The sequence below is a fragment of the Wolbachia endosymbiont (group A) of Cydia strobilella genome (assembly GCF_964026745.1).
GTDB lineage: Bacteria > Pseudomonadota > Alphaproteobacteria > Rickettsiales > Anaplasmataceae > Wolbachia > Wolbachia pipientis.
Genome location: NZ_OZ034694.1, coordinates 1,153,066 through 1,244,533 on the forward strand (window position 1 = coordinate 1,153,066; position 91,468 = coordinate 1,244,533).

The window sequence follows — 91,468 nt, forward strand, 5'->3', positions numbered from 1 at the left end:
GTTGTTGAACATACCACAACATTCTTAGGCTCAATAGCATGATGAGAACGATGCATATTACGCCTTGACTTTGACTTTTTTCTTTTTGGAACTGCCAAAATTTCCTCCATTCTACTACAAAATACAATACATTAGTAACATGTTTTTTACAGGAAGTAAACAGGGATAGTAAAATAAGTAAGGTTTGCTTATGTAATTGAGTTCTATAGCTAAAGTGGCTCTACAATTTGAAAAACCGTCATTCCGCTACTCGTTAGCGGAATCTATACCGCGCATAGCTGTACGAACATTCATTTTTGAAGGTAAATTGCACAACAGATGATGTCATTCCAGTCTGGAATCCAGAAATTTTGCTTATAACTGAGCTGATGAGCTAAAGGTAGTTGTCTTACGCTAAAACAAACGTTTTTAATTAAGTTGCATAAAAGCTGGATCCCAGTGTCTGGGCACTGGCCCACTGGTGGGAATTGCTCCCAAACTACAATGTTCGTACAGTTGTGGATACCGTGGCGGTATGACGTAGGGAAACCTTTCTTGGGTTAGCTATATGAGCTTTAAATTAAAACATCAAGTATGTTGAACTTAAAACATATCTCAGCTATACTTTGCGATAAAGTTAATAAAAATTTTAATAAAATCAGTAAGACTAACCTCTAGCTAAAATGAATACAAAGTGAGCTTTTTTGATATAAATAGTGTTAGAATAATTGGTAGGTACTTTATCAATTTTTTGTTAAGGCTTGGTAGTGCATTCATATTTTTTATTCAATCTCTATACCACTGCCTTGTGCCACCATATTATTTTAGCAACATAGCAAGACAAATTATAGAGATAGGCTTTTTCTCTCTGCCAATTGTTGGGCTCACTGGAGTTTTTATAGGAGCGGCAATAGTTTTACAAAGTAGCTTGAGTGACCCATTAATTAACCAAGAACAGATAATACCCAAACTTGTTACGATCACTATCATTAAAGAGTTAGGACCAGTTTTGATCAGCTTAATAATGGTAGGAAAGGTTGGATCATCAGTTGCAGCAGAAATTGGTACAATGCGCATCACCGAGCAAATAGATGCACTTACAACCTTGAACATCAACCCTTTTAAATATTTAATTGCACCAAGGATTTTAGCGTCAATCATAGTATTTCCCATACTTACAGTATGTGCAGATTTAATAGGAATATTTGGAGGATGTATCACTGCAGTCTTCGAATTTAACCACAATTTAAATATATACATTAAACACACAGCTCAGTTCTTTAATACGTATGATTTTATAACTGGGCTAATAAAAGCAACTGTATTTGGCGCCATAATTTCTGTCTCAAGCTGCTATTACGGTTACCATTGCAAAGAAGGTGCACGAGGAGTAGGTGTTGCTACAACATCAACTGTTGTTTTATCGTCCATACTGATCATTTTAGCAAACTACATGATTACTTTGATACATGCGTAACCCCATAATATCAATATTGAACTTAAGCTTATCTTTTGATGATAGGACAGTACTAAAAGATCTAAATTTTGATATATTAAAAGGGGAATCATTAGTCATACTTGGTGGCTCAGGAAGCGGCAAATCTGTATTAACAAAAACAATGATCGGCTTGCTTGCTCCAGACTCAGGGTCTGTTAAAATAAATAGTAAAAGCAAAAATAAATTTGGGGTTTTATTTCAAAATTCCGCTTTATTTGACTACGTTACAGTGTGGGAAAATATATCTTTTAATTATAAAAAGCGCTTTAATATCAGCAAAAAAGAGGCAAAACAGCTAGCAATCGAGAAGTTAAATGATGTTGGACTGGAGGAAAGCATAGCAGATATGTTTCCAATAGAGCTATCAGGTGGAATGAAAAAAAGAGTGGCACTTGCAAGGGCGATTGCACACAATCCAGAAATCATTATTTTGGATGAACCAACTTCAGGATTGGACCCAATTATGTCAGATATAGTAAACGAGATAATAATAAAATTATCTAGAGATCTTAACCCTACAATTATCACGATTACACATGATATTCATAGCGCATTTAAAATAGCTGATAAAATAGCAGTATTATATGAAGGGGAGATCATTTCCCATGGAACTGTTCAGGAAATACAAAATACTAATAACGAATATATAAAAAAATTCATTCATTATATATAGCTAAAGATATATACACTATTGCTAACAGTCATATTTTTAAGTTTTAACTTTGTAAAAGGTAGTGAACATTGGAATTCAGATTTTTTTCAAACTGGATCTTATAGCTAACACGTCATACCGCGATTCATTCGCGGTATCTCGGCATAGATTCCGCTAACTAGTAGCGGAATGACGAATTTGTCGTTTTTCAAATTGTCGTAAGTCAGTTTAGCTATATATAGGATGACAGAAATTGTTTGTATTAGCTATATTCAAAAGCTCTATTGATATTTTGCAATATTTGTGATAAAATAATAGCTTAAGGTTGAGAGTAAAAATTTATGAGTGAAGCTCAAGGTCCAAACATTGCAGAATGGCAAGCGCAGCAGCAACACCAAGAGGCTGCTGGTGAGAAAAGTGGTTTTGGTCTTGGTCATAGTGACTCTGTTTCAACAGTTGTCGATGGAATGAAATGGTTGTTCAACTTTCATGAAGGAGCAATTGCTGCTTATAGTAACGTGTTTGAAGGTTTGGTGAGTGGCAGTAGTCTAGTAACATTGTTTGGAAAGTCAGGTAATATGTTTGGCATAAAATTTCTTGAAGGCCTTGCAGAATATTTTTCAGGTGGAGGTGGGGAAGATATGCCATCAGAAGGAATGGATATGGCTCATGGTGATGAGGGACCTCACTCAGATGATTACCCTCATGCCAATAATGAAATGGCTCATAATGCTGATGGTTTGCAAGACATGCATGATGCAGGTGATCACCATGGTCAATCTTTTTCACCTGGTCCTTCACCATCTGTTGGCGATGACCACGGACATGAACTTGGTTAAACACTTAAAAACTATTGAATAGTTGGAAGAAGGCCTAATAAGAAAAGTTGCTGTTGTTATGAGTTTGTCTTAGTGAAAAAGGTTTCAGTTTTGGGATCAACAGGAAGTGTTGGAAAAAAGACTGTAGATTTGCTCTCAAAGAGAAAAGAAGAATACCAAGTGGAAGCACTAAGTGCCCATTCGAACTTTGCTCTACTGGCACACCAAGCAAAACTGCTAAATGCAAAATATGTTGCTATCTCCGATGAAAGGCTTTACAAAGATTTGAAAGAAAGTTTACTTGGTACAGATGTAAAAATAGCAATTGGTGCTACAAATATTGCTACCATACCTGTTGATCTCTCAGTTGTTGCAATAGTTGGCATTGCAGGCCTTGGGCCAGTTATGGAAGTTATAGAAAGCGGTACCAAAGTCATTGCATTGGCAAACAAAGAAAGCATTGTTTGCGGTGGAAAGTTATTACTCAAAAAAGCTAAAGAAAAAAATGTACAAATAATCCCTATTGACTCTGAGCACAATGCAATTTTTCAAATTTTGCAAAATGACGACAAATGCGTAGAAAAGATCATACTTACTGCTTCTGGTGGACCATTCTTAAATTATAGCCTTGAGCAATTAAGAAATGTTATGGTAGATAAGGCGCTTAGTCACCCCACTTGGAATATGGGAAAGAAAATCTCGGTTGATAGCGCAACAATGATGAATAAGGCACTAGAGATAATAGAAGCACATAACTTGTTTAATATCAGCCCGGATAAAATTGAAGCAATAGTGCATCCTGAGTCAATAGTACATGGAATTGTAACTTATAAGGATGGGTTCAACTTTGCTGTGCTTGCAGAAACTGACATGGCAATTCCTATTTCATATGCTCTATCTTGGCCGGAAAGATCAGCTTTAAATCGTAAATTAGATTTAACAAAGCAAGGAAAATTGACCTTTCAAGAACCAGACCATAAGCGTTTTCCTGCGCTAAAGCTTAGCATGGCAGTGTTAAACTCTTCTGCTCCACAAACAAACAGTATTGTGCTCAATGCTGCAAATGAAATAGCTGTTAATGAATTTTTGAAGTCACGAATCGGCTTTTTAAAAATAGTAGAGGTAGTGGAATCAACAATGGAAAGTTTTGGTAGTTATACTGATATTAATTCACTATCTGATATAATAAATATTGATTATGAAAGTCGTATTATTGCTCACAAAATTGTTGAAAGTAAAGTTGTTGCGTATAGCTAGAGTAATGTAACCAGACTGCATTCTGTGATTTTTAGCAAAACACGATACACAATCGTCATTCCGCTACTTGTTAGCGGAATCTATGCCGAGATACCGCGGCGGTATGACGGTTCGCGGCGGCATAGCTATCTTCAAAAATATGGTTGAATAATTGTTAATAATAGTGTATAATTATTAATATTTTTAAGCACTTTGGCTATGGCTTTATCTAAGTTTCTCGACCCTAAGCTGGATTTAACCTTCAAAAAAATATTTGGCACTGAAAAAAATAAGAATATTCTCATACATTTTTTGAATGATATTTTAGGGTTTACCGAGATAAATACTATACAAGAAGTGGAATTCCTCAGTACTATAATGGATCCTGAAATTGCCTCTGATAAGCAAAGTATAGTTGATGTTCTTTGCAGGGACTCTAGTGGGGCTAGGTATGTGATTGAAATGCAGCTCACTCGCGATAAAGGCTTCGAAAAACGAGCTCAACTATATGCTGCTAAGGCTTACTCAAGGCAAGCTGATAAATCTGGTAAGTACATTGATTTAAAGAAGGTTTTCTTTATTGCTATCTCTAATTGTAATTTATTTCCTGATAAGCTTGATTATATATCCAGCCACACTATAAGAGATGAGAAAACCAATGAGCATGACTTAAAAGATTTTCAATTTGTATTTATTGAACTACCTAAATTTCCTAAGAATAAGGAAGAACAGCTAGAAAGCATAGTGGATCGTTGGTTATTTTTCTTCAAATATGCAGATGAAACTACGGAAGAAGACTTAAGGAAAATAGCAGAAAAAGCACCAATAATAAAGTTAGCCTACGATGAATTAGACAGGTTTAGCTGGAATGAAAAAGATTTAGTAGCTTATGAAGAAAGAATAATGGATCTACGGAAAGAAGAAGCCATTCTTGAATACAGACTTGACCTTGCTACTGAAAAAGGCATCCAAATTGGCGAAGAAAGAGGCATCAAAATCGGTAAAGAGGAAGGGAAAATTGAAGGAAAAATCGAAGGAAAAATCGAAGTCGCAAAAGCAATGCTGGCTAACAATGTTGATGTCAACACTATTGTCAAATTTACTGGCCTTTCTATTAGTGAGATTGAAGAATTAAGTGTGAACGGTACAGAGTAATTTCAAAGTGCATTTGCAGTTGGAACGGATACATTTAATGAGAGTCCCATTTCACGGTGTTCAAATCTACTCCTTCTTGTACCATCTCCCAAAGTGGGCTCATTTCTCTCAGTCGGCCAACATTTTTAGCAACAAGATCTGCTGCATACAAAACTTCTTCTCTAGTTGTAAATCGGCCTAGGCCAAATCTAATTGATGAATGCTCAAGGTCATGGCCATTATTTAGCGACCGTACTACATAGGAAGGCTCAAGAGACGCAGACGTGCACGCAGAACCAGAACTTACTGCTAAATCCTTGATTGCCATGATGAGAGACTCACCCTCAACATAGGGAAAGCTCAAGTTTAGGTTGCCAGGAATTCTATTTTCATAATCACCATTTAAAACGATATCAGGAAACGCTTCTTTTATCTTGTTATACAAAATATCCCTTAATTCTTCCACTCTAGTTGTTTCTTTTTTCATTTCTTCTCTAGCAATACGTGCCGCTTCACCAAAACCAACTGCAAGAGGTGTTGGAACTGTTCCAGAACGCATGCCTCTTTCCTGTCCACCACCACTAATTAGTGGTATCAGCCTAACACGAGGATTCTTTCTACGTACATATAATGCGCCTATTCCCATAGGTCCATAAATTTTGTGGCTAGAGAGACTCATAAGATCAATGCACATCTCATTAACATCAATTGGAACTTTTCCAAAGCTTTGAGCTGCATCTGTATGGAAAAATATATTATGCTTTCTGCATATTTTACCAATCTCCTTTACAGGCTGAATTACTCCGATTTCATTATTTACCATCATTACTGAAATCAAAATTGTTTTATCAGTAATTGCTTCCTCAAGCTTTGATAAATCTATAATTCCGTTTTGCTTAACAGGCAAATATGTAACTTTAAAGCCTTCATTTTCCAGATGCCGACAAGAATCCAGAACACACTTATGCTCCGTGCAGACAGTGATTATATGATTTCCTTTATTTTTATAAAAGTGAGCAACGCCCTTGATTGCCGTATTATTTGACTCAGTTGCACCTGAGGTAAAGATAATTTCTTTGCTATCTGCGTTCACCAGATCAGCGATGTGTTTCCTTGCTTTTTCCACTGCTTCTTCAGCAGTCCAACCAAATGAATGGCTGCGAGAGTGTGCATTGCTGAACTCACCAAAGTAAGGTATCATCACCTCTAAAACACGGGGATCTACTTTAGTAGTAGATTGATAATCAAGAAATATTGGTAATTTTATTTTAGCATCGTGTATTTTTTTACTTTCAACATTCATAAAGCTACCACGGAGACAAAATTTACAATTATTTTATAGCATTAAAACTTAATTTTTTCAAGATATAATCTTGCATCAAGTACAAAAGTGTCATCCAAGTAGCTGACACATAACTGTACGAACATTTATTTGCGAAAGCAGTGTGTTAAATGTTATAGCCAGTTTTGCCTCAAACACAAAGGCAGTGCCCAGACACTGGGATGACACCCTATTGGTGGCAATTGCTTCCAAATCATAATGTTTGTACAGCTGTGCGCCGTGCGCTGGAATCCGTTTTAGCCCTTATCTATATCTCAGTTCCACCAACAGTTATTGCGTCGACTTTGAGTGTCGGCTGACCAACTCCAACGGGCACATTTTGTCCATCTTTCGAGCATGTGCCAACACCAGGATCTAACTTTAAGTCATTACCAACCATAGATACTTTTTTCAACACTGTTGGACCGTCACCAATTAGTGTTGCTCCTTTTACTGGCTGTGTAATTTTGCCATTTTCTATTAGGTAAGCTTCCGAAGATGAAAAAACAAATTTTCCTGACGTTATATCAACCTGCCCACCACCGAAATTTACTGCATATAGACCTTTCTTTACGCTAGATATTATTTCCTTCGGTGTATACTTTCCGGGCAACATATAGGTGTTTGTCATGCGCGGCATAATAACTTCTTTATAACTTTCTCTTCTACCATTACCAGTTGGGCTTACACCCATGAGTTTAGCGTTCATATGATCCTGCATGTATCCTTTTAGGATCCCATCCTCTATCAATATATTATAACTGGGTGGAGTGCCTTCATCGTCTACGCTGATAGAGCCGCGCAAATTGGGCAGAGTTCCGTCGTCAACTACTGTGATGTCACTAGCTGCTACTTGTTTACCCACAGAATTTGAAAATGCTGAGACTTTTTTGCGATTGAAGTCGCCCTCAAGTCCATGACCCACGGCTTCGTGTAACAATATTCCTGGCCAGCCTGGACCTAAAACGACTGTCATTTCTCCGGCTGGAGTTGGAATTGCTTCAAGATTTACCAGTGCTTGTTCTAACGCTTGGTTTGCAACTTCTTTCCACTTTTTCTCAGAAATAAACTTACTATAAGAGTCCCTTCCACCATGCCCTGCAGAACCTCTTTCGGTACGGCCATCTTTTTCTACAATGACTAGCACATTAAAACGTACCAGAGGCCTGATATCGCTTAATCTGTGATCACCCTTTATTATTTGTACAACTTGCCATTCTCCACTTAGAGTTATTTTTACTTGCTTCACGCAGTTATTTTTGGACCTTACATACTCATTAACCTCATTGAGTAGCTTAATCTTTGAATTCAGATCCATTTCATTTATAGGGTTAATCCTCGAATATAGGCTTTTTGTCTCTTCGTTTAAATTTATTGAATTTGTCTTGTTTAAAGACACTGAGCTTTTTACCATAGAAGCAGCATTACTAATTTCTTTTTCGCTGATCTCAGAAGAACAAACGAAAGATGTACTATCTTCACAAAAAGACCTTAAACCAAATCCCCTTCTAGTATTCAAGTCCATGTGTTTTAATATGTTATCCTCAAAAACCAGGGACTCCGACTGGCAAAATTCTAGAAACAGCTCACCACCATCGCTATTGCTCAAAGCGTTATTGACTATTTTATATACGTTATTAATATTAACATTGTTTTGAGCAAAAAATATTTGATCTAGATTTGGCATTACCTTTGAACTAAAAATTGTTTAAGTATATTATTTAACTTTAACATAGTAAACTATAAAAAGCCCGGGTGGCGGAATTGGTAGACGCTCTAGCTTCAGGTGCTAGTAACTTTTTAAGTTGTGGAAGTTCAAGTCTTCTCTCGGGCACTCTTAGCTTCCATATTGCTTATTGAATTAATTAATGTTATAATATAACATATTAGGTAATATTTATGCTATGTATGGTGAAAAAGATAAGTTAGCCTACAGAAAGAAGGTACGAACTTACTCGAAACGCTTAGTTACTACACTATCTACTATCTCTTTCATTGGATACATAGCGGCATTGGTCTTGAATATTCCTGTCTTAAGTCTGTATTTTAGTATTGCCGGCACTATATTCAGTGCACTTTCGTTTGCTTTAAATATATGGTCACTAAATGATCATTCCCGACAACAGAATCTTAATAAGAAATCTGGCATAAAAAACACTCCAGGACAAAAAAAGTTAACAAAGATCTATCTTGATATAGCATCCAGTGCTTCATTTCTAATAGGAGGTATTGCATCTATGTCGCTTTTTGAGTCTTCTGTTATTTATTTTGTTTCTACGCCTTTTTTTATTCTAGGCTGTGTTATTATGGCAGCTAATATCGTTCAAACTATGATTAGTGAACCACAGACAAAAAACGTCCTTGAGAATCTCTCTTCAAATACTGCAAGAGTACAAGCTTAAGTATTAACTTATTTAACTTATACAGGAATATTAGCTATATAATTCCACTGAAGGAAGCCATTCAAAAGAGTTCGATGTAATTAGCGTCAAAAAAGTGTAAGCAGAAATTGTGGGCTTATTGGGGTAGGAGCGCTTAGTACTCCTACTTCCACATCAATTACTTGAATAATTGCTCAAGCTATCAAAATAAAAGTTTTTATTCAGTAATTTGTGTATAAAGGGTACTATTTTACTAGTAGTGAAATAAATCAGAATGAAGTCTATTTTATTAACGAGGCCTTTATTGGACTCGTTCAATACAAGAAATATATTGAGAAAGTATGGATACAAAGTTTTTATAGAACCAGTATTCACAATAAAGTACTTAAATCCTGATATATCTGCGTACGAATTTGACGTTGTGATATCTACAAGTAAAAACAGTGTAAAGGCTCTTAGTCAAATATGCAAAGAGGATGACTTTCCGATTATTACAGTTGGTAATTCAACCATGCAGGCTGCAAAAAATTTGGGATTTTCTGATATAATCTCAGCAGACAGCAACGTTGATGGTCTGATATCATTCATAAAAGCTCATTATTCAAACGCAATAAAGTTCTTGTATATAAGGGGACAAGAAGTATCATGTGACCTAAAAAAGAGATTATCTGAAGAAGATTTTAACGTAAGAGAAGTTGTACTCTATAAAACAATTATAAAAAGGAATCTAACTAATAGGTGTAAAAATTTACTATTGGATGGTAAAATTGATAGTGTTGCTTTTTTTTCCTCACAGACAGCAAGGATATTTTGTTCATTAGTTCTAAAAAGTGGGTTATCTCATGTGATGAATAATGCAGTTGCATATACCATGAGTAAAAACATTGCTGATAGTTTAAAGTTAATCAAATGGAAAAAAATTATAACATCGAGGTTGCCTACTGGGGAGAGTTTAATTGATATAATTAATAAGGATTGTTGATGCTAAAGATTGCAACTTGGAATGTAAACTCCATACGTAAAAGAGTTAACCAACTTTGTAGTTTTATAGTTGATAGTCAGATAGATATAATTTTGCTGCAAGAGATAAAATGTATGGAAGAGCAATTTCCTTATGCAGAGATAGAGAAGCTGGGATATGAATGTGCTGTCTATGGACAAGTTGCAAGAAATGGCGTTTGTGTTTTATCTAAATATCCGATACTGGAGAAGTTTAAGATTGATATCGTAGAAGGTTATCAAGAAGCGCGTTATATAGAGTGCATAATAAAGCACAATAATCAGAAGGTAAGGGTGGGAAGTGTATACGTTCCAAACGGTCAAAGCCCGGACTCTCAAGCATTTGAATATAAACTCAAGTTTTTTGATAATCTATATGAAAGGATGAGCACTTTGTTAAAGAATGAAGAGTTAACTATTATAGCTGGCGATTATAATGTTGCACCGGATGAAATTGATGTCTTTGATTCAAACTTATTGAATGGCCAAGTGTGCTTTCATATAAGAGAACGTGAGAAGTTAAGAGCGATCTTGAATCTTGGGTTTAAAGATGCGTTTAGAATATCTCACCCAAATTTGCAACAATTCACTTGGTGGCATTATCAAGGCAATTCACTCAGAAATAATCAAGGAATGCGAATAGATTATATGCTGTTATCACCACAAGCTGTAGATAAATTGGAAACATGCTACATAGATGATAGATTGCGTAAGCTAGAAAATCCGTCTGACCATACTCCTGTTGTATGTGCTATAGAATAATAGCAGATCTCTTACACAATTCACTTTTAGCAAACCTGAGTGGTCTTACCTTTGCTGCTCTGTGGTTTTTCCCTTCGTTTGTTTTCCTTTCCTGTCCAAGATTGATCGTGCTGCTCACTTTTTTCGTTTCCTACCTGGGAAATTTGCTCAGGAACAGGCTGTTGTTCACTCTTTTCTTTTCCTTGGGAAATTTGTTCAGAAACAGAGGTGCCTTTCTCAACTTCTGTAACTGGGGTTTTTAAAATATCATCAATGCCCTCGAGAATTTTTCCATTCAGTTTTGCTCTCTTTTCTGTATCATCTTTATCTTGTGAGCTAGGGTCATACAAAGTACCTTTTTTGTTATTTGAAAAAAGAACCTCCACTCCTCCTTTTATGGCAAATATTGTGCCGATAGCAGTAAGAACTACTCCGAGTGTAGTAGGACCAAAAATTAACATTGGAATAGTGGAAAGAAGGACAGGAAAAAAGATCTTGCTTAAGAACGTTGTTACCATCTCTTCATCACTGAGTGGTGGTTCATCCTCTTCTTTCTTGTCTTTACCTAAGAATGGTATTTTTTCTTTCATCCCATCCATAAAGGAGCCAGAAATATTTTTCGGGTCTATTTTGATCCCTCCAATTAGCAGCAGCAGCATTTCCAATACAAACTTTATGGATGAATCTTTAGCTTCTGTACCCCGTATATCAGCTACACACTTGGTTATTATTTGTTGTATTTTATCATTATTTAATTTCTCTTCTCTAGCTAAGCCTTGCTCTCTAATTTCTTTAAACATAGAAAGTAAAAACTGAGAAAAATTCTCTTCACTGAGTGGTTTTATATCTTTTGGATTGACATTATTAAGTAGTATGTCCTTATAAGCTGATATAAAATAATCAGTTATTTCTTTGTTCTCCTTTAATTCGGCTTTACCTTCTAATACTTTTACAAAGTAATCATAGATTACCTGATGTTCCTCTTTTTCAAAAATTTTCTCATCTTTGTTAGTTACCTGATTTGAAGGTTCCAAATTCTTTGTTTGTGGAGTTAATATTTTTGTCATAACTGAGTTACTCACATTTACTATACTTCAATTGTAGCATATTTTTCATATTAATTCAAATAATCTATACTCCTAGAATTCACGATGTTTAAGTCATAATTAAGGGAATTTAGACCCCAGTTGTCGCCAATTTTTATTTCTACTTCAAGTGGTATAGAAATTTCTATTGCATTTTCCATTATATCTTTTATAAGTTTTGCTGTTTCTTGCACCTTTTCGTCTTCTACTTCAACCAGTAGTTCATCGTGAACCTGGAGGATTATTTTACCTACTTTCAATTGGTCAAAAAGCTGAATTGTCGCACGTTTTATTATATCAGCAGCGGTTCCTTGCAGTGGTGCGTTTATTGCTGCCCTTTCTGCAAATTGTCTTATATAAGGAATTGTATTGTTTATGTCTCTTACAAAGCATCTCCTGCCAAACAAAGTTTCTACATAACCATGCAATCTTGCGATAGACACTGCTTTTTCCATATAGGCCTTTATTTCTGGGTAACAGGAAAAATAGTAATTAATGTATTCAGCAGCTTCCGCAATGGTAATTCCAAGCCGCTTTGCAAGACCAAATGGGCTAATGCCATATATAATTCCAAAATTGATGGATTTTGCTTTGCGTCTTAATTGCTCATCTATTTCTTGCACTCCAAAAACTTGCCTTGCGGTGATCTCATGAATATCTTGTCCGTTTGCAAAAGCTTCTTTAAATGCTGCAACGTTTGCAACGTGTGCCAGGAGTCTTAATTCTATTTGCGAATAGTCAGCAGAAATTATCTTATGCCCTTTTGGCGCAATAAATGCTTGTCTGATAAGATTTCCCTCTTCGCTTCTGATAGGAATATTCTGTAAATTAGGATTGCTGGAGCTCAGCCTTCCAGTTGCAGTTGCAGTCGTTGAAAAGCTTGTGTGTATTCTACCATCAAGTGGATCAACTTGCTTTATTAATGCATCAGTGTAGGTGCCTTTTAATTTACTTAAATGTCGCCAATTTAAGATTTTACTTGCGATTTCTACCCCTTCTTCTTCGAGTGCCTCTAGAACTTCATAATTGGTGCTATACGATCCAGATTTTTTTGACTTTTTCTTTTTATTAAGCCCCATTTTGTTGAATAAAACATCACTTAATTGTTTTGGCGAAGCAATATTAAATCTTTCTCCTGCCAAATTATATATCTCATCTTCAAGCACGGCAATTACCTGCTGAAATTTATCGGACAGCTCCTGTAATTTTTGTATGTTCAGTAATATCCCATTTTTCTCCATATCAAATATTACTTTCATAAGTGGCTTATCGAAGCGCTCGTAAATTGTGAGCAATTTTTCCTGAAATAACCTTTGCTTTAGCTTTTCATGAATTGCTATTAAAGTTTTTGCCGAGAAAATTTCTGCATTTTCACTCAAATTATGCGCAACTATGTTTGGAATACTGTGATCATGCTTTCCTGTATCCAAGCTATACGACATTATCATCAAATCATCAACTGAATCTAACATCTTCTCTATTGCAGGGAAGATTTTCCTGATCTCTTTAATGTTATGTATTATTTTAAGCACTCCATTTGAGAGCAAAGTTAAGTTAATTATAATGAGTGCATCTTGTATGCTGTCTTGCTCTATATAAAAAATATTACTTTCGCTATAAGATAGACTTAATACATTGTTTTCAAGGTGGTAATGAATTGCAATTTTGCCTTCATATCTACAATGCTCCAAAAATTTCTCTAACTCTTCACTACTATATTCTATTTTCTCTTTTGTGCTAGACCCATTATAGGAAAAAAGCTTTTCCACTTTCCCTATTAAGGAATTGAATTCATACTTCTTTAAAAAGGATAATAGTTTTTCCATATTTGGAGAATGGACTTCATATTTTGCAATATCATGTTGAAGGTCTACTTTTTCGCATAGTGATAAAAGTTCTCTTGAAATTAGAGCTTTTTCCTTATGTTCGGTGAGAATATTACGAATCCTCGTTTGCTCGATATTATCAATGTTCTCTATAATATTATTCAATGAATCAAATTCATCCAGTAATTTAGCTGCAGTCTTCGGACCTATTCCCGGAACGCCTGGAATGTTGTCAGATGCATCACCAGTTAGAGAAAATAAATCAAGAAGCTTGTGTGAGTTTACACCAAATTTTTCTATTACTTGTTTTTCATCTATATATATATTTTTAATGGGGTCGAATATTAAAATATTGTGGTTCAAGAGTTGAAATAAGTCTTTATCTGATGAAACGACTACCACTTTAAAGTCTTGGTGGTTGGCGTATTTTGCAGCTAGTGTTGCAATTATATCATCTGCTTCATAACCTTCAATCTCTTCATAGCTGAGGTTAAAAGCTTCTACCGCTTCCCTCAGTATGGTGAACTGTGGAGTTAGATCCTCAGGAGGCGTTACTCTGTTCGCTTTGTACTCAGGATATAAATTGTGCCTAAAATTCTTTTTCCCTGCATCAAGTGCTATAGTTAAGTAGTCCGAATGGGCAATGTACTTAAGAACCATATTCAGAAAGCCATATACACCACCTATTGGCATTCCTGTTGTGGTAATTAAGTGAGGTAGTACATAGTAAGCTCTGAAAAGAAAACCATAGCCATCGATGATTGTGAAAGTTTTTTCTTTCATTGTAGATATTTATGCGTGCTTTTGATGGTCCACTATTTAGCTGAGAAAATCAAGTTTTTGTTTTTCTGCTTTTGAGCGTTGTAAGAGATTTTACCGAAAATAGCATTCATGATGGGGATGTACACATATGACCTTACCCAGAAAAAGTGGAGAGAAAGTGTGGAATGTTTTTTACAAAAAGAATGATGCATCAAATTGTTCTGGAATGCAATAGTTAATAGTGACGTTGTTTGTTATAAAAAATTTCTATGTATTCAAATATTGCAGTTCTAGTTTGTTGAGCAGAGTGTTGTGAAGTATCAATAAGTATTTCTCTTTTCAATGAGCTAAAGAAGCTTTCTGCAACAGAATTGTCGTAACAACAGCCTTTATTACTCATCTATATTCTTTACAGCTAAGAGATATTGATACCCTTGCGCAGTATATTGTGAACCTTGGTCACTGTGCAGCAGTAGATTTTTAACAGGTTTACGCCTATTAATGGCCATTAATAAAGAGTTCATAACCAATTGTTTATTTATTGCACTACTCATTAACTACCATACGTGAGAATTATTGCTGCCAAATATAGCCATCCCTCCTTGGTTTTGATGTAAGTAATCCCATACTTTATTTGGTTGATCAACAATAAAGTTTTGATCTAGTATATTGGGAGCTACAGCTCTATTATCTGTTTGTTGTTTTTTAATTTTAAACTTTCTTCTCAGTATAGCCCTGATGTCATTTTTCTGCATAATACTTTGCACCGTTTTCAAATTGCAACTTTTACCCAAAGCCTTCAATTCAGCATGAATTTTAGGAGCTCCATATCTACATTTAGAAACTTGATATATTTTTTGAATAGCTTCGAGTAGCTCTTTATTTGCTGATTCTCTACTGCTTATTTTTCTTGTGGTCCACTTATAGTAGCCACTAGCAGAAAATCCTACATAATTCCTGTACTTTATAGCAGTTACTATATAAAAAAATATTTTACTCTTTTTGACTGGCCAGGGCTTTTTTTTAAATGTCTCTTTCCCTTGTTACTCTTGCTTTGTAAATCAAACCTCTCTTTGTCGTAAGGAGCCATGTTACCTCTACCTGGAAATGCATTGCCGCTGACTTTTTTTCGTTATATTTCTTCATCCATTTTCCTAATAAACCACCCTTTATTCCTAAATCTCTTGCTATTTTTGTAATTGTTTGACCTGCCTTTCTTTGTTCATTTGCCAGTTTAACAGCTTCCAATTTGAATTCTGCTGTATATTCTCTTACCATTTCTAATCCTCCAAAATTTTATTTTACCCAAAAAAACTCTTTTCTTTCTCTCCACTTTTTCTGGGTAAGGTCAAACAATGACTATGCAAAAAACCTAATAACATGTATAATCTATAAATAATTTCTGAGGTAGATTGTGAAACTAGGTGTTAATATCGATCACGTTGCAACCCTCCGCAACGCACGCGGAACTTCTTATCCAGATCCATTGAAAGCAGCAGAAATAGCCATTGACGCTGGAGCAGACTTTATTACTGTACACTTACGAGAAGATAGAAGGCATATTAGAGATGAAGACGTATTTAACCTAAAAAAAAGCATTAGCACTGAGTTAAATCTTGAAATTGCAGCCACGGAAGAAATGCTTGAAATAGCAAAAAAGGTAAAACCCTATTCGATTAGTATAGTACCAGAAAAAAGAGAAGAATTAACAACCGAAGGTGGCCTGGATATCGTGAATATGCACAGTAAACTTTCTAGTATAATAGAGGAAATGCATAGCTCTAGCATAAAAGTCTCACTGTTTATCGATCCAAATATTGATCAACTAAAATATCTTGAAAAGCTAGGGACAAAACCTGACATAATAGAAATTCACACAGGGGATTACTGTGATAATCCATCAGAAAAAAAGTTACAGTTAATTACTAATGCTGCAGAGTACGTCAATAAATTAGGAATAGAATGCCACGCAGGACATGGCATAACTTATAAACACGCTAAGAAGATGACAAGAATACCTCACATCTCAGCTCTTAACATAGGCCACTATTTAATTAGCGAAGCTGTATTTTACGGCTTACACAGCGTAGTAAAAACAATGAAAATGACAATGTCTAACTAACTGCTGCTTTTTCCTTCTCATTTAAAATACTTAAAAGAGTTTGGCTTGCTTTAAATTTTACCCTTGTCTTTTTAGGAACAGTCATGATCTCACCACTTTGGGGGTTACGACATTGTTTTTCCTGACTGATAGCAGTAGAAAATGTTCCTATTCCATGCAAACGTATTTCACCTTTCCCATGCAGCTCATTCTTTATTATTTTAATAAATGCATCATGAATCTTGCTCAAATCAGATTTTGTTATATCTATATTCTGACTAGAACAATCTTCCTTTAATTGTTTTATTATATCTTCTTTACTCATAAATTACCTTAATATTGAAAAAATCACATAAATAGCATATTATGTTGACACCGATAGTCAACTAAATTCATCACAAAAATAGAGGATATCATACATTTTTGCAAATATTTGTATAATACTTACAAAAAAACACCCCTATAAAATAACTATCTCTTAGAAAATTGACACTTTTTCCGAGCTTTATGTTGACCATATTTCTTACGTTCAACAACACGTGAATCTCTAGTTAAGAACTCACCATTACGTAGTATAGAATGCAAATCTTGGCTTACACTACTTAAAGCTCTGCTTATTCCATGAGCTAGAGCACCTGCTTGACCAGATAGCCCTCCACCTTTTACAGTTGCAAATACATCGTATTTATCCAATGTGGAAGTTGCAACAAATGGCATTTTTACTATTTGGCACACTGACTCTCTTTTAAAATAAGAAATTAGATCGCCTTTTTTGTTAACACTAAATTTTCCACTCCCCGGCTTTATCCATACTCTTGCTACAGATTCTTTTCTTCGGCCTGTAGCATATAAACGACCAAGCGAATCAACTGCTGATTTAATTGTCTTTTCTGACCAATCATTGTTATTTATTGTAGAACTCTTCATTTTTACTCCATTACTTTTTATTTTTACGATTCAAAGAGGCAAAATCTATCTTTTCAGGTTGCTGTCCTTGATGCTTATGCTCTGAACCAGAATAAACATACAAATTTTCAAAGCGTCTACGTGCCATAGGCCCATCATCAAGCATCCTTTTCACTGCCATTTCTATTACACGCTCAGGAAATTTGCCATTTAAAATATTATCTGGAGTAGTTTTCTTCAAACCACCAGAATAACCTGTATGCTTATAGTAAATTTTATCTTTAAGCTTCTTTCCGGTGAAATGCACCTTTTCTGCGTTGATAATAATTACATTATCGCCACAATCCATATGAGGTGTATACTCAGGTTTATGCTTTCCACGTAATAGTGTCGCTACAAATGCTGCAAGCCTCCCTACCACTAATCCTTCTGCATCTATGACAAACCACTTTTTATTGATTTGTTTCTCCTTTAAGAAAAAAGTCTTCATTATTTGATCCAACAATAGTAAGCTATGATATACTTAATTTCTCAATAGTGTCAACAATATTAGTTATTGATTATTAAAGTAATTTATGTTAGTAATTGAGCTGCGCAACCAATATGCATAGGAATTAGAATGTTTCGATTGATTATCACACTTGCGATCATTTTTAATACTATAAGTTGCTATGCAACCGATGTGGGAGAAGTGATAAGCAAAGCCATCAAAAATAGCTCAAAAATAAAGTCTCAATTTTACCAATATAAAAGCGCAGAAAAACACTATAAATCTTCTGGGTTAGCTGGATTTTTACCTGACATTAATTTGCAATACAATTTCGATAGTAACTTTAATCTTGATACATCTGAAAAAAAACTTACATTGCGCCAGAAATTAATCGATGGCGGTGGTACCTTTGCCACATTCAGTCGATCAAGCCATCTTCTCAAAGCAGAAAAGATGCGATTTCAGCAATTAAAACAAGAGCTTGCACTTAATGCTGTGAAAGCATATGTTAATGTTTTACAAAAGACAGAAATATTAAAGCTCAGAGAACATAAAGAACGCGTTTCTTTGGAACATTTGTCAGCTATGAAAAAACGCTTTTCCCTTGGAGAGGTAACCAATGCTGAAGTTTTGTTAGCAAAAGCAAAATTTTCGTCTTCTATATCCGAAAGAGTTGATGCTGAAGGTAAATTAAAGTTGGTAAATATTGCTTATTATCATTTGATTGGCGAAGATGCTGATGACCTTTCTGAAGCTAATGATAAACTACCTTCTGTTCCAGAGCTAAATGAATGTTTACAGTTAGCAAAAACCAATAATTTATCTCTAAAAGCAGCAGTTTATCAAAAAAGAGCAGCCGGAATGGAAGTGATTGCTGAAAGCTCCAAGTGGCTTCCTTCTTTAAATCTAAGTGCAAGCAAAAATTTTGGGGAGGATGGTATGAAGGTAGACAAACTATTAGAAAATGTTCATGTAGTTTTTACTCTTGATGTTCCAATCTTTAAGAGAGGAGTTAATGCTTTTGGTGTCAGTAAAGCTAAAATGGATGCAAAAAAATCTACCTACGATTATTATGAAACGGTAAAAAATATAGAACAAGCAGTTGTAAATGCTTGGAATAATGTGTTGACAGCAAAGGCCATTATCAAAGCAAGTCAAGAAGCGGAAAAAGCAGCAGCTCTAGCATTGGAAGGAGTTGAGCAAGAAGTAAACTTAAATTTAAAGAGTACATCTGACCTTTTGGACACTGAAGATGCATTATTTAAAGCACGTTCAGACTTAGTTGAAGCAAAAAGCAATTATGTGATTAGTGTTTACAACTTGCTTTTTATGATAAATAGTATAAACCTCTAAATTTAATGGTATTAGCACTATGCATGATGAACAAGGTAATCAATCTGTAAAAGATATCCTAGAAGATATAAAAAAAGCTATATCGGGTAAAAACGCGAGTAACGATAAAGCAGAAATAAAGGATGAAAATGATGATGTGCTATACCTTGAGGAAGAGTATCCAGAAGAAATAGAAGAAGATGGCAAAAAAGAAAATAATGAAAAAGAGGACATTGATAATGATGACCAAAGTGAGGAAATGGCTTGCAACAATAACCAATTTAATGGCCATAGCTACAATTCAGAAGAAAAAAAAGATATTTATTTGTACGATAATATCCAAATGAGTAATAACAAAGCGAGTAATAGCGGCTTACAAGCGCAAAATAACGATCATCTAATTTTAAAAGAGAATATGGAAGAGATCAAAGCGTTGCTTGGAAAAATGCAAAACGAATTACAGCATAAACAACAAAAAAAAGCGAACCTTACTGTTGAAGAATTAGTTACATCTCTTTTAAAACCTCAGCTCTCAGAATGGCTGAATAAATATCTACATGCACTGGTAAAAGAAGTAGTTGAAAAAGAGCTTAAAGATATAATCAATAATAAGTAGGGTATTAGCAATAAAAACTAGAGTAAAGACGGCTAGAGGCAGAAAACTATCTTCAACAAGGTGGCTACATCGTCATTTGAATGATCAGTATGTGCAAAAAACTAGCAAGGATGGTTATAGGTCACGCTCAGCATATAAGCTGGTAGAAATGGATAACAAATTTAAATTATTCCAAGAAGGGCAAAAAATTATTGATCTTGGTGCTTCTCCTGGTGGATGGTCACAAGTTGCATCTCAGAAAGGTGCAAATGTGGTTGCTCTTGACGTAAAACCAATGAATGCAATTAATGGAGTAGAGTTTATACAATGTGATATTATCAATGAGTTTGAAATTTTAAGAGAAAAATTCAAGGATCAAAAATTTGATGTAATTTTATCTGACATGGCGCCCGAATCTTGTGGTTTAAAATCGTTGGATCATATCAGAATTATGCTTTTATGCGAAGCAGCGCTCAATTTTGCAAAGCATTTCTTGAGCCATGGTGGCACGTTTGTAGTAAAAATTTTCCAAGGAGAATCTGATAAAGATTTTTGTAACGAGCTAAAAAAAATGTTTAAAACAGTAAAATACTTTAAACCAAAGTCAAGTAGATCTGAATCTACAGAAATGTATTTGGTAAGTTTAGGCTTTATTGGCAGCAAACCTTCTATATAATATTAATCCAGGTAGTTCGCAGAAACGAAAAACTTCCTTGACAAACTCCGCCAGCCCCCTTATCATAAAATTGAAGCTATTGTATTTGCTTTCGCCAATCTGCAGATTAAAAGGTAAGGATTACTTAATGTATCGGCGTCTTATGTTCAATTTTTTGCAGTATATAGATACTGTATGTCTTTACAAAACTTCATCTACATCTAGATTTTTATCTAAATAAGCTGAACGCGCTTATAAAGCGTTACAAGACATCAAAAAATGCCAATACTCGACAGAGATAGTAAAAGACTAGCTAACTCGGGGATTCTTTGTCTTTTTTTCTGCTTAGTAAATTTCTTAAACATTTGCAGCGTAGGTTAGTTGCAATTAAAAGCAGCTGAATTTCGCTTGTCAAGCGTTTAAAACATAAAAAACGCCAATATTTTAAAGCAGATAATAACCCCAGGGCTTCTTTTGCCTTTTTTTTTATTTGGTAAATTTCTTAAATATTTATAGCTAAACGACAATCGTCATCCCAGCGGGATCTGGAGATACCGCGGCGGTATGACGGTTCGCGACGGCATGACGATAAGGTTTATATCTTGTCATCCCAGTGCTTGACACTGGGATCCAGGAATTTTATTAAGTTGGTGAGCATAAAAATAGCTGTTTTACGTTAAAATACAATGTTTTGATGATTATGGAAAGGCTGGATTCCAGACTGGAATGACACCATAGGGGCACTGCCATCATAAAGGAACCAGTGTCGGCTACTCGGATGACATCATAGGGGCGCTGGGATGACACCCTGACAATCGTCATCCCGCTACTTGTTAGCGGGATCTGGAGATACCGTGACGGTATGATGAGGGAGAACAGTTAGCGGATGAGATATCGCGAATGAATCGTGGTATGACGGTTCGCGGTGGCATGATGTAGGACTGCTGTGACACCATTATAGAGTGAATCAGTGTTAGCTACTGGGATGACAGACAAGAAAATGTTTGTGACTAATTTTTAGATCAAACATGGAATTTCGACAAACTTAACTTTTTTGTGAGACTGTTCAGCAATAATAAATAAATTGAGAGGAAAGGTTATGGCAATAAAAAAGGAAAAGTTTTTTGAAATAATAAATGAGGTAAGCAAGAGTGAAGGTTTAAATGAGAATAATTTACTTGAAAGAATAGGGAGTGAGCTAAAAGATGCAGACTCAAAAGTATATAGCACTTGTAACAATTTGAAGATAGATAAGATATTCAGTATATTAGATTCAGACAAAATTGTAAATTATATGTTGGTACATCTTGCTGTGGAATGTAACAGTGTACCAATAGTAAAACTCCTACTAGCAAAGGAAGCAAAAGTTAATGAACCAATATATGAACTTGATGGAGCTAAGTCTCAATTAACTGCTTTGCACATTGCTGCTTTGCATGGTCATCAAGAGATAGCTCAGCTTTTATTGAACAATAACGCAAATCCTTCACTAAAAGATAGTCAAGGCCAAACTCCAAGGGATGTTGTTGGCAATGTAGAAGGTAAAAAGGCTATAATAAAAACGTTAGAGGAAGGAGAACAACGCTATGCTGAGGCAAGAGCTGCGAGAAGACAACCTTATAGACAAGGCACTTTACTGCAGTCTAATAATAAAACTCCAGGAAATTCAGCTGTGGGCGGAAATAGAATAACTGCTGCAGTGCAAGCATGGAATGCAAGAGATCAGAAAGAGAACAACGGAACTACACCAAACAGCAGAGAAATCTATGTACAAGATGAGGATGAACAGACTTCTTCAAACTCAATCACTAATGAAAACAATATAAGAGGTTGTCCGGAAACTAGTAAATTCAAGCATATTCCCTCTTTAACATAACCCTACTCATAGCTAGGTATATGAAATTCTCAGTGGATGTTGTGAGTAAATCATACTCCTTCGATAGCCTTCTATTCCTATTAACCCAAGCAAAAGTCCTTTCTACAACCCATCTTCTTGGCTGTACTTTAAACCCTTGTTCTCTTGTTGGTAGTAGCTCAGGTGGCGTATCTTTGTGCACCCAAAATCTACATGGAGGCCTTTTAACAATTTCAATATCTATGTCATATTCTTCCTTTATGTGATTCTTTAAATTTCTTCCTTGGTATCCCATGTCAGCCCACATTTTTTTAACTTTAGTATATTTTGTTCTCATATTGTTTAATGCTATTTTAATACCATCTCTATCATTTTCGTTAGCAGCGCCTACGTAACAACCTAGTATAAAACCCTGAGTGTCTGTAATTATATGCCTTTTTCTACTCTTTACTTTTTTACTTCCATCATAGCCTTTGATCCCCCCTTTTCTGTAGTCTTTACAGATTGACTATCTACTATACAGGCACTCGGCTGCTCATTCCTTCCTATTTTTCTTCTACTATATTTTGTAATTTCATAATTCATTTTCTCAAAAATTCCCTGCTTCTTCCATTGCCTGAACTGCTCATACACAGTCTTCCATAGCGGAAAATCATTTGGTAAATACCGCCATTGACACCCTGTACGCAATACATAGAAAATTGCTTCTAATATTTCTCTTTTGCTATACTTTGGCGGCCTTCCTCCTTTCTTGTATGATACTCTGAAGTGTTTTTCTATTCTTGCCCATTCCCTTTCGCTTAGATCTGTTGGATACTTTTTTCTCATCTTTACCCCGTACTAAAATTTCAGATATTATAGCCTTTTACTTGTTTCCGGACAACCTCTAAACAAAGTAGATGATACATTAGAAAGAGAACCGGCTAAAAGAGATGCTGTGGCGCAAAAGTTGCAAGAGGCAGAACAAAGATCTGCCAATAATCAGAAGCGCATAGAACATAATGACTTGCACAGTCAACATCCAGAGCAGTATACTACATATAATGGGGAACAGACCTTTTTAAATAAAAGTAATAGTGACGATAGTGGAATATATTTTGATGCAGATGAATCTGAAGCTTTAGGCAAATCTATATTAGAAAATGAAGAAAACATTGATGGAGAAGACATTGATGCACAAGATGAAAATGGATTGACTTTTTTACATCGTGCTGCTGCAAGAAACAATAAAGAATCAGTGGAACTTTTGGTAAAATGTGGAGCAAAAGTTGATGTACAGGATAAAGATGGACTGACCCCTTTACATTATGCTGCTGTATATGGTTGTGTAGAGATTGCAGAATATCTAGTAGAAGGTGGAGCAAATGTTAATGCACAAGATAAAGCTGAGTATACTCCATTATGTTACGCTCTTGCAAATGACAAAAAAGAATCAGCCAACCTTTTGATGAAATATGGAGCAGATCGCTCATTGATAAAGGATGAAGGCCTAATAGATAGACTAAACGGTATGTATGGTCAGCTATCTGAGGTTGTATCTGGTACTTCTTCCCATTCCAAAACACACAACGCAATGGAAACTCCAGAAGAAGCAGAAAAGGTTAAAAAAAGTAAAGTTAAGTTAAAAGAATTACGTACTCAGCTAAAGGATAAGCAGAAAAAGAATGAATTGCTAAAACAACAAATACAAGATCTAGAAAGTGAAAAAGCAACGCTTAAGGATAAATTAGACAAAACAGAAAGTCAGCATTCTAAAACAGAAGTGTTGTTAGAAAAAGCGCAAAAAGAACTAGAAGAATCAAAAAGTTGTATAGCTGGATATGGGACTAAGTTGAAAGAATTCAATAAAGAGAATGAATCACTGACACAAAAAATAAAAAGTCTGGAGAATGAAAACACACCACTTGAGGGTGAACTGGGCAAAACTAAAACAAATGAAGTGTCACTAGAAAAAGTAGGAAAAAGACAATTTTCCCCAAAAGTTGCCTACGCGAGCCTTGCAGCTATGTTAGCAGTAGGTGCTGCTCTTAGTATTGCTTCCGGATTGTCTGCTCTATTAATAGTTGCAGCTTCTGTGGTATCTGCACTGATAGCCGGTGGCATTACATACACAATATCAAAACCCATCGCTCCTGACACTGAATTGAAAGAAGTGGATATTCAAGGTTCAGCACAACGGTGTTTGTAAAACTTAGCACCCACAGTTGTACGAACATTGCAATTTGCAGATGCAAGTAGCTGCACTGGAATCCCAAAAAAGGATGATGTCATTCCAGTCTGGAATCCAGCCTTGCCGTAATCTCATCAAGAACGTTGTGTTTTAACATAAAACGGCTACTTTTATGCTTACCAACTTAATAAAATTCCTGGATCCCAGTGTCAAGCACTGGGATGACAAGAAGAGGGTACTTGGATAAGAGTCATTGCCCTCCTGGTAGGCCCAAATTGCAATGTTCGTACAGTTATGAGTTACACAGTAGTGCGAATTTTTTACTTTGGTAGTTTTTTTATTACAGTTATAATCATAAAAGTAGTTGAGTTTAATTAATATGAAAACTTTTACGAAAAGCTCTAAGAGTAAGGGAAAAAAGCTGGAGGAGTTTGATAAGGAAATTGAAGATATAACAACTATAGCTCAAGATAAATTTGCACATGAACTTGAGAACATCGCATATGACAGTGTGCAAAAATTTCGCAGTCTGCTTGCTAAAGAGTTAAACTCCACCTTCAATAATATTCATTCTCAAAATGTCAATCTACTAAAATCCAGCCTAGTTGAATATGCTATAAGTTCAAATTTTATTAACAAAAAAGGAGAAACAGCTTTAATACGTTCTCTTCTTAATATATTCATACGATAAAACACTCAGAGTTGTTGCTGCGCCAATTTAACTTAATGTTGCATGCAAGCTGCATAGCTAAAGTAAGTAAGATTTGCCCCACGCTGTCACGAGGTAAACCTTACTTATTCTAGCTATATCAAAAAGGAGGGTTATTATGTCAATAAGATCTACTTCACCAAGAATATCTGTGCAACGTAAATTTAAGCCTGAATCTTTTCCAGTTACTTTAGAAGAGGTTAAATCTTTTTTACGCATTGAGAACGACCAGGATGATAAGTTGATTTCAGATCTAATTTTTATGGCAACTGATTACGCTGAATGGCATATGGAAAAGTCACTGGTGAAACAAACATGGCAAGTTTCATATGAAGATTATGTACCTCGTAGGATCTATTTAAGCTATGGCCCTGTGAGTAAGATAGTATTGGCTACTGCAATGATGTCTAAAAATCAAGAGAAGAGTACACTTAAGTATTATTTTAGTGATGTAGGGGGCTACGTTGAGTTTTTCAATTGTTTGAATGCAATAAGAGTTGATGTTGTATACGAAGCTGGTTATGACAATGTTCCTGAGCAGATAAAACTAGGTATTATGCGGCATGTTTCTGCTCTTTACAAAAATCGTGAATCGGAGGTAAGTAGCCATTTATCTGAAGTGAAGAAGGTATATTCTCCATTTCGCGAACCAAAGGTTGTTTTGTAGCTCTTTCTGGTCATTCAAACTGGGCTACTACGTCATACCGTTACGGATAGATCCCGCTAACAAGCAGCGGGATGACGAGTTTCTATATATCTTTCGAGGGTTAATTATGAAAAAAATTCAAGCTATAAACGAGTTGTACAGTAGCATTTATGAAGCACTAAAAGCAAACTCTGATTTAAGGAAATATGTTACTAACATTTATGACTACTTACCTAAACAGGTCACCATTCCTTACCTGAGATTGCGTGTAGTGAATTATAATAACCTGCATATGCTGTCCAATTTTGCTACAAAGGCAAGATTTTCATGCGACATATATACTTATCATATAGACAGTATGTTTGCCATTATAAGGCATATTAACTTGATACTTAAGAGCATTGAAGGTTTTAATAATGAGGCCATTTTAGAAAGTAATTGTGCTATGGATCAGCACGATGAAATTTTACATTCAACAATTAATTTTGATATTTTAATAAAAGGAGGTGATAATGAGCAAATTACAGCTAAAAATTAAAGATCATGACAATAATTTTATTGTGTTAAATAATATAAGAAACCTAAGGTTTACTTTGCGTAATAACAGAGAAGAGGTGAAAGATATTTCTTCTTTTGGCTGGAGGAAAGTGCTCGATTGTGCTGGAAGCAGACACATTACGATAAAAATTAATGGAATTTTAGACTCTGTATTAGCTGATGAATTATTACGTAATTCTGCTATGCTAAACTCTAATAATGATTATGAAATTAGTTTTAATGCTAAGGAAAAGATAAGGCTTAGGTGTTCAGTTGAATTGTATGAGAGGTATTATGATCCTGTTACTTTTGACAGCTTTACTGTCGTTTTAGTCAGTGCTGAAGTTGTAAACGCTTTTCATTAATGTTAATTTAATCTTTTTATATACAATAGTAACTGGTGAGAATTTTAACTAAATTAAAAAAAATCATGAACGACAAAGACCTTTTCGAGGAAGACGGTGATAATATTGAAGAAAATAACGATGATAAAAGAGAGAGAAGTTTAGAAAATGAAAATCAGCAAAATCAAGAAGAACAACACAAAGAGGAAGATAAGCAATACATAATACAGTATATTCAAGAATATTTAAAAGCTTTTGAGGATATTCTAAATCAGATCGACGAAGGAATTGACAATTTAGATAGTTACGAAAGGACTATGCAAATAAAGCGAAGTATAGATAGGCTCATAGAGACTTTATATAGTCAGGCTGCGTCCGAAGATATTGATGCAGAACTTGAAACCACAAAGCATACTCGCGATAAATCAGAATCTATGAAAAGAGTTAGAGAAAAGAGAAGAAAGCAAGTGATAGAAGAAGTATTAAGTAGCATGTTTGCCCAGCAACAAAAGGAGCTAATGAACGCTAAACACTTAAGTCATGGACATGAAACAGCAAAAGATGGGGATGTCCACGAAGCAAAGGAAAAAGTGAAGTCTTCAATCAGGGGAGTGTTGTTTTCGGTGATTGCTCATAGGATGGATCCAAGAAGGAGGGCAGGGGAAACTGCTGACGGTAACGAAAAGCAAGCTCATATATATGGCAGGGAAGCAGTTGGTGGAGCTTTAGGTGCATTGTTAAAAACGTTTTTAACAGCAGTTATTGCCGTTGTGCGTGAAATTGCTAAGCCACTTCAGAAACCGGAAACATCTTTTGCAAAACAAGTTGAAGAAAGCAGAAACGCAGATTCACAAAAGGGTCGATCTGTGTAGATTTCTCCTTGTAATAATCTTTCGATTCTACTGTCTGTTAATTCAAATTAGGGTTATAAAATTTTAGAAGCCAGCTCTTATATAACCAATTTATAGCAAGAAATTACGATACAAAAATCAGCGTCCGTTAGAAAATAAACATAACACAGGGTGATAGAGTTGCCCCTATCCATAAGCGTCAGTTAAGCTCAAAATTGTAAGCTTAAAATATGGTTGAATAATTATTAATAATAGTATATAATTATTAACGTTTTTCAGGCATTTTTGTTATGGGTGCGCCAAGTAAGCGTTTAGAATACAGTTGGTGAAAATCCAACTTAGGCAAAGTCTAGCCAACAGCCTAGAACAGACCATTATGCTGCGTGAGGTAACGAGCGTAGTAAAGCTAATGGAATGGACAATATAGGGTGCAATGAAAAATGACCTTACCCAGAAAAAGTGGAGAGAAAGTGTGGAATGTTTTTTACAAAAAGAATGATGCATCAAATTGTTCTGGAATGCAATAGTTAATAGTGACGTTGTTTGTTATAAAAAATTTCTATGTATTCAAATATTGCAGTTCTAGTTTGTTGAGCAGAGTGTTGTGAAGTATCAATAAGTATTTCTCTTTTCAATGAGCTAAAGAAGCTTTCTGCAACAGAATTGTCGTAACAACAGCCTTTATTACTCATCTATATTCTTTACAGCTAAGAGATATTGATACCCTTGCGCAGTATATTGTGAACCTTGGTCACTGTGCAGCAGTAGATTTTTAACAGGTTTACGCCTATTAATGGCCATTAATAAAGAGTTCATAACCAATTGTTTATTTATTGCACTACTCATTAACTACCATACGTGAGAATTATTGCTGCCAAATATAGCCATCCCTCCTTGGTTTTGATGTAAGTAATCCCATACTTTATTTGGTTGATCAACAATAAAGTTTTGATCTAGTATATTGGGAGCTACAGCTCTATTATCTGTTTGTTGTTTTTTAATTTTAAACTTTCTTCTCAGTATAGCCCTGATGTCATTTTTCTGCATAATACTTTGCACCGTTTTCAAATTGCAACTTTTACCCAAAGCCTTCAATTCAGCATGAATTTTAGGAGCTCCATATCTACATTTAGAAACTTGATATATTTTTTGAATAGCTTCGAGTAGCTCTTTATTTGCTGATTCTCTACTGCTTATTTTTCTTGTGGTCCACTTATAGTAGCCACTAGCAGAAAATCCTACATAATTCCTGTACTTTATAGCAGTTACTATATAAAAAAATATTTTACTCTTTTTGACTGGCCAGGGCTTTTTTTTAAATGTCTCTTTCCCTTGTTACTCTTGCTTTGTAAATCAAACCTCTCTTTGTCGTAAGGAGCCATGTTACCTCTACCTGGAAATGCATTGCCGCTGACTTTTTTTCGTTATATTTCTTCATCCATTTTCCTAATAAACCACCCTTTATTCCTAAATCTCTTGCTATTTTTGTAATTGTTTGACCTGCCTTTCTTTGTTCATTTGCCAGTTTAACAGCTTCCAATTTGAATTCTGCTGTATATTCTCTTACCATTTCTAATCCTCCAAAATTTTATTTTACCCAAAAAAACTCTTTTCTTTCTCTCCACTTTTTCTGGGTAAGGTCAGTCTTTAGGCACCCAAACAAAGGGAAATGCTGGATAAAAAGAAAATACTTTAAAAAGTATAATAACGATAACTGGCGTTTTATGACAAGTAACAAGATACATTTTATTATACACAGCGATCATGTTATTAAACGACATATCAAAGTGCAAAAAACCAGATCTCCATATGATGGTGATTGGGTTTATTGGGGTAAACGTCTGAGAAAAATACCAGATAAGTCATTAAGAGTAATAAAACTATTGAAGTTACAACAAAGTAAATGTGATAATTGTAGACTATGGTTTAAAAGTGATGATACAATAGAAATACATCACAAAGACCGGAATAGACGAAACAACATGATCAAAAACTTATCTTTGTTACATGGACATTGTCACGATGAATTACACAGGAGGTGTGCATGAAAAGCTCCAAATTGGAGAGAAGCCGTATGAGGCGCAAAGTCTCACGTACGGTTTTGAAGTCGAGTGAGGAGGGGCGACCTTCTTCACTTAGACAACAATATGCAGATGAAACTACGGAAGAAGACTTAAGGAAAATAGCAGAAAAATCACCAATAATAAAGTTAGCCTACGATGAATTAGACAGGTTTAGCTGGAATGAAAAAGATTTAGTAGCATATGAAGAAAGAATAATGGATCTGCGGAAAGAAGAAGGCATCCTCGCTAAAAAACTTGATGAGGGAAAGATTGAAGGAAAGATTGAAGTAGCAAAAAACCTACTTAAGGCTGACATCTCTATTGATATTATCTCTCAGACAACCGGCCTTCCTCAAGCTGAGATTAAACGACTTCAGGAAGAAATCACCTAAAAGGCTAATGATCAACGAAAAAATTGTAAGAGAGAACTTAAAAAAAGTCATAGAGCAAAAAAGCGGTAAAGATGTGATCGCTCTTGGCATAATATCCTCAATTATTATTAAAGGTCAAGATGTTGGTTTTGTGCTTGAAGTTGCCGGTAACACGCAAGCAAATGAAGAATTAAGAAGAAATTGTGAGCAAGCTGTTAAAGCTATACCGGGGGTGACAAAAGTGACCGTGGTTGCTACTTGTCAAAAACAAACTGGGCAACAAAAAGCTAAATTACATATCGAAGGAGTGAAAAATATAATCGTTGTGGCCTCTGGTAAAGGCGGTGTGGGCAAGTCCACAGTTGCGCTAAATCTTGCTCTCTCATTAGCAAAGTTAAAACACAAAGTTGCGCTGGTTGATGCAGATATATATGGTCCTTCAATTCCTAAAATGCTTGGCGCTGAAAAATTAAAGCCAGAAATACAGGATAGTAAAGCAATGCCTATAGAAAAGTATGGACTGCATACTATTTCAATTGGCTATTTTATCGATAAAGATCGTGCAGCAATATGGCGCGGACCTATGATTACAAAAGCACTTTATAGTCTGCTAATGGGAACAAAATGGTCCGATATAGAGTATTTGATAATTGATACACCACCTGGAACTGGCGATGTGCATTTAAGTCTTATGGAAAATTTTAACTTAACTGGGGCGATAATAGTTTCAACTCCACAGGAGCTCTCTTTAATCGATGCTCGCAAAATTTATGATATGTTTACAAAGCTCAGCGTACCGGTTATTGGCATTGTAGAAAATATGAGTTATTTCATTCAAAGCGGCTCAAAAATATACATATTTGGAAAAGACGGTGCAAAAAAAATGTCTGAGGAGCTGGGCATCAAACTTCTAGGCAGAGTTCCTCTAGATCCACAAATATGCCATGCTTCTGATTGCGGAAATCCTTTAATGTTAAGTGAGGATTTGGCAGAGATTTATGAAGACATTGCTCAAAGTATAGTTAAACAATAGAATAAGCGTGAGAAACATGCGAATCAAAGTCCTCTTTTGTTAGTTACAAAATAGACTGCTTGCATAACCATTATTTACATGAAAAATTAGCAGCTTTTGTCATTCCAGCGCGTGACGCTGGAATTCAGAAAAAAAGAAGAATGGATCCCAGTGGGCTTTGTTGCATCGCTCTTCGGATAGTAGGTAACGCACAATAAATTTATGAAGCTATCTCAAATTTAGCCATACCAATATCAGTGAACTTATTGAGCAAATAGCATTTAACAAGTAGTTCCTTCTCTCTATTTGTCTCAGATTTATTCCTAAAACTAAACCCGAATGTTTGTTTCAGTCGCGAGAAAAAACTTTCTATATAAGATCTTTTTCCATAACTCATCTCTTTTTTCCACTTCTTTATACTATCTTCATCATATGACTTTATGAGCTTGACTGCAGAATTTCTCTCAGCCATATAGTCTAACTTTGGATGCTCTGCTGCGTTGTTTTTCGGAGGAATTTTCGTTTTTATACCATATTGATTACACAGCTTATAGAGCTTTTCTCTGTCATATGCCCTATCTGCATATAGTACTTTTATGACATACTGAAAATCGACTTCTTTTAGCAAATCACAAGCTCCATAGTGATCAGAGTAGACACCGTTACTGTATTTTACAGCTATGGCTTTTTTGCTGTTTGTATTCAACATTACATGCAATTTTCTTGTCTGTTCATAGCTGCGATACTTTCTATCTTCGCTATTTTCTTTGCTATGACCAGGAGTGTTGTTGTATATACTAATTCCTGTACTGTCTATAGCAATTTCGATATCTTCCATATTATTTTTATCAATTCTGCAATCATTGATCTTAATATTGAGTTTCTTAAACCTTCTTGATGATTGTGAATAGCTGATAACTTGCAAATTTTTCCCAATTTGCTCAAGGTATCCTGCTATAAACCCAACTGTTTGCCTCAGGCCTATTCTAAATAAACAAGTTATTATGTGCACCAAAATTACAACTTTATCGCTATAAATATTGTTGCCACCTGGTATTTTTGGACCATTCTCGTACCACTTTTCTATGGCTTCGTTGATATAATGAAAAATATTTCCTCTTTTTTCTAGAAATTTGTTATATTCGCTATGGTTACTGACCCTCATTTTTTGTGGCATATTTTTTCTTTCAAGGTTAAATGGCTATTTTATAATGAATTTTGTCAGTAGCCACCAGATTTTTTCAGTTGCTATGCAACAAAGCCATTCCAGTGTCAAGCACTGGGATGACACCTTTATGTTTGAGGCAAAACCGGCCATAGCATTTAACACACTGCCTTCGCAAAATGTTCGTACAGTTGTTCGTTACGTGCTGGAATGACAAGGTGGAGTGTCTTTAGATGTCATCCAAGTAGCTGACACTGGGATCTAAAAAATTTAATTTATATATAAAGTTTGTTTAAACTATTTTCAAAACAGATAAAATATAATTTTACAATTAGCGTAAATAAAATGAATTATGATGTAATCATTTCAGGTGGTGGGTTACTTGGTCTTATTACTGCCATTGGCCTCAGTTGTGACTCTGTGTCTGTAGCTGTGATTGAAAAAAATAGTTTACCACGTGTAGTAGATGACAACCGAGCATTTGCTATTTCTCAAGGTTCGAAAAAAATATTGGAAAAATTAGGGATTTGGCAGTTTATAGAAAGCGAAGCTGAGCCAATACTTGATATATGCATATTAGATGCGGTTACTGTGCATTACAATCATAAAATGGTTGGTGAAGAACCAATGGGTTATGTTATTAACAATGCCACTATATGGAATGCAATCAACAATAATTTTTTGAATAAACTAAATATATACTCTCCACATTCCTATAAAACAATTGCTTGTGATTCAGGATATGTGGAAGTTATTCTTGATAATAACCAGGAATTAATATCATCGCTACTTATCTGCGCTGAAGGCAAGAACTCTAAACTACCAGAGTTATTTTCTATACCGACAGCGAAATTTGATTATAAACAAAGTAGCATAGTATTTAATGTAAAGCATGAACTGCATCACCAAAACTTAGCTGTAGAGCGTTTTTTTCCTGGCGGTCCATTTGCAATTCTACCGATAAAGGATGGCTATACTTCTTCGATAGTTTGGACAGAAAAATCTGGAATTTCAAAAATGCTAATGGATCTGTCTGAAGAAGAATTTATTATAGAGCTTAAAAAAAGATTTGGTTCTTATTTAGGAAAGATAAAACTAGAGGGTGAAAGAAAACTTTATCCTTTAAGTTTTGTTTTCGCAAAAAAGTTATATAAGGGTAGAGTTTTGCTTATCGGCGATGCAGCACATTCAATTCATCCAGTTGCAGGTCAAGGGCTTAATCTTGGAATTAGAGATGTAGAAAGTATTATAAAGCACGTAGTTGCCGCAAAAGCATCTGGTATTGATGTTGGCAGTAGTTATTTATTAAAGAAAATTTCACGTAACAGATACTTTGATAATTTTACAATGGCGCTTGCAACTGATGGATTAAATAGGATGTTTTCCAACAGAATATTCTGCGCTAAAGCACTAAGAAATCTTGGCTTGATTGCAGTTGAAAATTCAAATTTCCTCAAAAAACGCTTCATTCGGCATGCTATGGGATTTATATAAATCACTATTTTATAGCTAATGCAAGTCAGGTTTCCCACGGCATACCGCCGCGGTATCTTGGCCGCTAACACGTAGCGGGATGACGAATGTATCTGTTCAGCAGTTGTGTTAAAAGTCAATAGAAAAATTGATGTAGCTGTGGATAAGTACTTTTATCTGTATAAACGTGCTTATCCACAGCTATACTGGCTCTTAGATAGAAACAGACAGAGAGTTATATTCCTCAGTAAAAACCCTGTCATCTCTGACTAAAGAGTTAGCAAGAATAAGCAATTTCCTCATGGCAGCAGTGGAAGCAATTTTATATGGCTTTTTATATTGACTATATAATCTAGTAAAGAAAGGTTTGATATCGGAATTAGGGGGGGAGGGGGGGATGTATGGTCCCAGAGTGTGATGGTATGATAAAATATGAGAAAACAATACCATCAAAGGAGGAATTATGGGACAAATATTACATGGGTGCGCCAAAACAACAGAGACAATTCGTAGAGCAATACAAAATAGTAAAGAGAGCATAGCAAAACTCTCCAGGTACTATAACCTTAATCCAAAAACTATCATTAAATGGAGAAAACGGTCTTTTGCCAAAGACGCTGATATGGGTCCGAAGCATGCAAGATCAACTGTTTTAACTTTAGAAGAGGAGGCTGTAATTGTTGCATTTCGTAAGCATACTCTATTGCCATTAGATGATTGTCTCTACGCTTTGCAAACCTCAATCCCACACTTGACTCGCTCTAGTCTACATCGTTGCTTACAGAGGCACAGCATTAGCAGACTACCAGATGTTGATGGCGAAGTTAAACCAAAAAAGAAATTCAAACAATATCCTATAGGCTATTTCCATATTGATATTGCAGAAGTTAGAACAGAAGAAGGAAAGTTATATTTGTTTGTTGCAATAGATAGAACATCCAAATTTACGTATGTTGAGTTGCATAAAAGTGCTACAAAACCTATAGCTGCTGAGTTTCTACGTAATTTGATTAAAATTTTACCATATAAAATCCACACTATTTTGACAGATAACAGTGTACAATTTACCAACCAAAAACGCCATAAATACGCTTTTCAACATATATTTGATAGAGCTTGTGAAGAAAATGACATTGAACACCGTCTAACAAAAGTTAGCCATCCTTGGACAAATGGGCAAGTTGAGCGTATGAACAAAACTTTAAAGAATGCCACTGTTAAGAAGTATTACTATCAGTCTCACCAGCAACTCAAAGAGCATCTTTATGACTTTGTTATGGCCTACAATTATGCTAAAAGACTCAAAACTCTTAAGGGTCTTACACCTTTTGAGTTTATATCTTTACAGTGGACAAAATCTCCTGAATTGTTCATACTAAATCCACACCATCACACTCTGGGACCATACACTTCCTGTGTTTCGTAATATTATACAATCAAATTGATAAAAGCTGTATTATCTCCTTGCAGCATTAAGTGTATATTTTTTGCTATTTTTTCCACTAAGGGAGTAACATTATCAAAATTTGAAAATTTTGATAACACATAATCTGCTAAGCTTCTTTGATCTTCAGGTCTACCCACTCCAAATCTCAAGCGCCAATAATCGTTGCCAATAAAACTATCTATGGATTTAAGTCCATTATGTCCAGCAGAGCTACCACCTTTCTTTATTTTTATTCTTCCAAGTTCCAAATCAGCGTCATCGTGTATGACAACAATATTATCTAGCGATAATTTGTAAAAATTTCGTATTTTTGCAACAGGGATGCCTGAATTATTCATAAATGAATAAGGCTTTATTAACATGATTTTATTATCATTAATTATGCCAGAGGTTATTAGATAATCGGCTTTTTTAGAGAACGACTGGAAATTCCAATATTTGCAAATTGTATCAACTACGATGAAGCCGATATTATGATAAGTTAACTCATATTGACCACCAGGGTTACCAAGCCCAACTATCAGGTGCACTATTCCTCTGTTTCTGCTTGAGGTTCTTCAACGTCACTATCGGCAGCAGAAATTGTAACAATGGTAAAATTTTCTTCTTCATGAGCTACAAACTTAACACCTTCTGGTAATTTTACATCATTAATATGTATAGACTGGCCAATCATTTTACCGGATAAATCAACTTCAATAACCTGAGGTATTTTATCAGGAGAGCATTTAACAGCAATAGAACGACACAAAACATTAAGCACTCCACCTAATTTGATTCCTGGAGCTTTACTTTCATTCACAAATGATAGAGGTATGTCTATTTTAATTTCACTGCCTTTATCAACAAACTGAAAATCAACATGTTGCACAGTATCCTTTACTACATGCAATTGGATATCGCGAACAAGAGCATATTCCTTTTTGCCCGAAATATTCAGCTCTATCAAATGTGCAGAAAGAGAGCCTGACTTATATTGCTTTGTGAATTCCTTTGCAGACAATGTCAAATTTACATTATCATGGCCCTTTCCATATATGATTCCAGGGATGTTTCCTTTCTTCCTTAGAGAATGCATCGCTTTTGTTTTTGTTATATCACGTAACTCTGCATTAATTGTTACTATTTCCTGTTGCGTCATCGGTTACTCCTATTCAGCTAATCCTTTTAATATAATTTAATAATAATATAACATAAAAATATTTATTTCAAACTTCATTCTTTCATACTAATTGTTTGTGAAAGGATTTATTTAGATATATATTTAAGCTTATTTAACAAGAACTATGGGCATTGACGATAAAGTAGTTTTTAGGATTTATAAACCAACAAGAACTGCAACACAATCTGGTTTAGGTAATACAAATTTCTGGCACCTAAAAATTGAATCTGGCTCTTACTACATTGAACCTTTGATGGGGTGGGTTGGCTCAAAAGATCCAAAAAAACAGATTGTATTAAAGTTTGATTCTCTTGAAAAAGCAGTATTCTACGCAAAAAAACGCAACGTTAAATACATAATTGAAATGCCAAAAAATGTTAAGAGGCTGCCAAAATCTTACGCAAGCAATTTCATACTAAAGTAAGTTGCACAACAAATGGTGTTATGCAAGTAGCTGACACTGCTCTCCTTTGTCATCCCAGTGTCAAGCACTGGGATGACACCATTTGTTGTAAACTCACTTTTACTCTATGGTTATACTACCTTGCCGCTATCCTGAACGGATACAAAGTAAGTTTTATTGTGATGTGCTCATCTGTAAAAAATAAGACTTAATCTCACTGTTGATCATGGATTTTAAGTTGTGCTAGCACACTGCGGCCATTTAGAGAGTCAAGATTTTTAACCTGGCTAGCCAGTATTAAAGAGTTATTTTTCAGGTATTTCTTTACAAGGCTTGCAAGTCTTTTTGGATTATTCAAATAGCTCCATTCTGCTTGTAAAACTTTTATATCACTTTGTACTAAATTAATTTCACTTTTTATTTTTATTAGCTCTCTATTTAACGACTGAACATGTAATTTTACCTTAAATAGTCCTACAATGCTAAGAAAAAACATAACTATTGAGATGATGCAGAAAGTTCTCACGACAACCTCTGTATAGCTCTTAGTTTTGCTGAGCGTGAACGCGGATTTGCACTTACTTCTTCTATACTTGCTTCGATCACTTTTTTATTTAGCAGAGAGAATGTCTTGCAATCAGTAGCACATAAATCTTTAAAAAAAGTTTTGACTATACGATCTTCTAAGGAATGAAAGGTGACGACAATTAATTTGCCATTCTCACTTAAAATCTCAGATGCAGCTTTAATACCCTTTTCAAGTTCTCCCAGCTCATCGTTTACCCATATTCTGATTGCCTGAAATGTTCTGGTTGCAGGATCAATTTTGCTTTTTCCACGAAATACCACGGAACGTACAATATCCGCAAGCTCAAATGTAGTTTTGATAGTTTTCTTCTTCCGTGCATTTATTATTGCTCTTGCAATTTTGCGAGAATGACGTTCGCCTCCGTAGTTATATATAGTATTTGCGATTTCTTCTTCGCGTAAAGCGTTAACAAACGTTGAAGCGTTTATATAAGAAGAGTTATCCATGCTCATATCGAGTGGACCATCATGTAAAAATGAGAACCCTCTATCTCCGTTATCAAGCTGCATAGATGAAACTCCGATGTCAAAGACCACTCCATCCACCCCGTTTGATGTCATTCCAGCGCGTGACCAGTTATTTTTTCCAGTATCAAGTACTGGGATGACAGGAGATGGCTCAACGCTGCTTAGTATACTTTTAATATTACTAAACTTCTCAATGAATAGTTTTATTCTATCTGGATATCTAACGCTTAAATCATCATAAAACTTAGTTACCGTTTCATCTCTATCAATTGCATATACTTTGCAATCAGCTGACTCCAATATTGCTTTGCTATACCCTCCAGCTCCAAATGTGGCGTCCACGTATATGCCACCATCCTGCGGTGATAGTAGTGATAGCATCTCTTTTAACAAAACTGGAGTGTGTGTCATATCAAAAAATTTAAGTACAGTTGGTGTAGATATCCTACTCTACTCTACTCTTCACATCAATTTTATTTATGTACATAGATTTTCTTGCCAAAATATGGTATCTTATCGGAATATATGAGCAATAATATTAAAATCAAGGTTTAATATTGTTAATATAATATTCACATAACGTTCACATTTTTTTTTATATATAAGATCAAACAGGCTATAGGGAAATTATGCAGCAAATAACAAAAGTAATATTTTCAAGTTTGATTTGTAACACTTTATTGTGGTATGACCACATGCTTTTTGGCCACTTAATAAACATAATAGGTGGTGTGTTTTTTCCATCGGATGATCAACTAACCAGCGTATTGAAGGCTTTTGGAGTGTTTGCAGTGGGTTTCTTAATGAGACCAGTCGGTGCTGCTATATTTGGTCACATTGGTGATAAACATGGCAGAAGAGTTGCCTTATTGCTCTCGATTATATTAATGACTTTATCAACCGTATTAATTGCTTTTGTTCCAGGTTATCAAAGCATTGGAATACTAGCATCAATTCTGGTAGTTTGTTTAAGGCTATTGCAGGGTATATCCCTTGGAGGAGAAGCAGGAAATGCACCATTTTTAATAGAACATGCTCCTAAAAACAAAAAAGGATTTTTTGGCAGCATTGAAGTATTAAGCGCAATTTTTGGTTCAGTATTAAGCCTGATAGCGGTACTCATATGCAAAAAAGTATCTGATTTTGAATCTTGGGGGTGGAGATTACCTTTCATTTTCAGTTTAGCAATGGGATTAATTAGCATATATATGAGATATATACTTGATGAAAGCCCAGAGTATAAAAGACAAAAAAATCCGTCTAAATTGCCACTAAAAGAGTTATTAAACAATTACAAAAAGCCTGTTCTAATATCAATAGGTATTGACTTGGTTGAAAATGCGTCTCTCTATATATATTTGGTATTTTTCAATGTGCTTACGAATAAAATATTAACAGTAAATACTCATTTTAATCATATAGTGGAAATACTGAGTCAAATTGCGCTCGGAGGATTGACAATATTGTTTGCAATACTTTCTGATAAGGTAGGAAGAGAAAAAGTTATGAAATTTGCATTTATAGCTTTTGTAATAGTGAGTTATCCAGTTTTTTCAATGTTATGTAGTGGCAATTACTTGCTGGCACACATTCTTTTTATAATTCCAATAGCTGCATCGCTTGGTCCTGTCAGTGCACTTATGTGCGAATTATTTCCAACAAAGGTTCGGTACAGTGGATTTGGTTTATCAAGAAATATAGCTGCTGGATTTTTTGGCGGCCTTGCACCATTTATATGCACAACAATTATCAAGGTTACAGGACAAGAGACTTCAGCTAGTTTTTACATGATTTTCTGTGCATTAATTGGGCTAGTTGCTATATCGCAAATTAAGGGTGAGCTTTCTTCAAAATTACCCAAAGTAAACCAAGTATAGTTGCAGTATAGCAGAATTTAAAAAAATCTAATTATAAGGTGGGAAATGCCAATTCTTAGGTGATAATGTGAATATTTCAGCACCATCTTTTGTTACTCCAAGTGTATGCTCAAATTGAGCAGAAAGTGAAAGATCGCGTGTTGTTACTGTCCAGTCATCGAGTTTACTGAGCAGAGTCTCATGTTTTCCAGCATTAATCATTGGCTCTATTGTAAAAAACATACCTTCCTTTAAGACAAGATCTTCATCTTGATCATAGAAATGCACTACATTTGGTGGAGCATGAAAGACTTTTCCTATACCATGTCCGCAGTAGCTGCGTACGATAGAATATCCAAAATCTCTAATATATTTCTCTATAGCAAGCCCTATTTCATTTAACTTATTGCCGGGCTTAACTTGTTTGATTGCTTCCATCAACGCATTATAAGTAGCGTCACATAAACGTTTTGCTTTTATTGATGGCTTGCCAACCCAAAACATGCGACTTGTATCACCATGCCAGCCATTTAAAATCACCGTAACGTCAATATTCAAAATATCCCCATCTTTAAGCGGTGTATCATCAGGAACACCATGGCACACAACGGCATTTTTTGAAGTGCAAATTGATTTTGGATACCCCCTATAGTTTAGTGGTGCTGGAATTGCACCTGCATTAATTATAAAGTCATGGCATAGATCATTTAATTCATTAGTTGTCACCCCTACCTTTACGTACGGTGCAATGAAATCAAGAGTTTCAGCAGCAAGCCTGCCAGCCTTGCGCATAAATTCAAAATCTTCTTGTGAGTGTATAGTTATGTTCATATTTTCCATGTCTTATTGTAATTGGTACGCTTACTCGCAAGTACATAAACATAACAATTTTACATATTATAAAAATAAGTCCTATGGATCCTAGTGTCAAGTCATTTGTATGAAAGGTGGTAAAACAGAAATCTAGACTGTAACTTTTGATTTAACCCAATTATACAATTTACTCATTTTACCATCCTGACCTAAAATACCAGAGTTATTTTTATAAAAAGTGTCAACTATTAGCTTTATAGAACCTATAGCAGCAGAAAATACAGGATTTTTATCATATTCGCCATCAAGACCGCTACAAGACTCAGGGCACCCAATTCGAACTTGCTTATTGAATATATAGCCTGCAATTTCCTTCATGCTTGTGAGTTGACTAGTTCCACCTGTGATCACTACTTTATTAATTGGATCTTTCTGCTCTTGAAATTGCTCTCTTACCATTTCAAGTATTTCTTCAACTCTTGGTCTTATAATGTTAATAAGCTCAGATTTGAATACTTGAGTAGGTTCATCATTTTCACTATTTTGCACTGTAATATATTCGTTCTCATCTATTGAAGTTACGATAGTGCTACCATACAGTATTTTTATATACTCTGCACGTTCTATGCTTGTGCATAGCCCGTAAGCAATATCTCGAGTGATATGAACACCACCAATTGGAACGCTGCTTGCATACACAAGTTTCCCTCTTTTGAAAATTCCAATTGCAGTGCATCCACCGCCTATATCAACAATAGCAGTCCCGAGCTCTTTTTCATCTCCACTCAGACAGGCAAGACCTGCAGAATATGCAGAAGCAATACAACCTGCCATATTTAATCCACCATTATTGGTAATACAGTTTTCAATATTGGTAAGCGCTGGACGCGAAGCAGTGACAACATTAACATCAGCAGATAGTCTTTTTCCGTACAATCCACCAACTTCTTTTATGTCAGTCATGTCATCTAAGTGATATTTTAGTGGTATATTGTGAATGATAACATTGTCTTCAATATATTTCTCAAATGTTTGAAAAACTACACGTCTTATATCACGCTCAGAAATCTCATGGTTAGCTGCAATAATTTCATTATGTACATTGAAAGATGAGATGCCACATCCAGCAATGTTCACATATATCTGATCTATGGTTTCTTCTGATACTTGCTCAGCTAAACCTATAGTTGATGAGATGGAGTAATTTGCGTGTTTTACATTAGTTATCGACCCACCGTTTACACCTTCTGCAATCTTATAGCCCGTTCCTGTTACTTTATAGCTGAAGTTGCCATTTATTTTAACGATTAGACAAATAATCTTTGTTGTACCTATGTCTAAAACAGCAAAAACGTTTCTCTTTGGTTTTGCTATTACTGCAGAGTACATTAGTTAACCTTATTACGCAATTTCATTTAAATTGTAGCTTCCTTTAATAATTTATATTTCTATTATAGATATAGCAACATTTTAATATACACTAAATTCTGGACAAAAGGAAAAGCAAAACATAGAATTATAATTTTTATGTCCATATTACCAATTGTAATTGCCCCTGATGAAAGACTAATCACACGTGCCAGTGAAGTAACAGATATAAACGATAAAATTAAAGAATTAGTAAACGACATGTTCGAAACTATGTATGATGCAGAAGGTCTTGGCCTTGCTGCAGTGCAAGTTGGAGTGTTAAAGAGAATTTTTGTTATGGATATTCAGCTAGAAACGATTGAAAATGAGCCAGCAGGATATGGCTCAACTGGCAAATTTTACATGATTAATCCTGAGATTACAGAATTATCCGATGAACAAGTAATTCTCAAGGAAGGATGCCTTTCAATTCCAGAGCAAAGTCATGAAATTAAGCGTCCAAAGTATCTAACTGTGAAATATAAAGACTTAGATAATGAAGAACAAACACTAAAAGCTAGTGGTTGGCTTGCAAGGTGTATTCAGCATGAATTAGATCACTTAAACGGCATATTATATATTAGACATTTATCTAAATTAAAGTATGATATGGCCATGAAAAAAGCACAAAAGGTTAAAAAGCATTATGAGCAATAAAGACCTAGAATTATTAAAATTTTACCATGAAGTGGGCGTTGATTGCACACTAATGGAGGGTGAAGAGGAAAAAAAATTGGAGAGCAAAGAGAGTGTACAACCCTCTGTTATCCAAACTGGGACCAAGAAGAAAGATGCAGATACGCGCTGGGGTGACACTAAAGATGGAAAAGACATGTTTCCAAGTGACTGGATAATCGAAGCAAGGAAACTTGCAAGCAAATGTAATAGTGTGGATGAACTAAGAAGTGCAGTTGAATCATTTGAAGGTTGTGAGATAAAAAAAACTGCAACTAATACTGTCTTTTCCGATGGTAATCCAAACGCAAAAGTTATGCTCGTTGGTGAAGCTCCAGGAGCAAATGAAGACCTTCAAGGCATACCATTTTGTGGTGCAAGTGGAATGTTGCTCGATAAAATGTTAAATGCAATCAATCTTGATCGCACTAAGGTATACATAAGCAATACTGTATTTTGGCGTCCACCTGGCAATAGAAAGCCAACCGACCTAGAGCTTGATATGTGCAGACCATTTGTCGAAAAACACGTTGCACTAGTTTCACCACAAATTTTAATTTTGGTCGGGGGAATCGCATGTTATAGCCTTCTTGACAGCACAAAAACTATATCGAATTTGCGTGGCAGATTTCATACGTACACTAACCAATATTTGTCCAATTCAATCACCACAGCCGCTATATTTCATCCAGCTTACCTACTTCGCCAACCAGCACAAAAACGTTTAGCCTGGGAGGATTTGAAAAAGATTAGGGAGTATCTTGATAACACCAATAACTGCACAAATACCTAATAAAGTGGTAGACCTCTTGCATAGTTTTTTGCAGCATGTTAACAATCGTTAGAAACGAAAAAACTTCCTTGACAAACTCCGCCAGCCCCCTTATCATAAAATTGAAGCTATTGTATTTGCTTTCGCCAATCTGCAGATTAAAAGGTAAGGATTACTTAATGTATCGGCGTCTTATGTTCAATTTTTTGCAGTATATAGATACTGTATGTCTTTACAAAACTTCATCTACATCTAGATTTTTATCTAAATAAGCTGAACGCGCTTATAAAGCGTTACAAGACATCAAAAAATGCCAATACTCGACAGAGATAGTAAAAGACTAGCTAACTCGGGGATTCTTTGTCTTTTTTTCTGCTTAGTAAATTTCTTAAACATTTGCAGCGTAGGTTAGTTGCAATTAAAAGCAGCTGAATTTCGCTTGTCAAGCGTTTAAAACATAAAAAACGCCAATATTTTAAAGCAGATAATAACCCCAGGGCTTCTTTTGCCTTTTTTTTTATTTGGTAAATTTCTTAAATATTTATAGCTAAACGACAATCGTCATCCCGCTGCTTGTTAGCGGGATCTATGCTTTGAGATACCGCGAATAAATCGCGGTATGACGTAGAGCTCGCGTTAGCTATACTTTTATGCTTACCAACTCAGTATCCAATCAAAATCCTGGATTTCAGTGTCAAGCACTGAAATGACACCAAAAGGGCTACTGCTGTTTTGGATGGAAACCAGTGTCAGCTACTTGAATCTGCCACGCAAATTGCCTGCAAATTGCAATGTTCGTACAGCTGTGCGTCATGCGCTGGAATGGCATCAAGGGGTAACTTTTTATTTAAACAATGATTGTAAAATGATTATAATAAGAGATCTATTGAAATTTTAAAGTTATTAAATATTGACGCTATATACTTAAGTGTTAAAATAGAATGAAAAGTTTTTAGGAGTTTATATGGCAGCAGGTGGGAAAGCAAAGACAGCTAGTAAAAATAACCCTACTCAGCGTAAGAAAGCTGAGCAAAAAATGTATAAAGATAAACCGGTAAAACCTGTTAGATATATAGATCGTGATTCGCGCATGAATTATATGTCTGCTCAATATGACAACGGCAATCTGGTTGAAGATGAGGTAAGCGGCAATCCTATAAAGTGGGAAGCTGTATAATAGTTGTGGTTAAAGTTACTATTAATTCTAAGGAATGTGAAGTAGAGCATGGGCTCACTATAATTCAAGCTTGTGAAGTTGTGGGCGTTGAAATTCCACGTTTTTGTTATCATGAGCGTTTAGCAATTGCTGGTAATTGCAGAATGTGTTTGGTTGAAGTGGAGGGTGGACCTCCAAAACCAGTAGCCTCTTGTGCAATACCAGTTGCAGAAGGGATGGTTATTCACACTGATACCCCTAAGGTTAAAAAAGCACGTGAAGGTGTGCTTGAGTTTTTGCTAATTAACCACCCGCTTGATTGCCCAATTTGCGATCAGGGTGGTGAATGCGATTTGCAAGATATCACGATGGCTTATGGGAAAGGAACCAGCAGACTTGATGAGCATAAGAGGGCTGTGCCAAAAAAACACTTCGGACCACTGATTGAGACCGCGATGAATCGATGCATTCATTGCACTCGGTGTGTTAGATTTTTGTCCGATGTTGCAGGTACAAATGAACTTGGAGGAATCGGAAGGGGAGAAAATGTAGAGATTAGCACTTACATAAAAAGGCATATTAGTTCTGAATTATCTGGAAATATCATAGATCTCTGCCCGGTAGGGGCTTTAACTTCAAAGCCTTACTCCTTTACAGCGCGTCCATGGGAGCTATCACATTGTGAGACTATAGATGTGCTAGATGCTGTGGGAAGTAGCATTAGAGTTGATTATCGTGGCCTGGAAGTTATGCGAATATTACCAAGGCTGAGCGAAGAGGTAAATGAAGAATGGATATCAGATAAAACCCGCTTTGCCTATGATGGACTAAAAGTTCAGCGTCTTGATCGACCTTATGTAAAAAAAGATGGTAAATTAGCCCCAGTTGATTGGAATGAAGCATTAACTGTTGCTGCAAAGAAATTAAAGAATACAAAATCAAATAAAATAGCTGCAATTACAGGTGATTTAGCAGATTGTGAGTCTATGCTTCTACTCAAAGAAGTGATGCAGAAGCTTGGCTCGGGGAATATAGACTGCAGGCAAGATGGTGCAAAGCTTATACCAAGTAATCGTGGATCGTATGTGTTCAATACCACTATTGAAGGTATAGAAAATGCAGATTTATGCCTGCTTATAAATACAAATCCAAGGATAGAAGCACCGATCATTAACGTAAGATTGAGAAAGAGATATTTACAGGGCAACTTTCCTATTGCAAGTGTTGGTCCTAACATTGAATATTTATATTATGTCGAGAAATTGGGCGATAATCCTGATATTTTGAGTGAAATAGCAAATGGAAGTCATAAATTCTGTGAGCTGCTGGTGGCTGCTCAAAACCCTATGCTGATCATTGGTCAAGATGCATTAATAAGAGATGATTCTGAATCAATTCTAATTCTAGTTGGCAAAATTGCAGAAAAATTTAACATGGTCAGAGATGACTGGAATGGCTTTAATGTGCTGCATAAAGCTGCAGCAAGAGTTGGTGGGCTAGATATTGGGTTTGTTCCTAAAAAAGGCGAAAGGGATATTAATCAAATATTGGAACATGCAGAAAGTGGTGAAATAGAAGTGGTTTATCTTCTTGGTGCAGATGAAATTGACACATCAAAGTTAGAAAACACATTTGTAATTTATCAAGGTCATCACGGTGATAAGGGTGCACATGTGGCAGATGTTATCTTGCCTGGTGCTGCATATACAGAAAAATATGCAACTTATGTAAACACTGAAGGTCGAGTGCAAAGAACAAATTTAGCTGTATTTCCTCCAGGTGAAGCAAAGGAGGACTGGTTAATTATTAAAAATCTCTCGCAATATTTGGATCTCTCCTTACCATATGATAGTTTATTTGACGTGAGAAAAAAATTAGATACTATCGGTCCACAGTTTAGAAATGCTGATCAAGTGATAAAAAACACATGGGTGCCAATTAGCAATGGTAAAATAAATTTAAGTAATACACCTTTTACTTTAAAGGAGTGTAATTTTTATATGACGGATTCAATAAGTCGCGCTTCAAAAATAATGGCAGATTGTACTAAAGCTTTTTATGAACACGCTAGTTAATATTTTATTTATTTTAGTACCGCTACTACTTTCAGTTGCATATTTGACATACTTTGAGCGTAAGGTCCTTGCTGCAATTCAACTGAGGCACGGCCCAAGTGTAGTTGGACCTTTTGGGCTATTGCAGCCATTTGCAGATGCTATTAAACTACTGATTAAAGAGCCGATAATACCATTTAGAGCGAGCACCATACTGTTCATTATGGCTCCAATGCTTACCTTTATCTTGGCATTAATTGCCTGGGCAGTTATACCGTTTGGTGCTGAAGTAATTGTAGAAAATGGCCAGCAAGTAGTTATTCCTAAGGTTATAGCAAATATTAATGTTGGAGTGCTTTACGTGCTAGCTATATCGTCGCTGGGAGTATACGGCGTGATTATTGCAGGCTGGTCAAGCAACTCCAATTATGCATTCCTTGGCGCTATACGGTCGGCTGCTCAGATGATTTCATATGAAGTTTCAATAGGCTTAATAGTTGCTGCAGTCGTTATTACCACTGGAACATTAAATCTTGGAGAGATGGTGGTAGCGAAACACAATATGCCATTTTGGGTTGATTTGCTACTAATGCCTATAGGAATAATATTTTTTATTTCTTTGCTTGCAGAAACTAATCGTCACCCATTTGATTTACCAGAAGCTGAAGCAGAGCTTGTCTCTGGATATAACGTTGAATATTCATCCATGCCTTTTGCCCTCTTTTTTCTTGGAGAATATGCAAATATGATTCTAGCAAGTGCTATGATGACGATATTCTTTCTAGGAGGATGGTATCCGCCGCTGGAGTTCAGTTTACTTTACAAAATTCCAGGTTTAATTTGGTTCATTTTGAAAATAGTTATACTTTTGTTTATATTTATTTGGATTAGAGCAACAATACCTCGTTATCGATATGATCAGCTAATGCGCCTTGGTTGGAAAGTATTTCTACCAATATCGGTGCTTTGGGTGATACTCATTTCAGGGGTGTTGCTCTTTACTGGGAATTTGCCTGGATCCAATGTTTAATTTCCCAAATACAAGATTAAGACGCAGGCGCTCGAGCAAATGGGTTCGCAATTTAACAAGTGAAAATAGTTTATCAGTAAATGATCTGGTTCTTCCTCTGTTTGTTCATGACAGAGAAGAAACAACTGAACCAATTTCTGGCTTACCAGGCGTAAAGTGTTATTCAATAGATGGATTAGTGTCTATAGTTAAGGAAGCTAAAGATTTAGGAATTAATGCTGTTGCAATTTTTCCTGTAGTTGATAGTAAACTAAAATCTGAAAACGCTGAGGGAGCATATAATTCTGACAACTTAATCTGCAAAGCAATCCGTGCTGTAAAATTAAAGGTACCTGAAATTGGTATTATTGCAGACGTTGCACTGGATCCATACACTATTCATGGCCATGACGGCATTTTAAAAGATAATCAGATGGATGTAGAAAACGATGAAACTATATCAGTACTGTGTAAGCAAGCACTTGCTTTAGCGAAGGCAGGATGTGATATAGTTGCTCCTTCTGATATGATGGATGGTAGAATAGGAAGAATCAGAAAATCATTAGATGATAACAACTTTCAAGACGTATTAATATTATCTTATGCAGTGAAATACTGCTCTAGCTTCTATGCTCCATTCAGGCAAGTCGTTGGTTCATGTGGGCTATCACATTCTATAGACAAAAATGGTTATCAAATGGATTATAAAAATGCGCACGAAGCAATGTGCGAAATTGAAATGGATATAAATGAAGGTGCAGATTTTATTATGATTAAACCAGGTATGCCATATTTAGATATTATCAAAACAGCAAGTGATAAGTTTAATTTTCCGATTTTTGCTTACCAAGTAAGCGGTGAGTACGCAATGATAAAAGCTGCTGCAAATAATGGCTGGCTAGATTATGACAAGGTGATTTATGAATCTTTGATTGGTTTCAAACGTGCGGGTGCAAGTGCAATATTCACTTACGCTGCACTTGATATTGCAAAAAATTTAAGTGCATAAGCCCTATAAAATTATTAAATTTTTGGCGCACGTTCTTCTACTGTTGCTGCATATTACTTAAAGTTTTCCAATACATGTTTTAAGTTGTTGATAAGTCCGTTACAATACAGTATTATAAATAATATAAACCAAGTGTTACTTAGAACATGGGGATTTTTTTTAAATTTTTGGGGAAGATGCTAGGCAAGGTTTTTCCTGCTAAAACAGTAAGCTCTCTTTTAGGAATAGGATATTTACCAAGTTGGCAGAACTATTGGTCTTCTTTTTTAATATTATTTATTGTCGATGTTATATTAATTCTTACATATGGAGGCGAATACTTACTATATAAAATGCCAGACTCAGGAATAGTTGTAGCTGCTGTTTTTACAAAATTGGCAATAGTTATGTTAGTAATGCAATTAATTGGAATATTTATTTTTCATGCTCAAGACCCTTCAGCAAACAGTGGTGAAGAAATAGTAATACAAATAGCGTCAGGGCAAGTACTGACTGTAGCACTTTCAATGCCAGCAATAATGTCAATTTATTATGCTGTAAGTAAACTCTATGGGAATATATGTAAGCAGATGTTTCAATGCCCATTTTGGTTTAATGATTTTATGCACTTTTTCTTTTTTCTTATGATACCTTACGTATTTTTTAATGTCGTAGAAGTGATAAAACCATGGCCAATAAGTTCAATACAGCTCAGCTATAATAATGCAATGTCAATTACATTTGAGGGGATTTTTCACACATTTTATGCGGTGATTTTACTGTATTTAACAGCATTTATATTCTGCGATTTAACTATGCATGATGCAATTGTCCTAAATAAAAGCATAATTCAGTATGTGAGGGAAAGTTCAGCAGTTTTAGGTGATTATTTACATGATACTGTTAAAAAAATAGGTATTGAATAGTACTTATTTATTTATATATTTAGTATAAAAAGTGTGCAATTTGTGTGAACTTACAAAGTATAATAAAAGAGTTACAAGATTTTTGGGCTAGTGAAGGATGTGTTATACTTCACCCATACACATCTGAAGTTGGTGCTGGCACATTACATCCTGCAACAATTATGTCTGCAATTGATACAAAACCGGCAAAAATTGCATATCTACAACCAGTAATTAGGCCAGCAGATGGGCGCTATAGTGATAATCCTAATCGTTTGTATCAACATCACCAATATCAAGTTATAATAAAGCCATCTGGTAATAATTTACAAGACGTCTATTTAGATAGCTTAAAAGTTCTTGGCATATCTACAGAAAAATATGATATTAAGTTTGTTGAAGATGATTGGGAAAACCCAAGTGTTGGTGCATCAGGACTTGGATGGGAAGTTACATGCAATGGAATGGAAGTAACACAGCTTACTTATATACAGCAAGTTGGAGGGATTGACTGCAAGATGATTCCTGGTGAGGCGGCATATGGGTTGGAACGTTTAGCAATGTGCATACAAGGTGTAGATAATGTTTACGATATAATTTGGAACGATAACGGTGTAACTTACGGAGATATTTTTAAACAAAGAGAATATGAATTTTCTTATCTAGCATTAGATTATTATGATACTAAAGTGGTACAGCAGCAATTCGAAGATACGGAAAAATTGTGTAAGTTCCTTATTGAAAAGGAGCTACCAATGGCAGCTTATGACCAATGTATTAAAACTAGTCACCTACTTAATCTGCTTGATGCAAGAGGTGTGCTTGGTGTGAATGAACGTACAGCTTATATTGGTAGAGTTAGAGAGCTGACAAAAAAATGTTGCGCATTGTACATGAGTAAATAGCATATGTCGTTGCAGTTGTTATTTGAGTGCCTTTCAGAAGAAATACCACCGAGAATGCAGAATGTAGCTGCAACTCAAGTTAAGAGCTGTATTGCCAATGTTTTTAACAAAAATAATGTAAAATTTACATCAATGGAGGTTTTTGTAACGGCACGTCGCATTACTCTATTTGTTGACAACATAAATGCTTTGGAGCTAAAGGATTCCAATAACGAAGTTAAGGGACCAAACATTAACGCACCAAAAAGTGCTATCGAAGGTTTTTTAAGAAAATATCAGAAAAATGAAGAAGATTTGCTCGTTCGAAAAGTAAATAATGAGGATTTTTACTTCATTAAAAGAGAAAGCTGCTCATTTAACATTCAAGAGTTTCTTAAAAATCAACTAGGAGAAATATTAAAAAATTTCTCTTGGCCAAAAAGTATGAGATGGGGCAAAGGAAAAGAAAGGTGGGTTAGGCCAATTAAAAACATTTTATGCATTTTAAATGATGAAATAATACCTGTATCTTTTGCAGGGATTACAGCATCTAACACAACATATGGCCATCGATTTCTCTCAAGTGGTACGGCGCTTACTGTTAAAACACCTAAAGACTATTTTGAATTGCTAGAAAAAAACAGTGTAATTCTCCAAATGGACAAAAGAAAGCAATTTATACTAGATCAGATTAATAAATTCACAAAAGAGCAGAATTTACAACTTGAGAAAAATGATTATTTACTAAATGAATTGACAGGGCTTATAGAGTGGCCAATCGTACTGTTTGGTGAAGTGAATCAAGAAAAGTCATTTGGATTACCGAAGGAAGTAATACTTAGTATAGTTAATACACAACAAAAATACCTTGCTTTAAGTAATGGAAAGAGAATTTCACACTTTGTCACTGTTGTCAACGTCAACAATGGTGAAGTTGTTAAAGGACACGAAAGAATATTAGAAGCACGTCTTGCTGATGCCCAATTTTTAATATCTCAAGATAAAAAGGAAAATCTAGATTATTATGTCAAAAGATTAGGTTCAATATTATTTCATGCTTCACTTGGCAGCGTGGGGGAAAAGGTGAAGCGTATTACGGCTTTGTCAAAGTATATAGCTATATTTATTCCACATGCTTCGCTGATAAAAGTTGAACGTGCTGCATATTTGGCAAAAGCTGATTTGGCAACATCGATAGTAAGAGAGTTTCCAGAATTACAAGGAGTAATGGGTGGATATTATGCTTCTTATTTTCAAGAAGATAGAGAAATAGTGGAAGCTATAACTGAGCATTATAAGCCAATCGGGCCAGAGCAGGAGTGTCCTAAATCTCCTTCTGCAATTGCTGTGTCAATTGCAGACAAAGTGGATAGCTTAGTTGGTTTAATTGCAGCAGGTGAGAAAATCTCTGGTTCGTATGATCAATTTGGTTTGCGGAGAATGACAATTGGTATAATTAGGACAATACTTGAAAATAATTTGCATGTTCCAATTAGGCTAATGATAGACAAGTCAGTATCTTTATATTCAAGGCTTCTATTTAATAAAAATACAGCGTCAGTTGATAAGCCGAATAGAAAACAAATTTCAGAACTAGTATTTAGATTTTGCTTAGAAAGATTCAAGGTTATTTTAAAAAATAGAGATATAAGGCAAGATGTTGTAGATTCAATACTATATAAAATCGATATTAATGATCTGCTGACAGCAGAAAAGCAAACTGTTATATTGGATCGTTATCTTAGTACTCCAGAAGGTGAACAAATTCTAAGCACTTACAAAAGAGTCAGTAACATGATGAGCAAAGCAAGGAAAAGTGATGGCACTACTTATAGTGCATCTTACGGTAAGAGGTTTTTGATTGAAAGTGAAGAAATTGCGCTATCAAATTGTGCTATAACTGCTTGTAAAAACATAAAACAAGCGATAAAAAATAACCACTTTAATGTAGCACTTGATGAACTTGCTGGTTTTGCTCCGTTTATCAATCAGTTTATGGACAGTATAAAGATTAACTGTGATTCTGATAAGCTGAGAAGAAACAGATTATCTTTGCTTGAAAATGTAGTTTCCATCTTTCATTTAGTAGCAGATTTTAACCTCATACAGGTTAAACAATGGATAAATGCTCAGGCAATATAAAGAACAAATCAAATCATCTCCACAATCCTGTGGCGTGTATAAGATGGTTGGAGATAAGAATAAAGTTTTATATGTTGGAAAAGCAAAAAACTTAAAGTCAAGGTTATCCGACTACCTTCAATTCGAAAACCTTTCTGAACGAATTAGAGTTATGCTCTTACAGGTTATTAAGGTTGAAATATTCATCACTGAGAATGAAATCGAAGCACTGCTTCTTGAAGCACAGCTAATAAAATCATTGAAACCACTTTATAATATTGTGCTCAAGGATGGAAAATTTTATCCTTATATAACAATTTCCAAGCACGATTATCCAAGAATAGCAAAATATAGAGGCAAATTTAAGAAAAATGAGTTTCATTATTATGGTCCCTTTACATCTGCCGCTGCTGTTAAGCAAACTATATTGTCATTGCAAAAAGCTTTTCTCCTAAGAGTATGTTCAGATCAATACTTTTCCTCAACAAAAAGACCATGTATTGAATATCAAATTAAGCGCTGCTCAGCACCATGCATAAACAAAATCACAAAAGACGACTACTGCCAATCAGTAAAACAGGCACGAAATACATTGCTTGGAAGAAATAAGGAAGTGAAAGAACAGTTACTTTTCACAATGAGAAAGTGCAGCAGTGAAGAAAACTATGAGCTTGCTGCTATATATAGAGATCGGGTAAAGTTTCTTGAGCAAATTCAAATACAGCACACGGATTTTTCTTTTGAAAAAGATGCAGATTTCTTCAGTATTGTACGTGAAGAGGATCTAGCATGTATTAGTGTGTTATCGTTCAGAAATAAAGACAACTACGGCAGCACTCCTTACTTTGCCGAGAACTGTGGTGATCACTCAAATGATGAAATTTTATCCACCTTTTTGGTCAATTTTTATAATTCAGCTAACATACCTCCAATACAAATTTACGTTCCAGATTCTATTGTGGATAAGGAAATTATAGAACAAGCACTATATAAGGTTGCTCAAAAGCCAGTAAAAGTTCTGCATGCAAAGAATAAAAAAGAGCGTGATTTATTGAAATTTGTTTATGATAACTCTCAGCATAGCTTAGAGCAGAAGCTTATCGATTATAGAAATAACCTAGAAAAGCTTGAGGAGCTTAGCAAAATCTTCTTGTTACCAAATATTCCAAAGCGTATTGAGGTTTATGACAATAGCCATATATTTGGAAACCAACAAATTGGTGTAATGGTTGTTGCAGGGCAGGAGGGTTTTTTAAAAAGTGAGTACAGAAAATTTACTATAAAGGAAAAATTTTCAGGCGATGACTATAAAATGATGAGGGAAGTGCTAACCAGACGTTTCTCCGGCAATATAAAAGGCATAATACCTGATTTTTTACTGATTGATGGTGGACCAGGACATGTTTCCATAGTACAGAATGTACTGGAAGTATTGAATATAAACGTTCCTTTTGCTTGTATGGCAAAAGGTCCTGATCGTAACGCAGGAAATGAAAGATTTTATATGCTGGGCAGGGAAGAATTCAGTCTGGCAAATGACAGCAAAGTCATGCTTTACTTACAATCGCTGCGTAATGAAGCCCACCGTTTTGCGATAACTTCACATAGAAAAAAACGCGATAAACAGTTTATAGTTTCACAATTAAGCAAAATACCCGGCATTGGCAACAAAAGAAAAAAAGCGTTGATGTCTTATTTTGGTTCAGTGAAAAATATAAGCAAAGCTTCTCTGGCTGAAATTCAAAACATACCTGGAATTAGTAAAGGTTTAGCAGAAGTTATTCTTAAACACGTAAATTATAAGAGAGGAGTACTGGAATGACACAAAACCCGTTTTATTATTAGGGAATTTATATCTTAAAACCGCAAAAAAAGGTGTGCGTATTTGTGAAAAAAAATCTCCATAAAATTTGTGAAGCAATGTGGTGGGACTAGTGCGATTCGAACGCACGACCTTCAGATTAGGAGTCCAACGCTCTATCCTGCTGAGCTATAGTCCCGTATTTCCTACCATTCATGTAAAGTTATAGCAAAAAATCCTTTCTTTTCTAGATTTCTTGCATAACCAATTTATGACGACAAAAAACATTTCTGTACTTCTTGAGTATAATGCTATTATATTTAATAACATGGTTTAAGTAAGATTAATGCTAGTTAACAATATTGGTTATTTCTATAACAATCAAAACGACTTTGCTTTAAGCAATATAAACATTAAAGTAAAGAAAGGAAATGTTGCATGTTTATTGGGGCATTCTGGCTGTGGCAAGTCAACAATTTTGAAATTAATTGCGGGGATAGAAAATCCAAAATCTGGAACTATTTTTATAAATGATAGGTTAGTTGCAAGTAATAAGGCATCAGTCGCTATAGAGCATAGAAATATCGGATTGATTTTTCAGCATTCTGCATTATTTCCTCATAAAACAGTAGTAGAAAATATAACCTTTGCTATCCGCAGCTCTTCCAAGAGAGAAAAGCACCTAATTGCATTGGAAATCTTGAAGTTACTCAATATAGAAAAATATGAAAATATGTACCCTAACGCCTTATCTGGAGGACAGCAACAATTAGTTGCAATAGCAAGAGTGATGGCACAAAACCCTGATGTTGTGTTGTTAGATGAACCATTTTCTAATTTAGATATACTGCTCAAGTGCCGAATAAGACAACATATATTGTCCCTTTTTAGAAGTAAAAATATCCCTGTGCTAATGGTAACTCATGACCCGCAAGAAGCATTGAAAGTTGCAGATTTTATCTACGTAATGAAAAATGGTAAAATTATTCAATCAGGAGTTTCTAGCGATATATACCATAAGCCTAAAGATGATACGCTAGCAAAGTTTTTTAGTGAGCTCTCTTCTACTCTACAGTTAAGCGAAAAGTTTCCACTTATTCGCTGCAAGAAAATAATCTAGTTTGGGATTGTTATAAAATAATTAAAAAACCTTGATTTATAATTAAATAAAGGTGATATAATCTATGTGTTACTTGACTTCAGTCAAGTTTTAATATTTAAAGGTCAATATTTTAAATGGAGGTGAAAATGAGTTTAGGACCATGGCAATTGTTTCTAGTCTTAATAATAATTTTAGTTCTGTTTGGTGCAGGCAGATTACCGCAAGTTATGGGTGATTTAGGAAAAGGCATCAAAAACCTTAAACAGGAGCTTAAGGACTCAGAAAAATTATCGTCTAATGAACCAGATCGTTAGCGTCCTCATACTTCGTGACATGCACCTTAGTGCATGTCATCTGTTTAAAAACTTAGTCAGGTTAAAGAATGAAAGAGATGAAGTGTTGGTATGAAATAAATAACAAATATTGAAATACAGCAACAACTATGTTAGCTTAAGAGGAATATTTTATTAAAGGATAATTGTGCAAAAAAGTGAGAAACTAACTAAAGATAAAAAACTAGCTTCTGATATTCTAAAAGAGGTTGCAGATACCAATAACAATGATAGCAATAAAGTAACTTTGTTTGACATTAAAACAGCTTTGCATGAGCGCGGTTTTGGTATTTTAATAATCATCTTCTCCTTGCCGCTATCGGTGCCTATACCGGTTCCACCTGGTTATACAACTATTCTTTCTATACCTTTAATCTTATTCTCACTGCAGCTTCTATTTGGATTTGATTCTCCTTGGATGCCCAGTTGGCTAGAAAGAAGATCTTTTCAGCGTTCAACACTAGCTCTTGTGGTAGAGAAAACTTCCCCTGTATTAGAAAAAATAGAAAAATTCATGAAGCCAAGACTGTCTTTCATTTTCTATGGGCCTGGTGAGAAGATTCTGGCTTTTATGATGTTGCTTTGTGCAATAATAATAGCTCTTCCATTACCTTTTACTCACTTCCTTCCTGCAATTGGCACAACTCTTATTTCACTTAGCATTATGAGTAAAGACGGGTTTCTATCCATATTGGGAGTTTTAGTATCATTGTGCGCGTTGTTGCTTACTCTTGTTGTAATAGTCAAAGGACCACAACTTATAACCGGAGCACTTTCTCTTCTTAAAAGCTTTACAACACTTTAACAAAAGAACGAATTACTAGCGCAAAATGAATAATGCATATTGAAATAAAACAATAATTGTGTTAAGAATTATTTTTATCAAAGGTTTTTCGTGTCAAAAAATGATAAGTTGACTAAAAGTGATAAATTAGCTTCTGATATTCTAAAAGAAGTTGCAGATACCAATAACAATGATAGCGATAAAGTAACTTTGTTTGACATTAAAATAGCTTTGCATGAGCGTGGTTTTGGTATTTTAATAATCATCTTCTCCTTGCTGCTATCGGTGCCTATACCGGTTCCACCTGGTTATACAACTATTCTTTCTATACCTTTAATCTTATTCTCACTGCAGCTTCTATTTGGATTTGATTCTCCTTGGATGCCGCATTGGTTGGAAAGAAGGTCTTTTCAGCGTTCAACACTAGCTTTTGTGGTAGAGAAAACTTCTCCAGCATTAAAAAAAATAGAAAAGTTCATGAAACCAAGAATGTCTTTTATTTTCTATGGGCCCGGTGAAAAGATTTTAGCTTTTGTAATGTTGCTTTCTGCATTATCGATAGCTCTTCCATTGCCTCTTACTAACTTCCTTCCTGCAATTGGTACGACTCTTATTTCGCTTGGCATTATGAGTAAAGATGGGTTTCTATCCATATTGGGAGTTTTAATATCATTGTGTGGGCTATTGCTTACTCTTGTTGTAGTAGTCAAAGGGCCACAACTTATCATTGGGGCATTTTCTTTTCTCAAAAGCTTCGTATATGGTTAGGCTTTACAACACCTTAACAAAAAAAAAGGAGCTTTTTACACCTATCGATAAAGATCATGTGAAAATGTATGTTTGCGGACCAACAGTATATGACACAGCACATATAGGCAATGCACGGTCTGTTGTTGTGTATGATGTGTTATTTCAGCTACTTAAGTTTTGTTATGGCAAAGTTACCTATGTGCGTAACATAACCGACATTGATGATAAGATAATTAATGCAGCAAGTGAAAAAAATAGCAACATAGAAAGTATAACCACATATTACATTAAAGCTTTTCATGATGATATGGAAAGCATAAATTGTAAAAAACCAACATACGAACCAAAAGCAACGGAAAACGTAGATTATATTATAAAATTAATTGAACATTTGCTGCAATCAGGCCACGCTTATGAATCTGACAAACACGTGTATTTTAATATAGAATCTTACCATGAATATGGTGCTTTATCAGGAAAAAAAACTGATGAATTGGTTCCAGGTAGCAGAGTTGAAGTTAATGAAAATAAAAAGCACCCGGGAGATTTTGTGCTGTGGAAGCCTGCAAGTGATATTGACTACAAACTTTCAAGTTATTGGGATAGCCCATGGGGAGAGGGCAGGCCTGGATGGCATATAGAATGCTCAGCAATGTCATATGCTTACCTTGGCAAAGATTTTGATATTCATGGTGGCGGCATAGATTTACAATTTCCTCACCATGAAAATGAAATTGCACAGAGTAAGTCTGCATTTGCTGGATCAATGTTTGCAAAATACTGGATACATAACGGCTTTCTTACAGTAAATGAAGAAAAAATGAGCAAGTCCTTATTTAATATAGTCAAAGTAAGAGATTTGCTAGATAGTGGAATAAAGGGTGAAGTAATACGCTATGCACTGCTCAAAACTCACTACAGAAAACCACTTGATTGGACAGAAAACGTTATTTCTGATGCACAGGAAACCTTAAACAAATTTTATCGGTTATTACGTGGTTTAGATATAACGAATATTGATGAAAGTAACGCAGAGATTTCTAAAGATTTTATAGACGCTTTAAAAAACGACTTAAACATTCCTGAAGCTCTAGCTATATTACATGAAATGGCTACAAAAATTAATAAAACGAGTAATGAAAATGAGAAGCTTAAATTAACTGAGAGTTTTGTTAAAAGTGCCAGATTTATTGGTCTTCTTGAGTCAAGTTATGAAAAGTGGTTTGCTGTGGATGTAAATCATCAAGAAATAGAAAGGTTGATAGACTTAAGAAAAATTGCAAAAAAAAATAAAAATTACGATACTGCAGACAAAATAAGAAATCAGTTGAAACAAATGGGGATTACAATTTCTGACAATGAAGATGGTACAACAACCTGGTAAACTCATATGGAAAATTACTTTCTGTTATTCACAGATAGTCTAGTATCATCATTAGTCTTACCCATACATCAAGGTTTTGTGTTCAATACCATGCTTTATTTCAGGTCGTATCACACTCCACTACTTATGTTATTTTTTGGAGTACTAGGATCAAGCCTTGGTGGAATAGTTAACTGGTACTTAGGTAGAATAACAATCTCTATACGAAAATCATACCACAAACTAGAGAACGAGCATAAAACACCAAAAATCGTAAGAAATCTACTGATTTGTGCAGTTGCATTACTTTCATGGGTGCCAGCACTTGGAAGTGTGATTCAAATTTTATCAGGTTATTTTAAGTTAAACCTTTATATCCTTGCCCCTTTAATCATTCTATCTAATTTCTTCTATTTATTATATCTAATACTTACTTTTGGAGTATAACAGCTATAGTACTACAGCCATTAAAGCCCACTTCTGTCATCCTATGCCCTGATAGAAGCGGAGCTATAAATTAAATGCAAAATTTCAGTAGTCACAGGATGGATGCACCATGAGCTAAAAGCCATTCCACAAGATCCCTATGATCAAAAAATCAGTGGCATAATGTAATGCTGTCATTCCCCTATTATTCTTAGCATTAACATCTGCTTTGCGTTTTAGTAGCACTCTAGCCGTGTCAAAATTTCCCATAATAGCAGCAAAGTGTAGCGGAGTGTTGCCATTTTCATCTTTAGCGTTAACATCATCCCCTTCTTTAATGAAGTATTTTGTTAATTTTTCACTTCCAATTTTAGCAGCATGGTGCAGTGGAGTTTTATTGCATTCGTTCTTAACACTAACATTTGTGGTGTGTTTCAATAGTGTCTTAGCTAAAGCAACCATACACATCCCATCGTCAATAGAATTTGTATCACGAGCTGAAAGTAACTCCACAAGTTCTTGGTGATCAAAATCAGTGGCATAATGCAATGCTGTCATTCCCCTATTATTCTTAGTATCAACATCTGCATTGTGTTTTAGTAGCACTCTAGCCGTGTCAAAATTTCCCATAATAGCAGCAAAGTGTAGCGGAGTGTTGCCATTTTCATCTTTAGCGTTAACATCGGCACCTTTTTCAATGAGGCATTCTATCGTTTCTATACTTCCACTTCTAGCAACATAGTGCAGCGAAATTCTATTTTGTTCGTTCTTAACATTAACATCTACATTATGTTCTAATAGTACCTTAGCTACGGCAACCCTACCCATCTTAGTAGCAAGATGTAGCGAAGTATCGCCATCTTTATCCTTAGCATTAACATCTGCATTATGTTTTAATAGTACCTTAGCCACGTCAACCCTATACATCATAGTAGCCCAGTGTAACGCAGTGAAGCCACTTTCATCTTTAGCATTAACGTCCGCCCCTTTGCCTATAAGGTATTCTACTATATCAACCCTTCCATCATAAACAGCCTGATGTAACGGAGTGATACCATATCTGCTCTTAGCATTGACATCTGCACCCTTATTGATAAAATATTGCACTATGTCCAATCCTCCACTCTCAACAGCTGAACACAATGGAGTGCTGTCAGATCCATCCCTAGCATTAACAACACAATTAAATTTATCTGGGTGTTTTTCTTCCATATGTGTTAATACGCACCTAACTGCCTCATAACTGCCACTTTCGGCAAGTGAATGCAACGGTGTATATTTCCATTTACCATAAATAGGATTAAAGTAAAATTCGTCAATTAACTCACCATACTTACTCACATATCCCCAAACAGATGCAACAATAGAATTATCTATTAATACATCATAACTGTTTATCAATTCTAGAGCTTTCCTTAAGACCTCTTCTTCTCGGCCTTTCTCTTGTAATTTTAATCTAGTCACCTTTCGCACTAGTCTGTAAATATTTACTACTCCTTCCCTTAATTTAATCATTGAATATCGATTAAGTAACTCAACAGCATTCCACAACGCTTCTTTATCATTAGCTACTTGCTGTGAAAAGATTTCTTCTATATAAATCTCATTAGGAGAAAAATAGGCAATTATCTCGAGAATGCTCAATGCTTCCGGCCCAAATTTTTTTTGCGCTATAGCATCAATTGTAATTTTCCAAGTTATGAAAGTTGCCTTAGCATAACGATCACTTTTATATTCGGACTTAAAGTCAAGTAGCTTCTCTGCTATCTTTTCACACTTTTTCAGATAGCCACCAACTCTAATCCTTTTTCTACCCCTATGACTAAATACAATATTTTCTTCACTAATATATGTAACCGCTAGTTTTAAAGCCAATTGGGAATATTGTAGTTCCTGTGCTAGCTTTTTTATTTCCTTATTCTGTAAATTGTTTTCTATATTCAAAGCCCTTTTAACAAATTCTAAAGCTTCTATTTCATCAAATTCATCTGATTCTTCTATATCTCCTTCTTCTCTTGCTTTCGATTTTTTGTCACGAGGACCATAAGGTTTCTTATGGGGTCTTTGCTTGTTATTTTGCGCTGTTACAGCTGCATGTATTTCATTCAGTGTTTTACTATCCTTATGCTGTTGTTTTGCTATTTTATCAATTCCTTTATTCCCTTTCTTTACCCCTCGTTCTATCCCACATAGAGTGCTGGCCCATAGCTCCACTTTTTGGAAAAATTCTTTTCCTTCTTCTGGCGAAAGAAAACGTCCTTTTATATCTTTCACCCAGTCTGATATTTTCTCCAGAAGGTCATTGCAAAAGATTTCATTGTCACCAACATAGCCAAACTTTTTGGCCAATCTACCACTCATCTCACCTTTAAACAATTCTTTTAGCTGACTTTCATTGGGCAAATTAACCGCAAACACTAGTTCATTTAAAAAGTCTTCGACTTCTTTATCACTGACTTCTCTACCTACCTTACCCTTTATAAAATCCTTATTTTCCTGCAAGTATGAGATAATACTATTATCAAATTTATATCTTACACCATCACCTACATCCAGAAACTCATCTTGTGTGTCTATTCTTATAACTGAAATTTCCTTTTCTTTATTCTTTCCACTCGACATCATTCTCAGCTTTCTCACTTCATGTTGTGCTGAATCTGTGAAATCAAAATCAATATTCGTAACAATAGCAAAATACTTCATCTCACCCTTAAACTTTCCATTACTTTTGATCTTTAAATAAGCAATAAAGTATTTCAACAAATTAAACTCACCACTCTTTGTTAATAAGCTACCTACACTGATTTTTTCAGTTCCATCTTGTTTGTGTTTGACTTGCACAAACCTATGTATTGTTGTTTTATTTTGCTTACATTGGAGAACAACATCATCAAAGCCTGCAGCTGACTTCAATTCTGTAGCTAAGCGGAAAGGACATTTTTTATCCATCACACGCATGAGAAATAATATGAGCCACAACTCTTGATAGTCAATACCATGGCGAGAACATTTTGCCCCCCAAACAGGATGATCTTCAAGCATCCTCAACCTCACATAATTTTAAAAATAGTACCAACAAATGGTAAAAAAGTTATATGTCATGATATACAGATATCGTAGCGTAAATCTGAGAATATCTACGAGATGTGCTGTTATGTAAATAAAAAAATGTGACTAATTACTTAATCTCTCACTCAAAATTGAATTCACCACATCAGGGCTGGCTTTTCCTTTGGTAAGTTTCATAACTTCGCCGACAAAGAATCCGTATAACTTTGTTTTACCGCTTTTGTATTCTTGAACTTTATCTTGGTTGTTATTGACGATTGTGTCGATAACTCCTGATATTTGACCTCTATCGGTTATTTGTTTTAGGTCTTGCTCTTCTATAATTAAAGATGCAGGTTTGCCAGTTTCAAACATACTATCGAATACCTGCTTGCCAAGTTTAGCAGAGATTGTTCCATCAATGATAAAATCTAAGAGTTCTGACAAAGCATTTGCTTTGATTGGGGAGCTCACAATATCAATACCTGCTTTATTCAAACGACCAAAAAGCTCTACGGTTAACCAGGTAACGGCGAGCTTTGAATCATGTTTTTTTATCAATTCCTCAAAATAATCAGCAATTGCTTTATCGGAGGTAATGACGTTTGCATCGTATTCGTTGATACCCAATTCCTCAATGTATCGCAGCTTTTTTTGATCTGGCAACTCGGGTAAAGATGATTTAATAGAATCGATTTTATCCTGGCTTACCTCAACAGGTAATAAATCAGGCTCAGGGAAGTATCTATAGTCGCTTGCATCCTCTTTGCTTCTCATCACTTTTGTTTTTCCCAAAGCAACATCAAATAATAAGGTATCTTGACTTATTTCTTCTCCACTTTCTAAAATTTCAATTTGTCTTTGTATTTCATAGTCTATAGCTTGCACAATATAACGTATCGAGTTCAGATTTTTTATCTCACAACGAGTGCCAAGTGCGCTACTGCCTTTTAGGCGGACAGAAACATTTGCATCACAACGAAGTGATCCCTTTTCCATATCACCATCACACGAACCAATGTAACGCAAAATCTGCCTCAATTTTTTCATGCATTCTGCAGCTTCCGCAGATGAACGGAGATCTGGCTCTGAAACAATTTCCATTAAAGCAACCCCTGCACGATTTAACTCTACATAAGTTCTGCTTTCCTCATGAACGCTCTTTCCTGCATCTTGCTCTAAATGAATTCTCGCAATTCTTATTTCTTTTTCATTGTCGTTGATAAATACTCTACCGTTTTTAACTATTGGCTCAAAAAACTGAGTTATCTGGTAACCTTGCGGTAAATCAGGATAAAAATAATTTTTCCGATCAAAGTAAGAATACTTATTAATTTCTGCAGAAAGTGCAAGACCAGTGCGTATTGCTTGCTCTATGCAGTAATAATTTAGTATTGGCAGCGTACCTGGCATTGCCGCATCAACTAGAGAAACTTGAGTGTTATGCTCAGCACCAAATTCCGTTGATGAGCTAGAAAATAGCTTCGTATTAGAAGAAACTTGAGCGTGTACCTCAAGCCCAATTACCGCTTCCCAATCCTCTTTCGTCATGTATTTTATTTAAATGATAATCTTAATATTCTGCAAAATTAGCACAAAAAGTCAAAACAAAACTCATGTTAGCTAAGTGGTATGCAGATTGTTTTACCCATAGAAACGGGTTAAATGCAAAAGATTACTTGACAAGCTTCGCCAGCCCTCTTATCATAAAATTGAAGCTATTTATTTATCTTCTCTGTACAGATTAAATGACAAAAAAACTCACGTATCTGGCGTCTCATGTTTAATTTTTTGCACTATGTGCACCTTATGTCTTTATAAAACTTCTACCTACATAAGCTGAAACGCGCTTATAAAGCGTTTAAAACATAAAAAAACGCCAACTTAAAAAATGGATAGTGAATAACTAGCTACCCTAGGGTTTCTTTTGCCTTTTTTTCTGTTTAGTAAATTTCTTAACGTTTATAATTTAGATTAGTTGCGGTTTAAAAGCAACTGAATCGCGGTTATTAAGTGTTTAGAATAAAAAAACGCCATACTTGAAAGTATAATGTAAGTAATTAGCCAACCACGGGGCTTCTTTTGCCTTTTTTTTCGTTTGGTAAATTTCTTAATGTCTGTAGCTAAACGATAACCGTCATCCCGCTACTTGTTAGCGGCCGAGATACCGCGAATGAATCGCGGTATGACGTAGGATTGCTGTCATTCCAGTGCCAAGCACTGGGATCCAGCCTTTATTATTTGGTTGAAATTAAGTCTTCTGGATCCCAGTGTCAGCTACTTGGATGACACCATTCTTTTTCCTGGATTCCAGTGTCTGGGCACTGGAATGACATCCTCCCTTGTGGAGATTGCTCTCAAATCACAATGTTCGTACAGCTATGCAAACACAAAGGTGTCATTCCAGCGCGTGACGCTGGAATCCAGTTGAGCTATTTCAACAAAAATACTACATTTTGAGATGAACGTTCCAGACTTATTTACAAGTATAACAATTGAAGTCTGGATTCCAGTGTCAAGCACTGGAATGACATCATAGGGGCACTGCCCTTTTGGATGGAAACCAGTGTCAGCTACTTAGATGATACCTTTTTTCTACTTAGTTTGGGTTATGCAAGAAGTCTATTGCATTCCTGAGCAATTTGATTCATTATTCTTTTTGTAAAAAATTTTCTTAACTTTCTCTCCACTTTTTTGGTAAGGTCACTTTAAAGGAAGTCTAATAGATGCTACATAGAAATCCAGATGAGTTTCTAAAGTCTATTCCAAAAGATAAGCGCATAATGTGCCTTGACATGGGAGAAAAGCAAATAGGCATAGCATTTAGCGATAAAACACAGCTCATAGCCACAGCTCATAGCATATATCACAGAAAAAATATGAGCAAAGATTTAGGTTATCTGCATAGAATATTCAAAGAAAATGAATCTGGATCAATGGTAATAGGACTACCGTTAAAAATGGACGAGCAAGAAACTAAATGGTGTAAAACTATAATCCAATTCGCAAATAAAATAATAAAAAAATATAAAGTAAATATATACTTACAAGACGAAAGCTTCTCAACATCTATCGCAACTCATACACTAAAAATTACTGGAATATCAATCACAAAATCGAAAAAAATAGATGATAAAATCTCCGCATGTATTATTTTGCAACGAACGTTAGACAAGATAAATACAATCAAATAGTTTTTCCAGATCTGGAAATCTTCAAACTGAATCCCATATAAAAGTTACTCAACAAAACAAGAACCTTTCGTATAAGCATGACAAATTGCTACAGCAAGAGCGTCAGCAGCATGGTGGCATTTTATACTCAAATTTTTAACTATTTGCTTCACCATAAATATCATCTGATCCTTATCAGCATGGCCATTTCCGGTAATGCTTTTTTTTACATAGTTTGCATCATATTCATTCATAGTTAGCTTTGTTATTTTTAACGCTAAAATTACAACCCCTCTTGCATATCCTAAAGTTAGTGAAGATTTAGGATTTTTATTAACAAAAATTTTCTCCACCGCAGCTTCATTCGGAGAGTATAGGGAAATTACTTTCTTTAATTGTTCAAAAATTATATGTAGGCGTTCACCTGTACCCAATTTACCATCAGTTGATATGGTACCGCCGCCCAAAAATTCAATATTATTTTTTTCGTTCAGGCTGATAATGGCCCACCCAGTCTTGTTTATTCCTGGATCTAGACCTATTATTTTAACCACTTAATAAACGCTTAACCAATAGACAAACAAAAATAAAAATATCCAGACTACATCTACAAAGTGCCAATACCAGGAGGCAAACTCAAAGCACAAATGGTCCTGAAGTGTAAATTGGCCTTTCCGTGCTCTAAATAAACACACTGATAAAAATATTATTCCTATTATAACGTGTGCGCAGTGAAAACCGGTAATCATATAAAAATTGGATGTATAAATAAGCTTTTCTCCTGTTTCTTGTAGAGAAAAACTCGCTTCATGATACTCTATTGCTTGCACTATTATAAAAAAAACTCCAAGCAATATAGTTATGGACAGCATTTTAATCATGCTCTTTTTATCATTTTTAAGTAAAGAGTGATTTGCCCAAGTAATTGTTGTACCAGAAAGCAATAATATTAATGTATTCATGAATGGTAGTGACCACGGATCAGGTGGCAAAATTCCCTCAGGGGGCCATTCAACTTTTTTTGCAGGAGAAAACGCCTCAAATAAAAAAACTGGATCAAGCCAGGCTTTAAAGAATGAACAAAAGAACACTATAAAAAATACGACCTCCGAGAGAATAAACAAGTACATTGCAAATTTGAGTCCATGTTTTACAATGGCAGTGTGACATTTGTCATAAATGGCCTCCCTTATTACATCTCTCCACCAATAAAACAGCACCCCTGATACTGCGGAGATTCCCAAAACTAAACAAAACATTCCGACAATTTGTTTATGAAGCGCGCCAACTAATCCAAGTGCAAGAATAAGAATTGCTGCTGATACAGCAATTGGCCAAGGGCTTGGATCCACTAAATGAAAATCATGTTCTTTACTTTTCATAGCATTTTAAAAAATACTTATTAAGGATACAAATTAGCTTAAAATTGTCAATGTTCCTTAGGAAATTGATTGAATCTTGAAAAATTATATGCACCGTTCAAAAAATCTAACACAAATTGTGCAGTTATTCTAAACAACTCAAGCATTCTGCTCTTTTCGTTTTCTCTTGCTCTGCTGCAATATCCATCAACAATATTTTCCAAAATAATGCATCCAGACTTTACTGAATCACTGTAACAAAAATTAAACCAATCCCTATATCTATTATTTTTCTTGAATCTATTTTTCATGCTATCAACGACAGTCTCGTATATAAACATGCAAGAATACAAAACCGTCATAGCCTCATAGGTATTACTATGCGAGATGGATAAAAGAAAATTAGTGAAATTAAAACACTCAAGAGATTTCTTTTCGCGACTTATACCGTACATAGTAAAGTAGTAGTCATATAGCATTCTATTAACAGTCACTACTCTTTGGGCTACTTCAGCAAGCGAGATAATACTACTATAATCTTCCATTTTGGATGCAGTAATTAAGGTGGTACGAATATAATCACCTAAGAACAACGTCTTTTGTTGAGCATAGAATTTGAAGTTCTCTATATTTAGGGTGTTATTCGCTAACTCAACATTAAAAGGATGCTCAATTATATCCTTTAAAAGATTTGACCCGTAACAGCTCCTAATTATGCCACTGAACATTGTAGTTACCGATAAAAGATCAAGTTAACGTAAATAATCCGCTGCTAATATTCTTTGCTAGATATATTAGAGTAATATGCCTCATCCCAAAACATTATTTCTAATTCCAGCCCTTTCTTAAAAAACTCATACATCCTCTTTTTTTCACAGTCACTAGCTTTTTTATATAGCTTATTTGTAATATCAGTAACCTCATCAATTACAGCATTTACTGTTTCGCTACTATAAATGTTGATCCACTCTTTGTATTTGTTATTTTTAACCCCTTTAGTTGTTATCTCATTTACCATATGGCGTATAACGATTTGGTATATGTTAAAGCAAGAATAAGATGCTACTAAAGCTTCATTAACAGAATTGTGATATGCGGCACTCATGAAAAAGTCAGTAAAGGCAGAACAAGCTCTTGACTTTTTGTGATCATCAGATAGATCACAATCTTCAAAATATTTTTTATACTGTTCTCGAACATAAAATGCTCCTTGTGCCAAATTGATTAAACTACTCATCATTTCAATATCATCAACTCTAGCTGCAACAATTAAAAAAGCACGAGCGCAATCTATACAATACAGAAAATCCTGCTGAAGGTAGAATTTGAATTTTTCATAATCTAATGTATTATTTATCAATTCAACATTAAAAGGGTGTTCTTTTATTTTATCAATAAGATCAGAAAACTCTTTTAGAGGTTGTCCGGAAACTAGTAAATTCAAGCATATTCCCTCTTTAACATAACCCTACTCATAGCTAGGTATATGAAATTCTCAGTGGATGTTGTGAGTAAATCATACTCCTTCGATAGCCTTCTATTCCTATTAACCCAAGCAAAAGTCCTTTCTACAACCCATCTTCTTGGCTGTACTTTAAACCCTTGTTCTCTTGTTGGTAGTAGCTCAGGTGGCGTATCTTTGTGCACCCAAAATCTACATGGAGGCCTTTTAACAATTTCAATATCTATGTCATATTCTTCCTTTATGTGATTCTTTAAATTTCTTCCTTGGTATCCCATGTCAGCCCACATTTTTTTAACTTTAGTATATTTTGTTCTCATATTGTTTAATGCTATTTTAATACCATCTCTATCATTTTCGTTAGCAGCGCCTACGTAACAACCTAGTATAAAACCCTGAGTGTCTGTAATTATATGCCTTTTTCTACTCTTTACTTTTTTACTTCCATCATAGCCTTTGATCCCCCCTTTTCTGTAGTCTTTACAGATTGACTATCTACTATACAGGCACTCGGCTGCTCATTCCTTCCTATTTTTCTTCTACTATATTTTGTAATTTCATAATTCATTTTCTCAAAAATTCCCTGCTTCTTCCATTGCCTGAACTGCTCATACACAGTCTTCCATAGCGGAAAATCATTTGGTAAATACCGCCATTGACACCCTGTACGCAATACATAGAAAATTGCTTCTAATATTTCTCTTTTGCTATACTTTGGCGGCCTTCCTCCTTTCTTGTATGATACTCTGAAGTGTTTTTCTATTCTTGCCCATTCCCTTTCGCTTAGATCTGTTGGATACTTTTTTCTCATCTTTACCCCGTACTAAAATTTCAGATATTATAGCCTTTTACTTGTTTCCGGACAACCTCTTACAATTACGTTGTACAGTTTTCCTTCTATTTCGTTATACACTTTATAAGCCTCACAATAAAAATTGAATATAAAAATTATTACTAATGTGGTATAATTATTATGAAAAAGCGTGCTATGCTTTAACAATAAGCTAGTATATAAATATGGGGCTGTAAATCAAAAATTTTAGCAATCTAAAGAAATTTTACTATTACCTTCTATATTGAATTCTCTACGAAGATCAGCAGATAAGTCCATGTTTTCCCAAGAAAATCCACCGTCCCTTTCCGACTGTTTACCAAAATGTCCATAACAGGCTGTACGTTTATATATAGGATGATTAAGCGATAAATGCTTGATTATGCCTTTTGTTGATAAATCTATATTATTCTCGATAAACTTTTTAATTACTCTTTCCTCTACCTTATTCGCACCAAATGTATCAATATAGAATGAAGTAGGTTTTGATACACCAATTGCATAAGAAAGCTGCACAAGACAACGTTCAGCCAAACCTGCAAAGACAATATTTTTAGCAAGATATCTTGCCATATAAGCCGCAGATCTATCAACTTTGGTTGCATCTTTTCCGGAAAACGCTCCTCCACCGTGTGGAATATAACCTCCATAAGTATCAACCATAATTTTTCGTCCGGTTAATCCACAATCACTAACCGGTCCACCAATAACAAATCTACCAGTTGGATTGACTAAGAGATTTTCCTCAGGACACATCCATCCTTCAGGTAAAGATGAAACTATGTAAGGGTAAATTATTTCTTTTACTTTTGATTGATCCAAATCCTCAGGGTGCTGTATTGAGACAATAATACTTTCAGCACGTACCGGGAGGTTATTCTCATATGCCAAAGTGATTTGTGACTTTGCATCTGGACCAAGTTTTGCTTCTTTAACTGCGCTCATGATATTTTTCAGAATCGAGTGTGCATAAAAAATGGGTGCCGGCATAAGGTTTTCTGTCTCTGTTGTTGCATAGCCATACATTATGCCCTGATCTCCAGCACCTTGATCCAACCCTATTGCAATGTCATTTGATTGCTCATGCAGCAATATATTTACTTTCACTTTTCTCCAGTGGAACCCATCGTGCTTGTAACCAATATCTTTTATTGTATTCCGTACAATACTTTCAATCCTGCTATTTTTGATGTTAGGCCCAAACACTTCCCCAGCTATAATAACGTTATCTTTGGTGACTAAAGTCTCTATTGCAGCTCGCGCAAAAGGATCAGTAAAAAGGTACTCATCAAGTATTGCATCTGAAATTTGATCTGCTACTTTATCTGGATGACCAGCCGCCACTGATTCACTGGTTACTAAATTTTTATATAAACTCATGTTTTTGCTTATACAATATCAAAACCGCTATAGAAAACACAGTTAGTAACTACTAAATGGTGGGTCTGGGAAGAGTTGAACCTCCGACCTCACGCTTATCAGGCGTGCGCTCTAACCACCTGAGCTACAGACCCATGATTTATTCAAGCTGAAGCTTTCATATTATCTGTAGGCACGATATCAATAAAAGTCTTTTTATTTGCTGATCTTCTAAAGCTGACCCAGCCTTCTATTTTAGCAAAAATCGTATGATCTTTACCTATACCAACATTCTTCCCAGGATGGAATTTTGTGCCTCTTTGGCGCACAATTATGTTACCAGGAATAACCTTCCCATTCTTCTTTATTCCTAACCTACGACCCGCTGAATCTCTACCATTACAGGAACTACCACCTGATTTTTTAGTTGCCATATCTTACCTCTTACTTTTGAAGACTAATTTCATTTATACGAAGAACAGTTATATACTGCCTATGACCAGTTTTCCTACGGTAATTTTTTCTTCTTTTCTTCTTAAAGATTATAATTTTTTCCCCCCTGCACTGCTCCAACACTTCAGCTTTAACAGTAGCATTAGATGAATAAGATAAGCCATTATTTGAAATACAAATCACCTTATCGATTTCCACCTCTTTTTTTTCTTCAGCTTCTAACTTCTCTACCTTTATTATACTACCTTCTTTTACTAAATATTGCTTTCCACCAGTCTCAATTACTGCAAACATGATAAATATAAATTATTGTTATTAACTTTAATCGTAAACGATGTCATATACGCTGTCAATATAAATAAAAAGCATGACTTAACGTTCTTTTTGAGCTACTAAAATACTTCTATCTGTTTTCATCTTTTATCTACCTTTTCTCAGACAGTAGACTTCTTGCATAACCTAAGCAGAAAAAAGGCAAATAGTTATTATAGCTCTAAGTTTACCGACACCGTCATGCAAGTAGCCCCTTCTCCTGTCATCCGAGTAGCTTGACACTGGTTCCTTTATGACGATGTCATCCAAGTGTCAGCTACTCGGATGACAAAAAAAGGAGCACTAGGATGACATCATCCTTTTTTGGGATTCCAGTGTCACGCACTGGGATGACAGCAGTCCTACGTCATACCGCCGCGAACCGTCATACCGCGATTCATTCGCGGTATCTCAGCAATAGATCCCGCTAACAAGCAGCGGGATGACGATTGTCGTTTAGCCATAAACATTAAGGAATTTACCAAATGAAAAAAAAGGCAAAAGAAACCCTAGTCATTGTCTATTTTCAGTATTGGCGTTTTTTAAGTCTTAAACACTGCAATTTAGCTGCTTTTAATTGCAACTAACCTACGCTGCAAATGTTTAAGAAATTTACTAAGCAGAAAAAAAGACAAAGGACCCCCGAGTTAGCTAGTCTTTTACTATCTCTGTCGAGTATTGGCATTTTTTGATGTCTTGTAACGCTTTATAAGCGCGTTCAGCTTATTTAGATAAAAATCTAGATGTAGATGAAGTTTTGTAAAGACATACAGTATCTATATACTGCAAAAAATTAAACATAAGACGCCGATACATTAAGTAATCCTTACCTTTTAATCTGCAGATTGGCGAAAGCAAATACAATAGCTTCACTGTTATGATAAGGGGGCTGGCGGAGTTTGTCAAGGAAGTTTTTTTGTTTCTATTCCCAATAAAAGTTTGTTATATGGTTATGCAAGAAGTCTAATATTAAAAATGACACAACAACATAATTAAATTAGACTACTTTATTCTCTTAGTTACTTGCTTTTCTCTTGCTATTGCAAGGCTTTTTTCTGGTACATCCTCAACTATAACACTACCTGCTGCAATTACAGATTCATCATGAATATTAAGCGGCGCAATTAGTGAGCTATTGGCGCCAACAAAGCAATTGCTCCCTATATTCGTTTCATGTTTATTTTTCCCATCATAATTACAAACAATAGTGCCTGCTCCTATATTACTCTCCTGCCCTACTTTAGCATTTCCTATATAACTTAAGTGTTTTATTCTAGTGTTTTGACCAACTTCACTTGTTTTCACTTCCACAAAATTTCCTATTTTTGCCTTATTACCAATTGTTGTGTTTCCGCGTATTCTGGTAAATGGACCGACCTCAGCATTACTTTTAATTAAGCAGTTTTCTAAATGCGAAAATGGCAGTATTTTCGCACCAGACTCTATTTTCACTCCAGTACCGAAAAAAACATATGGGTAAATCACTGAATCTCTGGCAATTTGCGTATCAAGAGAAAAGAAAACAGTCTCTGGTGCAACAAGCGTTACTCCGGAGTCGGTAAAAATTTTTCTTTTATTTTCTTGAAAGTAAAACTCAGCTTTTATAAGGTCATTTCTGTTATTTATTCCCGTTGCTTCTTCTCCACCGGTAATAACGTAACCGACATTTAAATTACTCTTCACTGCAATGGAAACTATATCGGTCAAGTAATATTCATGAGTTGAGCTATTGCACTCTATTTTCTCCACCAATTCACGTAAATTCTTTGCACATGCAACCATTATTCCAGCATTTGCAAGAAATTCTTCATGATTATTTTTATCACTCTTTGCTTCTACGATTTCTCTTAAGGAACCATTCTCAATAATTAACCTACCGTATTCTTTATTGCTTGTCCTAAAACCTAGGCAAACTAGAGCCTTGCCTTCTAAATAACTAATCATTTTAGTTATTGTGCTGCTTTTTATGAGCGGAGTATCCCCATACTGCACAACAACTATGCTTGAATCTGGCAATTCTCTTAGGTTTCTCATCGCAGTTTTGACCGCATCTCCCGTGCCAAGTGTTAATTCTTGTGTAATTAACTGTATATCCTTAAAACACTTTAGTCTTTCAATTAAAGGCTGATCAACTACAACAGCAATATTTTCAGGATTTAACTGTTTTGCATTGTAAATGACATGCTGGAGCATGGAAAAACTGCCTATTTTGTGTAGGACCTTAGGCAAATCTGAATTCATCCGCCTGCCATGCCCTGCAGCAAGTATAATGAACGTATGAGTTTTACTTATCACTTATCTTAAAGATGAAAAATGAAAACCGTAATGATCAAGCCAGCTGATTTTGTTGTCATAAAAGCTCCTCAAGTCGCTAATTTGATATTTTAGCATTGCAAGCCTTTCTATACCAATGCCAAACGCAAAACCGTTGTATTTAGTATGGTCTATTCCAACATTTTGAAATACATTTGGATGCACCATACCACATCCAAGCACTTCTATCCATTTACTACCTTTATAACTTATGTCCACTTCCGCAGAGGGTTCAGTAAAAGGAAAAAAACTATTACGAAAACGTATCTTCAGCCCTTTATCTCCAAAAAACTTATTAAGGAAGTGATGAATAGTAAATTTTAACTGGCCCATATTGACGTTTTCATCGACATATAACCCTTCTATCTGGTGAAACATAGGAGTATGAGTTGCATCAAAGTCATTTCTGTATACCCTACCAGGGGCTACTATTTTAATTGGGAATTTTTTTGTTTTTTCCATGGTTCTAATCTGTACAGATGAGGTGTGAGTGCGCAGTACCATTCTTTTATCATCTATTTTATTCTTTAAGTAGAAGGTATCTTGCTCCTCTCGTGCAGGATGATGACTTGGAGTATTCAGTGCATCAAATACATGAAATTCATCTTCAATGTCAGGGCCATCAACTGCCTTAAAACCCATATGTGCAAAAATAAGCTTTACTTCATTTAGAACCTTACTGAGTGGATGGACCTTGCCAATTTTTTCTGGCCTCGCAGGCAACGTGATATCAACTGCCTCGTTCTGCAATTTAAAGTTAACTTCTTCGGCTTTTAGTATATTCTCCTTATTCATTATAAGCTGATCTAGCTTATTACGTAAAACGTTGATAACTTCGCCTAAATTGCGCTTTTTTCCTGCGTCTTCTATCTCTTTTAAGTTGTCAAAATAAGCTTTAATTACACCCTTTTTTCCCAAATATGATAGCCTAACTTTTTCTAAATCTTGTAAAGAAGAAGCATTCTCAATTTCGGAAACTGCTTTATCTTCAAGTGAAAGTATGTCATCTAATAACTCTTTATTCATCTTAAAAACGCTGGCTTAAACTTTCATTATAGTGAAATTTTAAATATCATCAACAATCCGAAAAATTGCCCTATTCTGATTATTAATTTATTGACTGATTAATCTTTTTTATTTACCTTTGCGTTGATGAATTTGCTGTATCAACTATGCACAACAGTAATACTGAAACTAAGAATAAGTATAAAATAGAGGATTTACCTAAGCTCTTTAAGGAAAAATCCAGAAACATAAGTAAAGCATTTTCTAGCGAAACAATTAAGATCAGTACTATTCGCTCGAGAAGTATTGAAAGTAATATACAAGAATTTTCATTTGAGCTAACAGCAACAGATAAAGACACCTTTAATATAAGATTATTTCGAATAAACTCTTTAATTAATTTTTTCAAAATCTGCCTTTCCCGGGAAAAAAATTTTACAGCCAACATAAAAGTGCCCAAAGAAAGCAGTGAACTATATAATAACTACTGTAAAACTAACAGTTATAAAACTGTAGAAGAATTCGTAAATAGTGCTCCGCCTCAAATCCTTCTGCAGGGCACAACGATAACGCTACAAACAGACGTTGAAAACATTAACCTGGACAACTTGTACCAAATCGAGTTATTTCTAAATGAAAAGCTACAACATGCAGAAAAAACTGAAAATGAAGACAAAAAAGAACAGAGTGAAACTAACCAAAAAAATGCACAAAATAAACAAATCGTACCAGTTACAGGCTCATTTGGCTTCGATGTAACAAATAATGGAAAACAAGTTACACGTGTTTCGATAGTAGTTGCTGCAATGCATGAAAACGTTTTCTGGTTTAGATCTTTTTTCTGTCTACCCAATTTTTTTAATACGTCACAATTCTTTTCCCAACAATTGCCAAAATTTTCTATACAGAGCAACAATATACCATTTGGTGTTATTCCAGCGTTTGACCAGGAAAAAAGAAACATGGATCCAAGTAGTCAAGCTACTCGGATGACAGGGGGTAGTATAGAAAATCCAATACCTCAAGAAGCAGAACAGAATGTAGGTCAAACTACTTCGCACACAGAGTATTTTAAGGCTAACAGAAAAAAGAAGTCAAAAAAGCAGACCAAAGAACTATCAGAGAAAGAAAAACCATTAGCCATAAAACAAGCACAAAATGATGCTAGAGTAGCTATGATAGATAACCAAATTGAGCACAGGGGGAAAAAACTCGATAAAATATTTATTGAAGTGATGAGTGGATACAAAAATCAAGATCCAGAAACATTTTGCAATATTTTCAGCTCAGTATTCAATATTGTTTACTTTCAAGATAAACAATTACATGCAATATTAGAGCCAGGCGAGATATCAGAAGTATTACAGATACTCGAAAGGCCACAACCTCTTAGTAACTCACTTTTAGGTAAAGAATATTTACAAAAACAAGTATATAGAAAAAAAGAGCAATTGCTTAAATTAGTTTCAGGTGTTTATATACAACAACCTTCTCCACAACATGAAAATACTCCTCATAAATCTACAAACCCTTTACCAATTAAAGATCTTTCACCAGCAACAAATGAAGCTAAAACTCTACCACCTACTAACATTACACTCAAATCATCATTAAAAACTGTATTTTCCTCAAAAAAGGCTTATTTTTGTCTATTTATAATAGTAGCATCTGCATCAACACTTTGCTTATGGCATTTTCCGTTAGGAAAAGTGTCAATGTTAAAAGGATTAGTGCCACCAGAAAAAAGAGAAAGTATTGGGCTAGCATTGAACATAGGGTTACCAATATTAACTGCATTATGTGTTCTGAGTTTGGCTTATTTCATATATTCTGAATATTCTATAGAATCTATTGAACAAGTAAGTGAAAACGATCCCCTTTCTCGCGCCTATAGCTAGTGCAGGCTCAGTTTTCCTACGTCATACCGTCACGGTATCTCTAGATCCCGCTAACACGTAGCGGGATGACGAATTTGTCGTTTTTTAAATTGTCGGTAAACCAGAATTACTTTAACTATAACAAAATAGAAATAAGTTGTTGTAAAAAATTTTTCATGGTAAAATTATTTATTTTCACCATATGTTTAAAGGAATTATCACGGATATCGGGACTATAACTGATACTACCACTCACTCCAACTCTGATCAAATTTTCCATATCAAGACACAAAATTTATCCTCTATAAATAAAGGAGATTCAATAGCTTGCTCTGGTGTGTGTTTAACTGTTGTTGATATAATGAGCGATACATTTACAGTCCAAGCATCTCAAGAAACTATGAAGGTTGCTAACTTAAATACGTGGAGAATAGGAAAAAAAATAAATCTCGAACAAGCAATGAGATTAAGCGATAAGATCGATGGCCACCTGGTTCAGGGTCATGTTGATGGGATAGTAAAATTTTTAACAATTAATCAAAATTTAGATTCTCATGAAATCAAACTATCGTGCCCACAAGAATTAATTAAATTTGTTGCAAAAAAAAGCTCCGTTACACTAGATGGGGTTTCCCTCACAGTGAATTCAGTTATTAATCAGGAATTTACAGTAAATATCACTCCCTATACATGGGAAAATACAACTTTTCAGTACAACAAAGTAAATGATTATTTGAATTTAGAAATTGACATGATCGCTAGGTATTTAGATCAATTGATGCAGCATAAATACAATTAATTTTACAACCTTGTTATTTACAACTATTATATCTTGAAAACCATATAGATATAAAACATGCTTTTCGATAGCCTAATTATCTTCATTGTTGTTCTATGCGTAATAATCTCGGTAACTAGAGGCTTTATAAAAGAGCTATGCGCACTAATGTTTCTATTTTTATCGGTCTTTCTGACAGCTAATCACTATGATTTTTTCGCTCCAAATTATAGTAAATATTTTGATTCTAAAGTTACACTAAACATACTTTCTACAATCTCTGTATTTATTATACTTAATCTTATATTCATGATAATAAATAACTGGCTAATGTACATATTATCACCCATAAGGTTGGGGTTTATCGATAGAGTTACTGGAATCTTTCTCGGAGTGCTTAAAGGAATATTGCTCTCTTATGTATTATTTTTTGCTGTGCACTTATATTGCTACACAGTATATGACAAAAAAGAGGGAGAGTATAAAATAGAAGCAGAAGACATATTGCCTAATTGGATAATAAATTCACACTCTTATCAGGCTTTATTTGTGACAGCAGAAGAAGTAATTGACATGTATGTACCAGAGTCGTTGATACTAAAAATAAAAGAGATCGGTGGAGAAATGGTTGATCAAGAAAAACCTAAAAACAATAAAAAAGAAGAGTAAATATTTATTTATAAATATTTTCATTGGGAGTATTCAAAAAGCCATATGTGTCAGGTTAAGAGCACAGAATTTTTTACTGGAAATATTAATTTTGTTTTAGCAATAAATCAACTTAAGGTCATAATATCTTGACATTTATTTAATGTTGCTATATAATAGCTATGTACATTTTGTATACTATAGCAATAAAATTACCTTGTAATAGGTGTATTGGACCCGAGGGCAGTACTCGGCGCCTCCACCATGTTTTTTAATTATACGGGGGCGATTAAGGATCGACATGCATAGTAAAGATGGTAGCTTTGCTCGGTTAGACACCACCGCTAAGAGTTCATAATTTAAATGCAAACGATAATTTTGCTGCTGAAGACAATGTCGACGCAATAGCTGCTTAATTTAAGCACTATAACTTCATTGCTATAAGCACGGTTCAGGGAACGCCGGGTAACAGAAGTTCCCCAAAATTTACGTATGTGAAAGTTATATGGAGCAAACAGATTACAAAAAACTGCTTAATTCTGCTAAGTTTCAAGTTATCAAAAAGACTTTAGATGTTATATCAGGTAATGGTTTTATCCCTCACTTAGAAATATTATTTTTCACATATTTTAATGGTGTGACCATGCCAGATCGTTTGAAAAAGTCATACCCTACTCAAATGCTTATTATATTACAGCATCAATTCTATGATTTAAAAGTTTCTGAGGATAAATTTAGCGTCAGTTTGAGTTTTCAAGGAAAACAAGAGCGAATTACTATACCGTTTTTTGCTATTAGTGAGTTTCGTGATAAAATTTCAGGAGATGTTTTAATATTTGACAAAATCAGTATCGACTCTGATAAAGAATACAAAAGTGAAAAATGTACTGAAAAACTATCAAACGGTAGTATTATATCCATAGATCAACTGCGTGATGAGTAACTGCTCATCTTTATAAACAAAAAATATTAATAGAAAAAAGTGGTCTAACTTAAGTAATAGAATAGAGGGTAGATAAATATGCTAAATTTTTAATTATTTATTAACGCAGGTGGCAAAATTTTTCTTACGTATCATCAACTTTCTTTATTGAAAAATTAAAAAAAATGTTGTATACTTGTTACAGTAGTAGAGTTCGGTAAAACATATGGCAAATTCAGGCATTAACATAGCTCTTAGCGAAGAAACTTTAAAGCATCTTGCTGAATTATCTGAATTTACTAAACAGCCCGTTCAAGAATTAGCAGGAAAACTATTTAGAGAAGCAGTTGAGCTTGAAATGGAGGATTTTTTAGTATCTAAAATTTCTGATGAGCGTGATGTTGAAGGTGCAGAAACAGTTGATTTTGAAGATATTAAGTGGGATTAGAGCGTTACAAGGTTAAGTCTCTAAAGAGTGTTGTTGAAAAAGATTTACCAAACCTTCCAAAGATAATAAGGCTAAGAGTTCAAAAGGCTATAAAAGAACGTCTTACAGTTGACCCAATAAATTTTGGTGAACCACTACATCATAACTTAAAAGGATGTAGAAGGCTAAGAGTTAGTGACTATCGTGTAATTTACAGAGTAAATCAATTAGATCATATAGTAACTATCACAGAGATAGGACATAGAGATGATATTTATAAGAAATAAATATCAACATTAATATATATTATACACCCCTCCTTCCTTGTCCATTCTCTACTTTAGGTGGCTTTGCGCAGCTCAAAAAATGAAGTTTTTTTTGGTTCAGCAAAAACAACATTTTGAGTTTGAAAAGGCTAAATACTTGTCTTTTATATAACTTTCGTGTAATAGATATGTATGCATCCAATCATATATCTACTCAATACGTTACTTGATCTTTATAGCTTCATTCTAATATGTTGGGTTGTCCTAAACTGGCTGGTTAAACTTAATATGGTGAACATATATAATGAAACTGTCAGTAGCATAATGCACATCTTGAACCAATTGACATATCCACCACTAAAGATTATTAGAAGATATATACCACCGTTCAACGGATTAGATTTATCTATAATGATATTGCTAATAACAATTCACTTTGTAAAATATACAGTAGCTTACTACTTTAGGTAGATGTTAAAAAAATATCTAAAATCAGCAATATATCTATCCCTTTTAATATATATATATATATCAGTTTTTAGCTATAACTATAAAGATCCTTCCTTAAACACGGCTACAAATGAGGAAGTGACAAATTTAGGTGGAATAGTAGGTTCATATTTAGCTGATATATTGGTTCAATTTCTTGGATTAACTAGTGTTACAATAGCTACAACCATAGTTTACTTGTTGATCTTCAGGTCAGCAAAAATACTGCTGAAAATTCTCTATTTAATATTAATCAATTTAGGGGTATGTGCTATATTACCACAACTTTCGCTAGGCATCACAGCAAGGTACAGACACAGTGGAATGATAGGGAATGCACTCGTTAATAACTGCCCGTTTTATGTATTTGTGATAGTAACATTAATAGGTCTTGTAGGATCTGTTGGTTGGAAGAGAGCAATTTACTCTCTATTCTTCTTATGTAAAAAAATAGCTTGCTTATTTGTAAATGTTCCATTCTTCAGATCACATAAAACTACTGAGTATTCAATTGCACCATTAGTAGTAGAAGAAAAACATAAAACTAAAATCACTACTAAACAACAACCAAAAGAAAGACAGAAAAAAGCCACCAAAGAAATTTTCAGTGAGTTCGAATTTCCAAGCATTCATTTACTTTCCAAAGCAGAGGAGTCTTTGCAGAGAAAACAGCTGAATGAAATGGAGAGCAATAAAAATTTATCTCTGCTGGAACAAGTCCTGAGTGATTTTGGCGTGCAAGGAAAAATTATCAGTGTATGCTATGGGCCGGTTGTGACTTTATACAAACTTGAACCACAAGCTGGTACGAAATCTGCAAGAGTAATTGGCCTTGCAGATGACATTGCACGTTCGATGAGTGCACTCTCTGCACGTATTTCAATAATTCGTGGGCAAAATGCTATGGGAATAGAGTTGCCGAACAAGGAACGGGAAATTGTAATGCTGCGTGATTTGCTTGAATCACCAGAATACCAAAATGCAAACTTAAATCTTCCAATTGCGCTTGGCAAAGAAATAAGTGGAAAACCAGTTATTGCAGATCTAACTAAAATGCCTCACTTGCTCGTTGCTGGAACCACAGGGTCTGGTAAATCAGTTGCGATTAACACTATGATTCTTTCACTCGTTTATCGATTAAGTCCTGACGAATGCAAGATGATAATGATCGACCCCAAAATGCTTGAGCTTTCAATATATGATGCAATACCACATCTAATAACGCCAGTAGTAACAGAGCCAAAAAAGGCTGTAGTCGCTCTTAAGTGGATCGTGAAAGAAATGGAAAACCGCTATCGCATGATGTCGTATTTGAATGTACGCAATGTTATAAACTATAATCAAAAAATCACAGAAGCGATGAATAGTGGAATAGAATTGGAGCGCGTTGTGCAGATTGGCTTTAACTCAACAACAGGCAAACCTCTGTTTGAAAAAATACCAATCAAGATGGAAACATTTCCATATATTGTAGTGATCGTGGATGAAATGGCAGATTTGATGCTTGTTGCCGGCAAAGAAATAGAGTGCTCTATTCAACGCTTAGCTCAGATGGCTCGTGCTGCAGGAATACACATCATAATGGCAACACAACGCCCATCTGTGGATGTGATCACAGGTGTGATAAAGGCGAACTTTCCAACGAGAATCAGTTTTGCTGTTACTTCTAAGATAGATAGCCGTACAATACTTGGCGAACAAGGGGCTGAACAATTGCTCGGCATGGGTGACATGCTCTATATGGCCTCTGGTGGTAAGATCATTCGAGTTCACGGCCCATTTGTAAGTGATAATGAGGTGCAAGATATAGTTGATCATCTGAAAATGCAAGGTGAGCCAAACTACATGGAGGAAATCACTAAAGAAGATGAAAATTCTTCTACAGAGTCACACGATGAAACGGAGGATGAAGAAAATGACCTCTATAACCAAGCAGTGGCCATCATTCAAAGAGATCAAAAAGTTTCAACCAGTTACATTCAAAGGCAGCTTAGAATAGGCTATAACAGAGCAGCAAACATCGTTGAAAGAATGGAAAAGGAAGGTATTGTCAGCGCTCCAAATTACTCAGGGAAAAGAGAGATATTGGTTGAATAACAATCTTGTAATACCTTAATTTAAGTTTCCGCACTTTCAAAAAGCAAGTCAAACAAAATTATTAAAAGGTCAATACATAATGACAGTTAATTTAATAATAATTTAAACATTTGGAATGTAAAATTATAATATATTAATTAGCTAGGAGGTTAAAAATGTCTTTGTGGGAACGTATTATGTATAATTTTAAGGGTCTTGATAAGTTAGCAATAGAAGAATTGCAAAAAAGAGTGGGAGAACTAGAGAAGGTATCAGGGAACTTCGCAGGTTTGGAACAAGAAGTAATCAAACTGTCGGGTGAATTCACGGGAAATTTTAAAGAGCTATTAGGTAAATTCGACGGTTTGAACGATAAATTCGATGGTTTGCAAGAAAAGCTTACAGGCTTGCAAGAAAACTTCACAGGTTTAGAAGAAAAAGTGAAAACACTTACAGAAGCAGTAGCAGATCAAGAAAAAATAATGGCAACTTGTATCATAGTCAGTGCTGTTGCCGCAATAGCGGTCGCTTCTTTTGTTGCATTCTGTATCTATCAGGGAGTTAAGCTTGATAAAGAGAAGAAAAACGACTTATCTAAAGATACGCCAGACGCAAAACTTAGTAATGTAGATACTACCGATGGTACTGAAAAACTACAGAATAACTTAAAAGTTGCAAACATATAGCTGCATAACACTTTTCTTGAAAAGGTGTTACGCAACTTGTAACACCTTACTCTTCTCTTAGTCTGCGTAGGTTTTTTTGATAGCAAACATATCACTTTTTAGAAAAATATTTGTATTGTAAAGTTAGTAAAGATTCTGGTTTACTTAAAGTTTGTTAATTGCTATCTTTTAAAACACGATATTTACTATAGCACCATATGCTTAGGGTTTTTTCTAAAATTTTATTTATATTAATGTTTTTGGTTTCTAGCTTTTTTACTGTGCATAGTGCTGAAGCTAAATCTAAGCTCAGTAAGAGATACATACCTCCTGGTAACCCTGGTGGTGCAAACTTTCATACAGATGAGGATTTTGCTGAGTCATATAAACTGTATGAGAAGCGTAGGGAATTGCTCAAGAAAAAAAAATTACAAGATCGAGCTATAAATAAAGAAGATCTAATCAAAAAATTAAAAGAGAAAAAAATTGCTAGTCTTGATAATGAGCCAAATGACATGGAAGCTTGCATAGTCGACGATGAAGAGAGCACTATGATAAATCAGCATGGTATTAATATCGCACGTTTAAGGGGTGCTGTATTTATAGATCAAGAGTCAGTTTTCCAGTATGAAAATAAGCAGCATGAAAGTGAACAACAAGAAGAGAAGAAAGTTACTTCAACACGAGAAAAGAAAGTTTCTCCTATAAATGTCACTATAAAAGAAACTCCATCAAGAAGAACGTGCTCACATGATTCTATTGCTAATTTGGATAACGTAGATGCTTATAGTTTGAATGGTTCAAGTTCATTTGGCAGTGTAGCTGACACAGTAAAATAGTATCACAATATTGGCCATTAATAATATGCTAGATAAAGACCTGATATTGAATGATAATACATATGAATTATCGCAGATTTCCAGGCACAAAACTCATGTTGTAGAAGTTGGAAAAGTAAAGATAGGCGGAAATAATCCTGTAGTTGTACAATCTATGGCGCTTGGCGTGCATATAGATGCTGATAATATAAAAAGTAGCGCAAAACATTATGCAAAAGAGATAACAGAACTAGCGCGTACAGGTTCAGAATTGGTGCGAATTGCCTTGAACTCAGAGGAGGTAGCAAGAGCAATACCTTATATAGTAGAAGAGATAAATAAAGAAGGTTTTGACGGTAAAATATTGGTAGGCTGCGGTCAATATGAGCTAGATAAATTAGTTCAAGATTATCCAGACAACATCAAAATGCTGGGTAAAATTAGAATCAATCCAGGCAATATAGGCTTTGGCGACAAACGTGATGAGAAGTTTGAAAGGGTGATAGAGTATGCAATAATGCACGATCTTCCGGTTAGAATTGGGGTAAATTGGGGTAGTCTTGATAAATACCTTTTGCAAAAATTGATGGATGAAAACTCTTCGCTTAGTAATTCAAGGCCTTCTGATGTTATACTGCGCAAAGCACTTGTAATGTCTGCTCTTGATAGTGCAAAAAAAGCTGAAGAAATTGGTCTAAATTCAAACAAAATAATCATTTCATGTAAAGTTAGCAAAGTACAAGATTTAATTTTAGTTTATATGGCACTTGCAAAATCTTCCAATTATGCGCTGCATTTGGGTTTAACTGAGGCTGGTATGGGCAATAAAGGTGTGGTAAATACCGCAGCAGGGCTTACTTATTTATTGCAAAATGGCATTGGAGATACAATACGGGCTTCTTTGACTCAACGTCCTGGTGAATCGCGTACTAATGAAGTGGTGGTGTGTCAGGAAATATTGCAGTCTATAGGCTTGCGACACTTTAACCCTCAGGTTAATTCATGTCCTGGTTGTGGGCGCACGAGTAGCGATCGTTTTCGTATATTAACTGAAGAGGTGAATGGCTATATAAAAACTCATATGCCGATGTGGAAGAAAAAAAATCCAGGTGTAGAGCATATGAACATTGCTGTTATGGGATGCATAGTAAATGGTCCTGGAGAAAGCAAACACGCAAATTTGGGAATCAGCTTACCTGGATATGGAGAAAAACCTGTTTCAGCAGTCTACAAAAACGGCAAATATTTCAAAACTTTACAAGGTGATAATGTCTCTGAAGAATTTAAGGCAATTATTGATAATTATGTGAAGAAGCATTACACGTAACCTTTCACGGTTAATTAATAGATAAATCGCAAATAAAAAAGAAAATTAAACCTTGTTTTTCTTTTTTCGTTGGGAATGTTCAAAAAAGTGTGTCAAACCGAAAAAAAAGTAATAAATTGATATAAAAAAAATGGAGGTTTGACTGACCTTACCCAGAAAAAGTGGAGAGAAAGTTTGGAATGTTTTTCACAAAGAGAATGATGAATCAAAATGCTCAGGAATGCAATAGTTAATAGTGACGTTGTTTGTTATAAAAAATTTCTATATATTCAAATATAGCAGTTTTGATATGCTGTTTAGAGTGCCGAGAGGTGTCTATTGGTAACTCCCTTTTTAGAGAACTGAAGAAGCTTTCCACAACAGAATTGTCGTAACAACAACCTTTATAACTCATCTATGTTTTTTATGGATAAGAGATATTGATAACCTTGCGAAGTATATTGTGAACCTTGATCACTATGTAATAGTAGATTTTTGGCAGGTTTACGCTTGTTAACGGCCATTAATAAAGAGTCCATAACCAATTGTTTATTTATTGAACTGCTCATTAACTACCATGCGTGAATATAGATCGATTATTGTTGCCAAATATAGCCATCCTTCTTTGGTTTTTATATAAGTAATCCCATACTTTATTTGGTTGATCGACAATAAAGTTTTGGTCTAATATATTGGGAGCTACTGTCCGTTTGTTGTTTCTTAATTTTAAATTTTCTTCTCAATATAGCCTGAATACCATTTTTCTGCATAATACTTTGCACTGTTTTTAAGTTGCAACTTTTACCCAAAGCCTTCAATTCAGCATGAATTTTAGGAGCTCCATATCTACATTTAGAAACTTGATATATTTTTTGAATAGCTGCGAGTAGCTCTTTATTTGCTGATTCTCTACTGCTTATTTTTCTTGTGGTCCACTTATAGTAGCCACTAGCAGAAAATCCTACATAATTCCTGTACTTTATAGCAGTTACTATATAAAAAAATATTTTACTCTTTTTGACTGGCCAGGGCTTTTTTTTAAATGTCTCTTTCCCTTGTTACTCTTGCTAACTCTCTTTGTAAATCAAACCTCTCTTTGTCGTAAGGAGCCATGTTACCTCTACCTGGAAATGCATCTGCTGCCGACTTTTTTTCGTTGTGTTTCTTTATCCATTTTCCTAATAAACCACCCTTTATTCCTAAATCCTTTGCTATTTTTGTAATTGTTTGACCTGTCTTTCTTTGTTCATTTGCCAGTTTAACAGCTTCCAATTTGAATTCTGCCGTATATTCTCTTGCCATTTCTAATCCTCCAAAATTTTATTTTACCCGAAAAAACTCCTTTCTTTCTCTCCACTTTTTCTGGGTAAGGTCACTTGGCAACAGTTGCTCTACTTTCTCCTTCATCCAATGCTTCCATTGCTTTTTTCCTTAAGTCGTAACTATACGCTGCTGGCATACAAACCCCTCTACCATAAATCCATTCTTACCTTATTGGGATTATTATGAGAAGAGCTATAACTCTATGGGAGGGAAGCAAAATCTGGGATTCGGCCTTAATGGCATTAGCGTTGCATCAGCTTCACCCTCCCTGTGAGGTATTTTAGCTCTAATGCCTCACATCATAAAGATACAAGTGTCAAGCTACTTGGATGACAGGGGAGGGAGGCACTGGGATGACAGGAGAAGGTAGTGGGATGACACCCTGACAACCGTCATCCCGCTGCTTGTTAGCGGGATCTAGAGATACCGCGAATGAATCGCGGCATGACGTAGGACTGCTTTCATTCCAGTGCTTGACACTGGAATCCAGCCTTTCTGCAATCTCATCGAAAACGTTGTAACCACTTTCTATGCTAGTTTGCTTGTGAGCAACCTGGATTCCAGTGTCAAGCACTGGAATGACACCGTTATAAAGGAACCAGTGTCAGCTACTTGAATGACACAGTCTTTGCTTAAACCCGTAACGTTCGTACATTTTGCTAAAAGTTCAAATATCAACATCATGCACATTAAGTGCATTGCTATTAATAAAATCACGGCGTGGTTCAACTATATCACCCATTAATATTGAAAATATGGAATCAGCTTCTTCACAATCTTTTATTTCAACCTTTAATAAAGTTCTAGCCTCAGGATTTAACGTAGTATCCCATAGCTGATCAGCATTCATTTCACCAAGACCTTTAAATCTCTGCAGAGTTAAACCTTTTTTACCATAGTCCATTATTATTTTTGCAAGCGTACTTGGAGAAGTGATTCTTATTTCAGTTTCTTGTGACTTTAAAAATGAATCACCATTAAATAAATTACTTATACCATCAAGCAAACTTAATATGTTTTGCATATCTTTGCCTTCAAGCATACTAAGTGCAAATATATATTTGTCTGCCAATCCTTGAAACAATTTAGAGATATGAATTTCTTTTTCTTCATCTTTTATTTCCACTTCCCAAGTGTATTCGCTGTACATTAACTTCAAATACTTTAATATCTCATCAGCCGATGATAGAGCATTCTTTTTACTTAAAATTAGCAATGACTCTAAGAGATTTTGTGGTATTTCTCTATCATAATTTTTGCTAATATTAGAAGTGCTAACGCATTTATTCAAAATAAGGCGCAAGTTGTTAAATTCTGTAGCTGTACCACTTAGTGTTAATCTTTTAACTGCTGAGTTTATTATATACTCTTCAAAAGTTTCGTCATCTTTAATATAAGTGTCTTTGGCATTCTTTGTAACTTTATAGAGGGGTGGCTGTGCTATGTATAAGTAACCTTTTTCAATAACTTCACGCATATGTCTAAAAAAGAAAGTTAGAATCAAAGTTCTTATATGTGAACCATCAACATCTGCATCTGTCATGATGATAATTTTATGATATCTAGCTTTTTCAATATCGAAGTGTTCACTCCCTATTCCAGCACCAATTGCAGTAATTAAAGAGCCTATTTCTGCAGATGAAAAAATACGATCTAAACTTACACGTTCTACGTTTAGAATTTTTCCTCTTAAGGCAAGCACTGCTTGTGTTTTACGATTACGCCCCTGCTTTGCAGTACCACCTGCTGAATTACCCTCTACTATAAATAATTCCGATAACTCAGGAGCTTTTTCCTGACAATCAGCAAGCTTTCCTGGCAGAGTTGCAATATCAATATTGTTTTTGCTTTTAACTAGCTCGCGCGCTTTTCTTGCAGCTTCTCTTCCTTTTGCTGACCTGATTGCTCTTTCTACTATGCTTGCTGCCAATTTGGGATCAGTTTCAAGGATTGTGCTCAATTTATCAGAAACTATACTTTCTACAACTGCACGTGCTTCAGAACTAACTAGTTTATCTTTTGTTTGTGAAGAAAACTTAGGATCAGGCATCTTAAGAGATAAAACACAAGTTAAACCTTCTCTAACGTCCTCTCCAGTTAAATTTACTTTTGCTTTCTTTAAAAACCCTTCATTAGTTGCATAGGTATTGATACATCTAGTTAGTGCAGATCTAAATCCTGCCAAATGCGTACCACCATCTCGTTGCCGTATATTATTAGTGAAACACAACATATTCTCATAGTAGGAATCATTCCATTCCATCGATATTTCCAAGCTGATGCCAAGATCTTCTGCATCTCCTTTCATACTGGCAATTTTAGTTACATGTGTCTTATTCTTATCTAAATACTGCACAAAATTTGCTGTACCAAAATTGTCTTTAGATTGATTGCTCTGATTGAAATGAGATTCTGTATATGGTTCATTGCGCAGATCACGTAAAGTAATGTCGATATTTGAATTTAAAAATGCTAATTCTCTTATACGACTTTCAAGCGTTGAGTAACTGAAATTAATGCCATTAAAAGTCTCTGTTGATGGCATGAACGTGACTTTAGTTCCTCTTTTGTTTGTATTTTCGTTGACTACCTTTAAAGGTTCAATAGACTCACCATCTTCAAAACGCATAAAGTGTTCTTTCTTATTGCGCCAAATAATTAATTCCAACCAGCTTGATAATGCATTCACAACTGAGATTCCAACACCATGTAATCCCCCAGAAACTTTATAGGTATTGCTGTCAAATTTACCACCAGCATGGAGTTGAGTCATTATTACCTCTGCTGCTGATATTCCTTCTTCTTCATGAATGTCAGTTGGAATGCCACGACCATTATCAGTTACAGATACTGAACCATCTTTATTTATGCTAACTTCAATTTGATCACAATATCCAGCTAAAGATTCATCTATTGCGTTATCAACAACCTCATATACCATGTGGTGCAAGCCAGATCCATCGTCAGTGTCACCAATGTACATACCTGGACGTTTCCTTACAGCATCAAGACCCCTTAAGATTTTTATTGCATCGGCATTATAACTATTTTCCATGGTATTGCTTCGTTTATGAATGTTAATTAATATTACATTCATATATGCTGATTAGCAACATTTTTAAACTGATAACCCATATTAAAAGTACAACTTTACGAATGTTTATTTTTGAAGACAGCAAATAGTGTCATTCCAATGTGTCTTCCATAACTGTACGAACATTCATTTTTGAAGGTAAATTGCACAACAGATGATGTCATTCCAGTGCTTGACACTGGAATGGCTTTGTTGCATCGCTAGCTATGATGGATTAAAGATAAAAAAGATGGAGAATATCAGTAGCTTATTATTCTGGTATTTATAACAAGAACGGTCAGTGAATACCTAAATTTGAGTAAAAGAAATTTCACTACCACTCACTAATCCGGCTAAAATTCAAGAATTTCAATGCTTTAGCTATTTTCAATAGAATTAAATTTATTAATGTAAATAATAAATTACTATTCTTAAATTTGATCAGATTGATTGCAAAAAAACAAGATTTTCAATAGGTTACTTATAATCCTAACTATAGTTAGCCTTTCATAAGTAGCGATGCAACAAAGCCCACTGGAATCCAGAAATTTTGCTTATAACTGAGCTGATGAGCTAAAGGTAGTTGTCTTACGCTAAAACAAACGTTTTTAATTAAGTTGCATAGAAGCTGGATCCCAGTGTCTGGGCACTGGGATGACACCCCACTGGTGGGAATTGCTCCCAAACTACAACGTTCGTACAGTTGTGTGTGTCTTCCCATGGAGATTGCTCTCAAATCATAATGCTCATGCAGTTGCATGCTCGACTAATTAACAGAAAAATCTATAATTCAGTTTACGTATTTTCTTATCTCAGCCAAAATCTTATCAGATTGACTTTCGTCTGAATTTAAATCAGCTGCAAAGTGTGTAACATATTTTCCTCCAGGGCCAATAAGGTACATTATTGAAGAATGGTTGATTTCTTCTTCTCCACCAACTTTGCTAGCATATACTTTATACTTTGCAATTACTTCGTCTATTTTTTCTCTTTCACCAGTTAACATTTGTATTCTGTGGTCAAATTGCTGCTGAAATTCTTTAAGTCTTTCCGTGCTATCGCGCTCAGGATCGACTGTGATGAAGAATGTTTGTAGCTTGTTGTTAGTTTTCTCATCTAACTTTGCAAGTGTTTCTGAAATTATTCCAAGGTTCATAGGGCAAATTCTTTTGCATGAGGAAAACCCAAAGAAAATCATCATGTATTTATCTTTAAAATCACTACTGCGCAAGATCTGTCCGTCCTGATTAATTAAAGAAAAATCTCCGCCTATCTTAACTTCTGCGTTGTGAATCGCTGCTGGGGCAAATATGCCTTTTTTAGTGAAATAACAATAACCTAAAAAAACAACTGCTAATGCTGCTAGCACATTAGATAATAATCTTATAAACCTTACCATTAGAATGCTCTCAGTAAAATTGAATTGTATCTTTATTGGTTAACCTATTCAATATATTTATTCCAAAGTGTATTGTTAATTTTGTCTAACAGTTTCTTATGTTCATCAATTTCTTTACTATTTGGTAAATGTTCTCTGGGAGTTAGATTACGTACTTTATGCTGAACGAATGTGGAGTTACTGTCCTGATTGTATTCATTATCAAACAGAAAGGTTTGTAACCCTCCTGTAAGTTCAACATATACCTTTGCAAGCAATTGAGCATCAACTAGTGCTCCGTGCAATTCTCTATTCTCTAGCGATATATCAAAACGCTTACATAATGCATTCAAAGAAGCAGGTGATCCTGCGAATTTTTTCCTCGCAAGAGGTAATGTATCTAGCACTCTGTCTGAGGAAATTAACCTAGCATTCAGCTTGCTTAACTCCATGTTAAGGAACTTAACATCGAATTCAGCGTTGTGAATTACCAAAATATCATTAGATATAAAGTCAAGAAATTCAAGTGCAACATCTGAAAATAATGGTTTATCTTCTGAAAATTCTTCACTAATACCGTGAATCTTAAACGAGTGATAAGGTATATCTCTTTCTGGGTTAAGGTACCGATGGAATACTTTACCTGTTGGAATGCGGTTAATTAATTCCACACACCCTATTTCAATAATTCGATGACCAGATTCAGTGTCAAGACCTGTCGTTTCAGTGTCAAGTACTATTTCGCGTAGCTTGCTTTCCATTTCAAATAAAACTCATCTTACTTATCATTTGTCTTATCGTTACTTGTCTTTTTATAGTGAATAGAAACAAGCAACCAGCTTGGGTCTGATGAATTAACATTTTTTTTGAATTGCCATACATCCTCAACTTTATTAATAGTGGATGTACTACCTGATATTATATCTCCTTCATTGTTCTTAACGAAGTTAATTTGCTCTGAAAGGAAATATACTGCAATAAACACTGCGTTTTTTACTAGCTTTATTTCTAAAATCTTTTGTGAAACGATAGAAACAATTATAGACTCGTGCACCTCTTTACGATGTTTAATCTTCCCTGCAAAATTATCATATAAGTCTTTATCGAGAAGTGGTTTTAACTGAGACA

106 protein-coding genes, 3 tRNA genes and 1 other RNA gene (1 of these 110 cut by a window edge) are annotated in these 91,468 nt (G+C 35.0%); 59 read left to right on the plus strand and 51 right to left on the minus strand.

Annotated elements, in window-relative coordinates:
- Positions 1-98 carry the 5' portion of a 50S ribosomal protein L32 gene (rpmF, locus tag AAGD76_RS05825; RefSeq protein ID WP_010962967.1) on the minus strand. It extends 85 nt beyond the left edge of the window, so the window shows 98 of its 183 coding nt (coding positions 1-98); it begins with the start codon at positions 96-98; the stop codon falls past the left edge of the window.
- Positions 99-673: 575 nt separating this feature from the next.
- Between rpmF and AAGD76_RS05830 the strand changes: the two genes are divergently transcribed.
- The 5 genes from AAGD76_RS05830 (at position 674) to AAGD76_RS05850 (ending at position 5,338) form a co-directional block, all read left to right on the plus strand.
- Positions 674-1,456 (plus strand): MlaE family ABC transporter permease, encoded by a 783-nt coding sequence (locus tag AAGD76_RS05830; RefSeq protein ID WP_015589313.1) that lies wholly within the window; start codon positions 674-676, stop codon positions 1,454-1,456.
- Positions 1,449-2,150 carry an ABC transporter ATP-binding protein gene (locus AAGD76_RS05835; protein WP_341820519.1) on the plus strand — a complete coding sequence of 234 codons (702 nt, stop codon included), beginning with the start codon at positions 1,449-1,451 and terminating at the stop codon, positions 2,148-2,150. Before AAGD76_RS05830 ends, AAGD76_RS05835 begins: the two co-directional genes overlap by 8 nt.
- 320 nt (positions 2,151-2,470) lie before the next feature.
- Entirely contained in the window at positions 2,471-2,968 is a 498-nt protein-coding gene (locus AAGD76_RS05840) for a hypothetical protein (RefSeq protein ID WP_182367341.1), read from the plus strand.
- A 72-nt stretch (positions 2,969-3,040) separates the two neighbouring features.
- A complete protein-coding gene (dxr, locus tag AAGD76_RS05845; protein ID WP_070356952.1) occupies positions 3,041-4,204 on the plus strand; it encodes a 1-deoxy-D-xylulose-5-phosphate reductoisomerase in 1,164 nt (387 codons plus the stop codon).
- Positions 4,205-4,402: 198 nt separating this feature from the next.
- The gene (locus AAGD76_RS05850) at positions 4,403-5,338 is read left to right on the plus strand and encodes an Rpn family recombination-promoting nuclease/putative transposase (protein ID WP_213863185.1); all 936 of its coding nucleotides are present in this window, start codon (positions 4,403-4,405) and stop codon (positions 5,336-5,338) included.
- A 34-nt stretch (positions 5,339-5,372) separates the two neighbouring features.
- On the opposite strand, the gene AAGD76_RS05855 is transcribed toward AAGD76_RS05850, so the two are convergent.
- From AAGD76_RS05855 to tldD, 3 genes are all read right to left on the minus strand, one after another.
- Positions 5,373-6,620, minus strand: coding sequence for an IscS subfamily cysteine desulfurase (locus tag AAGD76_RS05855; protein ID WP_010081919.1), 1,248 nt, complete (start codon positions 6,618-6,620; stop codon positions 5,373-5,375).
- 90 nt (positions 6,621-6,710) lie between these two features.
- Complete coding sequence (locus AAGD76_RS05860; protein WP_153296798.1) at positions 6,711-6,851, minus strand: hypothetical protein; 141 nt, start codon at positions 6,849-6,851, stop codon at positions 6,711-6,713.
- A 55-nt stretch (positions 6,852-6,906) separates the two neighbouring features.
- Positions 6,907-8,325 carry a metalloprotease TldD gene (gene tldD, locus AAGD76_RS05865; RefSeq protein ID WP_010962974.1) on the minus strand — a complete coding sequence of 473 codons (1,419 nt, stop codon included), beginning with the start codon at positions 8,323-8,325 and terminating at the stop codon, positions 6,907-6,909.
- Positions 8,326-8,387: 62 nt separating this feature from the next.
- Here tldD and AAGD76_RS05870 point away from each other — a divergent pair.
- From AAGD76_RS05870 to AAGD76_RS05885, 4 genes are all read left to right on the plus strand, one after another.
- Positions 8,388-8,472 (plus strand) — tRNA-Leu (locus tag AAGD76_RS05870).
- A 70-nt stretch (positions 8,473-8,542) separates the two neighbouring features.
- Positions 8,543-9,040 (plus strand): hypothetical protein, encoded by a 498-nt coding sequence (locus AAGD76_RS05875; RefSeq protein ID WP_010962975.1) that lies wholly within the window; start codon positions 8,543-8,545, stop codon positions 9,038-9,040.
- Between the two features lie 253 nt (positions 9,041-9,293).
- Entirely contained in the window at positions 9,294-10,001 is a 708-nt protein-coding gene (locus AAGD76_RS05880; protein WP_182321018.1) for a uroporphyrinogen-III synthase, read from the plus strand.
- Positions 10,001-10,780 (plus strand): exodeoxyribonuclease III, encoded by a 780-nt coding sequence (locus AAGD76_RS05885; protein WP_006279450.1) that lies wholly within the window; start codon positions 10,001-10,003, stop codon positions 10,778-10,780. The genes AAGD76_RS05880 and AAGD76_RS05885 overlap by 1 nt, the downstream gene beginning before the upstream one ends.
- Positions 10,781-10,806: 26 nt before the next feature.
- Here AAGD76_RS05885 and AAGD76_RS05890 read toward each other — a convergent pair whose 3' ends face one another.
- From AAGD76_RS05890 to AAGD76_RS05915, 6 genes are all read right to left on the minus strand, one after another.
- Entirely contained in the window at positions 10,807-11,826 is a 1,020-nt protein-coding gene (locus tag AAGD76_RS05890; protein ID WP_070356955.1) for a hypothetical protein, read from the minus strand.
- A 50-nt stretch (positions 11,827-11,876) separates the two neighbouring features.
- On the minus strand, positions 11,877-14,453 hold the full coding sequence (gene polA / locus AAGD76_RS05895; protein WP_341820520.1) for a DNA polymerase I: 2,577 nt from the start codon (positions 14,451-14,453) through the stop codon (positions 11,877-11,879).
- A gap of 214 nt (positions 14,454-14,667) precedes the next feature.
- Complete coding sequence (locus AAGD76_RS05900; RefSeq protein WP_010082072.1) at positions 14,668-14,832, minus strand: IS3 family transposase; 165 nt, start codon at positions 14,830-14,832, stop codon at positions 14,668-14,670.
- Positions 14,825-14,986 carry a DDE-type integrase/transposase/recombinase gene (locus tag AAGD76_RS05905; protein ID WP_010082071.1) on the minus strand — a complete coding sequence of 54 codons (162 nt, stop codon included), beginning with the start codon at positions 14,984-14,986 and terminating at the stop codon, positions 14,825-14,827. Before AAGD76_RS05905 ends, AAGD76_RS05900 begins: the two co-directional genes overlap by 8 nt.
- A gap of 3 nt (positions 14,987-14,989) precedes the next feature.
- Positions 14,990-15,424 (minus strand): IS3 family transposase, encoded by a 435-nt coding sequence (locus AAGD76_RS05910; RefSeq protein WP_144078574.1) that lies wholly within the window; start codon positions 15,422-15,424, stop codon positions 14,990-14,992.
- A 31-nt stretch (positions 15,425-15,455) separates the two neighbouring features.
- Positions 15,456-15,710 (minus strand): transposase, encoded by a 255-nt coding sequence (locus AAGD76_RS05915; protein ID WP_341820331.1) that lies wholly within the window; start codon positions 15,708-15,710, stop codon positions 15,456-15,458.
- Positions 15,711-15,846: 136 nt separating this feature from the next.
- Between AAGD76_RS05915 and AAGD76_RS05920 the strand changes: the two genes are divergently transcribed.
- Positions 15,847-16,554, plus strand: a complete 708-nt coding sequence (locus AAGD76_RS05920; RefSeq protein WP_006279877.1) for a pyridoxine 5'-phosphate synthase — start codon at positions 15,847-15,849, stop codon at positions 16,552-16,554.
- Here the strand turns inward: AAGD76_RS05920 and AAGD76_RS05925 are convergent.
- The 3 genes from AAGD76_RS05925 to rplM form a co-directional block, all read right to left on the minus strand.
- Entirely contained in the window at positions 16,547-16,858 is a 312-nt protein-coding gene (locus AAGD76_RS05925) for an HU family DNA-binding protein (RefSeq protein ID WP_006279876.1), read from the minus strand. The two genes, AAGD76_RS05920 and AAGD76_RS05925, sit on opposite strands and share 8 nt — an antisense overlap.
- A 146-nt stretch (positions 16,859-17,004) precedes the next feature.
- A complete protein-coding gene (gene rpsI, locus AAGD76_RS05930) occupies positions 17,005-17,460 on the minus strand; it encodes a 30S ribosomal protein S9 (RefSeq protein ID WP_006279875.1) in 456 nt (151 codons plus the stop codon).
- Positions 17,461-17,470: 10 nt separating this feature from the next.
- Complete coding sequence (gene rplM, locus AAGD76_RS05935; protein ID WP_010082596.1) at positions 17,471-17,929, minus strand: 50S ribosomal protein L13; 459 nt, start codon at positions 17,927-17,929, stop codon at positions 17,471-17,473.
- Positions 17,930-18,058: 129 nt separating this feature from the next.
- Here rplM and AAGD76_RS05940 point away from each other — a divergent pair, with 129 nt between their 5' ends.
- The 3 genes from AAGD76_RS05940 to AAGD76_RS05950 all read left to right on the plus strand — a co-directional run bounded on the left by AAGD76_RS05940 (position 18,059) and on the right by AAGD76_RS05950 (position 20,532).
- Positions 18,059-19,282, plus strand: coding sequence for a TolC family protein (locus AAGD76_RS05940; RefSeq protein ID WP_010082597.1), 1,224 nt, complete (start codon positions 18,059-18,061; stop codon positions 19,280-19,282).
- A 19-nt stretch (positions 19,283-19,301) separates the two neighbouring features.
- On the plus strand, positions 19,302-19,877 hold the full coding sequence (locus AAGD76_RS05945) for a PopZ family protein (protein ID WP_010082598.1): 576 nt from the start codon (positions 19,302-19,304) through the stop codon (positions 19,875-19,877).
- Positions 19,878-19,953: 76 nt separating this feature from the next.
- Positions 19,954-20,532 carry an RlmE family RNA methyltransferase gene (locus AAGD76_RS05950; protein ID WP_341820521.1) on the plus strand — a complete coding sequence of 193 codons (579 nt, stop codon included), beginning with the start codon at positions 19,954-19,956 and terminating at the stop codon, positions 20,530-20,532.
- A 621-nt stretch (positions 20,533-21,153) separates the two neighbouring features.
- On the opposite strand, the gene AAGD76_RS05955 is transcribed toward AAGD76_RS05950, so the two are convergent.
- Positions 21,154-21,333, minus strand: coding sequence for a hypothetical protein (locus tag AAGD76_RS05955; protein ID WP_341820522.1), 180 nt, complete (start codon positions 21,331-21,333; stop codon positions 21,154-21,156).
- A gap of 277 nt (positions 21,334-21,610) precedes the next feature.
- On the opposite strand from AAGD76_RS05955, the gene AAGD76_RS05960 reads away from it, so the two are divergent.
- On the plus strand, positions 21,611-22,387 hold the full coding sequence (locus AAGD76_RS05960) for an ankyrin repeat domain-containing protein (protein WP_341820523.1): 777 nt from the start codon (positions 21,611-21,613) through the stop codon (positions 22,385-22,387).
- Here AAGD76_RS05960 and AAGD76_RS05965 read toward each other — a convergent pair.
- Positions 22,362-23,194, minus strand: a protein-coding gene (locus AAGD76_RS05965) for an IS5-like element ISWpi1 family transposase (RefSeq protein ID WP_341820157.1) whose coding sequence is annotated in 2 segments (ribosomal slippage) — positions 22,362-22,825 and positions 22,825-23,194 — 834 coding nt in all. Because the reading frame shifts where the segments join, the coding sequence is not laid out codon by codon here. The two genes, AAGD76_RS05960 and AAGD76_RS05965, sit on opposite strands and share 26 nt — an antisense overlap.
- Positions 23,195-23,303: 109 nt before the next feature.
- On the opposite strand from AAGD76_RS05965, the gene AAGD76_RS05970 reads away from it, so the two are divergent.
- From AAGD76_RS05970 to AAGD76_RS05995, 6 genes are all read left to right on the plus strand, one after another.
- Positions 23,304-24,554, plus strand: coding sequence for an ankyrin repeat domain-containing protein (locus AAGD76_RS05970; protein WP_341820524.1), 1,251 nt, complete (start codon positions 23,304-23,306; stop codon positions 24,552-24,554).
- A gap of 361 nt (positions 24,555-24,915) precedes the next feature.
- Positions 24,916-25,227, plus strand: a complete 312-nt coding sequence (locus AAGD76_RS05975; RefSeq protein WP_264707050.1) for a hypothetical protein — start codon at positions 24,916-24,918, stop codon at positions 25,225-25,227.
- A gap of 136 nt (positions 25,228-25,363) precedes the next feature.
- On the plus strand, positions 25,364-25,912 hold the full coding sequence (locus AAGD76_RS05980; protein ID WP_341820525.1) for a head-tail connector protein: 549 nt from the start codon (positions 25,364-25,366) through the stop codon (positions 25,910-25,912).
- A 106-nt stretch (positions 25,913-26,018) separates the two neighbouring features.
- A complete protein-coding gene (locus tag AAGD76_RS05985) occupies positions 26,019-26,429 on the plus strand; it encodes a DUF3168 domain-containing protein (protein ID WP_155968841.1) in 411 nt (136 codons plus the stop codon).
- On the plus strand, positions 26,404-26,793 hold the full coding sequence (locus AAGD76_RS05990) for a phage tail tube protein (protein ID WP_341820526.1): 390 nt from the start codon (positions 26,404-26,406) through the stop codon (positions 26,791-26,793). Before AAGD76_RS05985 ends, AAGD76_RS05990 begins: the two co-directional genes overlap by 26 nt.
- 65 nt (positions 26,794-26,858) lie before the next feature.
- The gene (locus AAGD76_RS05995) at positions 26,859-27,644 is read left to right on the plus strand and encodes a hypothetical protein (RefSeq protein ID WP_341820527.1); all 786 of its coding nucleotides are present in this window, start codon (positions 26,859-26,861) and stop codon (positions 27,642-27,644) included.
- Between the two features lie 506 nt (positions 27,645-28,150).
- Here AAGD76_RS05995 and AAGD76_RS06000 read toward each other — a convergent pair.
- Genes AAGD76_RS06000 through AAGD76_RS06015 form a run of 4 tightly spaced genes read right to left on the minus strand, consistent with a single transcriptional unit; the run spans position 28,151 to position 29,193 of the window.
- Positions 28,151-28,315, minus strand: a complete 165-nt coding sequence (locus AAGD76_RS06000) for an IS3 family transposase (RefSeq protein ID WP_010082072.1) — start codon at positions 28,313-28,315, stop codon at positions 28,151-28,153.
- Positions 28,308-28,469: a DDE-type integrase/transposase/recombinase gene (locus AAGD76_RS06005; RefSeq protein WP_010082071.1), complete on the minus strand. Its 162-nt coding sequence runs from the start codon at positions 28,467-28,469 to the stop codon at positions 28,308-28,310. Before AAGD76_RS06005 ends, AAGD76_RS06000 begins: the two co-directional genes overlap by 8 nt.
- A 3-nt stretch (positions 28,470-28,472) precedes the next feature.
- Positions 28,473-28,907: an IS3 family transposase gene (locus AAGD76_RS06010; RefSeq protein ID WP_144078574.1), complete on the minus strand. Its 435-nt coding sequence runs from the start codon at positions 28,905-28,907 to the stop codon at positions 28,473-28,475.
- A gap of 31 nt (positions 28,908-28,938) precedes the next feature.
- Positions 28,939-29,193: a transposase gene (locus tag AAGD76_RS06015; protein WP_341820331.1), complete on the minus strand. Its 255-nt coding sequence runs from the start codon at positions 29,191-29,193 to the stop codon at positions 28,939-28,941.
- 154 nt (positions 29,194-29,347) lie between these two features.
- Between AAGD76_RS06015 and AAGD76_RS06020 the strand changes: the two genes are divergently transcribed.
- From AAGD76_RS06020 to AAGD76_RS06030, 3 genes are read left to right on the plus strand one after another with little or no spacing between them, the layout of a single operon-like run.
- Positions 29,348-29,671: a hypothetical protein gene (locus AAGD76_RS06020; RefSeq protein ID WP_341820528.1), complete on the plus strand. Its 324-nt coding sequence runs from the start codon at positions 29,348-29,350 to the stop codon at positions 29,669-29,671.
- Positions 29,668-30,078, plus strand: coding sequence for a hypothetical protein (locus AAGD76_RS06025; RefSeq protein ID WP_341820529.1), 411 nt, complete (start codon positions 29,668-29,670; stop codon positions 30,076-30,078). The genes AAGD76_RS06020 and AAGD76_RS06025 overlap by 4 nt, the downstream gene beginning before the upstream one ends.
- A 7-nt stretch (positions 30,079-30,085) precedes the next feature.
- On the plus strand, positions 30,086-31,090 hold the full coding sequence (locus AAGD76_RS06030; protein ID WP_007548295.1) for an Mrp/NBP35 family ATP-binding protein: 1,005 nt from the start codon (positions 30,086-30,088) through the stop codon (positions 31,088-31,090).
- Positions 31,091-31,289: 199 nt separating this feature from the next.
- On the opposite strand, the gene AAGD76_RS06035 is transcribed toward AAGD76_RS06030, so the two are convergent.
- Complete coding sequence (locus AAGD76_RS06035) at positions 31,290-32,246, minus strand: IS5 family transposase (protein WP_209472359.1); 957 nt, start codon at positions 32,244-32,246, stop codon at positions 31,290-31,292.
- Between the two features lie 73 nt (positions 32,247-32,319).
- Here AAGD76_RS06035 and AAGD76_RS06040 point away from each other — a divergent pair, with 73 nt between their 5' ends.
- The 3 genes from AAGD76_RS06040 (at position 32,320) to AAGD76_RS06050 (ending at position 35,133) form a co-directional block, all read left to right on the plus strand.
- Positions 32,320-32,448 (plus strand): hypothetical protein, encoded by a 129-nt coding sequence (locus AAGD76_RS06040; RefSeq protein WP_341820530.1) that lies wholly within the window; start codon positions 32,320-32,322, stop codon positions 32,446-32,448.
- A gap of 131 nt (positions 32,449-32,579) precedes the next feature.
- Positions 32,580-33,728, plus strand: a complete 1,149-nt coding sequence (gene ubiH, locus AAGD76_RS06045) for a 2-octaprenyl-6-methoxyphenyl hydroxylase (protein ID WP_209473195.1) — start codon at positions 32,580-32,582, stop codon at positions 33,726-33,728.
- A gap of 442 nt (positions 33,729-34,170) precedes the next feature.
- The gene (locus AAGD76_RS06050) at positions 34,171-35,133 is read left to right on the plus strand and encodes an IS481-like element ISWpi4 family transposase (protein WP_006279689.1); all 963 of its coding nucleotides are present in this window, start codon (positions 34,171-34,173) and stop codon (positions 35,131-35,133) included.
- A gap of 2 nt (positions 35,134-35,135) precedes the next feature.
- Here the strand turns inward: AAGD76_RS06050 and pth are convergent, their stop codons facing one another.
- Positions 35,136-35,684 (minus strand): aminoacyl-tRNA hydrolase, encoded by a 549-nt coding sequence (gene pth / locus AAGD76_RS06055; protein ID WP_065094970.1) that lies wholly within the window; start codon positions 35,682-35,684, stop codon positions 35,136-35,138.
- Positions 35,684-36,295 carry a 50S ribosomal protein L25/general stress protein Ctc gene (locus AAGD76_RS06060; protein WP_010962412.1) on the minus strand — a complete coding sequence of 204 codons (612 nt, stop codon included), beginning with the start codon at positions 36,293-36,295 and terminating at the stop codon, positions 35,684-35,686. Before AAGD76_RS06060 ends, pth begins: the two co-directional genes overlap by 1 nt.
- A gap of 145 nt (positions 36,296-36,440) precedes the next feature.
- Between AAGD76_RS06060 and AAGD76_RS06065 the strand changes: the two genes are divergently transcribed.
- Positions 36,441-36,740 carry an NADH dehydrogenase ubiquinone Fe-S protein 4 gene (locus tag AAGD76_RS06065; RefSeq protein ID WP_010962411.1) on the plus strand — a complete coding sequence of 100 codons (300 nt, stop codon included), beginning with the start codon at positions 36,441-36,443 and terminating at the stop codon, positions 36,738-36,740.
- Between the two features lie 193 nt (positions 36,741-36,933).
- On the opposite strand, the gene AAGD76_RS06070 is transcribed toward AAGD76_RS06065, so the two are convergent.
- Both AAGD76_RS06070 and rsmH read right to left on the minus strand, forming a co-directional pair.
- Complete coding sequence (locus AAGD76_RS06070; protein ID WP_007548286.1) at positions 36,934-37,245, minus strand: hypothetical protein; 312 nt, start codon at positions 37,243-37,245, stop codon at positions 36,934-36,936.
- On the minus strand, positions 37,242-38,186 hold the full coding sequence (rsmH, locus tag AAGD76_RS06075; RefSeq protein ID WP_006279684.1) for a 16S rRNA (cytosine(1402)-N(4))-methyltransferase RsmH: 945 nt from the start codon (positions 38,184-38,186) through the stop codon (positions 37,242-37,244). Before rsmH ends, AAGD76_RS06070 begins: the two co-directional genes overlap by 4 nt.
- 218 nt (positions 38,187-38,404) lie before the next feature.
- Here rsmH and AAGD76_RS06080 point away from each other — a divergent pair, with 218 nt between their 5' ends.
- Positions 38,405-39,652, plus strand: a complete 1,248-nt coding sequence (locus AAGD76_RS06080) for an MFS transporter (protein ID WP_341811511.1) — start codon at positions 38,405-38,407, stop codon at positions 39,650-39,652.
- 27 nt (positions 39,653-39,679) lie between these two features.
- Here the strand turns inward: AAGD76_RS06080 and map are convergent, their stop codons facing one another.
- Positions 39,680-40,462 carry a type I methionyl aminopeptidase gene (gene map / locus AAGD76_RS06085; protein WP_095742848.1) on the minus strand — a complete coding sequence of 261 codons (783 nt, stop codon included), beginning with the start codon at positions 40,460-40,462 and terminating at the stop codon, positions 39,680-39,682.
- 132 nt (positions 40,463-40,594) lie between these two features.
- A complete protein-coding gene (gene ftsA / locus AAGD76_RS06090; protein ID WP_264373898.1) occupies positions 40,595-41,833 on the minus strand; it encodes a cell division protein FtsA in 1,239 nt (412 codons plus the stop codon).
- Positions 41,834-41,971: 138 nt separating this feature from the next.
- Here ftsA and def point away from each other — a divergent pair, with 138 nt between their 5' ends.
- From def to uvrC, 11 genes are all read left to right on the plus strand, one after another.
- Positions 41,972-42,511, plus strand: a complete 540-nt coding sequence (gene def, locus AAGD76_RS06095) for a peptide deformylase (RefSeq protein ID WP_010962405.1) — start codon at positions 41,972-41,974, stop codon at positions 42,509-42,511.
- The gene (locus AAGD76_RS06100) at positions 42,501-43,322 is read left to right on the plus strand and encodes a uracil-DNA glycosylase family protein (RefSeq protein ID WP_264707057.1); all 822 of its coding nucleotides are present in this window, start codon (positions 42,501-42,503) and stop codon (positions 43,320-43,322) included. Before def ends, AAGD76_RS06100 begins: the two co-directional genes overlap by 11 nt.
- A 670-nt stretch (positions 43,323-43,992) precedes the next feature.
- Positions 43,993-44,199 (plus strand): hypothetical protein, encoded by a 207-nt coding sequence (locus AAGD76_RS06105; protein WP_038250894.1) that lies wholly within the window; start codon positions 43,993-43,995, stop codon positions 44,197-44,199.
- Between the two features lie 66 nt (positions 44,200-44,265).
- Positions 44,266-44,478: a hypothetical protein gene (locus AAGD76_RS06110; RefSeq protein WP_006279675.1), complete on the plus strand. Its 213-nt coding sequence runs from the start codon at positions 44,266-44,268 to the stop codon at positions 44,476-44,478.
- Entirely contained in the window at positions 44,463-46,532 is a 2,070-nt protein-coding gene (gene nuoG / locus AAGD76_RS06115; RefSeq protein WP_341820531.1) for an NADH-quinone oxidoreductase subunit NuoG, read from the plus strand. The genes AAGD76_RS06110 and nuoG overlap by 16 nt, the downstream gene beginning before the upstream one ends.
- Entirely contained in the window at positions 46,516-47,541 is a 1,026-nt protein-coding gene (gene nuoH, locus AAGD76_RS06120; RefSeq protein ID WP_038199678.1) for an NADH-quinone oxidoreductase subunit NuoH, read from the plus strand. Before nuoG ends, nuoH begins: the two co-directional genes overlap by 17 nt.
- Entirely contained in the window at positions 47,534-48,529 is a 996-nt protein-coding gene (gene hemB, locus AAGD76_RS06125; RefSeq protein ID WP_341820532.1) for a porphobilinogen synthase, read from the plus strand. The genes nuoH and hemB overlap by 8 nt, the downstream gene beginning before the upstream one ends.
- Positions 48,530-48,675: 146 nt before the next feature.
- Positions 48,676-49,434 carry a phosphatidylglycerophosphatase gene (locus AAGD76_RS06130; RefSeq protein WP_182364786.1) on the plus strand — a complete coding sequence of 253 codons (759 nt, stop codon included), beginning with the start codon at positions 48,676-48,678 and terminating at the stop codon, positions 49,432-49,434.
- A gap of 44 nt (positions 49,435-49,478) precedes the next feature.
- Positions 49,479-50,318: a glycine--tRNA ligase subunit alpha gene (locus AAGD76_RS06135; RefSeq protein ID WP_341820533.1), complete on the plus strand. Its 840-nt coding sequence runs from the start codon at positions 49,479-49,481 to the stop codon at positions 50,316-50,318.
- Between the two features lie 3 nt (positions 50,319-50,321).
- A complete protein-coding gene (gene glyS, locus AAGD76_RS06140; protein WP_264374139.1) occupies positions 50,322-52,439 on the plus strand; it encodes a glycine--tRNA ligase subunit beta in 2,118 nt (705 codons plus the stop codon).
- Complete coding sequence (uvrC, locus tag AAGD76_RS06145; protein WP_209473218.1) at positions 52,423-54,240, plus strand: excinuclease ABC subunit UvrC; 1,818 nt, start codon at positions 52,423-52,425, stop codon at positions 54,238-54,240. The genes glyS and uvrC overlap by 17 nt, the downstream gene beginning before the upstream one ends.
- Before the next feature lie 101 nt (positions 54,241-54,341).
- On the opposite strand, the gene AAGD76_RS06150 is transcribed toward uvrC, so the two are convergent.
- Positions 54,342-54,418: transfer RNA gene (locus AAGD76_RS06150), tRNA-Arg, on the minus strand.
- Between the two features lie 147 nt (positions 54,419-54,565).
- On the opposite strand from AAGD76_RS06150, the gene AAGD76_RS06155 reads away from it, so the two are divergent.
- The 6 genes from AAGD76_RS06155 to AAGD76_RS06180 all read left to right on the plus strand — a co-directional run bounded on the left by AAGD76_RS06155 (position 54,566) and on the right by AAGD76_RS06180 (position 58,997).
- A complete protein-coding gene (locus AAGD76_RS06155) occupies positions 54,566-55,339 on the plus strand; it encodes an ABC transporter ATP-binding protein (protein ID WP_006280146.1) in 774 nt (257 codons plus the stop codon).
- Positions 55,340-55,467: 128 nt separating this feature from the next.
- Positions 55,468-55,635, plus strand: coding sequence for a twin-arginine translocase TatA/TatE family subunit (locus tag AAGD76_RS06160; RefSeq protein WP_006013840.1), 168 nt, complete (start codon positions 55,468-55,470; stop codon positions 55,633-55,635).
- A 166-nt stretch (positions 55,636-55,801) separates the two neighbouring features.
- Complete coding sequence (locus AAGD76_RS06165) at positions 55,802-56,458, plus strand: exopolysaccharide biosynthesis protein (protein ID WP_010962397.1); 657 nt, start codon at positions 55,802-55,804, stop codon at positions 56,456-56,458.
- Between the two features lie 90 nt (positions 56,459-56,548).
- Positions 56,549-57,205 carry an exopolysaccharide biosynthesis protein gene (locus AAGD76_RS06170; RefSeq protein ID WP_341820534.1) on the plus strand — a complete coding sequence of 219 codons (657 nt, stop codon included), beginning with the start codon at positions 56,549-56,551 and terminating at the stop codon, positions 57,203-57,205.
- Positions 57,198-58,571: a cysteine--tRNA ligase gene (gene cysS / locus AAGD76_RS06175; protein ID WP_264373889.1), complete on the plus strand. Its 1,374-nt coding sequence runs from the start codon at positions 57,198-57,200 to the stop codon at positions 58,569-58,571. Before AAGD76_RS06170 ends, cysS begins: the two co-directional genes overlap by 8 nt.
- A gap of 6 nt (positions 58,572-58,577) precedes the next feature.
- Positions 58,578-58,997: a YqaA family protein gene (locus AAGD76_RS06180; protein WP_077188498.1), complete on the plus strand. Its 420-nt coding sequence runs from the start codon at positions 58,578-58,580 to the stop codon at positions 58,995-58,997.
- A 114-nt stretch (positions 58,998-59,111) separates the two neighbouring features.
- Here the strand turns inward: AAGD76_RS06180 and AAGD76_RS06185 are convergent, their stop codons facing one another.
- On the minus strand, positions 59,112-62,018 hold the full coding sequence (locus AAGD76_RS06185) for an ankyrin repeat domain-containing protein (protein WP_341820535.1): 2,907 nt from the start codon (positions 62,016-62,018) through the stop codon (positions 59,112-59,114).
- Positions 62,019-62,150: 132 nt separating this feature from the next.
- The gene (gene gatB, locus AAGD76_RS06190; RefSeq protein WP_341820536.1) at positions 62,151-63,575 is read right to left on the minus strand and encodes an Asp-tRNA(Asn)/Glu-tRNA(Gln) amidotransferase subunit GatB; all 1,425 of its coding nucleotides are present in this window, start codon (positions 63,573-63,575) and stop codon (positions 62,151-62,153) included.
- A gap of 694 nt (positions 63,576-64,269) precedes the next feature.
- On the opposite strand from gatB, the gene AAGD76_RS06195 reads away from it, so the two are divergent.
- On the plus strand, positions 64,270-64,455 hold the full coding sequence (locus AAGD76_RS06195; RefSeq protein ID WP_138264918.1) for a hypothetical protein: 186 nt from the start codon (positions 64,270-64,272) through the stop codon (positions 64,453-64,455).
- 295 nt (positions 64,456-64,750) lie between these two features.
- Complete coding sequence (gene ruvX / locus AAGD76_RS06200; protein WP_010082183.1) at positions 64,751-65,218, plus strand: Holliday junction resolvase RuvX; 468 nt, start codon at positions 64,751-64,753, stop codon at positions 65,216-65,218.
- A 44-nt stretch (positions 65,219-65,262) separates the two neighbouring features.
- On the opposite strand, the gene ruvC is transcribed toward ruvX, so the two are convergent.
- The 11 genes from ruvC to pheS all read right to left on the minus strand — a co-directional run bounded on the left by ruvC (position 65,263) and on the right by pheS (position 74,315).
- On the minus strand, positions 65,263-65,751 hold the full coding sequence (gene ruvC, locus AAGD76_RS06205; RefSeq protein ID WP_341820537.1) for a crossover junction endodeoxyribonuclease RuvC: 489 nt from the start codon (positions 65,749-65,751) through the stop codon (positions 65,263-65,265).
- A complete protein-coding gene (locus AAGD76_RS06210) occupies positions 65,752-66,579 on the minus strand; it encodes a cytochrome c oxidase subunit 3 (protein WP_006279354.1) in 828 nt (275 codons plus the stop codon).
- 47 nt (positions 66,580-66,626) lie between these two features.
- A complete protein-coding gene (locus tag AAGD76_RS06215) occupies positions 66,627-67,286 on the minus strand; it encodes a TenA family protein (protein ID WP_010962391.1) in 660 nt (219 codons plus the stop codon).
- Between the two features lie 44 nt (positions 67,287-67,330).
- Positions 67,331-68,002: a TenA family protein gene (locus AAGD76_RS06220; RefSeq protein WP_070356740.1), complete on the minus strand. Its 672-nt coding sequence runs from the start codon at positions 68,000-68,002 to the stop codon at positions 67,331-67,333.
- Positions 67,999-68,831 (minus strand): IS5-like element ISWpi1 family transposase gene (locus AAGD76_RS06225; protein ID WP_341820157.1). Its coding sequence is split into 2 segments (ribosomal slippage): positions 67,999-68,462 and positions 68,462-68,831, totalling 834 coding nucleotides; the frame shifts between segments, so codons are not numbered across the junction. Before AAGD76_RS06225 ends, AAGD76_RS06220 begins: the two co-directional genes overlap by 4 nt.
- Before the next feature lie 228 nt (positions 68,832-69,059).
- On the minus strand, positions 69,060-70,232 hold the full coding sequence (metK, locus tag AAGD76_RS06230; protein WP_341820538.1) for a methionine adenosyltransferase: 1,173 nt from the start codon (positions 70,230-70,232) through the stop codon (positions 69,060-69,062).
- A 57-nt stretch (positions 70,233-70,289) separates the two neighbouring features.
- A tRNA-Ile gene (locus tag AAGD76_RS06235) sits at positions 70,290-70,366 on the minus strand.
- A 9-nt stretch (positions 70,367-70,375) separates the two neighbouring features.
- The gene (gene rpmA, locus AAGD76_RS06240; protein ID WP_006279564.1) at positions 70,376-70,645 is read right to left on the minus strand and encodes a 50S ribosomal protein L27; all 270 of its coding nucleotides are present in this window, start codon (positions 70,643-70,645) and stop codon (positions 70,376-70,378) included.
- A 10-nt stretch (positions 70,646-70,655) separates the two neighbouring features.
- Complete coding sequence (rplU, locus tag AAGD76_RS06245; protein ID WP_341820539.1) at positions 70,656-70,958, minus strand: 50S ribosomal protein L21; 303 nt, start codon at positions 70,956-70,958, stop codon at positions 70,656-70,658.
- A gap of 1,020 nt (positions 70,959-71,978) precedes the next feature.
- Complete coding sequence (gene glmU, locus AAGD76_RS06250; protein ID WP_341820540.1) at positions 71,979-73,271, minus strand: bifunctional UDP-N-acetylglucosamine diphosphorylase/glucosamine-1-phosphate N-acetyltransferase GlmU; 1,293 nt, start codon at positions 73,269-73,271, stop codon at positions 71,979-71,981.
- On the minus strand, positions 73,272-74,315 hold the full coding sequence (gene pheS / locus AAGD76_RS06255) for a phenylalanine--tRNA ligase subunit alpha (RefSeq protein ID WP_341820541.1): 1,044 nt from the start codon (positions 74,313-74,315) through the stop codon (positions 73,272-73,274).
- Between the two features lie 146 nt (positions 74,316-74,461).
- On the opposite strand from pheS, the gene AAGD76_RS06260 reads away from it, so the two are divergent.
- The 12 genes from AAGD76_RS06260 (at position 74,462) to ispG (ending at position 84,587) form a co-directional block, all read left to right on the plus strand.
- The gene (locus AAGD76_RS06260; protein WP_138264796.1) at positions 74,462-76,192 is read left to right on the plus strand and encodes a hypothetical protein; all 1,731 of its coding nucleotides are present in this window, start codon (positions 74,462-74,464) and stop codon (positions 76,190-76,192) included.
- A 181-nt stretch (positions 76,193-76,373) separates the two neighbouring features.
- Positions 76,374-76,970, plus strand: coding sequence for a riboflavin synthase (locus tag AAGD76_RS06265; protein WP_010082169.1), 597 nt, complete (start codon positions 76,374-76,376; stop codon positions 76,968-76,970).
- Between the two features lie 57 nt (positions 76,971-77,027).
- Positions 77,028-77,618 carry a CvpA family protein gene (locus tag AAGD76_RS06270; RefSeq protein WP_010962383.1) on the plus strand — a complete coding sequence of 197 codons (591 nt, stop codon included), beginning with the start codon at positions 77,028-77,030 and terminating at the stop codon, positions 77,616-77,618.
- Between the two features lie 124 nt (positions 77,619-77,742).
- Positions 77,743-78,081: a transfer-messenger RNA gene (gene ssrA, locus AAGD76_RS06275) on the plus strand.
- 21 nt (positions 78,082-78,102) lie between these two features.
- Positions 78,103-78,540 carry a ClpXP protease specificity-enhancing factor SspB gene (locus AAGD76_RS06280; RefSeq protein ID WP_006279412.1) on the plus strand — a complete coding sequence of 146 codons (438 nt, stop codon included), beginning with the start codon at positions 78,103-78,105 and terminating at the stop codon, positions 78,538-78,540.
- A gap of 205 nt (positions 78,541-78,745) precedes the next feature.
- The gene (locus AAGD76_RS06285) at positions 78,746-78,967 is read left to right on the plus strand and encodes a hypothetical protein (protein ID WP_006279415.1); all 222 of its coding nucleotides are present in this window, start codon (positions 78,746-78,748) and stop codon (positions 78,965-78,967) included.
- Positions 78,958-79,233 (plus strand): type II toxin-antitoxin system RelE family toxin, encoded by a 276-nt coding sequence (locus tag AAGD76_RS06290; protein ID WP_209472686.1) that lies wholly within the window; start codon positions 78,958-78,960, stop codon positions 79,231-79,233. Before AAGD76_RS06285 ends, AAGD76_RS06290 begins: the two co-directional genes overlap by 10 nt.
- A gap of 171 nt (positions 79,234-79,404) precedes the next feature.
- Entirely contained in the window at positions 79,405-79,683 is a 279-nt protein-coding gene (locus AAGD76_RS06295; RefSeq protein ID WP_006279515.1) for a YggT family protein, read from the plus strand.
- Entirely contained in the window at positions 79,684-81,798 is a 2,115-nt protein-coding gene (locus AAGD76_RS06300) for an FtsK/SpoIIIE family DNA translocase (RefSeq protein WP_341820136.1), read from the plus strand.
- Positions 81,799-81,953: 155 nt separating this feature from the next.
- Positions 81,954-82,463 carry a hypothetical protein gene (locus tag AAGD76_RS06305; protein ID WP_209472690.1) on the plus strand — a complete coding sequence of 170 codons (510 nt, stop codon included), beginning with the start codon at positions 81,954-81,956 and terminating at the stop codon, positions 82,461-82,463.
- Positions 82,464-82,660: 197 nt separating this feature from the next.
- Positions 82,661-83,281 carry a TRP75-related protein gene (locus AAGD76_RS06310; protein WP_070356736.1) on the plus strand — a complete coding sequence of 207 codons (621 nt, stop codon included), beginning with the start codon at positions 82,661-82,663 and terminating at the stop codon, positions 83,279-83,281.
- Positions 83,282-83,306: 25 nt separating this feature from the next.
- Positions 83,307-84,587 (plus strand): flavodoxin-dependent (E)-4-hydroxy-3-methylbut-2-enyl-diphosphate synthase, encoded by a 1,281-nt coding sequence (gene ispG, locus AAGD76_RS06315; RefSeq protein WP_070356735.1) that lies wholly within the window; start codon positions 83,307-83,309, stop codon positions 84,585-84,587.
- 229 nt (positions 84,588-84,816) lie between these two features.
- On the opposite strand, the gene AAGD76_RS06320 is transcribed toward ispG, so the two are convergent.
- The 11 genes from AAGD76_RS06320 to AAGD76_RS06365 all read right to left on the minus strand — a co-directional run.
- A complete protein-coding gene (locus AAGD76_RS06320; RefSeq protein ID WP_080717620.1) occupies positions 84,817-84,981 on the minus strand; it encodes an IS3 family transposase in 165 nt (54 codons plus the stop codon).
- The gene (locus tag AAGD76_RS06325) at positions 84,971-85,135 is read right to left on the minus strand and encodes a DDE-type integrase/transposase/recombinase (RefSeq protein WP_156768648.1); all 165 of its coding nucleotides are present in this window, start codon (positions 85,133-85,135) and stop codon (positions 84,971-84,973) included. The genes AAGD76_RS06320 and AAGD76_RS06325 overlap by 11 nt, the downstream gene beginning before the upstream one ends.
- Positions 85,136-85,219: 84 nt before the next feature.
- Positions 85,220-85,573 (minus strand): IS3 family transposase, encoded by a 354-nt coding sequence (locus AAGD76_RS06465; RefSeq protein ID WP_080717636.1) that lies wholly within the window; start codon positions 85,571-85,573, stop codon positions 85,220-85,222.
- A 31-nt stretch (positions 85,574-85,604) separates the two neighbouring features.
- The gene (locus tag AAGD76_RS06330) at positions 85,605-85,868 is read right to left on the minus strand and encodes a transposase (protein WP_341820137.1); all 264 of its coding nucleotides are present in this window, start codon (positions 85,866-85,868) and stop codon (positions 85,605-85,607) included.
- Between the two features lie 337 nt (positions 85,869-86,205).
- Positions 86,206-86,463, minus strand: a complete 258-nt coding sequence (locus AAGD76_RS06335) for a hypothetical protein (RefSeq protein ID WP_010962372.1) — start codon at positions 86,461-86,463, stop codon at positions 86,206-86,208.
- A 93-nt stretch (positions 86,464-86,556) separates the two neighbouring features.
- A complete protein-coding gene (gene gyrB, locus AAGD76_RS06340; protein WP_264329768.1) occupies positions 86,557-88,944 on the minus strand; it encodes a DNA topoisomerase (ATP-hydrolyzing) subunit B in 2,388 nt (795 codons plus the stop codon).
- 95 nt (positions 88,945-89,039) lie between these two features.
- Positions 89,040-89,162 carry a hypothetical protein gene (locus tag AAGD76_RS06345; RefSeq protein ID WP_010962370.1) on the minus strand — a complete coding sequence of 41 codons (123 nt, stop codon included), beginning with the start codon at positions 89,160-89,162 and terminating at the stop codon, positions 89,040-89,042.
- A 299-nt stretch (positions 89,163-89,461) separates the two neighbouring features.
- Positions 89,462-89,722 carry a hypothetical protein gene (locus tag AAGD76_RS06350; protein ID WP_010962369.1) on the minus strand — a complete coding sequence of 87 codons (261 nt, stop codon included), beginning with the start codon at positions 89,720-89,722 and terminating at the stop codon, positions 89,462-89,464.
- Positions 89,723-89,752: 30 nt separating this feature from the next.
- Positions 89,753-90,361, minus strand: coding sequence for an SCO family protein (locus tag AAGD76_RS06355; protein ID WP_010962368.1), 609 nt, complete (start codon positions 90,359-90,361; stop codon positions 89,753-89,755).
- A 44-nt stretch (positions 90,362-90,405) separates the two neighbouring features.
- Positions 90,406-91,101: a DNA polymerase III subunit epsilon gene (gene dnaQ / locus AAGD76_RS06360; RefSeq protein ID WP_341820138.1), complete on the minus strand. Its 696-nt coding sequence runs from the start codon at positions 91,099-91,101 to the stop codon at positions 90,406-90,408.
- A 17-nt stretch (positions 91,102-91,118) separates the two neighbouring features.
- A partial coding sequence (locus tag AAGD76_RS06365; RefSeq protein WP_341820542.1) for a Tim44/TimA family putative adaptor protein occupies positions 91,119-91,468 on the minus strand: 350 nt, incomplete at its 5' end.

Bases quoted from the DNA above. Each gene is read 5' to 3' on its own strand.
- AAGD76_RS05835 (WP_341820519.1), top strand. From the start codon at position 1,449: ATGCGTAACCCCATAATATCAATATTGAACTTAAGCTTATCTTTTGAT.
- AAGD76_RS05840 (WP_182367341.1), top strand. From the start codon at position 2,471: ATGAGTGAAGCTCAAGGTCCAAACATTGCAGAATGGCAAGCGCAGCAG.
- AAGD76_RS05850 (WP_213863185.1), top strand. From the start codon at position 4,403: ATGGCTTTATCTAAGTTTCTCGACCCTAAGCTGGATTTAACCTTCAAA.
- AAGD76_RS05855 (WP_010081919.1), bottom strand. From the start codon at position 6,620: ATGAATGTTGAAAGTAAAAAAATACACGATGCTAAAATAAAATTACCA.
- tldD (WP_010962974.1), bottom strand. From the start codon at position 8,325: ATGCCAAATCTAGATCAAATATTTTTTGCTCAAAACAATGTTAATATT.
- AAGD76_RS05875 (WP_010962975.1), top strand. From the start codon at position 8,543: ATGTATGGTGAAAAAGATAAGTTAGCCTACAGAAAGAAGGTACGAACT.
- AAGD76_RS05880 (WP_182321018.1), top strand. From the start codon at position 9,294: ATGAAGTCTATTTTATTAACGAGGCCTTTATTGGACTCGTTCAATACA.
- AAGD76_RS05885 (WP_006279450.1), top strand. From the start codon at position 10,001: ATGCTAAAGATTGCAACTTGGAATGTAAACTCCATACGTAAAAGAGTT.
- AAGD76_RS05890 (WP_070356955.1), bottom strand. From the start codon at position 11,826: ATGACAAAAATATTAACTCCACAAACAAAGAATTTGGAACCTTCAAAT.
- polA (WP_341820520.1), bottom strand. From the start codon at position 14,453: ATGAAAGAAAAAACTTTCACAATCATCGATGGCTATGGTTTTCTTTTC.
- AAGD76_RS05900 (WP_010082072.1), bottom strand. From the start codon at position 14,832: ATGAGTAATAAAGGCTGTTGTTACGACAATTCTGTTGCAGAAAGCTTC.
- AAGD76_RS05905 (WP_010082071.1), bottom strand. From the start codon at position 14,986: ATGAGTAGTGCAATAAATAAACAATTGGTTATGAACTCTTTATTAATG.
- AAGD76_RS05915 (WP_341820331.1), bottom strand. From the start codon at position 15,710: ATGGTAAGAGAATATACAGCAGAATTCAAATTGGAAGCTGTTAAACTG.
- AAGD76_RS05925 (WP_006279876.1), bottom strand. From the start codon at position 16,858: ATGAGTAAAGAAGATATAATAAAACAATTAAAGGAAGATTGTTCTAGT.
- rpsI (WP_006279875.1), bottom strand. From the start codon at position 17,460: ATGAAGAGTTCTACAATAAATAACAATGATTGGTCAGAAAAGACAATT.
- rplM (WP_010082596.1), bottom strand. From the start codon at position 17,929: ATGAAGACTTTTTTCTTAAAGGAGAAACAAATCAATAAAAAGTGGTTT.
- AAGD76_RS05940 (WP_010082597.1), top strand. From the start codon at position 18,059: ATGTTTCGATTGATTATCACACTTGCGATCATTTTTAATACTATAAGT.
- AAGD76_RS05945 (WP_010082598.1), top strand. From the start codon at position 19,302: ATGCATGATGAACAAGGTAATCAATCTGTAAAAGATATCCTAGAAGAT.
- AAGD76_RS05955 (WP_341820522.1), bottom strand. From the start codon at position 21,333: ATGACGATTGTCAGGGTGTCATCCCAGCGCCCCTATGATGTCATCCGA.
- AAGD76_RS05960 (WP_341820523.1), top strand. From the start codon at position 21,611: ATGGCAATAAAAAAGGAAAAGTTTTTTGAAATAATAAATGAGGTAAGC.
- AAGD76_RS05975 (WP_264707050.1), top strand. From the start codon at position 24,916: ATGAAAACTTTTACGAAAAGCTCTAAGAGTAAGGGAAAAAAGCTGGAG.
- AAGD76_RS05980 (WP_341820525.1), top strand. From the start codon at position 25,364: ATGTCAATAAGATCTACTTCACCAAGAATATCTGTGCAACGTAAATTT.
- AAGD76_RS05985 (WP_155968841.1), top strand. From the start codon at position 26,019: ATGAAAAAAATTCAAGCTATAAACGAGTTGTACAGTAGCATTTATGAA.
- AAGD76_RS05990 (WP_341820526.1), top strand. From the start codon at position 26,404: ATGAGCAAATTACAGCTAAAAATTAAAGATCATGACAATAATTTTATT.
- AAGD76_RS05995 (WP_341820527.1), top strand. From the start codon at position 26,859: ATGAACGACAAAGACCTTTTCGAGGAAGACGGTGATAATATTGAAGAA.
- AAGD76_RS06000 (WP_010082072.1), bottom strand. From the start codon at position 28,315: ATGAGTAATAAAGGCTGTTGTTACGACAATTCTGTTGCAGAAAGCTTC.
- AAGD76_RS06005 (WP_010082071.1), bottom strand. From the start codon at position 28,469: ATGAGTAGTGCAATAAATAAACAATTGGTTATGAACTCTTTATTAATG.
- AAGD76_RS06015 (WP_341820331.1), bottom strand. From the start codon at position 29,193: ATGGTAAGAGAATATACAGCAGAATTCAAATTGGAAGCTGTTAAACTG.
- AAGD76_RS06020 (WP_341820528.1), top strand. From the start codon at position 29,348: ATGACAAGTAACAAGATACATTTTATTATACACAGCGATCATGTTATT.
- AAGD76_RS06025 (WP_341820529.1), top strand. From the start codon at position 29,668: ATGAAAAGCTCCAAATTGGAGAGAAGCCGTATGAGGCGCAAAGTCTCA.
- AAGD76_RS06030 (WP_007548295.1), top strand. From the start codon at position 30,086: ATGATCAACGAAAAAATTGTAAGAGAGAACTTAAAAAAAGTCATAGAG.
- AAGD76_RS06035 (WP_209472359.1), bottom strand. From the start codon at position 32,246: ATGCCACAAAAAATGAGGGTCAGTAACCATAGCGAATATAACAAATTT.
- AAGD76_RS06040 (WP_341820530.1), top strand. From the start codon at position 32,320: ATGCAACAAAGCCATTCCAGTGTCAAGCACTGGGATGACACCTTTATG.
- ubiH (WP_209473195.1), top strand. From the start codon at position 32,580: ATGAATTATGATGTAATCATTTCAGGTGGTGGGTTACTTGGTCTTATT.
- AAGD76_RS06050 (WP_006279689.1), top strand. From the start codon at position 34,171: ATGGGACAAATATTACATGGGTGCGCCAAAACAACAGAGACAATTCGT.
- AAGD76_RS06060 (WP_010962412.1), bottom strand. From the start codon at position 36,295: ATGACGCAACAGGAAATAGTAACAATTAATGCAGAGTTACGTGATATA.
- AAGD76_RS06065 (WP_010962411.1), top strand. From the start codon at position 36,441: ATGGGCATTGACGATAAAGTAGTTTTTAGGATTTATAAACCAACAAGA.
- rsmH (WP_006279684.1), bottom strand. From the start codon at position 38,186: ATGACACACACTCCAGTTTTGTTAAAAGAGATGCTATCACTACTATCA.
- AAGD76_RS06080 (WP_341811511.1), top strand. From the start codon at position 38,405: ATGCAGCAAATAACAAAAGTAATATTTTCAAGTTTGATTTGTAACACT.
- map (WP_095742848.1), bottom strand. From the start codon at position 40,462: ATGAACATAACTATACACTCACAAGAAGATTTTGAATTTATGCGCAAG.
- ftsA (WP_264373898.1), bottom strand. From the start codon at position 41,833: ATGTACTCTGCAGTAATAGCAAAACCAAAGAGAAACGTTTTTGCTGTT.
- def (WP_010962405.1), top strand. From the start codon at position 41,972: ATGTCCATATTACCAATTGTAATTGCCCCTGATGAAAGACTAATCACA.
- AAGD76_RS06100 (WP_264707057.1), top strand. From the start codon at position 42,501: ATGAGCAATAAAGACCTAGAATTATTAAAATTTTACCATGAAGTGGGC.
- AAGD76_RS06110 (WP_006279675.1), top strand. From the start codon at position 44,266: ATGGCAGCAGGTGGGAAAGCAAAGACAGCTAGTAAAAATAACCCTACT.
- nuoH (WP_038199678.1), top strand. From the start codon at position 46,516: ATGAACACGCTAGTTAATATTTTATTTATTTTAGTACCGCTACTACTT.
- hemB (WP_341820532.1), top strand. From the start codon at position 47,534: ATGTTTAATTTCCCAAATACAAGATTAAGACGCAGGCGCTCGAGCAAA.
- AAGD76_RS06130 (WP_182364786.1), top strand. From the start codon at position 48,676: ATGGGGATTTTTTTTAAATTTTTGGGGAAGATGCTAGGCAAGGTTTTT.
- glyS (WP_264374139.1), top strand. From the start codon at position 50,322: ATGTCGTTGCAGTTGTTATTTGAGTGCCTTTCAGAAGAAATACCACCG.
- uvrC (WP_209473218.1), top strand. From the start codon at position 52,423: ATGCTCAGGCAATATAAAGAACAAATCAAATCATCTCCACAATCCTGT.
- AAGD76_RS06155 (WP_006280146.1), top strand. From the start codon at position 54,566: ATGCTAGTTAACAATATTGGTTATTTCTATAACAATCAAAACGACTTT.
- AAGD76_RS06160 (WP_006013840.1), top strand. From the start codon at position 55,468: ATGAGTTTAGGACCATGGCAATTGTTTCTAGTCTTAATAATAATTTTA.
- cysS (WP_264373889.1), top strand. From the start codon at position 57,198: ATGGTTAGGCTTTACAACACCTTAACAAAAAAAAAGGAGCTTTTTACA.
- AAGD76_RS06180 (WP_077188498.1), top strand. From the start codon at position 58,578: ATGGAAAATTACTTTCTGTTATTCACAGATAGTCTAGTATCATCATTA.
- AAGD76_RS06185 (WP_341820535.1), bottom strand. From the start codon at position 62,018: ATGCTTGAAGATCATCCTGTTTGGGGGGCAAAATGTTCTCGCCATGGT.
- gatB (WP_341820536.1), bottom strand. From the start codon at position 63,575: ATGACGAAAGAGGATTGGGAAGCGGTAATTGGGCTTGAGGTACACGCT.
- ruvX (WP_010082183.1), top strand. From the start codon at position 64,751: ATGCTACATAGAAATCCAGATGAGTTTCTAAAGTCTATTCCAAAAGAT.
- AAGD76_RS06210 (WP_006279354.1), bottom strand. From the start codon at position 66,579: ATGAAAAGTAAAGAACATGATTTTCATTTAGTGGATCCAAGCCCTTGG.
- AAGD76_RS06215 (WP_010962391.1), bottom strand. From the start codon at position 67,286: ATGTTCAGTGGCATAATTAGGAGCTGTTACGGGTCAAATCTTTTAAAG.
- metK (WP_341820538.1), bottom strand. From the start codon at position 70,232: ATGAGTTTATATAAAAATTTAGTAACCAGTGAATCAGTGGCGGCTGGT.
- rpmA (WP_006279564.1), bottom strand. From the start codon at position 70,645: ATGGCAACTAAAAAATCAGGTGGTAGTTCCTGTAATGGTAGAGATTCA.
- rplU (WP_341820539.1), bottom strand. From the start codon at position 70,958: ATGTTTGCAGTAATTGAGACTGGTGGAAAGCAATATTTAGTAAAAGAA.
- pheS (WP_341820541.1), bottom strand. From the start codon at position 74,315: ATGAATAAAGAGTTATTAGATGACATACTTTCACTTGAAGATAAAGCA.
- AAGD76_RS06260 (WP_138264796.1), top strand. From the start codon at position 74,462: ATGCACAACAGTAATACTGAAACTAAGAATAAGTATAAAATAGAGGAT.
- AAGD76_RS06265 (WP_010082169.1), top strand. From the start codon at position 76,374: ATGTTTAAAGGAATTATCACGGATATCGGGACTATAACTGATACTACC.
- AAGD76_RS06270 (WP_010962383.1), top strand. From the start codon at position 77,028: ATGCTTTTCGATAGCCTAATTATCTTCATTGTTGTTCTATGCGTAATA.
- AAGD76_RS06280 (WP_006279412.1), top strand. From the start codon at position 78,103: ATGGAGCAAACAGATTACAAAAAACTGCTTAATTCTGCTAAGTTTCAA.
- AAGD76_RS06285 (WP_006279415.1), top strand. From the start codon at position 78,746: ATGGCAAATTCAGGCATTAACATAGCTCTTAGCGAAGAAACTTTAAAG.
- AAGD76_RS06295 (WP_006279515.1), top strand. From the start codon at position 79,405: ATGCATCCAATCATATATCTACTCAATACGTTACTTGATCTTTATAGC.
- AAGD76_RS06300 (WP_341820136.1), top strand. From the start codon at position 79,684: ATGTTAAAAAAATATCTAAAATCAGCAATATATCTATCCCTTTTAATA.
- AAGD76_RS06305 (WP_209472690.1), top strand. From the start codon at position 81,954: ATGTCTTTGTGGGAACGTATTATGTATAATTTTAAGGGTCTTGATAAG.
- AAGD76_RS06310 (WP_070356736.1), top strand. From the start codon at position 82,661: ATGCTTAGGGTTTTTTCTAAAATTTTATTTATATTAATGTTTTTGGTT.
- ispG (WP_070356735.1), top strand. From the start codon at position 83,307: ATGCTAGATAAAGACCTGATATTGAATGATAATACATATGAATTATCG.
- AAGD76_RS06320 (WP_080717620.1), bottom strand. From the start codon at position 84,981: ATGAGTTATAAAGGTTGTTGTTACGACAATTCTGTTGTGGAAAGCTTC.
- AAGD76_RS06325 (WP_156768648.1), bottom strand. From the start codon at position 85,135: ATGAGCAGTTCAATAAATAAACAATTGGTTATGGACTCTTTATTAATG.
- AAGD76_RS06330 (WP_341820137.1), bottom strand. From the start codon at position 85,868: ATGGCAAGAGAATATACGGCAGAATTCAAATTGGAAGCTGTTAAACTG.
- gyrB (WP_264329768.1), bottom strand. From the start codon at position 88,944: ATGGAAAATAGTTATAATGCCGATGCAATAAAAATCTTAAGGGGTCTT.
- AAGD76_RS06350 (WP_010962369.1), bottom strand. From the start codon at position 89,722: ATGCAACTGCATGAGCATTATGATTTGAGAGCAATCTCCATGGGAAGA.
- AAGD76_RS06355 (WP_010962368.1), bottom strand. From the start codon at position 90,361: ATGGTAAGGTTTATAAGATTATTATCTAATGTGCTAGCAGCATTAGCA.
- dnaQ (WP_341820138.1), bottom strand. From the start codon at position 91,101: ATGGAAAGCAAGCTACGCGAAATAGTACTTGACACTGAAACGACAGGT.